The sequence below is a fragment of the Agromyces aerolatus genome, from assembly GCF_031432255.1.
GTDB lineage: Bacteria > Actinomycetota > Actinomycetes > Actinomycetales > Microbacteriaceae > Agromyces.
Window position 1 is genome coordinate 1 of record NZ_JAVKGQ010000009.1, and the last position, 115,343, is coordinate 115,343.

At 71.3% G+C, this 115,343-nt stretch carries 101 protein-coding genes, 5 tRNA genes and 1 pseudogene (1 of these 107 running past the window's edge); 83 read left to right on the plus strand and 24 right to left on the minus strand.

Annotation, left to right across the window (positions count from 1 at the left end; all coding sequences use genetic code 11):
- Both RH864_RS12085 and RH864_RS12090 read right to left on the minus strand, forming a co-directional pair.
- Window positions 1-1,009, minus strand: a 1,009-nt coding sequence (locus RH864_RS12085) for a DUF222 domain-containing protein (RefSeq protein ID WP_310517813.1), incomplete at its 3' end; no start/stop codon positions are given.
- Window positions 1,010-1,409: 400 nt separating this feature from the next.
- Window positions 1,410-1,485: transfer RNA gene (locus RH864_RS12090), tRNA-Val, on the minus strand.
- Between the two features lie 284 nt (window positions 1,486-1,769).
- Here RH864_RS12090 and RH864_RS12095 point away from each other — a divergent pair.
- The 3 genes from RH864_RS12095 to RH864_RS12105 all read left to right on the plus strand — a co-directional run bounded on the left by RH864_RS12095 (window position 1,770) and on the right by RH864_RS12105 (window position 2,066).
- Window positions 1,770-1,842, plus strand: a tRNA-Gly gene (locus RH864_RS12095).
- A gap of 54 nt (window positions 1,843-1,896) precedes the next feature.
- A tRNA-Cys gene (locus RH864_RS12100) sits at window positions 1,897-1,970 on the plus strand.
- Between the two features lie 21 nt (window positions 1,971-1,991).
- Window positions 1,992-2,066 (plus strand) — tRNA-Val (locus tag RH864_RS12105).
- 92 nt (window positions 2,067-2,158) lie between these two features.
- Here the strand turns inward: RH864_RS12105 and RH864_RS12110 are convergent.
- A complete protein-coding gene (locus tag RH864_RS12110; protein ID WP_310517814.1) occupies window positions 2,159-3,556 on the minus strand; it encodes an amino acid permease in 1,398 nt (465 codons plus the stop codon).
- Window positions 3,557-3,725: 169 nt separating this feature from the next.
- Between RH864_RS12110 and RH864_RS12115 the strand changes: the two genes are divergently transcribed.
- Window positions 3,726-4,919, plus strand: a complete 1,194-nt coding sequence (locus RH864_RS12115) for a hypothetical protein (protein WP_310517815.1) — start codon at window positions 3,726-3,728, stop codon at window positions 4,917-4,919.
- 51 nt (window positions 4,920-4,970) lie between these two features.
- Here the strand turns inward: RH864_RS12115 and rfaE2 are convergent, their stop codons facing one another.
- Complete coding sequence (gene rfaE2 / locus RH864_RS12120) at window positions 4,971-6,491, minus strand: D-glycero-beta-D-manno-heptose 1-phosphate adenylyltransferase (RefSeq protein WP_310517816.1); 1,521 nt, start codon at window positions 6,489-6,491, stop codon at window positions 4,971-4,973.
- Between the two features lie 152 nt (window positions 6,492-6,643).
- Between rfaE2 and RH864_RS12125 the strand changes: the two genes are divergently transcribed.
- The gene (locus tag RH864_RS12125) at window positions 6,644-7,813 is read left to right on the plus strand and encodes a glycosyltransferase family 9 protein (RefSeq protein ID WP_310517817.1); all 1,170 of its coding nucleotides are present in this window, start codon (window positions 6,644-6,646) and stop codon (window positions 7,811-7,813) included.
- On the opposite strand, the gene RH864_RS12130 is transcribed toward RH864_RS12125, so the two are convergent.
- The 7 genes from RH864_RS12130 to RH864_RS12160 all read right to left on the minus strand — a co-directional run bounded on the left by RH864_RS12130 (window position 7,743) and on the right by RH864_RS12160 (window position 14,532).
- The gene (locus RH864_RS12130; protein ID WP_310517818.1) at window positions 7,743-8,438 is read right to left on the minus strand and encodes an SDR family oxidoreductase; all 696 of its coding nucleotides are present in this window, start codon (window positions 8,436-8,438) and stop codon (window positions 7,743-7,745) included. The two genes, RH864_RS12125 and RH864_RS12130, sit on opposite strands and share 71 nt — an antisense overlap.
- A gap of 64 nt (window positions 8,439-8,502) precedes the next feature.
- Window positions 8,503-9,861: a PfkB family carbohydrate kinase gene (locus RH864_RS12135; RefSeq protein WP_310517819.1), complete on the minus strand. Its 1,359-nt coding sequence runs from the start codon at window positions 9,859-9,861 to the stop codon at window positions 8,503-8,505.
- Window positions 9,858-10,508, minus strand: coding sequence for a D-sedoheptulose-7-phosphate isomerase (locus RH864_RS12140; RefSeq protein WP_310517820.1), 651 nt, complete (start codon window positions 10,506-10,508; stop codon window positions 9,858-9,860). Before RH864_RS12140 ends, RH864_RS12135 begins: the two co-directional genes overlap by 4 nt.
- Complete coding sequence (locus tag RH864_RS12145) at window positions 10,505-11,806, minus strand: glycosyltransferase (RefSeq protein WP_310517821.1); 1,302 nt, start codon at window positions 11,804-11,806, stop codon at window positions 10,505-10,507. The genes RH864_RS12140 and RH864_RS12145 overlap by 4 nt, the downstream gene beginning before the upstream one ends.
- 28 nt (window positions 11,807-11,834) lie before the next feature.
- Window positions 11,835-12,851 carry a glycosyltransferase gene (locus RH864_RS12150; RefSeq protein WP_310517822.1) on the minus strand — a complete coding sequence of 339 codons (1,017 nt, stop codon included), beginning with the start codon at window positions 12,849-12,851 and terminating at the stop codon, window positions 11,835-11,837.
- Window positions 12,848-13,951: a glycosyltransferase family 9 protein gene (locus tag RH864_RS12155; protein WP_310517823.1), complete on the minus strand. Its 1,104-nt coding sequence runs from the start codon at window positions 13,949-13,951 to the stop codon at window positions 12,848-12,850. Before RH864_RS12155 ends, RH864_RS12150 begins: the two co-directional genes overlap by 4 nt.
- Window positions 13,948-14,532: a D-glycero-alpha-D-manno-heptose-1,7-bisphosphate 7-phosphatase gene (locus tag RH864_RS12160; RefSeq protein ID WP_310517824.1), complete on the minus strand. Its 585-nt coding sequence runs from the start codon at window positions 14,530-14,532 to the stop codon at window positions 13,948-13,950. The genes RH864_RS12155 and RH864_RS12160 overlap by 4 nt, the downstream gene beginning before the upstream one ends.
- A 66-nt stretch (window positions 14,533-14,598) precedes the next feature.
- Between RH864_RS12160 and RH864_RS12165 the strand changes: the two genes are divergently transcribed.
- The gene (locus RH864_RS12165; protein WP_310517825.1) at window positions 14,599-15,555 is read left to right on the plus strand and encodes a glycosyltransferase family 9 protein; all 957 of its coding nucleotides are present in this window, start codon (window positions 14,599-14,601) and stop codon (window positions 15,553-15,555) included.
- 26 nt (window positions 15,556-15,581) lie between these two features.
- On the opposite strand, the gene RH864_RS12170 is transcribed toward RH864_RS12165, so the two are convergent.
- Window positions 15,582-16,289, minus strand: coding sequence for a sigma-70 family RNA polymerase sigma factor (locus RH864_RS12170; protein WP_310517826.1), 708 nt, complete (start codon window positions 16,287-16,289; stop codon window positions 15,582-15,584).
- Window positions 16,290-16,652: 363 nt separating this feature from the next.
- Between RH864_RS12170 and thrS the strand changes: the two genes are divergently transcribed.
- Window positions 16,653-18,593, plus strand: a complete 1,941-nt coding sequence (thrS, locus tag RH864_RS12175) for a threonine--tRNA ligase (RefSeq protein ID WP_310517953.1) — start codon at window positions 16,653-16,655, stop codon at window positions 18,591-18,593.
- On the plus strand, window positions 18,590-19,156 hold the full coding sequence (locus RH864_RS12180) for an HIT family protein (RefSeq protein WP_310517827.1): 567 nt from the start codon (window positions 18,590-18,592) through the stop codon (window positions 19,154-19,156). Before thrS ends, RH864_RS12180 begins: the two co-directional genes overlap by 4 nt.
- A 180-nt stretch (window positions 19,157-19,336) precedes the next feature.
- Here the strand turns inward: RH864_RS12180 and pdxY are convergent, their stop codons facing one another.
- Together pdxY and RH864_RS12190 are read right to left on the minus strand one after the other, a co-directional pair.
- Window positions 19,337-20,188, minus strand: a complete 852-nt coding sequence (gene pdxY, locus RH864_RS12185; protein ID WP_310517828.1) for a pyridoxal kinase PdxY — start codon at window positions 20,186-20,188, stop codon at window positions 19,337-19,339.
- Window positions 20,185-21,597, minus strand: a complete 1,413-nt coding sequence (locus tag RH864_RS12190; RefSeq protein WP_310517829.1) for an aminotransferase class I/II-fold pyridoxal phosphate-dependent enzyme — start codon at window positions 21,595-21,597, stop codon at window positions 20,185-20,187. Before RH864_RS12190 ends, pdxY begins: the two co-directional genes overlap by 4 nt.
- Window positions 21,598-21,727: 130 nt before the next feature.
- Between RH864_RS12190 and pdxS the strand changes: the two genes are divergently transcribed.
- The 13 genes and pseudogenes from pdxS to RH864_RS12255 all read left to right on the plus strand — a co-directional run bounded on the left by pdxS (window position 21,728) and on the right by RH864_RS12255 (window position 33,276).
- Window positions 21,728-22,618 (plus strand): pyridoxal 5'-phosphate synthase lyase subunit PdxS, encoded by an 891-nt coding sequence (gene pdxS / locus RH864_RS12195; protein WP_310517830.1) that lies wholly within the window; start codon window positions 21,728-21,730, stop codon window positions 22,616-22,618.
- Entirely contained in the window at window positions 22,615-23,259 is a 645-nt protein-coding gene (pdxT, locus tag RH864_RS12200) for a pyridoxal 5'-phosphate synthase glutaminase subunit PdxT (protein WP_310517831.1), read from the plus strand. The genes pdxS and pdxT overlap by 4 nt, the downstream gene beginning before the upstream one ends.
- A gap of 76 nt (window positions 23,260-23,335) precedes the next feature.
- Entirely contained in the window at window positions 23,336-23,611 is a 276-nt protein-coding gene (locus tag RH864_RS12205) for a type II toxin-antitoxin system Phd/YefM family antitoxin (protein WP_310517832.1), read from the plus strand.
- Window positions 23,608-23,850: pseudogene (locus tag RH864_RS12210) on the plus strand (type II toxin-antitoxin system RelE family toxin); the annotation flags it as partial. The gene RH864_RS12205 and the pseudogene RH864_RS12210, both read left to right, overlap by 4 nt.
- Window positions 23,851-23,898: 48 nt before the next feature.
- On the plus strand, window positions 23,899-24,489 hold the full coding sequence (locus RH864_RS12215; protein ID WP_310517954.1) for a DUF1697 domain-containing protein: 591 nt from the start codon (window positions 23,899-23,901) through the stop codon (window positions 24,487-24,489).
- 82 nt (window positions 24,490-24,571) lie between these two features.
- The gene (locus RH864_RS12220) at window positions 24,572-25,330 is read left to right on the plus strand and encodes a YebC/PmpR family DNA-binding transcriptional regulator (RefSeq protein WP_310517833.1); all 759 of its coding nucleotides are present in this window, start codon (window positions 24,572-24,574) and stop codon (window positions 25,328-25,330) included.
- A gap of 9 nt (window positions 25,331-25,339) precedes the next feature.
- Window positions 25,340-25,954: a crossover junction endodeoxyribonuclease RuvC gene (locus RH864_RS12225; protein ID WP_310517834.1), complete on the plus strand. Its 615-nt coding sequence runs from the start codon at window positions 25,340-25,342 to the stop codon at window positions 25,952-25,954.
- The gene (ruvA, locus tag RH864_RS12230) at window positions 25,951-26,577 is read left to right on the plus strand and encodes a Holliday junction branch migration protein RuvA (protein WP_310517835.1); all 627 of its coding nucleotides are present in this window, start codon (window positions 25,951-25,953) and stop codon (window positions 26,575-26,577) included. Before RH864_RS12225 ends, ruvA begins: the two co-directional genes overlap by 4 nt.
- Entirely contained in the window at window positions 26,574-27,638 is a 1,065-nt protein-coding gene (ruvB, locus tag RH864_RS12235) for a Holliday junction branch migration DNA helicase RuvB (RefSeq protein ID WP_310517836.1), read from the plus strand. Before ruvA ends, ruvB begins: the two co-directional genes overlap by 4 nt.
- A 98-nt stretch (window positions 27,639-27,736) precedes the next feature.
- The gene (gene yajC / locus RH864_RS12240) at window positions 27,737-28,111 is read left to right on the plus strand and encodes a preprotein translocase subunit YajC (RefSeq protein WP_310517837.1); all 375 of its coding nucleotides are present in this window, start codon (window positions 27,737-27,739) and stop codon (window positions 28,109-28,111) included.
- 64 nt (window positions 28,112-28,175) lie between these two features.
- A complete protein-coding gene (gene secD / locus RH864_RS12245) occupies window positions 28,176-29,909 on the plus strand; it encodes a protein translocase subunit SecD (RefSeq protein ID WP_310517838.1) in 1,734 nt (577 codons plus the stop codon).
- Complete coding sequence (gene secF, locus RH864_RS12250) at window positions 29,909-30,934, plus strand: protein translocase subunit SecF (protein WP_310517839.1); 1,026 nt, start codon at window positions 29,909-29,911, stop codon at window positions 30,932-30,934. Before secD ends, secF begins: the two co-directional genes overlap by 1 nt.
- Before the next feature lie 92 nt (window positions 30,935-31,026).
- Entirely contained in the window at window positions 31,027-33,276 is a 2,250-nt protein-coding gene (locus RH864_RS12255; protein ID WP_310517840.1) for a RelA/SpoT family protein, read from the plus strand.
- Here the strand turns inward: RH864_RS12255 and RH864_RS12260 are convergent.
- The 3 genes from RH864_RS12260 to RH864_RS12270 all read right to left on the minus strand — a co-directional run bounded on the left by RH864_RS12260 (window position 33,255) and on the right by RH864_RS12270 (window position 36,037).
- Window positions 33,255-33,821: a hypothetical protein gene (locus RH864_RS12260; RefSeq protein ID WP_310517841.1), complete on the minus strand. Its 567-nt coding sequence runs from the start codon at window positions 33,819-33,821 to the stop codon at window positions 33,255-33,257. The genes RH864_RS12255 and RH864_RS12260 overlap by 22 nt on opposite strands.
- Before the next feature lie 111 nt (window positions 33,822-33,932).
- On the minus strand, window positions 33,933-35,165 hold the full coding sequence (locus tag RH864_RS12265) for a DUF349 domain-containing protein (protein WP_310517842.1): 1,233 nt from the start codon (window positions 35,163-35,165) through the stop codon (window positions 33,933-33,935).
- A 95-nt stretch (window positions 35,166-35,260) separates the two neighbouring features.
- Window positions 35,261-36,037 carry a peptidylprolyl isomerase gene (locus RH864_RS12270; protein ID WP_310517843.1) on the minus strand — a complete coding sequence of 259 codons (777 nt, stop codon included), beginning with the start codon at window positions 36,035-36,037 and terminating at the stop codon, window positions 35,261-35,263.
- Between the two features lie 137 nt (window positions 36,038-36,174).
- Here RH864_RS12270 and RH864_RS12275 point away from each other — a divergent pair, with 137 nt between their 5' ends.
- From RH864_RS12275 to pyk, 45 genes are all read left to right on the plus strand, one after another.
- Complete coding sequence (locus RH864_RS12275; RefSeq protein ID WP_310517844.1) at window positions 36,175-37,584, plus strand: replication-associated recombination protein A; 1,410 nt, start codon at window positions 36,175-36,177, stop codon at window positions 37,582-37,584.
- Window positions 37,585-37,766: 182 nt separating this feature from the next.
- Window positions 37,767-38,438 carry a 30S ribosomal protein S4 gene (gene rpsD / locus RH864_RS12280; RefSeq protein WP_396129968.1) on the plus strand — a complete coding sequence of 224 codons (672 nt, stop codon included), beginning with the start codon at window positions 37,767-37,769 and terminating at the stop codon, window positions 38,436-38,438.
- A 201-nt stretch (window positions 38,439-38,639) separates the two neighbouring features.
- Window positions 38,640-38,837: a hypothetical protein gene (locus RH864_RS12285; RefSeq protein WP_396129969.1), complete on the plus strand. Its 198-nt coding sequence runs from the start codon at window positions 38,640-38,642 to the stop codon at window positions 38,835-38,837.
- A 75-nt stretch (window positions 38,838-38,912) separates the two neighbouring features.
- On the plus strand, window positions 38,913-41,567 hold the full coding sequence (gene alaS, locus RH864_RS12290; RefSeq protein ID WP_310517846.1) for an alanine--tRNA ligase: 2,655 nt from the start codon (window positions 38,913-38,915) through the stop codon (window positions 41,565-41,567).
- 2 nt (window positions 41,568-41,569) lie between these two features.
- A complete protein-coding gene (gene ruvX / locus RH864_RS12295) occupies window positions 41,570-42,055 on the plus strand; it encodes a Holliday junction resolvase RuvX (protein ID WP_310517847.1) in 486 nt (161 codons plus the stop codon).
- On the plus strand, window positions 42,052-43,608 hold the full coding sequence (mltG, locus tag RH864_RS12300) for an endolytic transglycosylase MltG (protein WP_310517848.1): 1,557 nt from the start codon (window positions 42,052-42,054) through the stop codon (window positions 43,606-43,608). Before ruvX ends, mltG begins: the two co-directional genes overlap by 4 nt.
- Window positions 43,601-44,431: a shikimate dehydrogenase gene (locus RH864_RS12305; RefSeq protein WP_310517849.1), complete on the plus strand. Its 831-nt coding sequence runs from the start codon at window positions 43,601-43,603 to the stop codon at window positions 44,429-44,431. Before mltG ends, RH864_RS12305 begins: the two co-directional genes overlap by 8 nt.
- 58 nt (window positions 44,432-44,489) lie before the next feature.
- Window positions 44,490-45,698 carry a chorismate synthase gene (aroC, locus tag RH864_RS12310; protein ID WP_310517850.1) on the plus strand — a complete coding sequence of 403 codons (1,209 nt, stop codon included), beginning with the start codon at window positions 44,490-44,492 and terminating at the stop codon, window positions 45,696-45,698.
- Window positions 45,691-46,209, plus strand: a complete 519-nt coding sequence (locus RH864_RS12315; RefSeq protein WP_310517851.1) for a shikimate kinase — start codon at window positions 45,691-45,693, stop codon at window positions 46,207-46,209. The genes aroC and RH864_RS12315 overlap by 8 nt, the downstream gene beginning before the upstream one ends.
- Entirely contained in the window at window positions 46,206-47,288 is a 1,083-nt protein-coding gene (gene aroB / locus RH864_RS12320; RefSeq protein WP_310517852.1) for a 3-dehydroquinate synthase, read from the plus strand. Before RH864_RS12315 ends, aroB begins: the two co-directional genes overlap by 4 nt.
- A gap of 61 nt (window positions 47,289-47,349) precedes the next feature.
- Window positions 47,350-47,793, plus strand: a complete 444-nt coding sequence (locus RH864_RS12325; RefSeq protein ID WP_310517853.1) for a type II 3-dehydroquinate dehydratase — start codon at window positions 47,350-47,352, stop codon at window positions 47,791-47,793.
- 112 nt (window positions 47,794-47,905) lie between these two features.
- A complete protein-coding gene (gene efp / locus RH864_RS12330; protein WP_310517854.1) occupies window positions 47,906-48,469 on the plus strand; it encodes an elongation factor P in 564 nt (187 codons plus the stop codon).
- A complete protein-coding gene (nusB, locus tag RH864_RS12335) occupies window positions 48,469-48,882 on the plus strand; it encodes a transcription antitermination factor NusB (RefSeq protein WP_310517855.1) in 414 nt (137 codons plus the stop codon). Before efp ends, nusB begins: the two co-directional genes overlap by 1 nt.
- A gap of 166 nt (window positions 48,883-49,048) precedes the next feature.
- Complete coding sequence (locus tag RH864_RS12340; protein WP_310517856.1) at window positions 49,049-49,567, plus strand: DoxX family membrane protein; 519 nt, start codon at window positions 49,049-49,051, stop codon at window positions 49,565-49,567.
- Window positions 49,568-49,800: 233 nt separating this feature from the next.
- Window positions 49,801-50,343, plus strand: a complete 543-nt coding sequence (gene pyrR, locus RH864_RS12345) for a bifunctional pyr operon transcriptional regulator/uracil phosphoribosyltransferase PyrR (protein WP_310517857.1) — start codon at window positions 49,801-49,803, stop codon at window positions 50,341-50,343.
- Complete coding sequence (locus RH864_RS12350; RefSeq protein WP_310517858.1) at window positions 50,340-51,290, plus strand: aspartate carbamoyltransferase catalytic subunit; 951 nt, start codon at window positions 50,340-50,342, stop codon at window positions 51,288-51,290. Before pyrR ends, RH864_RS12350 begins: the two co-directional genes overlap by 4 nt.
- The gene (locus tag RH864_RS12355; protein ID WP_310517859.1) at window positions 51,287-52,630 is read left to right on the plus strand and encodes a dihydroorotase; all 1,344 of its coding nucleotides are present in this window, start codon (window positions 51,287-51,289) and stop codon (window positions 52,628-52,630) included. Before RH864_RS12350 ends, RH864_RS12355 begins: the two co-directional genes overlap by 4 nt.
- On the plus strand, window positions 52,623-53,195 hold the full coding sequence (locus RH864_RS12360) for a PH-like domain-containing protein (RefSeq protein WP_310517860.1): 573 nt from the start codon (window positions 52,623-52,625) through the stop codon (window positions 53,193-53,195). The genes RH864_RS12355 and RH864_RS12360 overlap by 8 nt, the downstream gene beginning before the upstream one ends.
- Window positions 53,188-54,357 (plus strand): glutamine-hydrolyzing carbamoyl-phosphate synthase small subunit, encoded by a 1,170-nt coding sequence (carA, locus tag RH864_RS12365; RefSeq protein WP_310517861.1) that lies wholly within the window; start codon window positions 53,188-53,190, stop codon window positions 54,355-54,357. Before RH864_RS12360 ends, carA begins: the two co-directional genes overlap by 8 nt.
- The gene (gene carB, locus RH864_RS12370; protein WP_310517862.1) at window positions 54,357-57,647 is read left to right on the plus strand and encodes a carbamoyl-phosphate synthase large subunit; all 3,291 of its coding nucleotides are present in this window, start codon (window positions 54,357-54,359) and stop codon (window positions 57,645-57,647) included. Before carA ends, carB begins: the two co-directional genes overlap by 1 nt.
- Window positions 57,644-58,522: an orotidine-5'-phosphate decarboxylase gene (gene pyrF / locus RH864_RS12375; protein WP_310517863.1), complete on the plus strand. Its 879-nt coding sequence runs from the start codon at window positions 57,644-57,646 to the stop codon at window positions 58,520-58,522. The genes carB and pyrF overlap by 4 nt, the downstream gene beginning before the upstream one ends.
- Complete coding sequence (gene gmk / locus RH864_RS12380; protein WP_310517864.1) at window positions 58,515-59,501, plus strand: guanylate kinase; 987 nt, start codon at window positions 58,515-58,517, stop codon at window positions 59,499-59,501. Before pyrF ends, gmk begins: the two co-directional genes overlap by 8 nt.
- A 13-nt stretch (window positions 59,502-59,514) precedes the next feature.
- Complete coding sequence (gene rpoZ / locus RH864_RS12385) at window positions 59,515-59,772, plus strand: DNA-directed RNA polymerase subunit omega (RefSeq protein ID WP_310517865.1); 258 nt, start codon at window positions 59,515-59,517, stop codon at window positions 59,770-59,772.
- 20 nt (window positions 59,773-59,792) lie between these two features.
- The gene (coaBC, locus tag RH864_RS12390; protein ID WP_310517956.1) at window positions 59,793-61,085 is read left to right on the plus strand and encodes a bifunctional phosphopantothenoylcysteine decarboxylase/phosphopantothenate--cysteine ligase CoaBC; all 1,293 of its coding nucleotides are present in this window, start codon (window positions 59,793-59,795) and stop codon (window positions 61,083-61,085) included.
- The gene (metK, locus tag RH864_RS12395; protein WP_310517866.1) at window positions 61,082-62,275 is read left to right on the plus strand and encodes a methionine adenosyltransferase; all 1,194 of its coding nucleotides are present in this window, start codon (window positions 61,082-61,084) and stop codon (window positions 62,273-62,275) included. The genes coaBC and metK overlap by 4 nt, the downstream gene beginning before the upstream one ends.
- Before the next feature lie 17 nt (window positions 62,276-62,292).
- On the plus strand, window positions 62,293-64,233 hold the full coding sequence (locus RH864_RS12400) for a primosomal protein N' family DNA-binding protein (RefSeq protein WP_310517867.1): 1,941 nt from the start codon (window positions 62,293-62,295) through the stop codon (window positions 64,231-64,233).
- Window positions 64,234-64,433: 200 nt separating this feature from the next.
- Complete coding sequence (locus RH864_RS19215; protein ID WP_396129970.1) at window positions 64,434-64,640, plus strand: type II toxin-antitoxin system HicA family toxin; 207 nt, start codon at window positions 64,434-64,436, stop codon at window positions 64,638-64,640.
- Window positions 64,641-64,648: 8 nt separating this feature from the next.
- Window positions 64,649-65,068, plus strand: coding sequence for an antitoxin HicB (locus RH864_RS12405; RefSeq protein WP_310517868.1), 420 nt, complete (start codon window positions 64,649-64,651; stop codon window positions 65,066-65,068).
- A 39-nt stretch (window positions 65,069-65,107) separates the two neighbouring features.
- Window positions 65,108-66,115, plus strand: coding sequence for a methionyl-tRNA formyltransferase (fmt, locus tag RH864_RS12410; protein ID WP_310517869.1), 1,008 nt, complete (start codon window positions 65,108-65,110; stop codon window positions 66,113-66,115).
- The gene (locus tag RH864_RS12415) at window positions 66,112-67,758 is read left to right on the plus strand and encodes an RsmB/NOP family class I SAM-dependent RNA methyltransferase (RefSeq protein ID WP_310517870.1); all 1,647 of its coding nucleotides are present in this window, start codon (window positions 66,112-66,114) and stop codon (window positions 67,756-67,758) included. The genes fmt and RH864_RS12415 overlap by 4 nt, the downstream gene beginning before the upstream one ends.
- A gap of 128 nt (window positions 67,759-67,886) precedes the next feature.
- Window positions 67,887-68,549, plus strand: coding sequence for a ribulose-phosphate 3-epimerase (gene rpe, locus RH864_RS12420; RefSeq protein ID WP_310517871.1), 663 nt, complete (start codon window positions 67,887-67,889; stop codon window positions 68,547-68,549).
- A gap of 36 nt (window positions 68,550-68,585) precedes the next feature.
- On the plus strand, window positions 68,586-68,849 hold the full coding sequence (locus RH864_RS12425; RefSeq protein WP_310517872.1) for a phosphoribosyl-ATP diphosphatase: 264 nt from the start codon (window positions 68,586-68,588) through the stop codon (window positions 68,847-68,849).
- A gap of 49 nt (window positions 68,850-68,898) precedes the next feature.
- Complete coding sequence (hisG, locus tag RH864_RS12430; protein ID WP_310517957.1) at window positions 68,899-69,741, plus strand: ATP phosphoribosyltransferase; 843 nt, start codon at window positions 68,899-68,901, stop codon at window positions 69,739-69,741.
- Between the two features lie 7 nt (window positions 69,742-69,748).
- On the plus strand, window positions 69,749-70,510 hold the full coding sequence (hisF, locus tag RH864_RS12435; protein WP_310517873.1) for an imidazole glycerol phosphate synthase subunit HisF: 762 nt from the start codon (window positions 69,749-69,751) through the stop codon (window positions 70,508-70,510).
- Window positions 70,507-70,950 (plus strand): phosphoribosyl-AMP cyclohydrolase, encoded by a 444-nt coding sequence (hisI, locus tag RH864_RS12440; RefSeq protein WP_310517874.1) that lies wholly within the window; start codon window positions 70,507-70,509, stop codon window positions 70,948-70,950. Before hisF ends, hisI begins: the two co-directional genes overlap by 4 nt.
- A 39-nt stretch (window positions 70,951-70,989) precedes the next feature.
- Entirely contained in the window at window positions 70,990-72,519 is a 1,530-nt protein-coding gene (locus RH864_RS12445; protein WP_310517875.1) for an anthranilate synthase component I, read from the plus strand.
- A 15-nt stretch (window positions 72,520-72,534) separates the two neighbouring features.
- A complete protein-coding gene (locus RH864_RS12450) occupies window positions 72,535-73,221 on the plus strand; it encodes a Trp biosynthesis-associated membrane protein (RefSeq protein WP_310517876.1) in 687 nt (228 codons plus the stop codon).
- Window positions 73,222-73,354: 133 nt separating this feature from the next.
- Complete coding sequence (locus RH864_RS12455) at window positions 73,355-73,588, plus strand: DUF6704 family protein (RefSeq protein ID WP_310517877.1); 234 nt, start codon at window positions 73,355-73,357, stop codon at window positions 73,586-73,588.
- 5 nt (window positions 73,589-73,593) lie between these two features.
- Window positions 73,594-74,364: an indole-3-glycerol phosphate synthase TrpC gene (trpC, locus tag RH864_RS12460; protein WP_310517878.1), complete on the plus strand. Its 771-nt coding sequence runs from the start codon at window positions 73,594-73,596 to the stop codon at window positions 74,362-74,364.
- 2 nt (window positions 74,365-74,366) lie between these two features.
- Window positions 74,367-75,584 (plus strand): tryptophan synthase subunit beta, encoded by a 1,218-nt coding sequence (gene trpB, locus RH864_RS12465; RefSeq protein ID WP_310517879.1) that lies wholly within the window; start codon window positions 74,367-74,369, stop codon window positions 75,582-75,584.
- Window positions 75,581-76,366 (plus strand): tryptophan synthase subunit alpha, encoded by a 786-nt coding sequence (gene trpA, locus RH864_RS12470; protein WP_310517880.1) that lies wholly within the window; start codon window positions 75,581-75,583, stop codon window positions 76,364-76,366. The genes trpB and trpA overlap by 4 nt, the downstream gene beginning before the upstream one ends.
- A 96-nt stretch (window positions 76,367-76,462) precedes the next feature.
- Window positions 76,463-77,476 (plus strand): prolipoprotein diacylglyceryl transferase, encoded by a 1,014-nt coding sequence (lgt, locus tag RH864_RS12475; RefSeq protein ID WP_396129971.1) that lies wholly within the window; start codon window positions 76,463-76,465, stop codon window positions 77,474-77,476.
- Between the two features lie 104 nt (window positions 77,477-77,580).
- Window positions 77,581-82,200, plus strand: a complete 4,620-nt coding sequence (gene gltB / locus RH864_RS12480) for a glutamate synthase large subunit (protein ID WP_310517881.1) — start codon at window positions 77,581-77,583, stop codon at window positions 82,198-82,200.
- Window positions 82,193-83,650 carry a glutamate synthase subunit beta gene (locus tag RH864_RS12485; protein ID WP_310517882.1) on the plus strand — a complete coding sequence of 486 codons (1,458 nt, stop codon included), beginning with the start codon at window positions 82,193-82,195 and terminating at the stop codon, window positions 83,648-83,650. The genes gltB and RH864_RS12485 overlap by 8 nt, the downstream gene beginning before the upstream one ends.
- A 76-nt stretch (window positions 83,651-83,726) precedes the next feature.
- Window positions 83,727-85,142, plus strand: coding sequence for a pyruvate kinase (gene pyk / locus RH864_RS12490; protein ID WP_310517883.1), 1,416 nt, complete (start codon window positions 83,727-83,729; stop codon window positions 85,140-85,142).
- Window positions 85,143-85,197: 55 nt separating this feature from the next.
- Here the strand turns inward: pyk and RH864_RS12495 are convergent.
- A tRNA-Leu gene (locus RH864_RS12495) sits at window positions 85,198-85,280 on the minus strand.
- Between the two features lie 36 nt (window positions 85,281-85,316).
- Here RH864_RS12495 and RH864_RS12500 point away from each other — a divergent pair.
- From RH864_RS12500 to RH864_RS12575, 16 genes are all read left to right on the plus strand, one after another.
- Complete coding sequence (locus RH864_RS12500; protein ID WP_308796590.1) at window positions 85,317-85,922, plus strand: ANTAR domain-containing response regulator; 606 nt, start codon at window positions 85,317-85,319, stop codon at window positions 85,920-85,922.
- Window positions 85,923-86,031: 109 nt separating this feature from the next.
- Entirely contained in the window at window positions 86,032-88,722 is a 2,691-nt protein-coding gene (gene polA / locus RH864_RS12505) for a DNA polymerase I (protein WP_310517884.1), read from the plus strand.
- A 149-nt stretch (window positions 88,723-88,871) separates the two neighbouring features.
- The gene (locus RH864_RS12510; RefSeq protein WP_310517885.1) at window positions 88,872-90,596 is read left to right on the plus strand and encodes a DUF885 domain-containing protein; all 1,725 of its coding nucleotides are present in this window, start codon (window positions 88,872-88,874) and stop codon (window positions 90,594-90,596) included.
- Between the two features lie 164 nt (window positions 90,597-90,760).
- A complete protein-coding gene (gene rpsA / locus RH864_RS12515; protein ID WP_310517886.1) occupies window positions 90,761-92,230 on the plus strand; it encodes a 30S ribosomal protein S1 in 1,470 nt (489 codons plus the stop codon).
- A gap of 203 nt (window positions 92,231-92,433) precedes the next feature.
- Window positions 92,434-93,057 carry a dephospho-CoA kinase gene (coaE, locus tag RH864_RS12520; RefSeq protein ID WP_310517887.1) on the plus strand — a complete coding sequence of 208 codons (624 nt, stop codon included), beginning with the start codon at window positions 92,434-92,436 and terminating at the stop codon, window positions 93,055-93,057.
- Between the two features lie 80 nt (window positions 93,058-93,137).
- Window positions 93,138-95,207 (plus strand): excinuclease ABC subunit UvrB, encoded by a 2,070-nt coding sequence (uvrB, locus tag RH864_RS12525; RefSeq protein WP_310517888.1) that lies wholly within the window; start codon window positions 93,138-93,140, stop codon window positions 95,205-95,207.
- A 111-nt stretch (window positions 95,208-95,318) separates the two neighbouring features.
- A complete protein-coding gene (uvrA, locus tag RH864_RS12530; protein WP_310517889.1) occupies window positions 95,319-98,207 on the plus strand; it encodes an excinuclease ABC subunit UvrA in 2,889 nt (962 codons plus the stop codon).
- Between the two features lie 4 nt (window positions 98,208-98,211).
- Window positions 98,212-100,191 (plus strand): excinuclease ABC subunit UvrC, encoded by a 1,980-nt coding sequence (uvrC, locus tag RH864_RS12535; protein ID WP_310517890.1) that lies wholly within the window; start codon window positions 98,212-98,214, stop codon window positions 100,189-100,191.
- A gap of 35 nt (window positions 100,192-100,226) precedes the next feature.
- Window positions 100,227-101,102, plus strand: a complete 876-nt coding sequence (gene rapZ, locus RH864_RS12540) for an RNase adapter RapZ (protein ID WP_310517891.1) — start codon at window positions 100,227-100,229, stop codon at window positions 101,100-101,102.
- 88 nt (window positions 101,103-101,190) lie between these two features.
- Window positions 101,191-102,168, plus strand: coding sequence for a DNA-binding protein WhiA (gene whiA, locus RH864_RS12545; protein ID WP_310517892.1), 978 nt, complete (start codon window positions 101,191-101,193; stop codon window positions 102,166-102,168).
- Between the two features lie 109 nt (window positions 102,169-102,277).
- Entirely contained in the window at window positions 102,278-102,904 is a 627-nt protein-coding gene (locus tag RH864_RS12550; RefSeq protein ID WP_310517893.1) for a superoxide dismutase, read from the plus strand.
- Window positions 102,905-102,996: 92 nt separating this feature from the next.
- Complete coding sequence (gene gap / locus RH864_RS12555; protein ID WP_310517894.1) at window positions 102,997-104,001, plus strand: type I glyceraldehyde-3-phosphate dehydrogenase; 1,005 nt, start codon at window positions 102,997-102,999, stop codon at window positions 103,999-104,001.
- An 11-nt stretch (window positions 104,002-104,012) separates the two neighbouring features.
- The gene (locus RH864_RS12560; RefSeq protein WP_310517895.1) at window positions 104,013-105,227 is read left to right on the plus strand and encodes a phosphoglycerate kinase; all 1,215 of its coding nucleotides are present in this window, start codon (window positions 104,013-104,015) and stop codon (window positions 105,225-105,227) included.
- On the plus strand, window positions 105,218-106,006 hold the full coding sequence (tpiA, locus tag RH864_RS12565) for a triose-phosphate isomerase (RefSeq protein WP_310517896.1): 789 nt from the start codon (window positions 105,218-105,220) through the stop codon (window positions 106,004-106,006). Before RH864_RS12560 ends, tpiA begins: the two co-directional genes overlap by 10 nt.
- Before the next feature lie 116 nt (window positions 106,007-106,122).
- Entirely contained in the window at window positions 106,123-106,374 is a 252-nt protein-coding gene (gene secG / locus RH864_RS12570) for a preprotein translocase subunit SecG (protein WP_310517897.1), read from the plus strand.
- 22 nt (window positions 106,375-106,396) lie between these two features.
- The gene (locus RH864_RS12575; RefSeq protein ID WP_310517898.1) at window positions 106,397-106,762 is read left to right on the plus strand and encodes an RNA polymerase-binding protein RbpA; all 366 of its coding nucleotides are present in this window, start codon (window positions 106,397-106,399) and stop codon (window positions 106,760-106,762) included.
- 160 nt (window positions 106,763-106,922) lie between these two features.
- On the opposite strand, the gene pgl is transcribed toward RH864_RS12575, so the two are convergent.
- From pgl to tkt, 6 genes are read right to left on the minus strand one after another with little or no spacing between them, the layout of a single operon-like run.
- The gene (gene pgl, locus RH864_RS12580; RefSeq protein ID WP_310517899.1) at window positions 106,923-107,693 is read right to left on the minus strand and encodes a 6-phosphogluconolactonase; all 771 of its coding nucleotides are present in this window, start codon (window positions 107,691-107,693) and stop codon (window positions 106,923-106,925) included.
- Window positions 107,690-108,646 (minus strand): glucose-6-phosphate dehydrogenase assembly protein OpcA, encoded by a 957-nt coding sequence (locus RH864_RS12585; RefSeq protein WP_310517900.1) that lies wholly within the window; start codon window positions 108,644-108,646, stop codon window positions 107,690-107,692. Before RH864_RS12585 ends, pgl begins: the two co-directional genes overlap by 4 nt.
- A complete protein-coding gene (gene zwf, locus RH864_RS12590) occupies window positions 108,643-110,184 on the minus strand; it encodes a glucose-6-phosphate dehydrogenase (protein ID WP_310517901.1) in 1,542 nt (513 codons plus the stop codon). Before zwf ends, RH864_RS12585 begins: the two co-directional genes overlap by 4 nt.
- A gap of 20 nt (window positions 110,185-110,204) precedes the next feature.
- Window positions 110,205-111,806: a glucose-6-phosphate isomerase gene (locus RH864_RS12595; RefSeq protein ID WP_310517902.1), complete on the minus strand. Its 1,602-nt coding sequence runs from the start codon at window positions 111,804-111,806 to the stop codon at window positions 110,205-110,207.
- Complete coding sequence (gene tal, locus RH864_RS12600; RefSeq protein WP_396129972.1) at window positions 111,803-112,912, minus strand: transaldolase; 1,110 nt, start codon at window positions 112,910-112,912, stop codon at window positions 111,803-111,805. The genes RH864_RS12595 and tal overlap by 4 nt, the downstream gene beginning before the upstream one ends.
- Window positions 112,913-112,937: 25 nt before the next feature.
- A complete protein-coding gene (tkt, locus tag RH864_RS12605) occupies window positions 112,938-115,031 on the minus strand; it encodes a transketolase (protein ID WP_310517904.1) in 2,094 nt (697 codons plus the stop codon).
- 307 nt (window positions 115,032-115,338) lie between these two features.
- On the opposite strand from tkt, the gene RH864_RS12610 reads away from it, so the two are divergent.
- On the plus strand, window positions 115,339-115,343 hold the 5' portion of the coding sequence (locus RH864_RS12610) for a heme o synthase (RefSeq protein WP_310517905.1). It continues 916 nt past the right edge of the window; only the first 5 of its 921 coding nucleotides appear in the window; it begins with the start codon at window positions 115,339-115,341; the stop codon falls past the right edge of the window.

Consider the following 115,343-nt stretch of genomic DNA (forward strand, 5'->3'; position numbering starts at 1 on the left):
TGGTGCCTGGCCCGGTGGTGCAGCCGAGGGCGTGTCTGGCGAGTTCGGCGAGGGCGTCGGCCTGGATCTGCGGGATCGACCGGTCGTCGTCGACGACCGGCCCATCGGACGAGCCTGCCGCACCGGTCGCACCCGCTGCACCGATCGCATCGGACGTGCCGGATGTGCCGGTCGCGCCGTTCGTGCTGGTCGTGCCGGGGTTACGGCGGGTGAGGGTGTCGTTGACGAGGGTGTCGAGGGCGGCTTTGATCGGGGCGGCGGTGACGGGGTCGAGGCGGCCGCGGAGGTGGAACATGCCGTGCTGGTCTTCGTGGAGGGTCAGGGCGCGTTCGGTGAACATCCGCTCGTCGGCTGGGGCGGCGCCGTCTTGGTCGAGTCGTGCTTCGGCGGTCTTGACCGCGCGCAGCACGAGCGAGAGGGGCTCGCGTGCGGCGAACTCGACCAGTCGCTGCTCGTACGGTGCGAGCAGGGCCGCTTCGGCGCGGTGCTCGACCCGGCGCAGCATGCCGGTGATCGCGGCCGCGGCCTCGATGCTCACCGCGCCGTGATCGAGTGCGGCCCGTACTGAGGCGAACTTCGCCGGCAGGTGTTCGCCGGTGAACGACGCCCGTGCCCGGGTCGCCTCGCCCACGGCCAGCAGCCGGGACGCCTCGGCCTGGGCGCCACCGGTCGCGGCCGCGACCAGCCGCGCGGGAGAGGCGTACCCGTGCTGTTTCGCGAGCCCCTCGGCACCGAACCCCGGCGCGGACCGTTTCGCGACCTCGTCCGCCGCACGCGCGAGCACCGCGTCCAACGAACGCCGCATATGCGTCATCGCCTCGACCACCCGGATCAGACCCGGCCCGCTCAACGCTTCGAACTCAGCACCGCCCGCCTCAGCACCGCCCGCCCCGGCGCCGACCGTGTCAGCACCGATCGTGTCAGGGCCGAACGCCGGCAGCGCGCCCGACCAGGTCTCGGCGAGCGTGCCGAGCTCGGCCCTGAGCCGATCGATGGACGAGTTCCTCATGTCCAGTAGTATCCACGCACCCACCGACATCGCTCCTCCGGACCTCCAGCCCGCGAGCATTCAGGTCGAGCGCGACCAGTCAGCCGTGTTCGCTAGGACGCCGAGCTCCCCGACGACGGAGTCGACGCCGCGCGCCGTGGGTTCGTGGAAGAGGGCCCGGCCCAGTAGGCCCGGCTGACGAAAAGGGGAGCACGCCGACATCAGCGCCGAGGCGACCACGCCGACGCTAGTGCCGAAGATGATGAGGCCGCGCGTGCGCATGGGTCTCCGGTTGGTCGCGGTTACGGAATGAGACGCGGTCCGGACGCCCCCGAAGGTTCGGGTGTCGGAGGCCGGCGCACAACATCAGATGCGCGCGGTCGCCGCGAAGCTGTCGGATGTCTCGACGGGGTCTGGTGAATGGTGGGCGATGCCGGGCTCGAACCGACGACCTCTTCCGTGTGAAGGAAGCGCGCTACCAGCTGCGCCAATCGCCCATCGGGGCGGGAAGCCCCTCAGAATCGCGGACCGTTGCCGGCCGCGGGTTCGATACTAGCCGACGCTCGGGCACGATTGCACATCGTGCGCGGCGCGGGTGCGCCGACCTCTCGGCGGCGGCTCGCGCGAGGGCGTCCGGATGCCTCGCCGAGGGCCGGACACGCCCGGGATGCGCGGTCGGTTTCGGCCGATGACCGGGATGGATTCCAGGGCGGTCGCCCTCAGTTTGTGATTCGTTCACATCATCGGTTAGAGTCTCTCTGCACGCAGAAATGCGGGCAACGCGGATGTGGCGCAGCTGGTAGCGCATCACCTTGCCAAGGTGAGGGTCGCGAGTTCGAATCTCGTCATCCGCTCTGATCAGTCGGGGCGAAAGCCCCTTCTGTTCTTCTGGTGGTGAACCCATACACGGTGGATTGGCCGAGAGGCGAGGCAGCGGCCTGCAAAGCCGTATACACGGGTTCGAATCCCGTATCCACCTCCAAGGAGAGGCTCTCCTCGACTTGGGCGATTGGCGCAGCGGTAGCGCGCTTCCCTGACACGGAAGAGGTCACTGGTTCGATCCCAGTATCGCCCACCACGAAGACCCCCGGTTCGCCGGGGGTCTTTCGCGTTTCCGGGGCTCGGCCCGGAGCGCGCATGCCGTGGATCCGGCTTCGCGTGCGGTCGAGCTCAGGCGGATCGACTGAGTGCCGGACGAGGGTCGTCCGCGGAGTCATTCCGAGTCGTGTTCCGTGCGCGGCGTCTGAAGAGCGCGATCGCCACGATGGCCGCGGCGACGACCAGACTCGCGCCCAGCGCTGGGCGGGTCTCCGGAAGGACGGCCATGCCGGCGATGAGCCCAAGGATCGCCGCGATGGTCGCGTAGGTCAGATACGGGAAGAGCCACATCCTGGTCGCCGGCAATCGGTTCTCGCGTTCCAGGTGGCGTCGCAAGCGGAGCTGGGCGACGCACACGACCAGCCACACGAACAACGCGATCGCGCCGGCGGAGCTGACGAGGAACAGAAACACCGCCTCAGGGAACCAGTAGTTCAACGCGACGATCGCGAATCCCACGAGGGACGAGGCGATGATCGCGTTTCTGGGGTTGCCGGTCGAGGTGAGCGTTCCGAGACGGGCCGGTGCCTCACCGCGCTTGGCCATGGAGAACAGCATCCGGCTGGCCGTGTAGATGCCGGAGTTCAGGCAGGACAAGACCGCGACGAGGACGACGACATCCATGATCACCGCTGCCCCCGGGATGCCGTAAGACTCGATGACCGCCACGAAGGGGTTGGCCTGCACCGCTGGGCTGTCCCACGAGACGACGGTGACGATGACGAACGTGGACCCCACGAAGAAGATCAGCGTCCGCCACACCACTGCTCGCACGGCGGAGCGGACCGCCGCGGCCGGGTTCTCGGACTCACCCGCCGCGATCGTCGCGATCTCCGAGCCGAAGAACGAGAACACGACCACGAGCAACGCGGGCACGACCGCCGCGAGGCCGTTCGGGGCGAAGCCGCCATTTTCGAACAGATTGGTGATTCCCGGAGGAGTCACACCCGGGAGCAGCCCACCGATCGCGAGCGCACCGAGCACGAGGAAGATCACGATCGCCGCGATCTTGATTCCGGCGAACCAGTACTCGAACTCCCCGAAGAACTTCACCGAGACGACGTTCGTGATGGACAGGACCAGCATGAGGCCGAACGCCAGCATCCACTGGGGGAGGTCCGGCGTCCAGCGGTGGATGATGATGGCGCCGGCGGTGGCTTCGATCCCGAGCGCGACCACCCAGAACCACGCGTAGAGCCAACCGATGGAGAACCCGGCCCATCGGCCGATCGCTCGGTCGGCGTACGACGAGAACGATCCGGTGTCGGGCATGGCGACCGCCATCTCTCCGAGCATGCGCATGACGAGCAGCACGAGCACGCCCGCGAGCAGGTATGCCACGACCGCGACGGGGCCCGCCTGATGGATGACGCTCCCAGAGCCGACGAAGAGTCCGGCGCCGATGACCCCGCCCATCGCGATCATCGATATGTGACGGCGGCGAAGTACGCCGCGGAGGTGGGAAGTCATCGCTGCCGTGGTTTCCGTTGAGAGCGGTCGGGGAGCGTGGCAGAAGAGCCGCCAGCAATACCAATATAACAACATTCCGATCCGTGCATGCGAAACGGAGCGCCGACCCGGGTAGGTAGTACTACGGGCGTTCCGCGGCCCGAGACATCCGGCGCCCTATGGTGAGCGCATGGGGACGGAGCATCTGCAGGAGCGACGAGGCGAGCGACCCGGCGAAGGCGCGGCACCGCCGCGCGCGAGCGGAGCGGGCGCGATCGCCGTCGAACGTCTGCGGCGCCGGTTCGCGAGTCGGCGTTTCCTCGTGCTGCTCGGGGTCTACGCCATCGTGCTGCTCGCGCTCACGCTGCTGTCGGCCGTCATCGCCTGGGCGTTCGCGACGCTGTCGGGCGGTGGTGACACCGGTCCGCTCATCTTCTCGTCGGTGGTCTTCTGGCTGCTGCTGCTCGCGATCTTCGCCGGACCTGCCGTGCAGGGCCGGGCGCTCAACGGCTCGCCCGCAGGCGCCACGGCGCCAGGCCGCCCCACGGCGCCAGCCCGCCCCGCGGCGCCCGCCCGCGCCGCGGCGACCGTGATCGGCGCCCTGCTCGCCGAGTGGGTGACGAGCCTCGCCTTCGTCGCACTGGCGCTGCCGATCCTGCTCGTCGTCGCGGTGGCCGGCGGCGTCGCCGCGCCCGTGGTGATCGGCTCGGTCGCCATCCTCATCGGAGAGATCCTGCTGCTCGCCGCGGTCGCCGTCGGTCTGAGCGGGGTCATCGCCCGGCCCGGCAGGTCGGTGGCCGCGGCGTACGCCGTGGTAGTGGGGCTCACGGTGGGGACCGTGCTGATCTTCGCCCTGGTCGGCAACCTGGTCCGGCACGAGGTGGTCACCCAGAGCCGCGGGGTGAGCTGGTCGTCCACCGACCTGATCGCCGATTGCGAGGAGGCGCTGGCCGACGGTGCGAGCGACTGCGTCGAGGATGCCGACGGTGAGGGGGTCACCACGTGCGAGGCCTGGCAGACCACGACCTCCGATCGCGCCCGCCTCGACCTCGCCTGGTGGGTGCTCGTCCCGAACCCGTTCGTGCTGGTCGCCGACGCGGCCCCGCTCACCTGGCAGGGCAGCATGCAGAGCCCGGCCGACCTGTTCGGGATGGTGACGTTCGGCGTACGTCAGGCACAGATCGCGGGCGAGACGACCGAGACGCTCGACGCGTGCACGATCGACGGGCAGGACGCGGCGTCGACCGTGCCTGCCCTCGTCGAACGGACCACGCCGACCTGGTATCTCGGCCTCCTGGTTCAGGCCGTGCTCGCCGCTGCGCTGCTCGCCGGAGCCGTGTCCCGGCGGACGCCCGGCTCGAAGGCTCCGGTCCGCGCCGAGTAGCCCACGTCGGGGCCCGCCCATCCTCGGCGCGACGGGGCGGCGATCAGGTGCTCACGACGGCTCGCCGCTCTGCGAGCGGATGCGGTCGACGACCGCGCTCGTGGAGTGCGCCTCCACATACCCCACGGTGCGCACCTCGCCCCCGTAGGCGCGCACCGCGGGCGTCTCCTCGAGCATGTCCGGCGTGTAGTCGCCGCCCTTCACGTACAGGTCGGGCCGCAACGCCTCGATCAGCGCGATCGGGGTGTCGGCGTCGAACAGCGTCACGTAGTCGACGCACTCGAGCGCGGCGACGACGCCGGCGCGGTCGATCTCGTCGTTCACCGGGCGGCCGGGGCCTTTCAGCCGGCGCACCGAGGCGTCGGCGTTGACGGCGACGACGAGGCGGTCGCCGAGGCGCTTCGCCTCGCGGAGATACGAGGTGTGTCCGAGGTGCAGCACGTCGAAGCATCCGTTGGTGAAGACGATGCGCAGCCCGTCGTCGCGGTCCCTGGCGACCACGTGCGCGAGCTCGGCCGAGGTCAGGATCGCGGGCCGGGGTGTGCCGGCCTCGGCCGCGAGCGCGGCGGCCGAGCACACCGACGTGCCGAGCGCGCGCACGACGACGTCGGCGGCGCACTGCGCGATCCCGGCGGAGTCGCCGATCGGCGCGCCGATCGCGAGCGCGGCCGTGAGCGCCGCCGCGAACGTGTCCCCGGCGCCCGAGGCGAACTTCTCGGCCACGGGATGGGCGAAGGTCGTGAGCGGGGCCGCGCCGCGCCGCAGCACGACGGTCCCGTCGCGGTCGAGGGTCACGACCATGTGTTCGGCGCCCGCGGCGTCGAGCAGCCGGTCGGCCGCGGCGGTCACGGCGTCGAGGCGTTCCCGCCCTGCGGGCCACGTCTCGCGCACCAGCGCGGCGGCCTCGAGCGCGTTCGGCACGACGACGTCGGGGCGGATGCCTCGCCAGTGCGCCGGCTCGTGCGCGTCCACGACGACGTGCGCGGGCCGCCGGACGGCGACCGCATGCTCGACCGCCGGCACGAGCAACGGGCCGCCGTAGTCGCTCACGAGCATCGCCTCGGCGCCGTCGAGCGCGGCGGCCAGCGCATCGGCGAGCTCGCCGCCGAGATCGCCGCCGAGATCGGCTCCGCGCTCTGAGGCATCGGTCGAAGCGAGGACCGCCGCGGCCGGGCCGCCGCTCGCGTGGGTCTCATCGGCGCGCACGAGCACCTGGTCGTCGGCGACGATCCTGGTCTTCACCGTCGTGACGACACCGCGACGTCGCAGCGCACCGGTGCAGTCCACGCCCGCGGCGCGCAGCAGGTGCACGACCTCGTCGCCCGCCGCATCCGCGCCGATGATGCCGACGAACCTGACCCGAGCGCCCATCGCCGCCGCGTTCAGCGCCGCGTTCGCGGCGCCGCCCGCCGCGGTCCGGCGTTCGGTCACGTCGACGACGGGCGCGGGCGCCTCGCGACTGAGGCGGGCGCTCGTCCCGATCCACCACCGGTCGAGGATCGCGTCACCGGCGACGACCAGCACCGGTGCGAGCGAGGCCAGGCGTGCGGGGATCGTCTCGAGCGTGCTCATGGCGGGGGACGTACCCGTTGCGGGTCCGGACCATGCGCCGAGCTCGGGATTCGGTGGCACCTCGGGGTTTCAGACGGCCTCCGATCGGGCACGGTCCCAGCCAGGACGTGCGGCCGGTGCCGCCGGCCGTGCCGTTCGACCGAGGAGGATCCGTGTCCGTCGTGGCCGTCGCCGAGCGCCCGTTCCCCGGTGTCCGGCGCATCGCGGTGCTGCGTGGCGGCGGGCTCGGCGACCTCGTCGTCGCGTTGCCCGCGATCGACGCCCTCGGCGCGGCCTACCCCCATGCCGAGATCACGCTCCTCGGCAGCCCGCTGCACGCCGAGCTCCTGCGCGGCCGGCTGTCCCCGGTCTCGCACGTCGAGGTCCTCCCCGTGGCGCCGGGAATCCGCGACCCCGGGCACGACGAGTCGGCTGATCGTGTCGACGAGTTCCGCGCGCGCCTGGCCCGGCACGGGCCGATCGACCTCGGCGTGCAGCTGCACGGCGGCGGCCGCTACGCCAACCCGTTCCTCCTGGCCCTCGCCCCCGGGCACACCGTCGGTCTGGCGACGGACGACGCCGAGCGACTCGACCGCACGCTGCCCTATGTGTACTACCAGCACGAGGTCATGCGCTGGCTCGAGGTCGCGGCGCTCGCCGGGGCGCCGCCGGTGACGCTCGAGCCGCAGATCGTGCTGACCGAGTCCGAGCGCGCCGCGATCGAGCCCTTCGTCCCGCAGGACGAAGGGCCGCTGGTCACCATCCACCCCGGGGCCAGCGATCCGCGACGGCGCTGGCCGGCGGGTCGCTTCGCGCAGGTCGCGGCCGCACTGCTCGACGACGGGGCGCACGTGCGCCTCATCGGGTCCGACGCGGACGGCGAGCTCGCCCAGCGCATCGCGGGCGAGGTGCGCGGACTCAGGGACGGCGCAGCCGGCGATCGGATCGCGGTGCTCGCCGGCCGGCTCACGATCGGCGAGACCGCCGCGCTCGCCGCGGCGTCGGACGTCATGATCGCCAACGACAGCGGCCCGCGTCATCTCGCGCAGGCGGTCGGGGCGGCGACCGTCGGCGTCTTCTGGTTCGGCAACGTCGTGAACGCCGCGCCGTTCTCGCGCGCGCGGCATCGCGTGCACCTCTCGTTCACGGTGCGCTGCCCGGTCTGCGGGGCGGATGTCACCCAGGTCGGCTGGACCGCGCCGCGGTGCGAGCACGACGTCTCGTTCGTGGCCGACGTGAAGGTGGCGCCCGTGCTCGCGGACGCGCGTCAGCTCATGGCCACGAGCTCTCTTCGGAGTGACAGACGAGCAGTTCGCGGATCTCGGCGCCCGGCGGCCGGCTGAGCGCGAAGACCACGGCCGAGGCGACGTCGGCGGGATCGCTGAGCCGCGCGTCGGCGCCCGGACGATACTGCTCCTCGCGGTCGTCGAAGAAGTTCGTGCGCATGCCTCCCGGGATGAGGGTCGTGACCCCCACCCGCCCTTTCGTCTCCGCGGCGAGCGCACGCGAGAAGCCGAGCACGCCGAACTTCGACGCGCAGTACGCGGTGGCGTCCGAGACCGCGGACAGGGCGAGCGTCGAGGCGACGGTCACGACCCGCCCAGCGGATGCCTCGAGGTGGGGGAGTGCGGCACGCACCGCCGCGACCGTGCCGAGCAGGTTCACCGCGATCACCCGCTCCCATGCGTCGGGGGCGACGTGGTCGAGGCGCCCCGGGCGGTCGATGCCGGCCGCCGTGACGAGCCCGTCGAGGCCGCCGTCGGCCGCGATCCCGGCGATCACGTGTTCGAGGCGGCGCGTGTCCGAGACATCCGCCTCATGCGTCTCGTGTCGTGCGCCGGGTGGGAGCACTCGGTCGACGACGACGGGCGTGCCTCCGCCGGCGGCGACGGCGTCGGCGACGGCAGCGCCGAGTCCGGCACCGCCGCCGGTGATCACGATGCGTCCGAGTGGCGTGTGGTCCGGCATGTGGACTCTCCTTCCGTGGGTGTGGTGCGGGAACGATGGCGGTCGCGGCCGGCCGGCCGGGGCGTCATCCGACGGCCTCCAGTGCGGCCGCGAGCGCGGAGGACGAGCGTGCGGCATGGTGCGGCACGGAGACCGCGCGGCCGCCCCACTCCTCGAGCACGCGGGTCTCCGCGATCGCGCGGTCCCGGTAGTCGCCCCCTTTGACCCAGAGGTCGGGGGTCAGCCGGCGCAGTGCGCCGACGGGGGTGTCCTCCTCGAACACGAGGACCGCGTCGACGCAGGCGAGCGCGAGCAGCAGGTCCACCCGGTCGGGCTCGGCGATGATCGGCCGTCCGCGGCCCTTCAGCCGGCGCACGGAGGCGTCGGAGTTGAGGCAGACGATGAGGCAGTCGCCCATGGCGCGGGCCGCCTGGAGCGTCCGCACGTGGCCGGCGTGCAGCAGGTCGAAGCATCCGCCGGTGGCGACGACGGTGCCGCCCGCGGCACGCGTGGCCGCGGCGACCCCGAGCGGGTCCGAGCTGTTCCGTACGGGGACCAGGGACGCGTCGGCGTCGAGCATCGCGACGCCGCCGGCCCGCAGGAACTCGGCGGCCCGATCCACCGCGAGCCGCATCGCCTCGTGGGCATCGGCCCCGCGCGCGAGCGCGCCCGCCGCCTCGGCGGCGAGCCGGTCCCCGGCCCCGCACGGATCGATGCCGTGCACCGGACTGACAGGCAGCACACCGGGCAGGGCACGGCCGTCGGCGAGCACCGCGCCGAGCGGGCCGAGCGTGACCGCCGCCGCGCCCGCGCTCCACCTCCGGCGCAGCGTGGTCGCCGCCGGGACGGCCTCGGCGACGTTCGTCACGCGGCCTCCGGTCGCCGCCGATGCCTCCGCGGCGTTCGGCGTGACGAGGGCCGTGCCGGCGATCGGCACCGCGCCGCGTGGATGCGGGTCCCACACGATCGGGCGGTCGGCGGCGGCGTCCGCGAGCGCGCGGCGGAGCGCCGCATCCTCGAGGACGCCACGGCCGTAGTCGGCGGCCACGATCGCGTCGGCCCACTCGAGCACCGAGCGCGCCGTGTCGGGAAGGCGCAGGGCGGGCACCTCGCGGCAGGCCTCGTCGAGCCGCGCCACCGCGTGCCCGTCGGCGCGGACGCGGGTCTTCACGGGCGTCGGCCCGAGCAGCCGCCCCTCGACGACGTCGACACCCGCGAGCGCCGCCCGCAGCCGATCCGCCGCAGCGTCGGTGCCGAGCGCCGTGACGAACCGTACGTCGAGCCCGTCGCGCGCGAGCAGCGTCGCGACGAGTCCTGCGCCGCCCGCGCGATCGCGCGCACGCACCACGTCGACGACGGGGACCGGGGCGTCCGGGCTCAGCCTCGTGGCGCCGCCGTCGAGGTCGACGTCGAGGAGCGCGTCGCCGACGACCGCGATCCTCATCGGACCGCTCCGGTCGGAGGTGCGGCGATCGCCGCGTCGATCGCCCCGCCGATCGCCGCGTCGAACGCGAGGCACAGTGCGTGCACCGCGACGAGCTCGGCCTCCTGCACATTGGCGGCCGTCCCGTGCAGTGCGATGACGTCGTCGCAGACGGTCGCGAGCGGGTTCGGCGCCGGGCCGGTGATCGCCCATCGCGTGGCGCCCGCGCGGCGTGCCGCGTCCGCGGCGGCGAGGAGGTTGGCGCTCGCCCCGCTCGTCGAGAGCAGCAGGAGCACGTCGCCCGGCCTCGCGTGCGCGAGCACCTGTCTCGCGAAGACCTGCTCGAAGCCGTAGTCGTTGCCGATTGCGGTGACGGCCGACGAGTCGGTGTTGAGTGCGAGCGCGGCGAACGGCCGGCGTTCCTCGCGGAAGCGCCCCGTGAACTCGGCGGCGAGGTGCTGCGCCTCGGCCGCCGACCCGCCGTTGCCCGCGACGAGCAGGCGGTGCCCGTCGCCGAGCCGGGCCGCGAGGTGCACGGCCCAGGCCGCGAGCCTCGGCGCCTCGAGCTCGAGGGCGTCGAGCACGGGACGCAGCCCGCGGGTGTGCGCGGTGATGGAGCGCGCCAGTCGGTACGCGGTGGTCGCGGGGGCCGTGTGCGGGATGGTCATCGCCCGGCCCCGCTCCGCCGGCCCGCCGCCGCCGCGCCGCCGTCGGCCGCGCCGGCCGCGCGCGCATCCGGGCGCGCCGGCCCTCGCGACTGCGCGATCACGGCCCGGTAGCACCGCTCGGTGTCGGCCGCGATCCGATCCCAGGAGTAGCGGCTCTGCATCCGGCGACGGCCGTTCGCCCCGAGACTGGCACGTTCGGTCTCGTGCTCGAGCAGGCCGAGCACCGCCGACGCGATCGCCTCCACGTCTCGCGGCGGCACGTGACGCCCGGTCCTGCCGTCCACGACACTGTCGATGAGCCCGCCGACCGACGAGGCCACGACGGGAACGCCGCACGCCATCGCCTCGAGCGGCACGATGCCGAACGGCTCGTACCACGGCGCGCACACGACGACGTCCGCCGACCGGTAGAGCGTGGGCAGCTCGGCCTGCGGCAGCCGGCCGCGCAGGTCGATGCGCCCGGCCGCGCCGGACCGCTCGGCGATGGCGCGCAGACGCTCGAGCTCGGGATCCGTGCGGTCGTCGGCCCCGGACCCGCCGCCGACCACGACGAGCTCGACGTCGACGCCCTGGTGCACGAGCGCGGCGACGGCTTCGATCACCGTGCCCACGCCCTTCCGGGGCACGAGCCGGCCGACGCTCAGCACCCGGTACCGTGCTCGGCGTCCCTCCGCCGGTCCGTCCGGGGAGAAGTGATCGAGGTCGACGCCGCAGGGGATGACGGTGATGCTGCGCCGGGGGACACCCAGGTTGCGCAGCTCGAACGCCTCGTCCGAGCACGTCGCGATGATCTCGTCGGCTCGACGGCCGACGTCGGGTTCGAGCCATTCGCGTTCGGGTGGACTCGTGTCCTCGGCGCCCTGGTGGCGGCGCTTCACGACGCCGAGGGCATGGAAGGTGTGCACGACGGGGATGGTCGCGTTCGCGACGGACCAGCCGTCGGCGGCCGCGAGCGCGGCGACGCCGGACATCCAGAAGTGGCTGTGCACGAGATCGGGGCCGAAGTCCGTCCAGTCCGCGCACGCTCCGGCCGCGAGCTCGGACATGTACGGGAGCAGCAGGTCCTTCGACAGCGGGGCCGGCGGTCCGGCGTCGACGTGCACGACCTCGACGCCGTCGGCGAACCCGGCGATCGGCGGCAGATCGGGATCGTCGCGTCTGGTGTACACCCGCACGTGGTGTCCGCGCCGCGCGAGCGCGGTCGACAGCGCGGCCACGTGCACGTTCTGACCGCCGGCGTCGACGCCGCCGAGCGTGGCCAGCGGGCTGGCGTGTTCGGAGATCATGGCGATGCGCATGTCGTCCCTTCCTTCCGTGACCGGCGCCTCATCCGGGCCCGGCCGATCCATCGGGCCTCCTCGTGCGTGCCCGTCGTGCCGCGTGCTCGACGACCTCGGCGAGCAGGACGTCCCAGTCGCGCAGGAACCGGCCCAGGTCGTAGCGGTCGAGCGCCGCCTCGCGTGCGGCGGCCCCGAGCCGTGTGGCCTCGACCGGGTCGTCGACGAGCATGCGGGCGGCGGCGACGAGCGAGTCGACGCTCGTGGAGACGAACCCGGCACCCGGCGGCACCGCCCTCGCGGCCTCGGTCGCGTCCAGGACGACCACGGGCATGCCGAGCATCATCGCCTCGATCAGCGCCAGTCCGAGCGACGTCCAGCGCGACAGATGCAGATACGCGCGCCGGTCGGCCATCGAGGCGTGCAGCTCCGCCGGCGGCAGGTCGCCCATCGGGCGCACCCGCACCGGATCGATCCCGAGGGCCGCCGGGAGCTCGCCGACTCCCATGCCGAAGACGTCGATCCCGGACCCCGCGGCGAACCGCGGCAGCAGGTCGGCCCCCACGATCCGGCGGCGCCTCACGGGCTCGTTCGACACGAACGCGAGCCGGTCGATTCGGCCCGTGTAGCGTCGACCGGGGTCCGGGACCCCGTGTTCGATGACGATGGTCGGTGCACGGCCCGAGTCCCACACCACGTCGTTGAAGTGCGTCACGTGCACGATGGGCACGTCGTCGCGATCGGCGAGCGGATGCCGCTCGGTGACCGGCTCTCTCTTGGGCGTGTTGTGTTCCAGGAAGACGGCGGGGACGTCCCGACCCGGTCGCCGGCCCGTGAGCTGCTCGACGCGCGCGAGCTCATCGGACCGCTGCAGGACGACGACGTCGATCTGTTCGTCGTGCAGCTCGCCGAGGTCGACCTCGACCGCGCCGGGAGGCCACGGGCGCCCCCCTCGCCCGAGCCCCCACGGTCCGCGGCGCGGATCGGTCGGCAGCAGATACGTGTGGCCGCCCTGCACGAACGCGTCCATCCATCCGCCGTGCACATGCCAGATCAGGATCCTCATCCGGCGACCACCTCCGCTGCGGTCGTCGCGTGCGTGCGGGCGACCGCGACCACCGCGTCGGCGACCGCCGCCGGCGTCACGTCGGACAGGCACGGGTGCCCGGGCACGGGGCAGCTGCGCGCACGGGTGCCCGCACAACCGGCGTCGGTCCGGCCGAACACCACCACGGGCACCCCGTACGGCCGCCAGCAGCGCTCGGACACCACGGGCGAGAACAGGCTCACGACCGGGGTGCCGACCGCGGCCGCGAGATGCGCGGCGCCCGTGTTGCCGACCACGACGGCCGCGGCGCCCGCGAGCACCCCGGCGAGCCCCGCGAGGTCGGTGGCCCCGCCAAGGTCGGTGACGCTGCCGAGGCCGGTCACCCCGCCGAGGTCGGTGGCGCTTCCGAGGTCGAACCGGGCGCCGCCCGCGACCTCGGCCGTGAGCGCGCGTTCGGTGCCCGAGCCCGTGACGACGACGTCGAGTCCGCGGTCGCGGAGCAGCCGCACGGTCGCCCGGTGGTGGCCGGCCGGCCACATGCGGGCCGGGACCGCAGCCCCGGGATGGACGACCACGTACGGGTCGCGGCCCGTCAGCCCCGTGGTGTCGGGCGGTGCCGTCACGGCGAGCCGCCCGTCGTCGCCCGCGGGAAGCGGGTAGCCGGCGGCTGCCGCGATGCCGAGGGCCCGGGCGACCTCGGACTGCTCCTCGGGGAAGTCCTCGCCCGGGCGGAGTCGGACATCGAGCAGGCTCCCGGCGTAGTCGACGCTCGCCCCCGTGATCCGGCCCACACCGGCGAGGCGCAGCAGGAGCGCGAGCGGGAGCGGACTCTGATGGAAGGAGGTGAGCACGATGGCCTCGTCGGGGTCGACGCGGCGGACCAGTTGCGCGAGCTGCTGCACGTGCGCGGGCGTCACCGGGGGAGCGGGCTCCACGATCCACGGTGCCGCCCACACGTGGGTGCGCGCGACGCGAGGGAGCAGCGCACCGGCCTCGGCGCCACGCGGACCGCACAGCAGCTCGACCTCGGCGCTCGCCGCGATCGCGCGGACGGCCGGCCCGGACAGCAGGACATCGCCCGCACTGTCCAGGCGAGCGACCAGCACCGTGCGGCTCACCACGGCACCTCCTGCGCGAGCGCGGCCGACACCGCTTCGAGCAATGTCGACGCCACCGCGGGCGCGGCCGTCACCTCGGCGGGCCGGGTCGCCGGCGTGGGCACGAGCCAGGCCCGCGCGCCCGCCGCGAGCGCCGCCGAGACATCCGCCTGGATGTCGCCGATCACGACCACCCGCGACGGCTCGACGCCGAGCTCGCGGGCGGCACGCAGGACCAGCCCCGGCGCGGGCTTCCGGCAGTCGCAGCCGTCCTCCGCCGCATGCTCGCACACCGCCCAGACGTCGAACGGGCCGAGCAGGTCGTCCACCCGGGCGTTCACGGCCGCCATCTGCGCCGTCGTGACCAGTCCGCGAGCGACGCCCGACTGGTTGGTCACCACACCGGCCGGGATGCCTCGTGCGCGGAGCAGGGCGACCGCCGCCGGCGCGGTCGGCATGACGACGACCCGACCGGGGTCGCCGTTGTAGGGAACGTCCACGATCAGCGTGCCGTCGCGATCGAACAGCACCGCCGCGGGCGCCGCGGCGTCCCCCCTTGAAGCACCAGCCATGGTGAGGTACTCCCCACCGGGCCGGCTCATGAAACCTCCCTCCCGCGGACGCCGGGATCCCTTCCGCCCGGCTCCGGTGCCTGTCAGGGTGGTGGCATGGTCGTTCGGGAGGATCTCCGGCACGACCCGCGACCGGTCATGCTGGTGCTGCGGGCGCTGAAGCTCGGCGACCTCCTCGTGGCCGTCCCCGCGCTCCGGGCGCTCAGGCGGGCCCATCCCGGCCACCGGATCGTGCTCGCGACGACCGGGTGGCTGCGGCCGGTCGTCGAGCTCGTCGAGGCCGTCGACGAGCTCGCGCCGACCCCTGGGCTGTCGCAGCCGATCGACGTCGCCGGGCGCGAGATCGACCTGGCCGTGAACCTGCACGGGCGCGGCCCGGAGAGCGCCGACCTGCTCACGGCGCTGCACCCGCACCGGCTCATCGCGCATCACCCGGACGCGGCCGACGGACCGCCGTGGGTCGACGGGATGCTCGAACGCGAGCGCTGGGCGAGGCTCGTGCGGGCCTTCGGCGTCGAGGCCGACGCCGACGAGGTCGGGATCGCGGTGCCAGCGCACCGCCCGGTCTGCACACGTGCGGCGGTCGTTCACGTCGGCGCCTTCTACGGATCGCGCCGCTGGCCGGCCGAACGGTTCGCCGAGGTGGCTCGTCATCTCGAACGCACCGGGGAGACCGTCGTGCTGACCGGCGGCGACGCCGACCGCGAACGCGCGATCGCGATCGCCCGCGCGGCCGGCCTCGGCGCCGACCGGGTGCTGGCGGGCCGGCTCGAGCTCGCCGAGTTCGCTGCGGTCGTGGCATCCGCCCGCCTGCTCGTCTCGGTCGACACCGGTGCCGCGCATCTCGCGTCCGCCTATCGCGTGCCCTCGGTCGTGATCTTCGGTCCGGCGCCGCCCTCCGAGTGGGGGCCGCCGCCCGGGCCGCATGTCGTGCTCACGAGAGCCGAGCTGCGGCGCGGCGACACGTTCTCCGACGAGCCCGACCCCGCGCTGCTCGCGATCCGCGTCGACGAGGTGGTGCACGCGCTCGACGGGCTCCGTGCGGGGGCGTGATCCGCGTGATCCGCACACGTCGCAGCTCATCCGACGTCGAGCTCCGCGGGATCCCCGAACGCGTCGGGGTTGGCGGACATGCGCTCGCGCAGCCTGACGAGGATGCTCGTGAGCAGCCGTGACACCTGCATCTGGGTCACCCCGATGTCCGCCGCGATCTCACGCTGCGTCCGCTCCTCGAAGTACCGCAGGTAGACGATCCGCCGATCCCGGGGCGGCAGGCTCGCGATCGCACGGCGCACGAGCACCCTGGTGTCGGCGCGCTCGAGTCCGCCGTCGACCGCGCCGAGCAGGGCGTCGGTGCCCGAGTCGTCGTCACCGCGATCGTCGAGCGAGATGGGGTGCAGGCTCGTCGGCGTCGCGATCGCCTCCTGCACGGCTTTCCGGGAGGTGTGCAGGAAGACGGCGAGCTCGCCGCAGGTCGGTTCGTGCCGCAACTGCTGGGCGAGATCGGGCATCGCCCGCAGCGTGGCCGTCCTGAGCTCCTGCACGCTCCGGGGCGGGCGCACGATCCAGCCCTGGTCGCGCAGGTATCGCTTCACCTCGCCGCTGATCGTCGGCACCGCGTACGGCACGAACGCGTCGCCCCGGAAGGGATCGAACCGGTGCACCGCGTTGATCAGCCCGACACAGCCCACCTGCCGCAGGTCGCCGAGGTCGCGGTAGCGCGGTGCGAGCCGCCGGACCAGCCCGTCGACGAGGTCGAGGTGCTCGAGCACGATCTCGTCCTCCACCAGGCGGCGCGGTCGCCCGCTCAACGCACCGCGTTCCCGGAACCTCGCCCTGGTCCACTGCTCGCGCTCCGCCCAACGCCGGCGGACCGTCTCTGCTCGCGCAGACCTCGCTGCTCCGATCACCGTGCGACCCCCTCGGTCCTGCGGAGGGCCGTACGCCCGCCGACGACCGCAGCACATACCTCTCGAGCACTTCTCGGAAGGGAGTTGAGAAGCAGCAGCAGGAGGGTTATAAGCGCTCGACCCTGGCGACGCACCCCGCGGGACGCTCGCACTACAGTTGAAGGGTTCGTCTTCTTCAGAGAAAGCAGATCCACAGTGGCCGACGGCTTCGAGCTCTTCACCGACCGATCCGTTGTCGCGATGCGCGTCAACGGCGAGCTCAAGGACCTGGCCACGACGGTCACCGAGGCCGACACGGTCGAGCCAGTGACGATCGACTCACCCGACGGGCTCGCGATCCTCCGGCACTCGACCGCGCACGTGCTCGCGCAGGCCGTGCAGACGATCAATCCCGAGGCCAGGCTCGGCATCGGCCCGCCCGTGACCGACGGCTTCTACTACGACTTCGACGTCGCACAGCCGTTCACGCCCGAAGACCTCAAGGCGCTCGACAAGGAGATGGCGCGCATCATCCGCTCGGGTCAGCGCTTCATGCGCCGCGTCGTGACCGACGACGAGGCACGCGCCGAGCTCGCCGCCGAGCCGTACAAGCTCGAGCTCATCGGGCTCAAGGGGCACGCAGGGCACGGCGAGTCGAGCGGTGACGACCACGAGTCGGTCGAGGTCGGCGCGGGCGAGCTGACCATCTACGACAACGTCGACCCCAAGTCGGGCGAGACGGTCTGGAAGGACCTCTGCCGCGGCCCGCACTTGCCGAACACGCGCATGATCGGCAACGGCTGGTCACTGATGCGGGTCGCCGCCGCCTACTGGCGCGGCTCGGAGAAGAACCCGCAGCTGCAGCGCATCTACGGCACCGCGTGGCCGACGAAGGACGAGCTGCGCGCGTACCAGACCCGCCTCGAGGAGGCGGCCAAGCGCGACCACCGCAAGCTCGGCAGCGAGCTCGACCTGTTCAGCTTCCCCGACGAGATCGGCTCGGGGCTCGCGGTGTTCCACCCCAAGGGCGGCATCATCCGTTACGAGATGGAGGAGTACCTGCGCCGGCAGCTGCTCGCGAACGGGTACGACTTCGTGAACACCCCGCACATCACGAAGGCCCACCTGTACGAGGTCAGCCAGCACCTGAACTGGTACGCGGAGGGCATGTTCCCGCCCATGCACCTCGACGAAGAGGTCGACGCCGAGGGCAACGTCACGCGCCAGGGCCAGGACTACTACCTGAAGCCCATGAACTGCCCGATGCACAACCTCGTGTTCCGGGCCCGCGGCCGGTCGTACCGCGAGCTGCCGCTGCGGCTCGCCGAGTTCGGCACCGTGTACCGCTACGAGAAGAGCGGCACGCTCTCGGGCCTCACGCGCGTGCGCGGCCTCACGCAGGACGACGCGCACATCTACGTGACCGACGAGCAGATCAAGGACGAGGTCGCGAGCCAGCTCGCGTTCGTGCTCGAGACGCTGCGCGGGTACGGCCTGACCGACTTCTACCTGGAGCTGTCCACTAAGGACCCGGTGAAGTACGTCGGCGACGACGCGCTCTGGGAGCAGGCGACCGCGACGCTGCGCGAGGTCGCGGTCGACTCGGGCCTCGAGCTGGTGGACGACCCGGGCGGGGCCGCGTTCTACGGACCGAAGATCTCGGTGCAGGCGCGCGACGCGATCGGCCGCACCTGGCAGCTGTCGACCGTGCAGCTCGACTTCAACCAGCCCGAGCTGTTCGAGCTGCGCTACGCGGCCGCCGACGGCACGCAGAAGCAGCCCGCCATGATCCACCGGGCGCTGCTCGGTTCGGTCGAGCGGTTCTTCGCGATCCTGCTCGAGCACTACGCGGGCGCGTTCCCGGCCTGGCTGTCGCCCGTGCAGGTCGTGGGCATCCCCGTCGCCGACGAGTACGCGCCCTACCTCGGCGCGATCGTGACCCAGCTCACGGGGGCCGGCGTGCGGGCCGAGCTCGACACGACCGACGACCGCATGCAGAAGAAGATCCGCACCCACACCAAAGACAAGGTGCCCTTCCTGCTCATCGCGGGCGAGAACGACCGCAGCGCCGAGACCGTGAGCTTCCGCTTCCGTGACGGCACGCAGGAGAACGGCGTGCCGGTCGCCGACGCGCTCGCGCGCATCCGCGCCGCCATCGACGAGCACCGACAGGTCTCGACGAGGGACGACCTGTTCGCATGACCGCCTACCAGCCGGATGAGTTCGAGGGCGTGCCGACGGATGCCTCGGGCGATCTGGCGGGCGTCCCCGACGCCTTCCAGCGACTCTGGACCCCGCACCGCCTGGTCTACATCCAGCATGGCCAGCAGCCCGATGAGCACACGTGCCCGTTCTGCCGCGCGCCCGAGCTCTCCGACGAGCAGTCGCTCATCGTCGCGCGCGGGACGCACGCGTACGTGCTGCTGAACCTGTACCCGTACAACAGCGGTCACCTGCTGGTGTGCCCGTACCGGCACATCGCGACCTACGACCAGGCGAGCGCCGAGGAGGTCGCCGAGGTCGGCGAGCTCACGCAGATCGCCATGCGCGTGGTCAAGCAGGTCTCGAAGTGCGACGGGTTCAACCTCGGCATGAACCAGGGCCGCATCGCGGGCGCGGGGATCGCCGAGCATCTGCACCAGCACATCGTGCCCCGCTGGGCGCTCGACTCGAACTTCTTCCCGATCATCGCGGGCACGAAGGCGCTGCCGCGCCTGCTCGGCGAGGTCCGTCAGGAGATCGCGGACGGCTGGCCCAAGCCATAGCGGGCGAGCGGATGCCTCGCGCAGCCGCCTCACGAGGCATCCGCTCACCGTGCCTGTGCTGGTCGAGTAGCGAGCGAGGGACGAGCACGCGTATCGAGACCTGCGTGAGCCGGTCTCGAGGGCGGGTCACGCAGGTCTCGATACGCTCGCTGGCGCTCGCTACTCGACCAACGACTGCGGTCAGCGGACCTGCTGCACCGTGAACTGCATGCGCGGGTGCGCGTACGCGTCCTGCGACTCGACGAGCTGCAGCTCGCGCTCGCCGGACTCATAGGTGTTCGTGAGCAGGTCGAACACGCTCGACGTGGTGCGCGCGAGCGCGTCGGCCGCGTCGCCGGTCTCGCGATAATGCGCCGTGAACAGTGCCGCGGTGACGTCGCCCGAGCCGTTGGCCTTCAGGGGCAGCATGGGCGTCTGCACGATCCAGGCGCCGCGGTCGTCGACCGCGAGCATCTCGATCGTGCCCTCGGGGCGGTCGGGCCGTTCGACGCTCGTGACGAGCACCGTACGCGGGCCGGTCGCGCGGATCAGGTCGGCCGAGATCAGCGTCGACTCGAGCGTGTCCGGCTCGGTGTCGGTCAGGAAGCCGAGCTCGAACTGGTTCGGCGTGATCAGGTCGGCGGCCGGCACCACGCGATCGCGCAGCAGGACCGGGATGGCGGGCGCCACGAAGCATCCGCTCTTGGCATTGCCCATGACCGGGTCGCACGAGTAGATCGCGCCGGGGTTCGCGGCCTTGACGCGCGCGACGGCGTCGAGGATGACGTCCGCGATGCCCTCGCCGCCCTGGTAGCCCGAGAGCACGACGTCGGTCTGCGCGAACGCGCCGCGCTCCTCGATGCCCGAGATCACGTCGCGCACGTCGTCGGGGGAGATGAGCGGGCCGCGCCACGCGCCGTAGCCCGTGTGGTTCGAGAAGTTGACCGTGTAGACCGGCATGACCTCGACGCCGATGCGCTGCAGCGGGAAGACGGCAGCGGAGTTGCCGACGTGGCCGTACGCGACGGCGGACTGGATGGAGAGGACTCTCACTGGTCGATGGCTTCCTGTTCGGGGGACGGTTCCGGGGACTGTGCTGAGGTCTGTGCCGGGGCCGGCGCCGCGGGGACGAGCCGCCCGCCCGCCGCGCGGACCGCGGCGGCGATGTCACCGGCGAGCCGGTCGGCGTCGGCGTCGTGCAGATCGTGCACGGTGAGTCGGAGCCGGCGGGCCGCCGGCGCGTCGGCGAGCACGAAGGCGTCGCCCGCGCGCGCGAGCCAGCCGCGCCGCATGAGCTGCTCGGAGACGTCCCGCGCGGGCACCGGCAGGGGCACCCAGAGGTTGACGCCGTCGCCGGCCGCCGCGGGCACGCCGAGTGCGGTGAGCCGTTCGGCGAACGCGCGATTGCGCTCGGCGTAGTGCGCCCCGGCCGCCTCGATGGCCTCGGCGACCTCGGGGTCGGTCACGAGCGCGAGCGTCAGGCGCTGCAGCAGATGGCTGACCCAGGTGGTCCCCGGCGTGAGCCGCATCGCGAGCCGCTCCGCGGTGTCGGGGTCCGACGCGGTCACCGCGAGGCACATGTCCGGGCCGAGGAACTTCGAGACGGAGCGGACGAGCGCCCATCTGCGGTGCTCGGGTCCGATCAGCGAGTGGAACGGCTGCCGCGAGAGCATCGAGAAGTGGTCGTCCTCGATGACCAGCACGTACGGATGCGAGCGCAGCACCGCGCGCAGCGCCTCGGCCCGGCGTGCGCTGAGGCTCGCGCCCGTCGGGTTCTGCGCGCGCGGCGTGCAGACCACGGCGCGCACACCCTGTTCGAGGGCGTGGCGGAGGCCCTCGACGGTCATGCCCTCGTCGTCGACCGGGATCGGGACGGGGCGGTAGCCGCCGACCCGCACGGTGTGGATGCTGGTCAGGAAGCAAGGGTCCTCGAGCGCGACCGCGTCGTCGCGCACGAGCGCCTGCGCGAGGAGGCGTTCGACGGCGTCGGCCGCGCCGCTCGTGATCGTGAGGCGGATGTCGGCCGGCGCGAGATCGGCGCTCATCCATTCGAGCGCCCAGTGCTCGAGACCGGGGTCGATGACGGGTTCGCCGTAGAGCACCGGCCGGCTCGCGATGCGTGCGAGCGCGGAAGCGGGGTCTGGGATGAGGTCGGGATCGGGGTTGCCCGTCGCGACGTCGCGGAGCACGCTGTCGGCCGCGAACCCCTCCTGGTCGACGGGTGACCGGTCGGCGACGTGGGTGCCGCCCCGGCCGCGCGTCTCGACGAGGCCCGCCTGGATGAGCTGCCGGTAGGCCGCGACCGCGGTGTTGCGGTTCACGCCGAGCTCGTCGGCGAGGCCGCGGACGGGCGGCAACGGCTCGCCGGGCAGCAGGGTCCCGCGTTCGATCAGGGCGCGCACGCTCGCGGCGATGTCGGCCGCCGAGCGGCCTTCGATCTGGAGGGTCACGTCACGATCCATGGCATCAGAAAGTCTAGGCCCGGATCATGCTAGCGTTTGGCCTAGGCCAACACTCCTCGCTGTCCGGCCGACCGGCGTCGCCCCGCGACGCGGTGCGGCGGCGCGGCGCCCGACGAAGGGAACCCACGACATGAGCACTGCCGAGACCGGCTCGAACCGGGTCAAGCGCGGCCTCGCCGAGATGCTGAAGGGCGGCGTCATCATGGACGTCGTGACCCCCGAGCAGGCGCGCATCGCCGAGGACGCCGGGGCCGTCGCGGTCATGGCGCTCGAGCGCGTGCCCGCCGACATCCGTGCCCAGGGCGGCGTCGCGCGCATGAGCGACCCCGACCTGATCGAGGCGATCATCGCCGAGGTCTCCATCCCCGTCATGGCGAAGGCACGCATCGGCCACTTCGTCGAAGCGCAGGTGCTGCAGGCGCTCGACGTCGACTACATCGACGAGTCCGAGGTGCTCTCGCCCGCCGACTACGTCAACCACATCGACAAGTGGCAGTTCACGACGCCGTTCGTGTGCGGCGCCACGAACCTCGGCGAGGCGCTGCGGCGCATCAACGAGGGCGCGGCGATGATCCGCTCGAAGGGCGAGGCCGGCACCGGCGACGTGTCCGAGGCGACCAAGCACATCCGCAAGATCTCGAGCGAGATCAACGGGCTCCGGTCGATGACGAAGGACGAGCTCTACGTCGCCGCGAAGGAGCTGCAGGCGCCGTACGAGCTGGTCGCCGAGGTCGCCGAGACCGGCACGCTGCCGGTCGTGCTCTTCGTCGCGGGCGGCGTCGCGACCCCGGCCGACGCGGCCATGATGATGCAGCTGGGCGCCGACGGCGTGTTCGTCGGCTCGGGCATCTTCAAGTCGGGCAACCCGGCGCAGCGTGCAGCCGCGATCGTGAAGGCGACCACGTTCTACGACGACCCGTCCACGATCGCCGAGGTCTCGCGCGGGCTCGGCGAGGCCATGGTCGGCATCAACGTCGCGGATCTCGCCGCGCCGCACCGGCTCGCCGAGCGCGGCTGGTGACCACGCTCCGGGCGCAGTCGCTGGGGCGGGCGGATGCTCCGGCCGGAGGCCCGCGCGTCGGCGTGCTCGCCCTCCAGGGCGACTTCCGCGAGCACGCGCGCGTGCTCGCCGGGCTCGGTGCGGGCGTCGAGCTGATCCGGCGCCCCGAGGAGCTCGCGGTCATCGACGGCCTGGTCATCCCGGGCGGCGAGTCCACGGTCATGGACAAGCTGTCGCGCGCGTACGAGCTCGCCGAGCCGTTGCGCCTGGCGATCGAAGCGGGCCTGCCCGTCTACGGCACGTGCGCCGGGCTCATCATGCTGGCCGACACCGTGCTCGACGCGATCGAGGGTCAGCAGACCCTGGGCGGCCTCGACGTCGTTGTTCGGCGCAACGCCTTCGGCTCCCAGAACCAGTCATTCGAGACCGACCTCGACGTGCCGGCGCTCGGCGCCGGCCCGGTGCACGCGGCGTTCATCCGCGGGCCGGTGGTCGAGTCGGTGGGGGAGCGGGCGACCCCGCTCGCGACGCTCGCCGACGGTCGCGTCGTCGCGGTCGAGCAGGGCGACCTCCTCGGCACGAGCTTCCACCCCGAGATCACCGGCGAACACCGCTTCCACGCCTACTTCCTCGACAAGGTCCGCGCGCGCGTCGCGGCGTAGGGCCGCAGGGAAGCGCTCGCGCGCACGCCAAATCCTGGGCTAGTGCCTGGCTATAAGTTGGGCTAGTATGGTGGGCATGCAGACGGTGCCGCTCAGTGAAGCAAAGGACAAGTTGTCGGGGCTCATCGAGCGCGTGGAGCGTGAGCACGAGATCGTCGAGATCACCCGTCATGGTCGCGCCGCCGCGGTGCTGATCAGCAAAGATGCACTGGACTCGTTGTACGAGACGATGTTCTGGTTGTCGCAGCCTGGTGTGCGTGAGGATGTCGCGGAGGCTCGACGACAAGCCGAGAGCGGCGAGACGCTCAGTGCGGCTGACGTCCGTGCCCGCTACGGGTTGCGTCCGCTGTGACCTGGAACGGCCAGTTCGCCGACACTGCGATTCGCGGACTCGACCGGTTGCCGCTCAAGATCACGCAGGCCGTCATCGAGTTCGTGACGTTCACACTGTCCACCAATCCGCGGCGGATGAGCAAGCCTTTGCAGGGCGAGTTCGAGGGCCTCCACTCCGCCCGCCGGGGTGATTACCGGGTGTTGTTCAGCTTGGATGAGGCGAGCGGCACATTGCTCGTGGTCAGGGTTGCGCACCGCCGAGACGCATACCGGCTGCCCCGCCGCCCGTATAGCGATGGTGTGCGCATGATTCCAGAGTATTACTCACCGCTGACGGCGCGGGTGGGTGGTGCGGCGTACGCTCGGCGCATTACCGGGTATGTGGCGTTGCTGCGCGGGGTGAACGTCGGGGGAGTGACGATCAGGTCCGCCGAGCTGCGCGAGGTGTTCGAGGGGCTGGGGTTCGATGAGGTGCGCACGGTGCTCGCGAGCGGCAACGTCACCTTCGAGGCATCCGCTGACGACGACGCGAAGCTGAAGCGGCGCATCGAGGCCGCGCTCGGCGAGCGCTTCGGGTACGAGGCGTGGATCGTGCTCATCACGCGCGACGCGCTCGAGCGCGTCGTCGAGGCGTTCCCGTTCGACGAGCACGACGCGGGGCGGCAGCCGTATGTCGTCTTCGCCTCGGACGCGGGGGTGGTCGACGAGCTCGTGGACGCCGCCGCCGGGTTCGACGCCGACGCCGATCCGATCGCGGCGGGCGACGCGGTGCTGTACTGGAACCCGGTGAAGGGCACGACCCTGCACACCCCGTTCGGCAAGCTGCTCGGTAAGCCGCGCTTCGCGCCTACGACGACCAACCGCAACCTGCGCACGCTCCGCAAGGTGCTCGCCTGAGCGTCGCCGTGGGTGGTGCTCGCTAGAATGGGCAGGCGCGGTGCCTTCGAGGCATCCGCTCGAGACTCGATTCAGGAGACGCATGTCCGGGCATTCCAAGTGGGCGACGACCAAGCACAAGAAGGCCGTCATCGACGCGCGTCGCGCGAAGTCGTTCGCGAAGCTCATCAAGAACATCGAGGTCGCGGCCAAGATGGGCGGCGCCGACCTCGCCGGCAACCCGACGCTGTACGACGCGGTGCAGAAGGCCAAGAAGACGTCGGTGCCGAACGACAACATCGATCGCGCGATCAAGCGCGGCGCGGGCATCGGCGGCGAGGCCGTCGAGTACCAGAGCATCACCTACGAGGCGTACGGCCCGTCGGGCGTCGCCATGATGATCGAGGTGCTCACCGACAACAAGAACCGCGCGGCCGCCGAGGTGCGCACGGGTCTGAACCGCAACAACGGCACGCTCGCCGACCCCGGTTCGGTCGCCTACAACTTCTCGCGCAAGGGCGTCATCGTCGTCTCCGGCGAGGGCACGACCGAAGACGACGTCATGCTGGCCGCGCTCGAGGCCGGTGCCGAAGAGATCGAGCCGCACGCGCAGGGCTTCGAGGTCATCACCGACCCGTCCGACATGGTCGCGGTGCGCGTCGCGCTGCAGGAGGCGGGGCTCGACTACGAGTCCGCCGACGTCGAGTTCGTGCCGAACCTCAAGGTCGAGGTCGACGCCGACACGGCGCGCAAGGTGTTCCGGCTCATCGACGCGCTCGAAGACAGCGACGACGTGCAGAACGTCTACAGCAACTTCGACCTGAGCGCCGAGGTGCAGGCCGAGCTCGAGAACGAGGAGTAGGCGGTCGCCGTGCGCGTGCTCGGCGTCGACCCCGGGCTCACGCGCTGCGGCGTGGGCGTGGTCGACGTCGAGCCGAACCGCAGCGCGAAGCTCGTCGACGTCGTGGTGCTGCGTTCGCCCGCCGATCTCTCGATCGAACGCCGGCTCGCACGCATCGCCGACGGGCTCGAGGCGATCTTCGACGAACACCGTCCGCAGGCCGTCGCGCTCGAGCGGGTCTTCGCCAGGAGCGACGTCTCGACCATCATGGGCACGGCCCAGATCTCGGGCGTCGCGATGCTCATCGCCGCCCGGCGGGCGCTTCCGGTCGCGCTGCACACGCCGAGTGAGGTGAAGGCGGCGATCACGGGCTACGGGCGGGCCGACAAGAAGCAGGTGGGCGCCATGATCGCGCGCATCCTCGGTCTCGACGCCGTCCCGAAGCCCGCGGACGCCGCGGACGCCCTCGCCCTCGCGGTCTGCCACGCCTGGCGCGCGGGCGGCACGGGCGGCCAGGCGATGACGGATGCCTCGTCGGCGGACCGTCCCGATGACGCCGCCGGGCTCACGCCAGCGCAGCGCGCGTGGCGCGCCGCCGAACGCTCCGCGGCCGTGTCGGGGGCCGCACGTAGGCTGAACGCGTGATCTCCTCGCTCCGTGGCCGGGTCCTGCAGGCAGCCGGCGGCTCCGTCGTCCTCGAGGTCGGCGGCGTCGGCTTCCTCGTCAACACGACCCCGGCGCTCGCGCTCGCGAGCCGTGAGGGCGACGAGGCGGCGCTGCACACCTCGCTCATCGTGCGCGAAGACGCCCTGACGCTCTTCGGCTTCGCGACCCGCGAGGAGCTCGAGGTGTTCGAGATCCTCATCGGGGTCACGGGCGTCGGGCCCAAGTCCGCGCTGGGCGTGCTCTCCGCGCTCTCGCCCGAGCAGGTCGCGCTCGCGGTCGAGCGCGAAGACGACGCCGCGTTCAGGAAGGTCAGCGGCATCGGCCCGAAGACCGCGAAGCTCATCGTGGTGTCGCTCGCCGGCAAGGTCCGGTCGACCGGGGTCGCCGCCGAGACGCCCACGGGCGCCCTGGTCACCGGCGGCGTCGCCGACAGCGTGCTCGCGGCGCTCACCGGGCTCGGCTGGTCCGAGCGCGTCGCAGCCGAGGCGGTCGAGGCCACGATGGCCGAGGCCGCCGACAGCGAGGCGGCGTCGGTCCCGGCGCTGCTCAGGCTGACGCTCGCGAGACTCGGCCCGGCGCAGCAGGCCGGGAGGGCGAGATGAGCGACGGCTCCGACGACCTGACCGATCCCGAGCTCGCGAACGAGGCCGAGCTCGCCTTCGAGGGCGCCCTCCGGCCCAAGAGCCTGGGCGAGTTCGTCGGGCAGAGCCGGGTGCGCGGCCAGTTGCAGCTCCTGCTGACGGCGGCGACGCTGCAGCAGCGGACCCCCGACCACATCCTGCTGGCCGGCCCGCCCGGGCTCGGCAAGACCACGCTCGCGATGATCGTCGCGCACGAGAGCGGGCGACCGCTCCGCATGTCGAGTGGTCCCGCCATCCAGCACGCGGGCGACCTCGCCGCGATCCTCAGCTCGCTCGTTCCCGGCGAGGTGCTGTTCATCGACGAGATCCATCGCATGGCGCGATCGGCCGAAGAGATGCTGTACCTCGCCATGGAGGACTTCCGCATCGACATCATGGTCGGCAAGGGGGCCGGCGCGACGTCAGTGCCGCTCGACCTCGCGCCCTTCACGCTGGTCGGTGCGACCACACGTGCCGGTCTGCTGCCGAACCCGCTGCGCGACCGCTTCGGCTTCACCGCGCACCTCGAGTTCTACGACGAGGCCGAGCTCGAGCAGGTGCTCGTGCGCGCTGCGAGCCTGCTCGGGCTGCAGATCGATCGCGAGGCGCTGGCCGAGATCGCCGGGCGCTGCCGCGGAACCCCGCGCATCGCGAACCGCCTGCTGCGCCGGGTCCGTGACTACGCGCTCGTGCATGCCGCAGCGGGCCCGGGGCGCGATGGCGGCGCCGACATCGAGGCCGTGCGGGCCGCGCTCGAGCTCTACGACGTCGATGCGCTCGGGCTCGACCGGCTCGACCGCGCCGTGATGCAGACGCTGCTCACGAGGTTCGGCGGCGGGCCGGTGGGGCTCAACACGCTCGCGGTCTCCACGGGCGAGGAGGCCGAGACGATCGAGGCCGTCGTCGAGCCGTTCCTGGTGCGGATCGGGCTCATCACCCGGACCCCGCGCGGCCGGGTCGCGACCCCCGCGGCCTGGCGACACTTCGGGCTGGCGAACGAGTCTGTACAGGCTTCAACGGCACTTCCGCTCGATGATCTATAATTCTAGAGGCCTCAGGCCCCCATGCTCATCGACTGTGCGTCCCCACGCACCGCGGAAGGTTCCTGCACCCCATGGTTTTTGATCCGTTCACTCTCATCATGCTCGCCATCCTGGCGGTGCTGATCTTCTTCATGTTCCGCAATTCGCGGAAACGTCAGGCCGACGCTCGTGAGCTCCAGTCCAAGGTCGTACCCGGGGCCACGGTCATGACCAACTTCGGCATGTTCGGCACCATCCAGTCGATCGACGAGGAAGACAACAAGGTCGAGCTCGAGATCGCGCCCGGCACGGTCGTCACGGTCCACCGTCAGGTCGTCGCCCGCGTGGTCGACGAGGCCGAGTCCACCGAGGCCACGCCGGTCGTCCCCGACACCGTGCCCGAAGAGCTCACGGCCGAGCCCGAGTACGGCCAGCGTCTCGACGACTCGTCGGCCGACGAGCAGACCGACCCCAAGAAGAAGTCGGACGACTAGCACTCACCCCACCTACGCCTCCGCCGGCTGACGGTGGGGGCGCCTGCACAGAAGGCTCACCAACGTGGCTGCACCATCCAAGCGGTCCTCCCGCCCTGCGCCGGTCCGCAAGGCCTGGCGGTCCCTCACCTGGCTCGGCGTCATCATCGTCGGCCTGTTCGCGATCAACGCCGCGGGCGTGATCTGGGGCGGCGGCTCGTGGACGCCGAAGCTCGCGCTCGACCTCGAGGGCGGTACGCAGATCATCCTCGCGCCCCAGCTCGAGGACGGCCAGACCGCGTCGCAGGAGCAGCTCGACCAGGCGGTGTCGATCATCCGGCAGCGCGTCGACGCGTCAGGTGTGGCCGAGGCCGAGATCAACACCGAGGGCAACAACGTCGTCGTCCGCATCCCGGGTGAGCTCGACGACCAGACGAGGGCCCGCATCGAGTCCTCGGCCAAGCTCGAGCTCCGGCCGGTGCTGCTCGCCGGCGCCGCGACGACGCAGTCGATCGATCCGACGGCCTCGCCCGACGCGGCCGATCCGGCCGAGGGCCTCGCCACGGAGCCGACCGTCCAGCCCACGGACGGCAGTGACATGAACTGGGTGACTCCGGCGCTGCAGGCCCAGTACGACGCGTTCGACTGCGCGGCGCTCGACGACACCGAGACGAACGTGGCCCCGGCCGCCGACCCGCTCGTGACCTGCGACCAGTCGCGCACGGTCAAGTACCTGCTCGGACCCGTCGAAGTGTCCGGTGAGAACATCGTCGACGCCACGAACGGCATGGTGCAGACGAGCACCGGCGGTCAGACCGGCCAGTGGGCGGTCAACATCGTGTTCGACGGCACCGGTACCGAGGAGTTCGCCAAGGTCTCGACGCGCCTGTTCGGACTCAAGGGCCAGACGCCGCGCGACCAGTTCGCGTTCGTGCTCGACGGCGCGGTGCTCTCCGCCCCCTCGATGAACGGCGTGATCACCGACGGCAGGCCGCAGATCACCGGCCAGTTCGACCAGGAGTCCTCGAAGGCCCTGGCCGACCAGCTGAAGTTCGGCGCGCTGCCGATCAGCTTCACGGTGCAGTCCTCCGACACGATCTCGCCCACGCTCGGCACGTCGCAGCTCCAGTCAGGTCTCATCGCAGGCCTCATCGGCCTCATCCTGGTCGTGATCTACACCCTGTTCCAATACCGGGCACTGGCCTCGGTGACGATCGCCTCGCTCATCATCGCGGGCATCATCACGTACCTGATGATCACGATCCTGTCGTGGCGCGAGGGGTATCGATTGTCGCTCGCGGGCATCGCGGGCCTGATCGTCGCCATCGGATTCACCGCGGACTCGTTCATCATCTACTTCGAACGCGTCCGCGACGAGCTGCGCGACGGCCGACTCCTGATCGGCGCGGTCGAGGCCGGCTGGAAGCGCGCGTTCCGCACGATTCTCGCCTCGAAGGGCGTGAACCTGCTCGCGGCGGTGGTGCTGTTCATCCTCGCGGTCGGCAGTGTGAAGGGCTTCGCCTACACGCTCGGTCTGACCACGATCATCGACGTCGTCGTCGTGATCCTGTTCACGCATCCGATGCTGCAGCTGCTCGCCCAGACCAAGTTCTTCTCGTCGGGCAATTCGTGGTCGGGGCTCGACCCGACCGCGCTCGGGGCGGTCTACCGCGGCCGTGCCGAGTTCCGTACCCCCGTCGCCGCGGGCCGCAAGTCGGCGGCCAGCCAGAAGGAAGCGCAGAAGCGGCAGACGATCGCGGAGCGGAAGGCGGCCGGCGTCGGCGCGACCACCGGCTCCGACGAGAGCAAGGAGTCCTGATGGCCAAGGCAAGCCGCCTGACCCGGTTCGGCAACGACCTGTACACGGGCAAGCGCTCGTTCAACTTCGTCGGCGGTCGACGCAAGTGGTACGCGGTCGTGGCCCTGGTGCTCATCCTCTCCGTGGCGATCCCGCTGATCCGCGGCGTGAACCTGTCCATCGAGTTCCGTGGCGGGTCCCAGTTCCAGATCGCCGGCGTGCAGGAGGCATCGGCCGCTCCCGCCGAAGCCGCCGTGCAAGAGGTGGTTCCGGGCTCCGTGCCGCGGGTGGCCATCGTCGGCGGCGACGGCGTCCGCGTGCAGACCGAGCAGCTCTCGCAGGAAGAGACGCGAGAGCTGACGACCGTGCTCGCGGAGGCGTACGACGTCCCCGAGGCCGAGGTCACCGCCACGTTCATCGGGCCGACGTGGGGTGCCGATGTCACGAGACAGACCCTGATCGGCCTGGTCGCGTTCCTGCTCCTCGCCGCGGTGATCATGGCGTTGTACTTCAGGACGATCAAGATGTCGTTGGCTGCCATGATCGCGCTGTTGGCCGACCTGGTCGCCACGGTCGGCATCTATGCGGCCGTCGGGTTCGAGCTCAGCCCCGCGGCGATGATCGGCATCCTGACGATCCTGTCGTACTCGCTGTATGACACCGTCGTGGTGTTCGACAAGATCCGCGAGAACACCGCCGAAGACGGCAGCGAGTCCAGGCGCACCTTCCCCGAGTCGGTCAACCTGGCGGTGAACCAGACCCTGGTGCGTTCGATCAACACGTCGGTCGTCGCTGCGCTCCCGGTCGCCGCGATCCTGTTCATCGGTGCGGGCGTCCTCGGTGCCGACACGCTCCGCGACATCTCGCTCGCGCTCCTGATCGGCATCCTGGTCGGCACCTGGTCGACCGTGTTCCTCGCGGCGCCGCTGTACTCGCAGCTGCGCGAGCGTGAGCCGGCCATCAAGCGGCACGACGAGAAGGTGCTCAAGGAGCGCGCTCGCGCGGGCGCCACGGATGGCCAGGCATCGGCCGTCACCACGGTATGACGTCCGCCCGGAGGCTGGAGTTCGCCCAGAGCTTGGCCGCGCCGGGCCGCGGCGTGGTCTGAAGCGGCGATAATCGAACTCTGGAGGTGCGCGTGACGGAGACCGGGGTCAATCAGACCGCTTCGCTGCGCCGTCTCGTGCCCCGGATCTTCTCGCGGGCGCAGTCGACGGGTGCCGTCGACACGTTGCTGCGCACCGTGCGCATGCACCATCCGAAGGCCGATCTCGCGCTGATCGAGCGGGCGTATCAGAAGGCCGACCAGGCGCACTCCGGACAGAAGCGCAAGAGCGGCGAGCCGTACATCACCCATCCGATCGCGGTTGCGCAGATCCTCGCCGACCTCGGCATCGGGTCGAAGACCATCGCGGCTGCGCTGCTGCACGACACCGTGGAAGACACGGCATACACGCTCGATCAGGTTCGCGCCGATTTCGGCGACGAGATCGCGATGCTCGTCGACGGCGTGACGAAGCTCGACAAGGTCAAGTACGGCGACTCGACACAGGCCGAGACGGTCCGCAAGATGATCGTGGCGATGTCCAAGGACATCCGCGTGCTCATCATCAAGCTCGCCGACCGTCTGCACAATGCGCGCACCTGGGGCTTCGTGCCGGCGTCCTCCGCTGAACGCAAGGCCACCGAGACGCTCGAGATCTACGCGCCCCTCGCGCACCGGCTCGGCATCCAGACCATCAAGTGGGAGCTCGAGGACCTCTCGTTCGCGGTGCTCTACCCGAAGCTGTACGCCGAGATCGAGAGTCTCGTGAAGCAGCGCACGCCGCAGCGCGAGGAGTTCGTGCAGAAGGTCATCGAGCTCGTGAGCGATGACCTGAAGGCCGCCCGAATCCGCGGCAAGGTCATGGGCCGGCCCAAGCAGTACTACTCGATCTACCAGAAGATGATCGTGCGGGGCCGTGAGTTCGACGAGATCTACGACCTCGTTGGCATCCGCGTGCTCGTCAACAGCGTGCGCGACTGCTACGCCGTGCTCGGCGCCATCCACGCGCGCTGGACGCCGTTGCCCGGGCGTTTCAAGGACTACATCGCGACGCCGAAGTTCAACCTCTACCAGTCGCTGCACACGACGGTGATCGGTCCGAAGGGCCGGGCGGTCGAGATCCAGATCCGCACGCACGACATGCACCAGCGTGCCGAGTACGGTGTCGCCGCGCACTGGAAGTACAAGGAGCGCATGGCCGGCGGCCGCACCGACGAACGTGCGGGAGCGACCGAGACCGACATGGCCTGGCTCGCGCACATCTCCGACTGGCAGGCCGAGACGGCAGACCCGGGGGAGTTCCTCGACTCGCTCCGTTTCGAGATCGGCGCCAAAGAGGTCTACGTCTTCACGCCGAAGGGCCGGGTGATCGGGCTGCCCGCCGGCGCGACCCCGATCGACTTCGCGTATGCCGTGCACACCGAAGTCGGGCATCGCACGATGGGCGCGAAGGTCAACGGGCGGCTCGTGCCGCTCGAGAGCGAGCTCTTGAGCGGCGACGTCGTCGAGGTGTTCACCTCCAAGAACCCCGACTCGGGCCCGAGCAAGGACTGGCTCACGTTCGTCAAGAGCCCCCGCGCGCGGAACAAGATCCGCCAGTGGTTCACCAAAGAGCGTCGTGATGAGGCGATCGAGCACGGCCGCGACGCGATCGCGCGCGCGATGCGCAAGCAGAATCTCCCGCTGCAGAAGCTCATGAGCCAGGAGTCCTTCGCCGAGGTCGCGGCCCAGCTCAGGTACGACGACGTGTCGGCGCTGTACGCGGCCGTCGGCGAGGGCCACGTCTCGACGCAGTCGGTCATCGAGAAGGTGCTCGCGCAGGTGCGCGAGGTCGACGAGAGCGACGAGCCCGGCCTGCCGATCTCGGCGCGGCCGCGGCAGCTGCCCCGCAGCGACTCCGGGGTCCTCGTGCGCGGCGCACCCGACATCCTCGTCAAGCTCGCGCGCTGCTGCACCCCGGTACCCGGCGACGAGATCGTGGGGTTCGTCACCCGGGGCGCCGGCGTCTCCGTGCATCAGGCGAGCTGTCACAACGTGCAGTCGCTCCTGCGTGAACCCGAGCGCATGATCGACGTCGAATGGGCGCCGAGCTCGAAGAGCGTGTTCCTCGTGCACATCCAGATCGAGGCGCTCGACCGGGCCGGCCTGCTCTCCGATGTCACCCGTGTGCTCTCGGAGCATCACGTCAACATCCTTTCCGCGAACGTGTCGACCTCGACCGATCGGCTGGCGCTCAGCCGGTTCGTCTTCGAGATGGGCGACACGACGCACCTCGACCGCGTGTTGAACGCGGTGCGCCGCATCGACGCGGTGTATGACGTCTACCGCGTCGCCGACGGCTGAGCCCGGGCCAGCGCCCGCTCGAGCCGGGCGGACGCCAGTGCGCGGTAGGGCAGCCGCACCGAGTCCTGGAGTCGTGCACGCAGCTCGCGTTCGAGGCCGTCGTGCGAGGCGATGAGCCGGGCGACGATCTGCTCGACCTCGTCGGACGCCTCGTTCGGGTCGCGAAGCAGGTCGAACGCGGTCCGCGCACGTGACGTGCAGCGCACGCCCTCGAAGTCCACGAGCTCACCCGGCGCGATGACCAGTTCGCGGACGCCTCGGGTGCCCGGCTGCGCCGTGCCGCGCGCGGCCGCCGACCGGCACAGCTGCGTGTCGTACGGGGGCGCCGGGATCGCTCCGTGCACCCACGCGGCAGAACGGCGGTCGAGGATGAGCGAGCGGTCGATGCCGATCGCGAGCGCGCCAGCGCGGAGCGCCGGGACGTCGGGTGCGTCGATGGGGACGAACGCACCGTGCAGGGCGCCGACGTCGCCGTCGAGGCGTGCGGCGCAGAGCTCGGCGAGCGGGAGGTCGTCGGTGCTGAGCACGTTCGGAAGCCGGGTCATCCACCCATCGTGCGACACCCGCGGGCCGTGGCGGTCGTCGCACGGCCGGATGTGGACAGCCGCGACGCGACGACGCTGTGGAGGAGGCCTCGCCGCGCGGGCGCAGCGAGCTCAGCCGCCGACGGCCTTGAGCCAGGCGCGGCGAGCCTCGAGCGCCTCGCGCGCGGTCGCCGCGGCCTTCGCGTCGCCGCTCGACTCCGCCTCGGCGAGCTCCGACTCGAGCTTCTCGATGGCGTCCTGGAGCTGTCCGGCGAGCCCTTCGGAACGCGCCTTCTTCTCGGGGTCCTCGCGCTGCCAGCGCTCGTCCTCGAGCGAACGCACGTGCTGCTCGATCTTCCGCAGCCGGTCCTCGACGGCACGCACCTGGTCGCGCGGGACCCGGCCGATCTCGTCCCACTGGCGCTGCACCCGGCTGAGCGTGGTGCGGGCCGCGGTGGGGTCGGTCGCGGTGAGCAGCGGCTCGGCCTCGGTCAGGAGTGCGAGCTTCTGCTCGAGGTTGGCCCGATAGGCCTCGTCCTCCTGCGCGTCGATCTCGGCCTTGGCCTGGAAGAGCACATCGCCCGCGGCTTTGAAGCGCGCCCAGAGCGCGTCGTCGACCTTCTTGCCCGCACGGCCCGCGAGCTTCCACTCGTCGAGCAGCGCGCGGTAGTCGCCGACGCCGTCGGCACCGCGGGGCGCGAGCGCCTCAGCGCGCTCGACGAGCTGCTGCTTCCGTGCGCGGACGTCGCGGTGTGCCGCATCGAGCTCGGCGAAGAAGCTCTTGCGGTGCTGCTCGATCGTCGAACGCGCCGTGCGGAACCGCTTCCACAGCTCATTGGCCTCGTTCTTCGGCAGACGCGGGCCCTCCTGCTGGTGCTTCTGCCACCTCGCGAACAGCGAGTCCAGCTCGCTCGTCGTCTGCTTCCACTGCGTCTTCGCGGGGTCCTGCGCGGCGAGCTGCTCGGCCGCCTCGACGATCGCGGTGCGCTCGGCGATCGCCTCGTCGAGTGCGGCCCTGGCCTCGGCCTGCTGCTGCTCGGTCAGCTCCTTCGCCGAGCCCGACAGGGCTTCGAGCCGCTTGGACAGTGCGCCGAGGTCGCCGACGGCGTTGGCGTTCGCGACCGACTCCTGCAGGCGGGTGACGGTCTTCGCGACGTCGGCAGCCGGTGCTCCGCGACGCACGCGCTGCTCGAGCAGGCTCACCTGGCCCGCGAGGTCGGCGTACTTGCGCTCGAAGTACGCGAGCGCCTCGGAGGCCGAGCCGTCGGGGTACTGTCCGACGGCGCGCTCGCCGTCATCCGTCCGCACGAAGACGGTGCCCGTCTCATCGACGCGGCCCCACGGTTGCTGCACTGAATCGGTCACGGCCTCACCTGTCGTGGTCGGATGCCGCCCTCGGCGGCGTACTGGAACCAGCCTATTGCACGGTGGCCCGGGCTGAACGGGCGGCGGAGCGGCGCCTATTCGACCGTGAAGCCGTCGATGGTCACGGGGACGACCGGCGCCCCATCGGTCGCCCCGTCGGCGACGCCCTCGTCGATCACGGCGGTCTGCAACTCGTCGAGTCCGCTCGTCACACGCCCGAGGACGGTGTAGCCGCCGGCCGCGTCGGACGGGATCGTGGAGTCCTCGTAGACGACGAAGAACTGGCTGCCCTGGCTCGACGCGTTGCCGCCCTGCCGGGCCATAGCGAGCGTGCCGGCGGGATAGACGTCGTCGGCCGGGGCGTTCTCGACCGGTCCGTACGAGTAGCCGGGGCCGCCCGTGCCGTCGCCCGACGGATCGCCGCACTGCAGGACGAAGATGCCCGAGGTGGTGAGGCGGTGGCACGTCACGCCGTCGTAGAAGCCCGACTGGGCGAGGCTCACGGTCGAGGCGACGGCCTGCGGGGCGGCCGCGCCGTCGAGCTCGACGCCGAGGGCGATGCCGTTGAGGGTGAGCTCGCCCGTCCAGGTGCGGTTCTCAGCGAGCTCGGGCGAGGGGGCCTCGCCGGCGGTCTCGGGCTGTGCTTCCGCGCTCGGGGTCGGGGACGGCGACGCCTCCGAGCCGCCCGGGCCGCCGTCGAAGAAGAACAGCTGCGCCGCGACGGCGAGCACGAGCACGACGACCAGAGCGGCGGCGGCGATCACGTTGTCCCGGACCCGCCTCCGCTCCTTCCCGCGGTGCACCTCTTGCCGCGCCTGATACGTGCGCAGCCGGGCACGTTCCTCTCGGGCCTGCCGGTCGTTCCCTGCCACGCGTGCTCCTCTTTCCGCAACTCCAGATTCCGCGACTCCTGCGACGAGATCGTACGGGGGTGAGGGGTCCGTGCTCAATTCCCGATGCGATCGCACGCACGCCCGCGGCGTCGGTGGGCGCGGTTACGCTGGTCGGCATGGTGGACTCCGGCCTGGGGCTGCGCGCGGGCGCGACCCCCCTCGCGGTGCGCATGCGCCCGACGAATCTCGACGAGGTCGCGGGGCAGCGGCATCTGCTGACCCCGGGTTCGCCGCTGCGCGCGCTGGCCGGAGACCGGGCCGGCACGACGGGTTCGGTCTCGGTGATCCTCTGGGGCCCGCCCGGCACGGGCAAGACCACGATCGCGCAGGCGATCGCGCGGTCCTCGGGGCGCAAGTTCGTCGAGCTCTCGGCCGTGACCGCCGGGGTCCGCGACGTCCGCCAGGTCATGGAGGAGGCGCAGGCGAGCCGTGACCTCTACGGGCTGTCCACCGTGCTCTTCCTCGACGAGATCCACCGGTTCACGAAGGCGCAGCAAGACGCGCTGCTGCCCGGCGTCGAGAACGGCTGGGTCATCCTGGTCGCCGCGACGACCGAGAACCCGTCGTTCTCCGTGATCTCCCCGCTGCTCTCGCGCTCGTTGCTGCTCACGCTCGAGACCCTGTCCGACGACGACCTCGGGGTGCTCGTCGATCGCGCGGTCGCCGACCCGCGCGGCCTGGGCGGCCGGTTCGACCTCGACGACGAGGCGCGGGCCGCGCTCATCCGGCTCGCGTCGGGCGACGCGCGGCGCGCATTGACCGCGTTGGAAGCGGCCTCGATCTCGGCCGGCGGCGCAGCGCCCGGGCCGGCGTCGGTGGGCGCGACCGAGGGCGAGGGCGACGACGAGGGCGATGACGAGGGCGACGACGAGGGGGCGGATGCCTCGCGGCCGGTGATCACCGCGGAGATCGTGTCGCGCGCGGTGGATCGGGCGCTGCTCCGCTACGACCGCGCGGGCGATGAGCACTACGACGTCATCAGCGCGTTCATCAAGTCGGTGCGCGGCAGTGACGTCGACGCCGCGCTGCATTACCTCGCGCGCATGATCGAGGCGGGAGAGGACCCGAGGTTCATCGCGCGCCGCATCATCGTGCTCGCGAGCGAAGACATCGGCCTGGCCGATCCCACCGCGCTGGGCGTGGCGGTGGCGGCCGCCGACGCCGTGCAGTTCATCGGCATGCCCGAGGGCCGCATCCCGCTCGCGCAAGCGGTCGTGCACCTCGCCACGGCACCGAAGTCCAACGCCGCCTACGTCGGCATCGACCGTGCGATCGCCGACGTCCGGGAGGGTCGCGCCGGCCGGGTGCCCCCGCATCTGCGCGATGCGCATTACCCGGGTGCGAAGCGTCTCGGGCACGGCAAGGGCTACCGGTACCCGCACGACGACGCGATCGGCGTGGTCGAGCAGCAGTACCTGCCCGAGGGACTGCAGGGTGCGGTCTATTACGAGCCGACCGAGCACGGCAACGAGCGCGACGTGTCGGCGCGCCTGGCCAAGCTCCGACGCATCGTGCGTGGGCGATGAGCCAGGAGCCGCAGATCCGGCACTCGGCCGGTGCGACCGTCGTGATAGCATGGTCGACGGCCTGAAGCCAGATCTCGCGTGCGGCTGCGAGGGATCGACGGCGAAGCGGTCCGACCTGTAGCCGGTCGACCCGTGGTCACCCCTCTCATAAGAGTCTCGGCTCTGACAAGACTTCCGGCGCCATGCGCGCCCGGAACCCATCGTTCGAGAACCTCCGAAAGGACACACCTGTGACGAACCAGTCACGTAGCAAGACGCGCCTCTCCCGCGCGCTCGGCGTCGCCCTCACCCCGAAGGCCGCCCGCATCATGGAGAAGCGCCCCTACGCTCCCGGCGAGCACGGCCGCACCAAGCGCAAGCAGGACAGCGACTACGCCGTCCGGCTCCGCGAGAAGCAGCGTCTCCGCGCCCAGTACGGCATCCGCGAGAAGCAGCTTCGCATCGCGTTCAACGAGGCCCGTCGCACCGAGGGCCTGACGGGTGAGAACCTCGTCGAGCTGCTCGAGATGCGCCTCGACGCGCTCGTGCTGCGTGCCGGCTTCGCCCGCACCATCACGCAGGCCCGCCAGTTCGTCGTGCACCGCCACATCACGGTCGACGGTCGCCTGGTCGACCGCCCCTCGTTCCGCGTGAAGCCGGGCCAGATCATCGGCGTCAAGCAGCGCTCCGAGGGCACCGAGCCCTTCCAGGTCGCCGCGGCCGGCGGTCACGTCGACGTGCTCCCCAAGACCCCGGGCTACCTCGAGGTCGAGCTCGACAAGCTCCAGGCGAAGCTCGCACGCCGCCCGAAGCGTGCCGAGGTGCCCGTCACGTGTGATGTGCAGCTCGTCGTCGAGTACTACGCCGCTCGCTGACGCATCGCGTCGAGCACGGGGGTCGCGGGTTTCCCGCGGCCCCCGTGTCGTCTCCCGTGGCCGTTCCGCCGGGCCGTCGGATGGCGAGGCCACCGCGGCTGGCGTGGCATCCGTCGCCACTAGACTGTCTTGTCAGACCCTCCGGCACCGCCCGGGGCCGTCGGCGCCCGGCGCCGGCGCAGACGATCAGGGAGCATTCTCGTGAAGAACATGCTGTGGTTCGCCGCCGGCGTGGCGGCGGGGTTCGTCGCGGCGCATCAGTTCAACAAGACCGAACCGGGTCGTGAGTTCTTCGCCGGCGTCAATGCCAAGGCGAGGGCGTTCGGTCAGGCGATCGCTGAGGGGTACCACGAGCGCGATGCCGAGCTGCGCGCGAACGGGGCTCCCGCCGCCGACTGACGCGCCGCCGCCGTCACCCGGCCGCTTCGCGGCCGTTCCCCGGCCGATCCGACCGATCCCGACAGATACGGAACCATGCAGACTGCCGACATCCGCCAGCGCTGGCTGGACTTCTTCGCCGCGCGCGGCCACACCGTCGTGCCCTCGGCTTCGCTCGTGTCCGACGACCCGACGCTGCTGTTCACCGTCGCGGGCATGGTGCCCTTCGTCCCGTACCTCACCGGAGTCGTGCCCGCGCCGTATCCGCGTGCGACCAGCGTGCAGAAGTGCATCCGCACGAACGACATCGAAGAGGTCGGCAAGACGCCGCGGCACGGCACGTTCTTCCAGATGAACGGCAACTTCTCGTTCGGCGACTACTTCAAAGAGGGTGCGATCACGTTCGCGTGGGAGCTGCTCACGACACCCGAGGCCGACGGCGGCTACGGCTTCGCCCCGAAGGATCTGTGGGTCACGGTCTACGAGGACGACGACGAGGCCATCGAGATCTGGGAGCGCGTCGCGGGGCTGCCGCCCGAGCGCATCCAGCGGCTCGGCAAGGACACGAACTACTGGCACACCGGCCAGCCCGGCCCGGCGGGCCCCTGTTCCGAGATCTTCTTCGACCGCGGCCCCGCGTACGGCGCCGACGGCGGTCCCGCGACCGACGACGACCGCTATGTGGAGATCTGGAACCTGGTCTTCATGCAGTACCTGATCGACGACGTGAAGTCCAAGACCGACTTCCGCATCGTGAAGGAGCTGCCGAAGAAGAACATCGACACCGGCATGGGGCTCGAGCGCGTCGCGTTCCTCAAGCAGGGCGTCGACAACATGTACGAGATCGATCAGGTGCGTCCCGTGCTCGACCGGGCCGCCGAGATCTCGGGCCGGCGCTACGGCGCCGACCACGAGGACGACGTGCGCATGCGCGTGATCGCCGACCACGTGCGCTCGTCGCTCATGCTCATGAGCGACGGCGTGACCCCGTCCAACGAGGGGCGCGGCTACATCCTGCGCCGGTTGCTGCGCCGGTCGATCCGCGCCATGCGCCTGCTGGGCGTCGAGGGCCCGTCGTTCCGCGAGCTGTTCGCCGCGTCGCGCGATGCCATGAAGGCCGCGTATCCCGAGGTCGAGCGCGACTACGCGCACATCGAGCGCCTCGCGCTCGGCGAGGAGGCGACGTTCCTCCGCACGCTCGAGGCCGGCACCGAGATCCTCGACGTGGCCGTCGCGAAGACCAAGCAGACCGGGGGAGCGCTGGCCGGCGACACCGCGTTCCTGCTGCACGACACGTACGGGTTCCCGATCGAGCTCACGCTCGAGATCGCGGAAGAGGCCGGCCTCTCGGTCGACCGGCCGGCGTTCGACGCGCTCATGTCCGACCAGCGTTCGCGTGCGAAGGCCGACGCGAAGTCGAAGAAGAAGGTGCTCGCCGACCTCTCGGTGTACGGCGAGTTCCGGGCACTGGGTGAGACGATCTTCCGCGGCTACACCGACCTCGCGACCGAGTCCACGGTGCTCGGCCTCCTCGTCGACGGCCGGCCGGTGCAGGTCGCCACAACCGGGCAGACCGCCGAGATCATCCTCGCCGAGACGTCGCTCTACGCGGAGTCCGGCGGACAGGCACCCGACCGCGGCAGGATCGTCGGCGACGGCTTCGAGCTCGAGGTGCTCGACGTGCAGAAGCCCGTGAAAGGCCTGATCAGCCACACCGTGAAGGTCACGCGCGGCGAGGTCGGCGTCGGCGTCGCGGCGACGTCGCTCGTCGACGAGGACTACCGCCGCGGCGCGACCCAGGCGCACTCGGGCACGCACCTCGTGCACGCGGCGCTCCGTGAGGTGCTCGGGCCGTCGGCGCATCAGTCCGGCTCGTTCAACAAGGCCGGCTACCTGCGTCTCGACTACGGCTGGAACCAGGCGCTCTCGCCCGAGACCCGGAGCGAGATCGAAGAGGTCTCCAACGCCGCGATCCGGTCCAACCTCCAGGTCGTGACGCGCGAGATGCCGCTCGACGAGGCCAAGTCGCTCGGCGCGATGGCCCTGTTCGGCGAGAAGTACGGCGACGTCGTGCGAGTGGTCGACATCGGCGGCCCCTGGTCGCGTGAGCTCTGCGCGGGCACGCACGTGTCCACGAGCGCAGAGGTCGGCATGATCAACATCGTCGGCGAGTCCTCGGTCGGTGCGTCGAACCGGCGCGTCGAGTCGCTCGTCGGCCTGGACGCCTTCCGGCAGTTCGCATCCGAGCGCGCGCTCGTGAACGAGCTCACGCAGAACCTGAAGACCCGCCCCGACCAGCTCGTCGAGCGGGTCTCCGAGCTCGCGGCCAGCCTCAAGGCGGCCGAGCGCAAGATCCAGGCGTACGAGGCCAAGGCGCTGAACGATCGCGTCCCCGCGCTCGCCGAGCGTGCCACGCGCGTGGGCGACGTGCTGCTCGTGGCCGAGTCGGTCGGCACGCTGGGTTCGGGTGACGAGGTCCGCTCGCTCGCGACCGCGGTCCGGGCGCGGCTCGGCGATGCCGCGGCGGTCGTCGCGCTCGCGGCCGAGGTGGGCGGCAAACCCGTGGCGATCGTCGCGACGTCGCCGGCAGCGCGCGACGCCGGTGCGAACGCGGGTGCGCTGGCCAAGGCGATGGCGAAGACGCTCGGCGGCGGTGGCGGGGGCAAGCCCGACCTCGCCCAGGGCGGCGGCAATGACGTGTCGGCGATCCCGGCCGCGCTCGAGGCGGCCCGCGCGGAGCTCGGGCGGTAGCGATGCGGCCGGGGGTGCGTCTGGGCATCGACGTGGGGCGCGCACGCGTGGGCGTCGCCCGCAGCGACTCGGCCGCGGTGCTCGCGGTGCCCGTCGAGACCGTCGCGCGCAGTGCCGACGGCGACGCCGATCTCCGTCGCATCCTCGAGATCGCCGACGAGCACGGCGCGATCGAGCTCGTCGTCGGTAACCCGCTGTCGCTGTCCGGCGCGGTCACCGCGTCGACCGAGGACGCGATCGCGTTCGCGGCACGGCTCGCGGGCGCCGCAGGCGCCGACCGGCCGGTCCGGCTGGTCGACGAACGACTGTCCACCGTCACGGCCCAGCAGCACCTGCGCGCGTCGGGAAAGAAGGCGCGCCAACAGCGTCCGGTGATCGACCAGGCGGCCGCGGTTATCATTCTTCAGCATGCAATCGATGCCGAGCGGGCGTCGGGCAGTGCACCCGGCCGGGTGCTTTCCAGCGACGAAGGGCCAGTTCCCCCGTGACCCAGCTTCCCCCTGCGCCACGAGATCCGCGCGACGACGACGGTGGTGGTGGCGACGAGTGGCACGCCCTTCTGCGCGGTGAGATCCCTCGCGGTGCCACCACACCTGCGACGCCGGACCCCGAGCCGACCCGGTCGGCCTCAGCCGGGCCGACGCCGCCCGCGGCTGAGACGGGCGACCCCGACCGGCCGCTGACGCGGCGCGAGATGCGCGAGGCCGAGCAGCGGCAGTTCGCCGAGGCCGAAGCCATCCGGCTCATCGTCGCGGCCGACGTCGACGCCTCGCAGACCCCCGCAGCGGATGCTCCATCAGGCGGTCGTACGTACGCCGTGGGCTCGAGCTCCGTGGGCTCGAGCGACGAGCCGGCCGAACGCATGCGGCCGGCCCGCACGGCGCTCGACGAGCTCGTCGCCTTCGAGCCCGAGACCGACCCCGGGCGTCGCCCGAGCCGCGCGGAACGACGTGCGGCCTCGAACCACCCGAACGACACGGAACCACCGCGCCGACGGCGCGGGGCATGGGGCTGCGTCGTCGGCCTCGTCGTGGTCGTGGCGCTCGCGGTCGTCGCCTTCTTCGTGCTCCAGGGCCCGATCACCGCGCTCATCGACCGGTTCACGCCCGCCGCCGACTATTCGGGCCAGGGCACGGGCGAGGTGCTGTTCCAGGTCGAGGAGGGCGACACCGGCACGAGCATCGGCTCGCGGCTCGTCGAGCAGGACGTCGTCGCGTCCGAGGCGGCGTTCCTCGAGGCGATCGACGAAGCGCCCACCGCGGTGACCTTCTATCCGGGCGTGTTCCGGCTGGCCGAGCAGATGAGCGCGCAGGCCGCGCTCGCGGGGCTCACCGACGAGGCGAACCGGCTCGAGAACACGGTCCTCATCCGCGAGGGCATGTGGGCCGACGACGTGCTGGCCGAGGTGTCCGCGGTGCTGCAGATCCCCATCGAGGAGCTGCAGGCCGTCGCGGCGAATCCGCAGGCGCTGGGCCTGCCCGCCGAGGCGACGAGCCTCGAGGGCTTCCTGTTCCCCGCGACCTACACGTTCGACCCGGGCGTGACCGCGCAGCAGGTCGTGCAGCAGATGGTCGACCTCAGCCTGCGGACCTTCGACGCCGCGGGCGTGCCGGCCGAGGACCGGTATCGGGTGGCGACCATCGCGTCGCTCATCGAGCGTGAGGGTCTCCCGCAGGACTTCGGCAAGGTGTCGCGAGTGGTGCAGAACCGACTCGACGAGGGCATGCCGTTGCAGTTCGACTCGACCGTGCACTACGGCATCAGCGATCACTCCGAGGTCACCACGACCGACGCGGAGCGTGCCGATGCCGGCAACCTCTACAACACGTACGTGCACCCGGGGCTCCCGCCCGGCCCCATCGGCAACCCGGGCGCCGAGGCCATCCAGGCGGCGCTCACCCCCGAAGAGGGCCCGTGGCTGTACTTCGTGACCGTGAACCCCGACACGGGCGAGACGGTCTTCTCGGTGACCTACGCCGAGCACGAGGCGGCCGCGCAGCGGTTCTACCAGTGGCTCGAGGACCAGCCGGCCGATGGCTGAGCGCCGGCTCGCGGTGCTCGGCAGCCCGATCTCGCACTCCAAGAGCCCGGCGCTGCATCGCGCGGCGTACGACCGGCTCGGACTCGACTGGTCGTACGAGGCCGTCGAGGTCGACGGGCCGGCCCTGCCGGCGTTCCTCGGCGGCCTGGCGCCGGACTGGCGCGGGCTCTCGCTCACGATGCCCCTGAAACAGGACGTGCTGCCGCTCGTCGACGAGCTCGACCGGGTCGCCCGGCTCACGGGCGCGGCCAACACACTGCTGCTCGCCGACGACGGGCGCCGGCTCGGGTTCAATACGGACGTCGGCGGCATCGTGCGGGCCGTGCGCGAGGCCGGACGCTCCGCGGTCGCGCGCGGCGTGCTCCTCGGCGCCGGCGCGACGGCGGCCTCGGCCCTCGCCGCGCTGCACGAGCTCGGCGCGGCCGAGGTGACGGTCTTCGCCCGGACGCCCGGGCGCGCGGCGCCGATCGTCGCGCTCGGTGCACGGCTCGGGGTGGCCGTGCGGGTCGAGCCGATCGACGCGCTCGGTCGTGCGCCGGGCGCCGACCTCGTCGTGAGCACCGTGCCGGGTGGCACCGAACTGCCGCACGAGGCATCCGTCGCCCTGCGCACCGAGGCGACCCTCTTCGACGTCGCCTACGACCCGTGGCCGAGCCGGCTCGCGGTCAGCTGGCTCGACGCGGGCGGCGAGGTCATCCACGGGCTCGGCATGCTGCTGCACCAGGCGCTGCTGCAGGTGCGCGTCTTCGTCGCGGGCGACCCCGCGACCCCGCTCGCGGGCGAAGACGAGGTCCTCGCCGCGATGCGCGCCGCGGTCCTCTGAGCCTTCCGTGCCGGCCGCATGGCCGATCGGGCCCTCCCGCCTGTGGAAGGATGAAGGCATGCTCCGTTGGCTCACCGCCGGAGAATCCCACGGCCCTGAGCTCGTGGCGATCCTCGAGGGTCTTCCCGCCGGCATCCCCGTCTCGCTCGACCAGATCCGCGCCGATCTCGCGCGCCGCAAGCTCGGCTACGGCCGCGGTGCGCGCATGAAGTTCGAACAGGACGAGCTCACGATCTCGGGCGGCGTGCGGCACGGCCGCACGCTCGGCAGCCCGGTCGCCCTGCGCATCGGCAACAGCGAGTGGCCGAAGTGGCAGGAGGTCATGAGTGCCGAGCCGGTCGACGATGCGAAGCTCGGTCGCGGGCGCGGCGCGCCGCTGACCCGTCCCCGTCCGGGGCACGCCGACCTCGTCGGCATGCAGAAGTACGACTTCGACGAGGCCCGCCCCGTCCTCGAGCGTGCGAGCGCGCGCGAGACCGCGGCCCGTGTCGCGCTCGGCGCCGTCGCGCGGTCGTTCCTCGCCGAGCTCGGCATCCGCCTCGTCTCTCATACGATCGCGATCGGGCCCGTCCGGGTGCCTGAGGGCGAGCCGGTGCCGCACCCCGACGACGTCGACCGCCTCGACGCCGACCCCCTGCGCTGCTTCCACGAGCCGACGAGCGCGGCGATGGTCGCCGAGGTCGACGCCGCCCACAAGGAGGGCGAGACGCTCGGCGGGGTCGTCGAGGTGCTCGCGTACGGCGTGCCGCCTGGGCTCGGATCGTACGTGCACTGGGATCGTCGTCTCGACGCGCAGCTGGCCGCGGCGCTCATGGGCATCCAGGCCATCAAGGGCGTCGAGGTGGGCGACGGCTTCCTCACCACCACGCGTCGCGGCTCGCAGGCGCACGACCCGCTGCATCTCGCCGACGACCGCATCGTGCGCGACGGGAACCGCTCGGGCGGCACCGAGGGCGGCATGTCGACCGGTGCGGTCCTCCGCGTCCGGGCCGGCATGAAGCCCATCGCCACGGTGCCGCGCGCGCTGCCCACGGTCGATGTGGCGACGGGTGAGCCGGCGCCCGCGCACCATCAGCGGTCCGACGTCTGCGCGGTGCCCGCCGCGGGCGTCGTGGCCGAGGCGATGGTCGCGCTCACGCTCGCGAACGCGGTCCTCGAGAAGTTCGGCGGCGACTCGGTCGGCGAGACCGCCAGGAACCTGCGGGGCTACCTCGAGGCGATCCCCGACGCGCTCGCGACGGCGGGCGCCGACGTCGACCGTGGCTGACGCCGCCCGCATCGCCCTGCCCGTCGTGCTGATCGGGCCGATGGGCGCAGGCAAGTCGCGCGTCGGCGCACAGCTGGCCGCGGCGCTGGGCGCGCCGTTCGTCGACACCGATCAGCGCATCGTCGCGCGGTACGGGCCCATCGACGAGATCTTCGCGCGCGAGGGCGAGGAGTACTTCCGGATCATCGAGCGCGAGATCGTCGCCGAGGCGCTGCGCGAGCCCGCGGTGGTCGCGCTCGGCGGGGGAGCGGTGCTGCACCCAGAGACGCGCGCCGACCTCGAGTCGCTCGCGGTCGTCCTGCTCAGGGTCGACGCCGAGGCCGTCGAACCGCGGCTCGCGGGCGGCACGCGTCCGCTCATCGCCGAGGGCGGCATCGAACGCTGGAAGCGCATCCTCGCCGAGCGCACCCCGGTCTACGAGTCGCTCGCCGATCTCGACCTCGACACCTCGCGCCGTCCGGTCGCGAGCATCGTCGCCGACCTCACCGGACGACTGGGAGAGCTGCCATGACGACCGACGACCGCACCACCATCCGGGTCGGCGGCGACGACGGGTACGACGTCCGCGTGGGTCGCGGCGTGGTCGCCGAGCTCGGCGACGCGCTCGGCCAGACGGTGCGCAAGGTGCTCATCGTGCACCCCGCGACGCTCGGCGCCCGCGCGGCCGCGATCCGCGAGGAGCTCGCCGACCGGTTCGAGGTGCTGCTCGCCGAGATCCCCGACGCCGAGGCGGGCAAGCGCGTGGAGGTCGCCGCGTTCTGCTGGCAGATCCTCGGGCAGGCCGACTTCACGCGCAGCGATGCGATCGTCGGCATCGGCGGCGGCGCCGCGACCGACGTCGCGGGCTTCGTCGCGGCGACCTGGCTGCGCGGCGTACGCTTCGTGCTCGTGCCGACGTCGGTGCTCGGCATGGTCGACGCCGCGATCGGCGGCAAGACCGGCATCAACACGAACGAGGGCAAGAACCTCGTGGGCGCCTTCCACGCGCCCGCGGCGGTGCTGTGCGACCTCGACCTGCTCGACACCCTGCCGCGGAACGAGATCCTGGCCGGCTTCGCCGAGATCGTGAAGGCCGGGTTCATCCGCTACCCCGAGATCCTCGACGTCATCGAGGCGGACCCCGAGGCGGCGACCGACCCGGCGACGCCGCAGTTCCGCCGGGTGGTCGAGCTCGCGATCCGGATGAAGGCCGAGGTCGTCACCGACGACTTCCGGGAGTCCGGGGTCCGCGAGATCCTGAACTACGGGCACACGCTCGGGCACGCGGTCGAGCACGCCGAGCGGTACCAGTGGCGGCACGGCGCGGCGATCGCGGTCGGCATGATGTTCGCCGCCGAGCTCGGGCGGCTGAGCGGCCGGCTCTCCGACGAGGTCGCCGACCGGCACCGTCGCATCCTCGACCTGCTGAGCCTGCCCACGAGCTACCCCGCCGGTCGCTGGAACACGCTGCTCGCGACCATGCAACGCGACAAGAAAGCCCGCGGCGGCCAGCTGAAGTTCATCGTGCTCGACGACCTCGGCAAGCCGACCTCGATGCTCGCACCCGACCAGTCGCTGCTGTTCGCGGCGTACCAGGAGATCGCGTCGTGAGCGGCGCGGCTCCCGCGCGCATGCGCCTCATGAACGGATGCCTCGCGGCTAGGCTCGTCGCGTGACCACCACCATCCTCGTCTTGAACGGCCCGAACCTCGGCCGGCTGGGCTCGCGCGAGCCCGAGGTGTACGGCAGCGACACGCTCGCCGACATCGGAGCGCGGCTCGAGGCATCCGTGCCCGACGGCGTTGCGATCGAGCTGCGGCAGACCGACGACGAGGGTGAGCTCATCGGCTGGCTGCACGAGGCGGTCGACCGCGGAGTCCCGGTCGTGCTGAACCCCGCCGCGTTCACGCACTACAGCTACGGGCTGCGCGATGCCGCCGCACTGCTGAAGCAGGCGGGCATCCCGCTCGTCGAGGTGCACCTGAGCAACCCGCACAGCCGGGAGACGTTCCGGCACACGAGCGTCATCTCGGGGGTCGCCTCCGGCGTGATCGCCGGGTTCGGGGCGGAGTCGTACCGGCTCGCGGTGGACTGGCTTCTGCGGGCGAACAGCTGAGTCGACTACACTCGATCAGTCGCACGCGCACGTGCGCACCCGCACGCCGACGAATCAGCCCGGCCGGCGGCCATCCGTCTGACTTCCACCAACCGATCGGATCAGTTTCCCCATGGCATCGACCGCAGACATCAAGAACGGCGTCGTCCTGAACATCGACGGCCAGCTCTGGAGCGTCATCGAGTTCCAGCACGTCAAGCCGGGCAAGGGTGGCGCGTTCGTGCGCACCAAGCTGAAGAACGTGGTCACGGGCAAGACCGTCGACCGGACGTACAACGCCGGTGCGAAGGTCGACATCGAGAACGTCGACCGTCGCGACTTCACCTACCTCTACAACGACGGTGACGGCTTCGTGTTCATGGACGCGACCGACTACGACCAGATCACCGTCCCCGCGGCGACCGTGGGCGACGCGGCGAACTTCATGCTCGAGAACCAGCCCGTGACGATCGCGCTGAACAACGGCAACCCGCTCTACGTCGACCTGCCCGCGTCGGTCGTGCTCGAGATCACCTACACCGAGCCCGGCCTCCAGGGCGACCGGTCGACGGGCGGCACCAAGCCCGCGACCGTCGAGACCGGCTACGAGATCCAGGTGCCGCTCTTCCTCGAGGCCGGCACGAAGGTCAAGGTCGACACCCGCACCGGCGACTACCTCGGGCGTGTGAACGACTAGTGAGCGCCCGTACGAAGGCGCGCAAGCGCGCCCTCGACCTGCTGTACTCCGCCGACATGCGTCAGGTGCCGGTCGAGCAGATGCTCGCGACCGAGGCCGAGCGCGCGGTGAACGAGCCCGAACGCCAGGCGTCGTGGCTGTACGCGCGCGAGATCGTCGACGGCATCGTCGACCACCGCGACGAGATCGACGAGCTCATCGAGACGCACTCGCGCGGGTGGACGCTCGAGCGCATGCCCGCGGTCGACCGTGCACTGCTGCGCATCGGCGTGTGGGAGATCCTGCACAACGACGAGGTCCCCGACGCGGTCGCGATCAGCGAGGCGGTCGAGGCGGCCACGGTGCTGTCGACGGATGACTCGGCGGGGTTCGTGAACGGCCTGCTCGCCGCGGTCTCGCACGCGAAGGGCTGAGGCGCCGGTCCTCGGTGTCCGGGACCGGTGTCCCGGTTCCCGTTCGGGGATGGCCCCGAGGAAAACTCAGCGGTGTTCCGGGCGACTCGGTCGCGTCCGAGCGATGGGATGAATGTGCTGCCGCATCCGGCTGCCACTCACCCGAAGCTCTCGAAGGAGCACCCGCATGTCCACCACCACCATCGGCACCGGACGCGTCTCGACCGCGACCGGCCTCGACACCGTCCTCGACCGGGCGAACGCCGCGCAGGCGGTCATCCAGCGATTCCTCGCCCGCGCCGGCGTGCCCGCGCTGCGCGTCTCGCTCGGACTCGTCTTCCTCGTGTTCGGCGCGCTGAAGTTCCTGCCGGGCGTGAGCCCCGTGGAAGACCTCGTCACGCGCACCTGGAACGCCCTCTCGTTCGGCCTCGTCGACGGCTACGCCGCCATGGCGCTCACCGCCGGACTCGAGGTGTTCGTCGGGCTCACGCTCGTGACGGGCGTGCTGCTCCGCGTCGGGCTGCTCGCGCTCGCAGCCACGTTCGTGGGCATCTTCTCGCCGCTCGTGTTCTTCGCGGGCGAGCTGTTCTCGGTCGCCGGGCCGACGCTGACCGCGCAGTACATCCTCAAGGACGTCGTCCTCGTCGCGGCCGCCATGGTCGTCGCGGCCGCCGCGCTGCGCCGCCCCATCGGCCGGCGCCGCTGACCCGCGGGTGCAGCCCGAGGCATCCGCTCGCCCCACCGACCTGCGAGCTCTCGCAGCTCAGGAAGATCCCCGGCCCCGCCGGCGTGTCGCAGCCCGACACGCCGGCGGGGCCGCGGTGATTCCTGAGCAAGGAACGCACGACGAGGGCGAAGCGCGCGGGCGGCGGCTGGTAGGCTCGGGGGAGTTTGGCAACCTTTAAGGCCGTCCTGTGAGGCGGAGAAGGGAGTCGGTGGATGGCACGTGCCGTGCTCACTCACGCTGACGTCTCGCGGGCGTTGACCCGCATCTCGCACGAGATCCTCGAGTCCAATCGCGGAGCCTCCGATCTCGTCATCCTCGGCATCCCGACCAGGGGCGTGTTCCTCGCCCGGCGCATCGCCGAGACCATCTCGCGCATCGAGCCCGATGCCCCCGCGGATCTCGCGGGCTCGCTCGACGTGACGATGTACCGCGACGACCTGGGCCGCACGCGCACCCGGACCCCGGCGCCCACCGAACTGCCTGCGGGCGGCATCGACGGCAAGACCGTCGTGCTGGTCGACGACGTGCTCTACTCGGGCCGCACGATCCGCGCCGCGTTCGACGCGCTCAGCGACCTCGGACGCGCGAGGGCCGTCCGGCTGGCCGTGCTCGTCGACCGCGGGCACCGCGAGTTCCCGATCCGCGCCGACTTCGTCGGCAAGAACCTGCCGAGCTCCAAGCTCGAGCGCGTCAACGTCCGGCTCGCCGAGTTCGACGGCGAGGACGCCGTGACGATCGAGGGGGGCGACGCGTGAGGCACCTGCTCGCCACCAAGGGCCTCTCGCGCGACGACGCCATCGGCCTCCTCGACATCGCCGAGGACATGGCCGCCGTGCAGGAGCGCGAGGTCAAGAAGTTGCCGACCCTCCGCGGCAAGACGGTCGTGAACCTCTTCTTCGAGGACTCCACCCGCACCCGGATCTCGTTCGAGGCCGCCGCGAAGCGGCTCTCGGCCGACGTGATCAACTTCAGCGCCAAGGGCTCGAGCGTGTCCAAGGGCGAGAGCCTCAAGGACACCGCGCAGACGCTGCAGGCCATGGGCGCCGACGGCGTCGTCATCAGACATCCCGCGTCGGGCGCGCCCCAGGTCCTCGCGACCAGCGGATGGATCGATGCGGGCATCGTGAACGCCGGCGACGGCACCCACGAGCACCCCACGCAGGCGCTGCTCGACGCGTTCACCATGCGCCGCCGGCTGCACGGCACGGCGTCGCGCGGGCGCGGCCTCGACGGCGTCGGCGTCGTCATCGTCGGCGACATCCTGCACTCGCGCGTCGCACGCTCGAACGTGTGGCTGCTCGAGACGCTCGGCGCCGAGGTGCGGCTCGTCGCGCCGCCGACGCTCCTGCCCGTCGAGACCAGCGCGTGGCCGGCCCGCGTCGGCTACGATCTCGACGCCGCACTCGCGGACGCGCCCGACGTCGTCATGATGCTGCGGGTTCAGGCCGAACGCATGCACGACGCGTATTTCCCCAACAGCCGGGAGTATGCACGGACCTGGGGGCTCGACGACGCCCGGTTCGACCGGCTGCCCACGACTACGATGGTGATGCATCCGGGCCCGATGAACCGTGGGCTCGAGATCGCCGCCCGCGCCGCCGACTCGTCGCAGTCCACGGTGCGCGAGCAGGTTGCGAACGGAGTTTCAGTGAGAATGGCCGCCCTGTACATACTGCTGTCCGGCGAACGGAGCGACGCATGAGCGGGCGCATCCTCGTCCGCGGCGCGACCCTCCCGGGCGGCACGCGTGGCGACCTGCTGATCGAGGGCGCCGAGATCCTCGAGGTCGGTCAGGTGACGGATGCCCCAGGCGCCACGGTCATCGACGCCGACGGCCTGCTCGCCCTCCCGGGGCTCGTCGACCTGCACACGCACCTGCGCGAGCCCGGCTACGAGCAGAGCGAGACCGTGCTCACGGGCACCCAGGCGGCCGCCAAGGGCGGCTTCACCGCGGTCTTCCCGATGGCCAACACGTTCCCCGTCGCCGACACGGCCGGCGTCGTCGAGCAGGTCGCGAGCCTCGGTCGTGCCGCGGGTTACGCGACCGTGCAGCCGATCGGCGCGGTCACGGTCGGACTCGCCGGAGAGCGGCTCGCCGAGCTCGGCGCGATGGCCTCCTCGCGAGCGCACGTGCGCGTCTTCTCCGACGACGGCGTGTGCGTCGACGACCCGGTGCTCATGCGCCGCGCGCTCGAGTACGTCAAGGCGTTCGACGGCGTCGTCGCCCAGCACGCGCAGGAGCCGCGGCTCACCGTCGGGGCGCAGATGAACGAGGGCGCCCGGTCGGCCGAGCTGGGCCTCACGGGCTGGCCCGCGGTCGCCGAGGAGTCGATCATCGCGCGCGATGTGCTGCTCGCCGAGCACGTGGGCTCGCGCCTGCACGTCTGCCACGTGTCGACCGCGGGGTCGGTCGAGGTCATCCGCTGGGCGAAGGCCCGCGGCATCGCCGTGACCGCCGAGGTCACGCCGCACCACCTGCTGCTCACCGAAGACCTGGTGGCGACCTACAACGCCCGGTACAAGGTGAACCCCCCGCTGCGCCGGTCGGAAGACGTCGAGGCGCTGCGCGCGGCGCTCGCCGACGGCACGATCGACATCGTCGCGACCGATCACGCGCCGCACCCCGTCGAGGCCAAGGAGAGCGAGTGGGATGCGGCCGCCAACGGCATGGTCGGGCTCGAGTCCGCCCTCCCGGTCGTGCATCAGGCGATGGTAGAGACCGGCCTCCTCGACTGGGCCGGCGTCGCCCGGGTCATGTCCGAGGCGCCCGCGCGCATCGGCCGCCTCTCGGGTCACGGCTCGGCGCTCGTGGCCGGCGCGCCGGCCGAGCTCACGCTGTACGACCCCAGCGCGTCGGCGATGTTCGACGCCGCCCGGCTTGCCGGCCGGAGCGGCAACTCGCCCTACCTCGGCATGCAGCTGCCCGGCCGTGTCGTCGCGACCGTGCACGCGGGCTACGCCACGATGCTCGACGGCGCGGTCCGGCCGGCCGACGAGATCGCCGAGCTCGCTGCTCGGGTCCCGGAGGCCACGCGTGGCTGAGCTCGTCGGCGGCCTCGTCACCGCGCTCGTGGTCGGCACGGCCGTGGTGCTGATGTGGCGGTCCTGGCGTCGCCGCTCGCGACGCGACACCGCCTTCGGCACCTCCCCCCTGCCCGCCGGTCTCGGCGCGCCGGTCCTCGACATCGAGGCGCTCTATGTCGCGACCACGCCCGTGGGCAGCCCGCTCGAGCGCCTCGCGATCGCCGGGCTGGCCTTCCGCGGCGCCGCGCACGTCGAGGTCCACCCCGAGGGCGTCCTGCTCCGGATCTCGGGGGAGCAGCCGAGCTTCATCGCGGCGTCGGCCCTCGCCGGGGCGGGCACCGCGACGTACGCGATCGACCGGGGCGTGGAGCCCGAGGGCCTCGTCGCGATCAGCTGGCGCCCCGAGGCATCCGCCCCATCGGCCGCCGGCGCGCCCCCCGGCGAGCCGCCGATCCAGGTCGACAGCTATCTCAGAGCCCGGTATCCGGGCGATGCGGCCCGTCTCATCGCGGCCGTCACCGACCTCGCCGCGGCGGTCTCCGCCCCGCGGCCCGAAGTGAAAGAACGAGACACGAATGACTGAGCCGACACCGCTGACGAGCGACCCCGCGGTGCTCGTCCTCGAAGACGGCACGCGGTACGAGGGGCGGGCCTACGGCGCACGCGGGCGCACCCTCGGCGAGGCCGTGTTCGCGACCGGGATGACCGGGTACCAGGAGACGCTGACCGATCCGTCGTACGCGGGCCAGATCGTCCTCATGACCGCGCCGCACATCGGCAACACCGGCATGAACGACGAGGACACCGAGTCCGCACGCATCTGGGTGGCCGGGTTCGTCGTCCGCGACCCCTCCCGGGTCGTGTCGAACTTCCGGTCGCAGCGCAGCCTCGACGACGACCTGGCCGAGGCCGGGGTCGTCGGCATCTCCGGCATCGACACGCGTGCGGTGACCCGCCACATCCGCTCGGCCGGCGCCATGCGCGCGGGCGTGTTCTCCGGCGACGACGCGGCACTGAGCGCGGGGGAGCAGCTCGACCTCGTGCGCAGCGGCGCCGAGATGGCGGGCCAGAACCTGTCGGGCACCGTCTCGACGACCGAGGGGTACACCCTCCCCGCCGAGGGCGAGCGGGTCGGCTCGGTCGCCGTGCTCGACCTCGGGGTCAAGACCTCGACGCTCAAGTACCTCGCGGCGCGCGGCTTCGACGTGCATGTCGTGCCGCAGACGGTCTCGATCGACGAGATCCGCGACCTCGCGCCCGACGCGCTGTTCTTCTCGAACGGCCCCGGCGACCCGAGCGCCTCCGACCGGCACGTCGAGCTGCTCCGCGACTCGCTGCGCGACGGCCGGCCGTACTTCGGCATCTGCTTCGGCAACCAGCTGCTCGGCCGTGCGCTCGGCTTCGACACCTACAAGCTGCCCTTCGGGCACCGCGGCATCAACCAGCCCGTGCTCGACAAGGCCACCGGCCGGGTCGAGATCACCTCGCACAACCACGGCTTCGCGGTCGACGCGCCCATCGGCGAGATCAGCGAGTCGAAGCAGGGCTTCGGCCGGGTCGAGGTGAGCCACGTCGACCTCAACGACGACGTGGTCGAGGGCCTCAACTGCCTCGACATCCCCGCGTTCAGCGTGCAGTACCACCCCGAGTCGGCGGCCGGCCCGCACGACGCCAACTACCTCTTCGACCGTTTCCGCGACCTGGTGCTCGCCAGCAAGGTCGCCGACAAGGAGCCCAACGCCTGATGCCCAAGCGCGACGACATCACCTCCGTCCTCGTCATCGGGTCCGGCCCGATCGTCATCGGCCAGGCCGCCGAGTTCGACTATTCGGGCACGCAGGCCTGCCGGGTGCTCCGCGCCGAGGGCGTGCGCGTCATCCTCGTGAACCCGAACCCGGCCACGATCATGACCGACCCCGACTTCGCCGACGCGACCTACGTCGAGCCGATCACGCCCGAGATCATCGAGTCGATCATCGTCAAGGAGAAGCCCGACGCGGTGCTCCCGACGCTCGGCGGCCAGACCGCGCTCAACGCGGCGATCGCGCTGCACGATGCGGGCATCCTCGAGAAGCACGGCGTCGAGCTCATCGGCGCGAAGGTCGACGCGATCCGCAAGGGCGAGGACCGCCAGCTGTTCAAGGAGCTCGTGGTCGAGTGCGGCGCCGACGTCGCCCGCTCGCACATCGCGCACACCATGGACGAGGTGCTCGCGGCGGCCGAGGACCTGGGCTACCCGCTCGTCGTGCGGCCGTCGTTCACCATGGGCGGGCTCGGCTCGGGCTTCGCGTACGACGAGGACGACCTGCGCCGCATCGCCGGTGCGGGCCTGCACGACTCGCCGACCACCGAGGTGCTCCTCGAGGAGTCGATCCTCGGCTGGAAGGAGTACGAGCTCGAGCTCATGCGCGACACGGCCGACAACACGGTCGTGGTCTGCTCGATCGAGAACGTCGACCCGGTGGGCGTGCACACGGGCGACTCGATCACGGTCGCGCCCGCGCTCACGCTCACCGACCGCGAGTACCAGAAGCTGCGCGACATCGGCATCGACATCATCCGCGCGGTGGGCGTCGACACGGGCGGCTGCAACATCCAGTTCGCGGTCGACCCCGAGAACGGGCGCATCATCGTCATCGAGATGAACCCGCGCGTCTCGCGGTCGTCGGCGCTCGCGTCGAAGGCCACGGGCTTCCCGATCGCGAAGATCGCGGCGAAGCTCGCGATCGGCTACCGCCTCGACGAGATCCCGAACGACATCACGAAGGTGACGCCCGCGAGCTTCGAGCCCACGCTCGACTACGTGGTCGTGAAGGTGCCGCGGTTCGCGTTCGAGAAGTTCCCGGCCGCCGACCCGACCCTCACCACGACCATGAAGTCGGTCGGCGAGGCTATGGCGATCGGCCGCAACTACAGCACCGCGCTGCAGAAGGCCCTGCGCTCGCTCGAGAAGCGCGGCTCGTCCTTCCACTGGGGTGACGAGGAGCGCAGCGTCGACGAGCTGCTCGAGGGCGCCCGCGTGCCGACCGACGGCCGCATCGTGCTCGTGCAGCAGGCGATGCGCAAGGGCGCGTCGATCGAGCAGGCGTTCGAGGCGACGAAGATCGACCCGTGGTTCCTCGACCAGATCCAGCTCATCAACGAGGTCGCCGCACACGTGGCCGCGGCCGAGGCGCTCGATCACGACACGCTGCTGCTCGCGAAGGACCACGGGTTCTCCGACGCGCAGATCGCCGAGCTCCGCGGGTTCGGCAGCGAGGCCGACGCGCGCGAGGTCCGGCATATCCTCGGCATCCGTCCGGTGTACAAGACCGTCGACACGTGCGCGGGGGAGTTCCCGGCGCTCACGCCGTACCACTACTCGAGCTACGACCTCGAGACCGAGGTGGCGCCGAGCGACCGGCGGAAGGTCGTCATCCTGGGCTCCGGCCCGAACCGCATCGGCCAGGGCGTCGAGTTCGACTACTCGTGCGTGCACGCGTCGTTCGCGCTCTCGGACGCCGGGTTCGAGACGATCATGATCAACTGCAACCCCGAGACGGTGTCGACCGACTACGACACGAGCGACCGGCTCTATTTCGAGCCGCTCACGCTCGAGGACGTGCTCGAGGTCATCCACGCGGAGTCGCAGTCGGGTGAGCTCGTGGGCGTCGTCGTGCAGCTCGGCGGGCAGACCGCGCTGGGGCTCGCGAAGGGCCTCGAGGCGGCCGGCGTGCCGATCCTCGGCACCACGCCGGAGGCGATCGACCTCGCCGAGGAGCGCGGGCAGTTCGCGGCCATCCTCGATGAGGCCGGACTGCTGGCGCCGCGGAACGGCACCGCGACCGACCTCGCCTCGGCGGTCCAGATCGCCGAGGGCATCGGCTATCCCGTGCTCGTGCGCCCGAGCTTCGTGCTCGGCGGGCGCGGCATGGAGATCGTGTACGACACCGCGAACCTGACCGACTACTTCGCGCGCATCGAGGGCCAGGGCATCGTGGGCCCGGCGCATCCGCTGCTCGTCGACCGCTTCCTCGACGATGCGATCGAGATCGATGTCGACGCGCTGTACGACGGCACCGACCTCTACATCGGCGGCGTCATGGAGCACATCGAGGAGGCCGGCGTGCACTCGGGAGACTCGAGCTGCACGCTGCCGCCGGTGACGCTCAGCCGCGCCGAGGTCGACCGGGTCCGTGAGGCCACGCGCTCGATCGCCGAGGGCATCGGGGTGCGCGGCCTGCTGAACGTGCAGTTCGCGATCGGGGCCGGCGTGCTCTACGTGCTCGAGGCGAACCCGCGTGCGAGCCGGACCGTGCCGTTCGTCTCGAAGGCGCTCGGCATCCCGCTCGCGAAGGCGGCCAGCCGGATCATGGTGGGCGCGACCGTCGAGGAGCTCATCGGCGAGGGGATGCTGCCCGCGCAGGACGGCTCGCGGGTCCCGCTCGACGCCCCGGTCGCCGTGAAGGAGGCGGTGCTGCCGTTCAACCGGTTCCGCACCGCCGAGGGCCTCATGGTCGACTCGGTGCTCGGCCCCGAGATGCGTTCGACGGGCGAGGTCATGGGCATCGACCGGGACTTCCCGACCGCGTTCGCGAAGAGCCAGCTCGCGGCGTACGGCGGCATGCCCGCGACGGGCACGGTCTTCGTGTCGGTCTCCGACCGCGACAAGCGTGCCGCGATCCTGCCGGTGCTGCGCCTGCAGCAGCTCGGGTTCCGGATCACGGCGACCGAGGGCACGGCCGAAGTGCTGCACCGGAACGGCATCGGCACCGACACGGTGCTGAAGTACCACGACAAGCCCGCACCCGACGCGACGAGCATCGTCGAGCTCATCCAGCGCGGTGAGGTCCACGTGGTCGTGAACACCCCGAGCGGCCGGTCCGCGCGCGCCGACGGCTACGAGATCCGCGCGTCGGCGGTCGCGGCGGGCATCCCGATCTTCACGACGATCGCCGAGCTCTCGGCGGCCGTGGCCTCGCTCGACGCCGGCGAGCACGGCTTCGACGTGACGAGCCTGCAGGAGTATCAGGCGCGCCGCGAGGTCACCGCATGACGGCGGTGATCCCGTTCGGCGAGCGGCTCGCGGCGGCGTTCGCCGCGACCGGGCGCCTGTGCGTCGGCATCGACCCGCACGCGGGACTGCTGGACCGGTGGGGACTTCCCGACTCGGCCGAGGGCGCGCGCGAGTTCGGGCTGCGCGTCGTCGGTGCGGCGGCCGGCCGCGCGGGCGTGGTGAAGCCTCAGGTGGCGTTCTACGAGCGGCACGGCGTGGCGGGCTATGCGGCGCTCGAGCGGGTCCTGCGCGAGGCGCGCGATGCGGGCCTCGAGGTCATCGCCGACGTCAAGCGCGGCGATATCGGCACGAGCGTCGAGGCGTACGGCGAGGCCTGGCTCACGCCGGGTTCGTCGCTCGAGGCCGACGCGATCACCGTCAGCCCGTATCAGGGGCTCGGCTCGCTCGAGGCCGTGCTCAGGCTGGCCGAGTCCGCGGGCAAGGGCGTCTTCGTGCTCGCCGCGACGTCGAACCCCGAGGCGGCCGCGATCCAGCGCGCGGTGCTGCAGCAGTCCAGCCGGGCCGGCGCGTCCGTGGGCGGCGCGATCGTCGACGGCGTCACCGCCTGGAATCAGGGCGTGCCGGATGCCTCGGGGCGCGGCATGGGCTCGATCGGTGTCGTGATCGGGGCGACCGTCGACCTCGTCGCCGCGGGCATCGACCGCGATGGCGAGCCGCCGCGACCCGGCCTGCCGGTGCTCGCGCCGGGCTTCGGCCATCAGGGCGCCGCAGTGTCCGAGTACCGTGGCATCTTCGGCGCGCTGGCCGGTGGCGTGCTCGTGAGCGAGTCGCGTTCGATCCTCGGCGCCGGGCCGGACGGTCTCGCCGACGTCATCGAGCGCCGGGTCGACGAAGTGGAGGCTGCCAGTGCCTGAATCGAGCGAACGCGTGCCGACCGCGTCGCGCGCGGTGCCCGAGGTCGACCGCGTCGCCGCCTCGCGCGCGGCGGTCGCCGCGCGTCGTGCGCGCGCCGCGGTCAAGCGCGAGATCGCCGACGGGGTGCGCAATCCGCTCGACGTCCTGCGCGCCGCCTACTCCGAACCCGACGGGGTCGAGGGGCGCCTGCGCGCGACCGAGTTCCTCGGCGCGATCCCCGCGATCGGCGAGACCAAGACCGCGCGCATCATGGCCGACCTGCAGATCGCCGACGCCAAGCGGCTCGGCGGCCTGGGCCGGCTGCAGCGCCGCCGGCTGCGCGAGTTCGTCGCCGACTGGGTGGCCTCGCACGGCGGTTTCGGCGACCGGCTCGTGGTGCTCGCGGGGCCCACGGCCGTCGGCAAGGGTACGGTCGCGAACTACATCCGGACTCACCACCCGGAGGTACGGCTGTCGGTGTCGGCGACGACCCGGCCGCCGCGTCCCGGTGAGATCGAGGGCGAGCACTACTTCTTCGTCGACGATGCCGAGTTCGACCGGCTCGTCGCGGCGGGTGAGCTGCTCGAATGGGCGACCGTGCACAATGCGTACCGTTACGGCACGCCGCGGGGTCCGGTCGAGGCCGCGATCCGTGCGGGAGAGCGCGTGCTGCTCGAGATCGACATCCAGGGGGCGCGCTCGGTCCGGCGCGCGATGCCCGACGCGACGCTGGTCTTCCTGCTGCCCCCGACGTGGGAGGAGCTCGTCCGCCGGCTGGTCGGTCGCGGCACCGAGAGCCCGGCCGAGCAGCAGCGCCGGCTCGAGACCGCGAAGGTCGAGCTCGCGGCCGTCGAGGAGTTCGATCATCAGGTCGTGAACCGCGACGTCGGCGAGGCCGCGCGAAAGGTCGTAGACTTGATGCGGCCTCGGAAGGGCCGGCGTCCCGCCGCCCTCCGCCACGATCTTCCGCGCACCGGTCCTGCGCACCCCGCGAACTGAGGAGTCCACGTTCATGGCTGAGAAGCTTTCCGGCATCATCGACCCGCCCATCGACGACCTGCTCTCGAAGGTCGACTCGAAGTACCAGCTCGTGATCTTCGCGTCCAAGCGTGCGCGCCAGATCAACGACTACTACGCCGACCTGCACGAGGGCAGCCTGTTCGATAATGTCGGACCGCTCGTGGACTCGTCGATCGACGACAAGCCGCTCACCGTGGCCATGCACGAGATCAACGAGGACAAGCTCCGGCTCCGCCCCGCCGGCGAGTAGCCCGGGCGCGTCACGTGCCGCTGAACGTCGTCGTCGGCATCACCGGCGGGATCGCCGCCTACAAGGCCGTCGGGGTCGTGCGTGCGCTCGTGCTCGCGGGGCACGACGTCCACGTCGTGCCGACCGAGGCCGCACTCCGGTTCGTGGGCCGGCCGACGCTCGAGGCGATCTCGCGCAACCCGGTCCACACCGACCTGTACGAGGGCGTCGCCGAGGTGCGGCACGTGGCGATCGGCCAGGCGGCCGATCTCATCGTGATCGCGCCCGCGACGGCGAACAGCATCGCCAAGCTCGCGAACGGTCTCGGCGACGATCTGCTCGGCAACACCGTGCTCGCGAGCGAGGCTCCGGTCGTCATCGCGCCCGCGATGCACACCGAGATGTGGCGGCATCCGGCGACGCAGGCCAATGTCGCGACGCTTGCGGCGCGCGGGGTCACGATCGTGGGCCCGGCCGTCGGCCAGCTGACCGGGTCCGACTCGGGGCCCGGCCGCATGGCGGAGCCCGAGACGATCGTGCGCGCCGCGCTCGCGGTCGTGGGCGAGACGGATGCCTCGGGCGAGCGTGGTGCCACGGGCGCCGCCGCTCGCGATCTCGAGGGTCGTCGCGTCGTCGTGACGGCGGGCGGCACGCGTGAGCCGCTCGACCCCGTGCGCTTCCTCGGCAACCGTTCGAGCGGCAAGCAGGGCGTGGCCGTCGCCGAGGCGGCGCGAGCGCGCGGAGCATCCGTCACCCTGATCGCCGCCAACCTCGAGACGTCCGCACCCGCCGGGTGCGATGTGCGGCACGTCTCGACCGCGCTCGAGCTCCGCGATGCGGTGCGCGAGGCAGCAGCCGGCGCCGACGCCGTCGTGATGGCGGCGGCCGTGGCCGACTACCGGCCCGCCGCCGTGAGCGAGTCCAAGCTCAAGAAGTCGCCGGGCGACGCCGGGCTCACCCTCGAGCTGGTCCGCAACCCCGACATCCTCGCCGAGCTCGGGCACGCCCCGCACGCGGGCACGGTGCTGGTCGGCTTCGCGGCCGAGACCGAGCCCGACGACGCCCGGCGCATCGCGCTCGGTCGCGAGAAGCGCGAGGCGAAGGGCGCCGACGTCATCGTGGTCAACCGCGTCGGCTGGAACGAGGGCTTCGCGGCCGACGACAATCGCGCCACGGTCGTCGGAGCGGACGGCACGGTCGTCACCGAGCTTCACGGAACGAAGGTGTCGGTGGCACACGGCATCCTCGACGTGATTCTCCCGATACTGTCGAGCAGCGAACCCACCGACGGCCATCCGGCACGCACCACGAACGAGGAGTCCGACCCCCGATGAGCGATCTGCGCCTGTTCACCACAGAGTCCGTCACCGAGGGGCACCCCGACAAGATCTGCGATCAGGTGTCGGACTCGATCCTCGACGCCATCCTCGAGGTCGACCCCGCAGCGCGCGTGGCGGTCGAGACGCTCGTGACCACCGGCCTGGTCCACGTCGCGGGCGAGGTGAGCACGTCCGGCTACGTCGAGATCCCGTCGATCGTCCGCGAACGGGTGACCTCGATCGGGTACAACTCGTCCGACGTCTGGTTCGACGGCCGCTCATGCGGCGTGTCGGTGTCGATCGGCGGGCAGTCGCCCGACATCGCACAGGGCGTCGACGACGCGTTCGAGACCCGCGAGGGCTCGAGCGTGGACGAGCTCGACCGCCAGGGCGCGGGCGACCAGGGCATCATGTTCGGCTACGCCGTGCGCGAGACGCCCGAGCTCATGCCCGTGCCGATCTGGCTCGCGCACCGCATGGCCGAGCGGCTCTCCCACGTCCGAAAGGCCGGCGAGCTCGACTATCTGCGACCCGACGGCAAGACCCAGGTCACCGTGGGCTACAAGGGGCAGACGCCGCGCACGGTCGAGACCGTCGTGCTGTCGACCCAGCACTCGCCGAAGGTGTCGACCGAGCAGCTGAGGGCCGAGGTCGAAGAGCTCGTCGTGCGTCCCGTGCTCGACGCGGTCGACCTCGCGCGCCCCGACCTGACCGTGCTCATCAACCCGACCGGCCGCTTCGAGATCGGCGGCCCGCAGGGCGACGCGGGGCTCACGGGTCGCAAGATCATCATCGACACGTACGGCGGGGCGAGCCGGCACGGCGGCGGCGCGTTCAGCGGCAAGGACCCGTCGAAGGTCGACCGGTCGGCGGCGTACGCCATGCGCTGGGTCGCGAAGAACGCGGTCGCCGCGGGACTCGCCGACCGCCTCGAGCTCCAGGTCGCGTACGCGATCGGCAAGGCCGCGCCCGTCGGGCTCTACGTCGAGACGTTCGGCACCGGCGCACTGCCCGACGAGCAGATCATCGGGGCGATCCGCGAGGTCTTCGACCTGCGTCCCGCGGCGATCATCCGCGACCTCAACCTGCTGCGCCCGATCTACGCGAAGACGGCGGCCTACGGCCACTTCGGGCGTGAGCTGCCCGAGTTCACGTGGGAGCGCACCGACCGCGTCGACGATCTGCGCGCCGCCGCCGGGCTCTAGCGGTGGCCGAGGGGCCGGTGGCGCGGGTCCTCGTGGACTCGCCGCTGCCGCAGCTCGACCAGCTGTTCGACTACCGCGTCCCGGAGCGGCTGAGCGAGGCCGCGCGCGCCGGCACCCGGGTGAAGGTGCCGCTGCGCACGGGCGGGCGCATCGCGCAGGGCTGGATCGTGGAGCTCGCTGAGACGAGCGAGTACGGTGGGCGGCTCAGCGAGCTCGAGGACGTCGTGGGCGAGGTGCCGCTGCTCACCGCCGAGGTGTGGCGGCTTGCGCGCGCGGCCGCGGACCGCGCCGCGGGCAACGCGAGCGACATCCTGCGCCTCGCGATCCCGTCGCGGTACGTCCGGGTCGAACGCGCATGGCTCCAGGGCGAGCCCGATGCCGGCGAGCGCCCGGCCGCGCTGCCCGTCTCGGGGTTCGAGGCGGGCCGGGTCGAGGCGGGCATCGAACGCGGCGAACGGCTGTCGCTCGCCGCCGATCCTCGGCTCGTGCGACTCGAGACCGGGGTGTGGGTGGGTGCCTGGGCGGTCACCCTCGCGCAGGCCGCGACCGTGGCGCTGGCCGCGGACCGGTCGGCGCTGCTCGTCGTGCCCGATCATCGCGACCAAGACCAGCTGGAGGCCGCGCTCGCGGCGACCCTCGATCCGCGACGCATCCTCCGCACCGACGCGAGACAGTCGGGAGGCGACCGGTACCGTGCGTTCCTCGACGCGACGGGTGACGCCGCGCGCGTGATCATCGGCAACCGGTCGACCGTGTACGCGCCTGCGGCGCGCCTCGGCCTCATCGCGATCTGGGACGACGGGGACCCGCTCTACGCCGAACCGCTCGCGCCGGGTGTGCACGCGCGCGATGCGGCGCTCATCAGGCAGGAGCAGTCGGGTGCGGCGCTCGTGTTCCTCGGGCACACGCGGAGCGTCGAGGTCGCCCGGCTCGTCGAGTTGGGCTGGGTGCACGAGGTCGAGCCGGCGCGGCACGTACGCCCGAAGGTGGTGCTCACCGAGCAGCAGGCGTCGCCCGAGCCGGGCTCGGCGCGCATCCCGTCGTCGGCGTGGCGGCACGCGCAGCAGGCCGTCGCGGACGGCCCCGTGCTCGTGCAGGTGGCCCGCCCCGGGCACACCCCGCTCATGGTCTGCGACCGGTGCGGCGAGCCCGCGAAGTGCGCCGCGTGCGGGGGGCGCATCGAGGTGCCTTCGTCGGGGGGTGCACCGCGCTGCGCGCTCTGCGGCACGGGCACCGCGGGCTGGACGTGCCCGGTGTGCCAGTCGACCAAGCTGCGTGCGGCGACGATCGGCGCGACGCGCACGGCCGAGGAGCTCGGCCGTGCGTTCCCGCGTGCGCGCGTGATCCTCGCCGACGGCGAGCGGCAGGTGCTCCGCGTCGGGCCGGAACCGGCGCTCGTGGTCGCCACACGCGGGGCCGAGCCGGTGGCCGACGGCGGCTACCGTGCGGTGCTGCTCCTCGACGGCGAGCGGATGCTCCTGCGTGAGTCGTTGCGCGTCGCCGAAGACTGCCTGCGCTGGTGGTCGAACACCGCGGCGCTCGCGGCGCCCGGGGCGCCCGTCTTCCTCGTGGGCGTCGCGGGTGCGCTCGGCACCGCGCTCGCGACGTGGCGGCAGCCCGAGTGGGCCGCGGAAGAGCTCGCCGGCCGCCGTGCCGTGCGGTTCCCGCCGGCCGTGCGCATGGCGAGCGTGACCGCGGCGCCCGACCGGCTCGCGCGGGCGACCGAGCTGGCGCGCGGGTCCGCACCCGGCGTCGACGTGCTCGGCCCGATGCCGCTCGACGACGGCCTCGAGCGCGCGGTCGTGCGCTTCGACTACGGCGCGGGCCACCCGGTCGCCGCCGCGCTCAAGGCCGAGACCATCCGCACCGCGACCGAGCGCCGCCGCCCGGTCGCGGGCCGCGGCCCGGGCCGCCCGCCGGTCCTGCGCGTCCGCTTCGACGACCCCGACCTGCCGTAGCGGGCGACGCTCGTTCACGCGACCCGCCGAGCCCGAGCCCCGTCTTCGAGCACCGGTCCTCCACACGTTCACCGGGGCCCCGGACCGTCCCCAGGGGTCTGTGCGAACCGGTTGCGAGGAGTGGTCCGAGCCTAGGGTCGTGGCATGTCGCCGCCGAACACAAGTGCCCCTTGTGGGAATACGCAAGTCGGGCTAGTGCTATGGTGAGGGAGGTTCGGCATCGCGAGGTCGAACAGTTCCTCGCAGCGAGCGGCTGGCGCGTGCTGCGGAGCAAAGGGGGGCATGACGTGTGGGGCTCGCCGAACGGAAGCGACTCGCTCGCGATCCCACGCCATTCGCGAGTTTCACCCGGGGTCGTGCGGCAGATCATCACGAAGTTGCCGAACGCACCGCGGAGTTGGCGGTAGGAGGACGCATGACGAAGACGTATCAGGCCCGCGCTCGCCGCGAGGGGCGGTGGTGGATCATCTCCGTACCCGAACTCGATGCGGTCACCCAGGCTCGCACCGTGCGTGAGATCGATCGGATGGCGCGAGGACTCATCGAGGCGCTGCTCGATCTCGACGAGGCTGAAGTGCGCGTCGACGTGACGATCGAGCTCCCGGTGTCGGTCGCCGATGCGTGGCGGGAGGCAGCCGAGCTGCAGGCCAGAGCTGAGCGAGACAGCCGACGTGCAGCGGAGCTTCGACGAGACGTCGTCGAGACGTTGCTGGGTGCGGAGCAGCTGACCCAGAGTGAGGCCGGAACGCTGCTCGGCATCTCGTACCAACGCGTGCAGCAGCTCGCTGGCCCGCGAGTCCGGCGCGATGCCGCGCCGCGCGAGCTCATCGGCTGACGCGACGTCCCTCACCCGGCGCGCCTGGGAGAATGGGGTGTGCCACAGCTCCGGATCGTCTTCGCGGGAACGCCCGCGCCCGCCGTGCCCACGCTTCGCCGACTCGCGGCGGGCCCGCACGAGGTGGTCGGGGTCGTCACCCGGCCACCCGCGCCGCTCGGGCGCAAGCGCGTGCTCACTCCATCGCCGGTGCATACCGCGGCCGACGAGCTCGGCATCCCGGTCATCGAGGCCGCCCGGCTCGACGAGACCGCGACCCGGCGCATCGCCGCGCTCGAGCCCGACCTCGGGGTGATCGTCGCGTACGGCGGGCTCGTCCGCGAGCCGCTGCTCTCGCGGCCGACGCACGGCTGGGTCAATCTGCACTTCTCGCTGCTGCCCGCGTGGCGTGGCGCCGCGCCCGTGCAGCACGCGCTCATCGCCGGGGACCGGGTCACGGGCGCCTCGGTGTTCCAGCTGGTGCCCGAGCTCGACGCGGGGGACGTCTACCGCGAGCTGCGACGCGAGGTCGAGCCGCACGAGACCGCCGGTGACCTGCTCGCCGCGCTCGCCGAGGACGGCGCGGCGCTCGTGGCCGACGTCGCCGACGGCATCGCGGACGGTTCGGCCCGAGCGACGCCGCAGACCGGCGAGCCGACCTTCGCACCCAAGCTCACCATCGAGGACGCGCGCCTCGACTGGACCCGCCCGACGGCGGAGGTCGACGCGCGCTTCCGCGGCGTGACGCCCGAGCCCGGCGCGTTCACCGAGGTCGACGGCGTGCGGCTCAAAGTCCTCGAGGCGACGCCCGTCGACCACTGGACGGCCGAAGCGGGCGCGGAGCCGACCGCCGCGTTCCTCGGGGCCGACCTCGACACGCCGGCCGGCTCCGGTGCCGCGACGGGCACGCACGGGCCGGGCCGCATCGTGCGGGCCGGTAAGCGGGTGCTCGTCGGCACGGCCGACGGCGCGATCGAGCTCGGGCGCGTGCAGCCCGCGGGCCGCACCGCGATGGCCGCCGCCGACTGGTGGCGCGGCCTCGGCGTCGACGAGGCGGTCGCCCGATGAGCGCGGACGGGGGACGCCGACGCGATGGCGATGCGGGCCGGGGCCGGCGGCGGGACGCCGGCGACCAGGGATCCGCCCGCGGCCGGAACGACCGCCGGGGCGACGACCGCGCGGCTCGCGGCGACGACGGTCTCCAGCGAAGCCGAGGCGGCGACCGGCGTCATGATCGCGCCGGCCAGTCGGCGCCCGCGGGGTCCGACCGGGGATCCCGCCGCGACGGCGGCTCCTCGTCGGAGCGATCCTCGTCCGACCGAAGACGACCGCAGCGGGCGTCGCGGCAGGTCGCTCCGGCGCGTCAGGTCGCGTTCGACGTGCTCGAGGCCGTGCGGGAGTCCGAGGCGTACGCGAACCTGCTGCTGCCGGCCCGCATCGAACGCGCGGGCCTGGATGAGGCCGATGCCCGGCTCGCGACCGAGCTGACCTACGGCACGCTCCGGCTCCAGGGCACCTACGACGCGGTCATCGAGCTCGCCGCGAACCGGCCGCCCGAGCACATCGACCCCGCCGTGCTCGACGTGCTCAGGCTCGGTGCGCATCAGCTGCTCGCGACCCGCGTCGCGACCCACGCGGCGGTGAACGAGCAGGTCGCGCTCGCACACCGGGTGGCGCCGGCCGCCGCCGGGTTCGTGAACGCCGTGCTCCGGACCATCTCGCGCACCGACGCCGCCGAGTGGCGTCGCCTCGTCGCCGAGGAGACCAGCACCGAAGACGCCCGCCTGGCCGTGCTGCACTCGCACCCGCAGTGGATCGTCCGCGCGCTGCGCGCGGCGCTCGCACGCGACGACCACGCCGACGAGCTCGAGGCTCTGCTCGAGGCCGACAATGCCGCGCCGCGGGTCAACCTCGCCGCGCTGCCCGGGCTCGGCGACGAGATGCCCGACGAACTCGGCGAGCCGAACCGGTTCTCGCCGATCGGCCTCACCGCGGAGCATCCGCTCGCGCTCGTCGCCGCGCACGAGGGGCGCGTCCGTGTCCAGGACGAGGGGTCCCAGCTCGCCGCGCTCGCGCTCACGCGCGCGCGGCCGGTCGAGCCGGGGGAGCGCTGGCTCGACCTGTGCGCGGGGCCCGGCGGCAAGACCGCGGTGCTGGCGGCCGAGGCGCTCGCGCACGACGCCGTGCTCGTCGCGAACGAGCTGGCACCCGCGCGCGCCGAACTGGTCCGGCGGTCGATCGCCGGTGTCCCGCTCGACGTCCACGTGCGCGTCGGCGACGGCCGCGAAATCGACCCTGCGGGACTCGGCGCGCCCGAGGGCTTCGACCGCATCCTGCTCGACGCGCCGTGCACCGGGCTCGGCGCCCTGCGCCGCCGGCCCGAGGCGCGCTGGCGCAAGGCGCCGTCCGACGTTCCGGAGCTCACCGCGTTGCAGGGCGAGCTGTTCGACGCGGCCGTCCGTGCACTGCGGCCGGGCGGCCTGCTCGCCTACGTGACCTGCTCGCCGCACACCGCCGAGACGCACGGCTCGTTCGCGGCGGGGCTCAAACGCTGGGGCGCCGAGTTGCAGCCGGTCGATACGCGCGCCGCGCTCGAGGCGCTGTCGAGGCATCCGCTCGGGCTCGAAGGCGACGGCCGCACCGCGCAGCTCTGGCCGCACCGGCACGGAACCGACGCCATGTTCATCGCTCTGGTCCGCCGCGCGGGCTGACGCCGCGTGCCGAGCTCATCGCGTGCTGCGCCGGCTCTCACCGAGTGCGCCGCCTACGACCGTCGTACGTGGCGCAGTCCGTTCGACCTGGCGCGGGCGGGCGTACGCCTCGCCGATAGGCTGACCGGGTGACGACGCGCATCAACCCGAGCATCCTGGCCGCCGACTTCGCCAACTTCGAGCGCGAGCTCGGGCGCATCGCGACCGCGGACCTCGTGCACGTCGACATCATGGACAACCACTTCGTGCCGAACCTCACGTTCGGCCTGCCGATGGTCGAGCGCCTGCAACAGGTGTCGCCGATCCCGCTCGACGTGCACCTCATGATCGACGACCCCGACCGCTGGGCGCCCGGCTACGCCGAGGCCGGCGCCTCCTCGGTGACGTTCCACGCGGAGGCCGCGGGCGAGCCCGTCGCGCTCGCGCGCCGGCTGCGCGAGATCGGCGCGCGCGCCGGCATCGCGCTCAAGCCGGGCACGGATGCCACGCCCTACCTCGACCTCCTGCCCGAGTTCGACCAGGTGCTCATCATGACCGTCGAGCCCGGGTTCGGCGGCCAGTCGTTCATCCCCGAGACCATGCCGAAGCTGCGTCGCGTGGCCGACGCCGTCGCGGCGGCGGGCCTCGACGTGTGGCTGCAGGTCGACGGCGGCATCACCGAGGACACGATCGGCATCGCGGCCGAGGCCGGCGCGAACACGTTCGTCGCCGGTTCGGCGGTGTACGGCGGCGAGCCGGCCGAGCGCATCGCGGAGCTGCGGGCGGCTGCCGCCGCCCACCGCCACGAGTGACCTCGCGGCACCGGCGGCACCGGTAGGCTGGTCCGCGTGAAGACCTTCGACGACCTCTTCGTCGAGCTCAGCCACAAAGCCGCCACCCGCCCAGAGGGTTCCGGCACCGTGCGCCAGCTCGACGCGGGCGTGCACGCCATCGGCAAGAAGATCGTCGAAGAGGCGGCCGAGGTCTGGATGGCCGCGGAGTACCAGAGCGACGACGAGACCGCCGAGGAGATCTCGCAGCTCGTCTACCACCTGCAGGTGCTCATGCTCGCGAAGGGGCTCACGCCGGCCGACGTGTACCGACATCTGTAGATCGATCCGCCCCATGACCGATCTCCGCTCGTCGAACCGAAAGCCTGACATGCTCCGAATCGCCGTGCCCAACAAGGGCTCGCTCTCCGACACCGCCGCGCAGATGCTGTACGAGGCCGGATACACCGGCCGCCGCGACCCGCGCGAGCTGATCGTCGCCGACCCCCGCAACGGGGTCGAGTTCTTCTACCTCCGCCCGCGCGACATCGCGACCTACGTCGGCTCGGGCGCGCTCGACGTCGGCATCACGGGCCGCGACCTGCTGCTCGACTCCGGCTCGGAGGCGCCCGAGATCGCCGCGCTCGGGTTCGGCGACTCGACGTTCCGGTTCGCCGCGCCGACGGGTGGCGGCTTCGCCGAGCTCGCCGACCTCGAGGGCGTGCGCGTGGCCACGAGCTACCCGGGCCTCGTCGGCGACTTCCTCGCCCGGCAGGGCGTGACCGCCAAGCTCGTGAAGCTCGACGGCGCGGTCGAGTCGGCCGTGCGCCTCGGCGTCGCCGACGCGGTCGCCGACGTCGTCTCGACGGGCGGAACGCTGCGCAAGGCGGGTCTTGAGATCTTCGGCCCCGTCATCCTCGAGTCCGAGGCCGTGCTCATCGGCTCGGGCACCGAGCAGCCGGGCGCGCAGACCCTGCTGCGCCGCCTGCAGGGCGTGCTCGTCGCGCGGCAGTACGTGCTGCTCGACTACGACGTGCCCGTCGCGCACCTCGAACGGGCCACGGCCGCGGCGCCCGGGTTCGAGTCGCCGACCGTCTCGCCGCTGCACGATCCCGATTGGGTCGCGGTGCGGGTGATGATCCCGCGCACGGACATGAACCACGTGATGGACGAGCTGTACGGCATCGGTGCCCGGGCGATCCTCGTCTCCGCGATCCACGCCGCGAGGCTGTGAGGTCGCCATGTCGCTCGCGATCCGCGTGATCCCGTGCCTCGACGTGGCGGCCGGCCGCGTCGTGAAGGGCGTGAACTTCCAGAACCTGCGCGACGCGGGCGACCCCGTCGAGCTCGCGGCACGCTACTCGGCGCAGGGCGCCGACGAGCTGACCTTCCTCGACGTCACGGCGACGGTCGACGACCGGTCCACGACGTACGACATGGTGCAGCGCGTGGCCGAGCAGGTGTTCATCCCGCTCACGGTCGGCGGCGGCGTGCGCAGCGCCGAAGACGTCGCGAGACTGCTCGGACACGGCGCGGACAAGATCGGCGTGAACAGCGCGGCGATCGCGAGGCCCGAGCTGATCGCCGAGATCGCCGACCGGTTCGGCGCGCAGGTCGTGGTGCTCTCACTCGACGTGAAGCGCTCGGATCGCACCGATTCGGGCTTCGTCGTCACGACGCACGGCGGTCGCACCGAGACCGACCTCGACGCCCTCGCGTGGGCGCGCCGGGCCGTCGAGCTCGGCGCGGGCGAGCTGCTCGTGAACTCGATCGACGCCGACGGCACCAAGCAGGGGTTCGACCTCGAGCTCACGGCGCTCATGCACGAGCTGTCGAGCGTGCCCGTGATCGCGTCGGGCGGCGCGGGCGCGGTCGAGCACTTCGCGCCGGCCGTCGCGGCCGGCGCCGACGCGGTGCTCGCGGCCTCGGTGTTCCACCTCGGCGAGATGACCATCGCCGACGTCAAGCAGGCACTGGCCGCAGACGGGAGGGTCGTGCGATGACGGATGCCACCGGCGCGAGCGCCACCGGGGCCGACCCGGGCGGCGAGGAGCTCGAACGCGACCGGGAGCCGTGGGCGCCCGACGAGTCGGCCGTCGACCGGGCGGCCTTCAACGCCGACGGACTGCTGCCCGCGATCATCCAGCAGTGGGACACGGGCGAGGTGCTCATGCTCGGCTGGATGGACCGCGAGGCCATGCGGCGCACCCTCACCGAGGGTCGCGTCACGTTCTGGTCCCGCTCGCGCCAGGAGTACTGGCGCAAGGGCGACACCTCGGGCCATGCGCAGTACGTCAAGAGCGCCGCGCTCGACTGCGACGCCGATACGCTGCTGGTGCGCGTGGAACAGGTCGGTGCGGCCTGCCACACCGGCACCCGCACGTGCTTCGACGCCGACCGGCTGCGCGTCGCGCAGGGCGACCGGCCCGCCGAGACCGACTGACCACCAGCACCGCCCCACGACCGACCGACTGGAGCCTCGATGACCGCCACGTCCGCCACCACCCGGCTCGAGGACTTCGGCGCACTGCTCGAAGGCCGCCGCGTCGTGCCCGTCGTCCGCGAGCTCTTCGCCGACGGGGAGACCCCCGTCGGCATCTACCGCAAGCTCGCCGAGGGCCGGCCCGGGACCTTCCTGCTGGAGTCCGCCGAACAGGGCGGGATCTGGTCGCGCTACTCCTTCGTGGGCGTGGCCTCCTACGGAGTGCTCACCGAACACGACGGCCGGGTCGTGTGGCAGGATCACGGGCTGTCCGAGGCGCGCGCGCTGGGCGAGGCATCCGACCTGGCCCCGCTCGCCGCGCTCGAGGCGCTCTACGAGCGCTGGGCCACGGTCGACGTGCCCGGCGCGCCGCCGCTGACGGGCGGACTCGTGGGATTCATCGGGTGGGACGCGATCCGTCAGATCGAGCACCTGCCGAACCGGCCGCCGGCCGACTTCTCCGTGCCCGGACAGGCGTTCACGTTCGTGTCCGAGCTCGTGGTGATCGACCACCGGACGGGCACCGTGCAGCTGATCGCGTCGGTGCTCAACGACGGCGAGTCCGATGCGGCCGCGCTCTGGGCCGACGCGCAGCGCCGGCTCGACGGCCTGCAGGCCGGGCTCGCGGCACCGGGTGAGGCCTGGCTCGCCGAGATCGACCTCTCGGCGACCGGCACGCCGCGCCACCGCACCGAGAAGGCGGACTTCCTCGCAGCGGTCGACCGCTCGAAGGAGTACATCCGCGAGGGCGATATCTTCCAGGTCGTGATCTCGCAGCGGTTCGAGCAGGAGGCGACCGCGCATCCGATCGACGTGTACCGCGTGCTGCGCAGCCTCAACCCGAGCCCCTACATGTATTTGCTGCATCTCGAGGGCACCGACGGCGAACCGTACTGGATCGTCGGCTCCTCGCCCGAGGCGCTCGTGAAGGTCGAGGACGGGCGCGTGTACACGCATCCGATCGCGGGCTCGAAGCCGCGCGGTGCGACGCCCGAGGCCGACGCGGACCTCGAGGCCGAGCTCGTGGGCGATCCCAAGGAGCAGGCCGAGCACCTGATGCTCGTCGACCTCGCCAGGAACGACCTCGCGAAGGTCTGCGAGGCCGGATCGGTCGAGGTGACCGAGTTCATGCGCGTCGAGCGGTTCAGCCACATCATGCACCTCGTGTCCTCGGTCCAGGGCGACCTGTCGGCGGGCCGGAACGCGATCGACGTCTTCCGGGCGACGTTCCCGGCCGGCACGCTCTCGGGCGCGCCGAAGCCGCGCGCGCTCGAGATCATCGATGAGCTCGAGCCCGCGCAGCGGGGCGTGTACGGGGGAGTGGTCGGCTACTTCGGCTTCGGCGGCGACGCCGACCTCGCGATCGCCATCCGAACCGCGACGATCTCGGGCGGCGTGGCGCGCGTGCAGGCCGGCGGAGGCCTCGTGGCGGACTCGGACCCCGAGTCCGAGTACGAGGAGTCGCGCAACAAGGCTGCCGCGCCGCTCCGGGCGGTCGCCGTCGCGAACGCGATGCGAAGGGTCGGCTGAGTGCGTCGGAGCCGGATGAAACTGCCGTCGATCGTCGCCACGATCGTCGGAGGCGGGCTGGCGCTCTTGGCGTGGAGCCAGACCTGGTTCGAGCTCGAGCTGTCCGCCGGCGCCGGCAGCGGCGAGCCCATCGAGGTCGCCGGCCAGATCGCGTCGCCCGCGGTGGCCGCGCTCGGCCTCGCGGCCCTCGCCCTCGGCGGGGCGCTCGCGATCGCCGGGCCCGGGATCCGCATGGTCCTCGGGGTGCTCGCGGTCCTGCTCGGCGGCTGCGTGCTGCTCGCCTCGGGCGTGTCCCTCGGCGATCCGGTCGCGGCCGTCGGTCCCGCGGTGACGGATGCCACGGGCGTCGCCGGTGCGCAGCCGACCGCCGCGCTCGTGGGGTCGGTGACCCCGACCTTCTGGCCGGTCGTCGCGATCGCCGCGGGGGTGCTCGTCGCGGTCGCGGGTGGGCTCGTGCTCGCGACGGGCCTCGCCTGGCCGGCGTCGTCGCGGCGCTACCGCGACGCCCGGCGTCCCCGGTTCGATCCGGCGGATGGTCCGGCCACGGCCGGCGCAGACGGCGCGGTCGGTGGGAACGCTGGAGCCGCGGTCGCCGACGCCGAGGGCGACGCGAGCGATGCGCACGGCGCGCAGCACGGAGCATCCGACCGGGCGATCGACGACTGGGACGATCTGAGCCGCGGCGACGACCCGACGCGCTGAGCCGACGCCGACCGGCCGGACCGCGTGCCGCACGTGCGCCCCGCGTAGGCGCGCCGTGCGCGCGCTGCGCGCGCGAAACCGCCGTCCGTGCGCCCGCTAGACTGGCAGGCGACCCCCGCAACGAAGGAGCGACATGAGCACTGAGACCGACGAACCCGGCCACGGACACTCGCCCGCGGCGTGGACGGCCGTCACGATCATGCTGGTCGCGTTCACGATCGGCACGTTCGCGTTCTGGTTCGACCTGGCCTGGCTCGTGTGGGCCTCGGCCGGCCTGCTCGTGATCGGTCTCGTGGTGGGCTGGGTGCTCGCGCGCGCCGGGTACGGCGTGGGTGGCGCGAAGGTCGCTCCTCCGAAGGTGCACTGAGCGACGTGCTAGACGAGCTGACGGCGAACGCCGTCGCCGACGCGCGGACCCGTGAGACCGAGCGTCCGCTGGCCGACGTCGAGGCCGCCGCACTCGCACGCCCCGCTGCGCTCGACGCGCTCACGCTGCTCGCGCCCGGTGAGCGCGTCAAGATCATCGCCGAGATCAAGCGATCGAGCCCGTCACGCGGGGCGCTCGCCGAGATCGTCGATCCGGCGGCGCTCGCGCGCGAGTACGAGCTCGGTGGAGCGAGTGCGATCAGCGTGCTCACCGAGGGGCGCAAGTTCGGCGGCTCGCTCGCCGACCTCGAGGCCGTGCGCGCCGCGGTCGCGCTCCCGGTGCTGCGCAAGGACTTCATCGCGACGCCCTACCAGGTGTTCGAGGCGCGTGCCGCGGGCGCCGATCTCGTGCTCCTCATCGTCGCCGCGCTCGACGACGCGACGCTCGCCGAGCTGTACGAGCTCATCGTCCAGCTCGGGATGACGCCGCTCGTCGAGACGCACTCGGCCGAGGAGCTCGAACGCGCCGCGGCGGTCGGCGCGAAGCTCATCGGCGTGAACGCGCGCGACCTGTCGACCTTCGAGCTCGACCGCGACCTCTTCGGCCGGCTCGCCGACCGGTTCCCGGCGGGCGCGATCCGCGTCGCGGAGTCCGCGGTGCTCTCACCCGACGACGTGGCCCACTACCGCCGTGCGGGCGCCGACGTGGTGCTCGTCGGCGAGGCGCTCGTCACGGGCGACCCCATTGCGAACCTCTCGGCATTCCTGGCGGTGTGAACATGGCCCTCCGCGACCAGACCGGTCCCTACTTCGGCGAGTTCGGCGGGCGGTTCGTGCCCGAGTCGCTCGTCGCCGCGCTCGACGAGCTCGGTGAGGCGTACACGCTCGCCAAGCTCGATCCCGCGTTCGGCGCCGAGCTCGCCGAGCTCGGGCGCAGCTACACGGGGCGCCCCTCGATCATCACCGAGGTGCCGCGGTTCGCCGAGCACGCCAACGGTGCGCGCATCATCCTGAAGCGTGAGGACCTGAACCACACGGGTTCGCACAAGATCAACAACGTGCTCGGCCAGGCCCTGCTCACCAAGCGCATCGGCAAGCAGCGCGTGATCGCCGAGACCGGGGCCGGGCAGCACGGCGTGGCCACGGCCACGGCCGCCGCGCTCTTCGGGCTCGACTGCACGATCTACATGGGCGAGGTCGACACCGAGCGCCAGGCGCTGAACGTGGCCCGCATGCGGCTGCTCGGGGCCGAGGTCGTGCCCGTCAAGGCCGGCTCGCGCACGCTGAAGGACGCGATCAACGAGGCCATGCGCGACTGGGTGACGAACGTCGCGACGACCAACTACGTCTTCGGCACGGTCGCGGGCCCCCACCCGTTCCCCGAGATGGTCCGCGACTTCCAGAAGATCGTCGGCGAGGAAGCGAGGGCACAGGTGCTCGAGCTCACGGGCGAGCTGCCCACGGCGGTCGCGGCGTGCGTCGGCGGCGGTTCGAACGCGATCGGCATCTTCCACGCGTTCCTCGACGACACAGGCGTCGGGCTGTACGGGTTCGAGGCGGGCGGCGAGGGCGCCGAGACGCCCAGGCACGCGGCGACCATCACGAAGGGGCGGCCGGGCGTCCTGCACGGCGCGCGCAGCATGATGCTGCAAGACGAGGACGGCCAGACCATCGAGTCGCACTCGATCTCGGCGGGCCTCGACTACCCCGGCGTCGGCCCTGAGCACTCCTGGCTCGCGGCGCTCGGGCGCGCCGACTACCGGCCGGTGACGGATGCGGCCGCCATGGAGGCGCTCCGCCTGCTCACGCGCACCGAGGGCATCATCCCCGCGATCGAGTCCGCGCACGCGCTCGCGGGCGCGATCGAGCTGGGCCACGAGCTCGGCCAGGAGGCGACGATCCTCGTGAGCCTCTCCGGCCGGGGCGACAAAGACATGGACACGGCCGCGCGCTGGTTCGGGCTGTACGACGACGAGGCTGAGGAGGCCGGGGCATGACGTCCGTCGCTCCCGTGATCGCGCGGCGCAATGACGAGGCCGCCGGCGCGCTCATCGGCTATCTGCCCGTGGGGTTCCCCGATCTCGACGCGAGCATCGACGCGGCGGTCGCGCTCGTGGAGCACGGCGTCGACGTGCTCGAGCTCGGCCTGCCGTACTCCGACCCCGTCATGGACGGTCCCGTCATCCAGTCCGCCACGCAGCAGGCGCTCGCGAACGGGTTCCGGCTCGCCGACGGGTTCGAGGCGGTGCGGCGCATCACCGAGCGGGTGGATGCCCCGGTGCTGATCATGACCTACTGGAACCCGGTGGTGCAGTACGGGGTCGACCGCTTCGCGGCGGACCTCGCGGCCGCGGGCGGAGCCGGGCTGATCACGCCGGACCTCATCCCCGACGAGGGCGCCGACTGGATCGCCGCGTCCGAGTGCGAGGGGCTCGACCGGGTGTTCCTGGCCGCACCGACCTCGAGCGACGCACGCATCCGCCAGACGGTCGACTCGAGCCGCGGATTCGTCTACGCGGTGTCGACGATGGGCATCACGGGGGCGCGCAGCGACGTCGACCTCGCCGCGCGCACGCTCGTCGACCGGCTGCACGCGGCCGACGCACCCGCGGCCTGCGTGGGCATCGGCATCTCGACGGCGGCCCAGGTCGCCGAGGTGCTCGAGTACGCCGAGGGTGCGATCGTCGGCTCCGCGCTCGTCGCGGCGCTCGCGCGCGGGGGAGTCGACGCGGTCGCCGAGCTCGCGAGCGAGCTCGCGCGCGGCACCCGCTCCGAGTGAAGTACGCTCGATGGGGCCGCGAGCGGCCCCCGTTCCGTGAGACGGTCCACCCGTCTGTGAGACTGATCGTCTGTCCGTGAGAAAGGCGCACCCGGCGTGATCGCACCCCTCAGCATCCCGAGCCCCGACTATGCCTGGCAGGTCTGGGAGATCCCGCTGTTCGGGATCACGCTGAACATCCACATCTACGCCCTGTGGATCCTGCTCGGCATCATCCTCGCGATCGCCATCACGTCACGCCGCCTCACCAAGCGCGGCGCCGAGCCCGGCATCGTCCTCGACATCGCGCTCTGGGCCGTCCCGCTCGGCATCATCGGCGCGCGCCTGTACCACGTGTTCACGCATCCCGGCGATTACTTCTTCGAGGGCGCCAACATCTGGAACCCGTTCCAGCCCGGCGCGATCTGGAACATCTGGGAGGGCGGGAACGCGATCTTCGGCGCCCTGATCGGCGGCGGGATCGGCGTGCTCATCGGCTGCCGCATGACGGGGCTGCGATTCTGGTCCTTCGCCGACGCACTCGCGCCCGGCCTGCTCGTCGCCCAGGCGGTCGGCCGCATCGGCAACTGGTTCAATCATGAGCTGTTCGGCATGCCGACCGACCTGCCCTGGGGGCTCGAGATCGAGTCGAGCAACGACGCCTACCCCGCCGGCCTGCCCGAGGGCGTCCTCTTCCACCCGACGTTCCTCTACGAGCTCATCTGGAACCTCGCGGGCGCGGCGCTGATCGTGTTCTTCCTGGAGAAGCGATTCCACTTGCGCTGGGGCCGCGCGTTCGCCGTCTACCTCATCTGGTACGGCGCGGGCCGCTCGTTCTTCGAGTCCATCCGCGTCGACCCGAGCGAGATGTTCCTCGGCGTCCGGGTCAACGTCTGGGCGGCCTGGGCCGCGGTCGTGGTGGGCATCGTGCTGCTCATCGTGCAGCGCCGCAGGCACCCCGGACTCGAGCCGAGCGTGTACGTGCCGGGGCGTGAATGGCCGGGCCCTGACGCTGAGGTAGACTCTGATGGCTCCGAGTCCGAATCCGACTTGCTCGACGACGATGTCGAGGGTGAGAACGAGCCCGGCACCACGGCGGCCACAAGCCCCGGCCGGTCAGCCACCGAGTAGCGAACTCGTTCTCGACGCGACGCCGCCACCCGCGTATCGCCAACCCCACCCGCTTCGAAGGGCCGACGTCGTCCCCCGCCACCTAGTTGATGAGGACGGTCCCTATGTCGCTCACGCCACCCTTCTCGAGGTTCAGCACCGTTCCGGCTGCCCAGGGCATGTACGACCCTGCCGCCGAGAAGGACGCGTGCGGTCTCGCCATGGTCGCCACGCTGCGCGGCACCGCCGGGCATGACATCATCACGGCGGCGCTCGACGCCCTGCGTCACCTCGAGCATCGCGGCGCGATCGGGTCCGACGCGGGCACGGGCGACGGCGCGGGCATCATCACCCAGGTGCCCGACGCCTTCCTTCGCGAGGTCGCCGGCTTCGCGCTCCCCGCTGCGGGGCAGTACGCGGTCGGCAACGCCTTCCTGCCGGTCGACCCGACCGGGCGGAGCCGGATCAAGCAGCAGCTCCAGCACATCGCGCGCGAAGAGGGCCTCGAGGTGCTCGGCTGGCGCGAGGTCCCGGTCCGCCCCGACGAGCTCGGCACGCTCGCGCGCGCGGCGATGCCGGTCGTCCAGCAGCTGTACGTGCAGTCGATGGCGCGCACGGAAGACGGCGCGCGCGTCGAAGGCATCGCACTGGACCGCCTGACGTTCCGGCTGCGCAAGCGGGCCGAGCGCGAGCTCGAGCTCTACTTCGCGTCGCTGTCCTGCCGCACCATGGTCTACAAGGGCATGGTCACGACCCTCCAGCTCGAGCCGTTCTACCCCGACCTCTCCGACGAGCGGTTCGCGTCGAAGCTCGCACTCGTGCACTCGCGCTACTCGACCAACACGTTCCCGTCGTGGCCGCTCGCGCAGCCGTTCCGCATGATCGCGCACAACGGCGAGATCAACACCATCCAGGGCAATCGCAACTGGATGCGGGCGCGCCAGTCGCAGCTCGAGTCCGAGCTGCTCGGCGATCTCGCTCCCGTGCTGCCGATCGTGACCCCCGGCGCGAGCGATTCCGCGTCGTTCGACGAGGTCGTCGAGCTGCTCACCCTCTCGGGGCGGAGCCTGCCGCACGCGATCATGATGATGGTGCCCGAGGCCTGGGAGAACCAGACCGAGATCGACCCCGCGCGCCGGGCGTTCTACGAGTACCACTCGATGCTCATGGAGCCGTGGGACGGCCCCGCCGCGATCGTGTTCACCGACGGATCCCTGGTCGGCGCGACCCTCGACCGCAACGGGCTGCGCCCGGGCCGGTATCTCGTGACCGACGACGGGCTGGTCGTGCTCGCGAGTGAGATCGGCGTGCTCGACATCGACCAGTCCAAGGTCGTACGCAAGGGCCGCCTGCAGCCCGGGCGCATGTTCCTCGTCGACACCGAGGCCGGCCGGCTCATCGAGGACGACGAGATCAAGGCCGACCTCGCGGCGTCTGCGCCGTGGGGCGACTGGCTCGACGAAGGGCGCATCAGCCTCGCCGAGCTGCCCGAGCGTGAGCACATCGTGCATCCTCCGGCGTCGGTCAACCGTCGTCAGCGCACGTTCGGGTACACCGAGGAGGAGGTGAAGATCCTCCTCGCGCCCATGGCGAAGACCGGTGCGGAGCCGCTGGGCGCGATGGGCTCCGACACCCCGGTCGCCGTGCTCTCCGAACGGCCGCGTCTGCTGTTCGACTACTTCACGCAGCAGTTCGCGCAGGTCACGAACCCGCCGCTCGACTCGATCCGCGAGCAGGTCGTCACCTCGCTCGGCACGTCGCTCGGACCCGAGCGGAACCTGCTGTCCGCGGGGCCCGAGCACGCCAGGCAGGTGTCGCTGGACTTCCCGGTCATCGACAACGACGAGCTCGCGAAGATCGTGCACATCGACCCGAGCCCCGGCGCACGGACCACCGTGACGCTGCGCGGGCTGTACCGCTTCGACGAGGGGCCCGACGCGCTCGGCAACCGTCTGCTCGCGCTCTACGACGAGGTCGACGAGGCCATCGAGGCGGGCGCGTCGTTCATCGTGCTCAGCGACCGCGACTCCAACAAGGACCTCGCGCCCATCCCGTCGCTGCTCATGCTGTCGGCCGTGCACCATCACCTCATCCGCTCGGAGACCCGCATGAAGGTCGGCCTCGTCGTCGAGGCCGGCGACGTGCGCGAGGTGCACCACGTGGCCCTGCTCGTCGGCTACGGCGCGTCCGCGGTCAACCCGTACCTCGCGATGGAGACCTGCGAGGAGCTCGTGCGCTCGGGCGTCATCACGGGCGTCTCACCCGAGGCGGCGGTGCGCAACGTGATCAAGGCGCTCGGCAAGGGCGTGCTGAAGATCATGTCGAAGATGGGCATCTCGACCATCGCGTCCTACGCGGGCGCTCAAGCCTTCGAGGCGGTCGGGCTCTCGCAGGAGTTCATCGACGAGTACTTCACCGGCACGACCTCGAAGCTCGGCGGCGTGGGGCTCGACGTGATCGCGACGGAGAACCTCGCGCGTCACACGGTGGCCTACCCCGAGGACGAGGCGGTGCGGGCGCACGAGCGGCTCGCCACCGGCGGTGAGTATCAGTGGCGGCGCGACGGCTCGCCGCACCTGTTCAACCCCGAGACGGTCTTCCGCCTGCAGCACTCGACCCGCACGCGGCGGTACGACATCTTCCGCGAGTACACCTCGCTGGTCGACTCGCAGGCCGAGTCGCTCATGACCCTGCGCGGCATGTTCGCGCTGCGCACGGGCTCGCGCGCTCCCGTGCCGATCGACGAGGTCGAGTCGGTCGAGTCGATCGTCACGCGCTTCTCGACCGGCGCGATGAGCTACGGGTCGATCTCGAAGGAGGCGCACGAGACGCTCGCGATCGCCATGAACCGGCTCGGCGCGAAGTCGAACACCGGCGAGGGCGGCGAAGACGTCGACCGGCTCCTCGACCCCGAGCGCCGGAGCGCGATCAAGCAGGTCGCATCCGGCCGGTTCGGCGTGACGAGCATGTACCTCACGCACGCCGACGACATCCAGATCAAGCTCGCGCAGGGCGCCAAGCCCGGTGAGGGCGGCCAGCTCCCGCCGACCAAGGTCTACCCGTGGGTCGCGCGGACCCGGCACGCGACCGCGGGCGTCGGGCTCATCTCGCCGCCGCCGCACCACGACATCTACTCGATCGAAGACCTCAAACAGCTCATCTTCGATCTCAAGCGCGCCAACCCGAACGCGCGCATCCACGTCAAGCTCGTGAGCCAGTCGGGCATCGGCGCGGTCGCCGCCGGCACGGCGAAGGCCCTCGCCGACGTGATCCTCGTCTCGGGGCACGACGGCGGCACGGGCGCCAGCCCGCTGAACTCGCTCAAGCACGCGGGCACGCCGTGGGAGCTCGGCCTCGCCGAGACGCAGCAGACGCTCATGCTGAACGGCATGCGCGACCGGGTCGTGGTGCAGGTCGACGGTCAGCTCAAGACCGGTCGTGACGTCGTGATCGGCGCCCTGCTCGGCGCCGAGGAGTTCGGCTTCGCGACCGCCCCGCTCGTGGTCGAGGGCTGCATCATGATGCGCGTCTGCCACCTCGACACCTGCCCCGTGGGCGTGGCCACGCAGAACCCCGAGCTGCGCAAGCGGTTCACGGGGAAGCCCGAGTTCGTCGTGAACTTCTTCGAGTTCATCGCGCAGGAGGTGCGCGAGTACCTCGCCGAGCTCGGCTACCGCTCGCTCGACGAGATCATCGGGCGCCGTGAGCTGCTCGACGTCGACCGCGCCGTCGAGCACTGGAAGACGGCGGGGCTCGACCTCACGCCGGTGCTCGTCGGCCCCGACTTCTCGTCGTCGGAGCCGCGGCGCAATGCCCGCGCCCAGGACCACGAGCTGGCCGAGCACTTCGACAACGAGCTCATCCAGCAGAGCCGGCTCGTGCTCGAGGGGGGCGCCGAGCGCGCGGGCCTCGACGGGGCCGCGCCCGGCACGGGCGGCACGGTGCGCATCGAGCTGCCCATCAAGAACACCGAGCGCGCCGTGGGCACCATGCTCGGCCACGAGGTGACCGCGCGCCACGGCGAGCACGGGCTCCCGGCCGGCTCCATCGACATCACCCTCACGGGCTCGGCGGGTCAGTCGTTCGGCGCCTTCCTGCCGAACGGGGTCACGCTGCGCCTCGAGGGCGACTCGAACGACTACGTCGGCAAGGGGCTCTCGGGCGGCCAGATCGTCGTGCGCCCCGCGCCCGACGCCGGATTCGTCGCCGAGCGCAACGTGATCGCCGGCAATGTCATCGGGTACGGCGCGACCCGGGGATCGATGTTCATCCGCGGCATCGTCGGTGAGCGGTTCCTCGTGCGCAACTCGGGCGCGACCGCGGTCGTCGAAGGCGTCGGCGACCACGCCCTCGAGTACATGACCGGTGGGCTCGCGCTCATCCTCGGCGAGACCGGCCGCAACCTCGGAGCAGGCATGTCGGGCGGCACCGCCTATGTGCTCGATCTCCGCGAGGGCCGCGTGAACCGGGAGTCGCTGTCCGGCGGTGAGCTCGAACTGCTTCCGCTCGGCAGCGCCGACCGCGAGATCGTGCGCGACCTGCTCGAGCAGCACGTCGAGCACACGGGCTCCGCCGTGGCCGCCCAGCTCCTCGAGGCTGGCGACGTGGCGTTCGACCGGCTGACCAAGGTGCTGCCGCGCGACTACGCCGCAGTGCTTCGAACCCGCCAGACGGCCGTCGACGAGGGGCTCGACCCCGACGGTGACGTGGTGTGGACCCGCATTCTGGAGGTGACGGGTGGCTGACCCGAAGGGCTTTCTGAAGGTCACCGAGCGAGAGCTGCCCAAGCGGCGGCCGGTTCCGGTGCGCATCATGGACTGGAAAGAGGTGTACGAGCCGGGCGACTCCGCCGTCCTGCGCAGGCAGGCCGGTCGTTGCATGGACTGCGGTGTGCCGTTCTGCCACCAGGGCTGCCCGCTCGGCAACCTGATCCCCGAGTGGAACGACCTGACCTGGCGCGGCGAGGACCGCTCGGCGATCGAGCGACTGCACGCGACGAACAACTTCCCGGAGTTCACCGGCCGGCTGTGCCCGGCCCCGTGCGAGTCCGCGTGCGTCCTCGGCATCAACCAGCCCGCGGTGACGATCAAGCAGGTCGAGGTCTCGATCATCGATCAGGCGTTCGGTCACGGCTGGGTGCAGCCGCAGCCGCCCGGCCGCCTCACCGGCAAGACCGTCGCGGTCGTCGGCTCCGGGCCGGCCGGGCTCGCCGCGGCCCAGCAGCTCACCCGGGCGGGTCACACGGTCGCGGTGTACGAGCGCGACGACCGCATCGGCGGGCTCCTGAGGTACGGCATCCCCGACTTCAAGATGGAGAAGAAGCACATCGACCTGCGCCTCGCGCAGATGACGGCCGAGGGCACCCGCTTCCGCGCGGGCGTGAACATCGGCGTGGACATCACATGGGCGCAGCTCCGCGAGCGGTACGACGCGGTCGTGGTCGCCACGGGCGCCATGGTCCCGCGTGACCTGCCGATCCCGGGGCGCGACCTGCCCGGGGTGCACTTCGCCATGGACTACCTCACGCAGTCCAACCGTGCGGTCGCGGGCGACGACGTGTTCGACCAGATCACCGCGGAGGGCAAGCACGTCGTCGTCCTCGGCGGCGGCGACACGGGTGCCGACTGCATCGGCACCGCGCACCGGCAGGGTGCGCTGACCGTCACCAACCTCGCCATCGGCAAGCAGCCGGGCGAGGCCAGGTCGGCGGACCAGCCCTGGCCGATGCATCCGACGCTGTTCGAGATGCAGTCGGCGCACGAGGAGGGCGGCACGCGCGAGTACCTCGCGTCGACCGTCGAGTTCCTCGCGAACGACGCCGGCGAGGTGCGCGCGATCCGGGTCGCCGAGACCGAGTACCTCGACGGCCGCCGCGTGCCGAAGGCGGGCACCGAGCGCGAGATCCCCGCGGACCTCGTGCTCCTCGCCCTCGGTTTCACCGGGCCGGAGACCGCCGAGCTCGACGAGCAGCTGAGCCTGTCGCTGACCGGCCGCGGCACCATCGAGCGCGACGACGCCTATGCCACGAGCACGCCCGGCGTCTACGTGGCCGGCGACGCCGGCCGGGGGCAGTCGCTCATCGTCTGGGCGATCGCCGAGGGTCGGGCTGCGGCCGCGGCCGTCGACCGGTACCTTGAAGGCGACACGCGACTTCCGAGCCCCGTCCGGGCGAGTGCCAGAGCATTCGCCGTCTGACCTTCCCGCGCCTTCGGCGCCCTTTCGACCATCGACCCGCGCGTCCTGCGCGGAACACCTGGGAGCACACAACCACATGAGACGAGCGAAGATCGTCGCGACCCTCGGTCCGGCGACGTCGAGCTACGAGCAGATCCGCGCCATCATCGATGCCGGGGTCGACGTCGCCCGAATGAACCTCAGCCACGGCAGCTACGAGGTGCACGAGGGCGTCTACCAGAACGTGCGGAAGGCCGCGAACGACTCCGGCCGCGCGATCGCGGTGCTCGTCGACCTGCAGGGGCCGAAGATCCGTCTGGGCAAGTTCGAGGGCGGGCCGTACGAGCTCGCCGAGGGCGACATCTTCAAGATCACCGTCGACGACATCGTCGGTAGCAAAGAGATCGTGAGCACCACGTTCAAGGGCCTGCCGGGCGACGTCAAGCCGGGCGACCCGCTGCTCATCGACGACGGCAAGGTCCGCGTCGAGGTCATCGAGACCGACGGCACCGTCGTCACCACCAAGGTCGTCGTCGCCGGCCCGGTCTCGAACAACAAGGGCATCAACCTGCCGGGCGTGGCGGTCAACGTGCCGGCCCTGTCCGAGAAGGACGAGGCCGACCTGCGCTGGGGCCTCGAGCTCGGTGCCGACCTGATCGCGCTGTCGTTCGTCAGGAACGCCGCCGACATCACGCGCGTGCACGAGATCATGGACGAGGTCGGCCGGCGTGTGCCGGTCGTGGCGAAGATCGAGAAGCCGCAGGCGGTCGATCACCTCGAGGAGATCATCGAGGCCTTCGACGCGATCATGGTCGCCCGTGGCGACCTCGGCGTCGAGCTGCCGCTCGAGGCGGTGCCGATCGTGCAGAAGAAGGCGGTCGAGATCGCCCGTCGTCTCGCGAAGCCCGTCATCGTGGCGACGCAGATGCTCGAGTCGATGATCCACAGCCCGGTGCCGACGCGCGCCGAGACCTCCGACGTCGCGAACGCGGTGCTCGACGGCACCGACGCGGTCATGCTCTCGGGCGAGACGAGCGTGGGTGAGTACCCCGTCGTCACGGTGAAGACCATGGCGCGCATCGTGGAGTCGACCGAGCAGCACGGGCTCGAGCGCGTGCCGAAGCTCGGCACGAGGCCGCGCACCCAGTCGGGCGCGATCACCGCGGCCGCGGTCGACATCGCGGACTTCGTGGGCGCCAAGTACCTCTGCGTGTTCACCGAGTCGGGCGAGTCGGTGCGACGGATGTCCCGGCTGCGCAGCCCCATCCCGATCCTGGCGTTCACGCCCGACCCCGCGATCCGCCGCCGGATGTCGCTGTTCTGGGGCGTGGAGTCCTTCGTGGTCGACCGCGTGACGCACACCGACCAGATGGTCGGCCAGGTCGACGAGGTCATCGTGAAGTCCGGACGTGCCAAGGAGGGTGAGACGGTCGTCATCATCTCGGGTTCGCCTCCCGGCATCCCCGGCACGACGAACGACGTGCGCGTGCACCGCGTCGGCGACGTGCTCTGAGCCGACCCAGTCGAACGGCCCGGTCCTTCAAGGACCGGGCCGTTCGGCGTTCGGGTGCCGGTGGTGGGGGTCGAACCCACACGCCCTTTCGGGCAAAGCATTTTGAGTGCTCCGCGTCTGCCATTCCGCCACACCGGCCCGGGGGCTCCGTCAGAATACCGTAGGCTTTCTGTCGTGACAGACAGCGAAGCACCCCAGACGGCGCCCCGGCGCGTCGTCGTGGCCGAGGATGAGTCGCTCATCCGCCTCGACATCGTGGAGATCCTCCGGGACAACGGGTACGAGGTCGTCGGCGAGGCCGGTGACGGCGAGACCGCCGTCGCGCTCGCGACCGAGCTGCGCCCCGACCTGGTGATCATGGACGTGAAGATGCCGCAGCTCGACGGCATCTCGGCTGCCGAGCGGCTCTCGAAGGGGCACATCGCCCCCGTGGTGCTGCTCACGGCCTTCAGTCAGAAGGAGCTCGTGGAGCGCGCGAGCGAGGCGGGTGCGCTCGCGTACGTCGTGAAGCCGTTCACGCCCAACGACCTGCTGCCGGCGATCGAGATCGCGCTCGCCCGGCACGCCCAGATCATCGCGCTCGAGGCCGAGGTCGGCGACCTCGTCGAGCGCTTCGAGACCCGCAAGCTCGTCGACCGGGCGAAGGGCCTGCTGAACGAGAAGATGGGCCTGTCCGAGCCCGAGGCGTTCCGCTGGATCCAGAAGGCCTCGATGGACCGCCGGCTCACGATGCGCGACGTCTCGCAGGCGATCATCGAGCAGCTCTCGGCCAAGAAATAGGCACCAGACCACGACCAGAAGCGGATGCCGCGGCGAATGATTCGCCGCGGCATCCGTCGTCTGCGGGGGATCGTGACCGCGTGTCGGGGGCCGCTTGTAGGCTATTGAGGTGTCGGACCCCCAGAAGCCCTCCCTCCTCGTCATCGACGGCCACTCGCTCGCCTTCCGCGCGTTCTACGCCCTCCCGGTCGACAGTTTCAGCACCCGTGACGGGCAGCACACGAACGCCATCCACGGCTTCCTGTCGATGCTGCTCCTGCTGCTGCAGAACGAGAAGCCCACGCACATCGCGGTCGCGTTCGACAAGTCGCGCGTCTCCTTCCGCACGCGCGAGTACGAGGAGTACAAGGGCAACCGCGGCGAGACGCCGGCCGAGTTCAAGGGCCAGGTGCCGCTCCTCCAGGAGACGCTGAAGACCATGGGCATCACGGTGCTCGAGCTCGACGACTACGAGGCCGACGACATCCTCGCCACGCTCGCGACCCGCGGCGTGGCCGACGGGTACCGCGTGCTGCTCGTGTCGGGCGACCGCGACACGATCCAGCTCGTCAGCGACGACGTCACGCTGCTCTACCCGAACACGCAGGGCGTGTCGCAGCTCAAGCGCTACGACCCGGCCGCCGTCGTCGAACGGTACGGCATCCGGCCCGAGCAGTACCCCGACGTGGCCGCGCTCGTCGGCGAGACGAGCGACAACCTGCCGGGCATCACCAAGGTCGGCGAGAAGACCGCCGTCAAGTGGCTCGGGCTCTACGGCGACCTCGAGGGCATCCTCGCGCACGCCGACGAGATCAAGGGCGTCGTCGGCGAGAACCTGCGGCGCGAGCGCGAGCACGCCGAACGCAACCGGCGCCTGAACCGGCTCGTGTGCGATGCGCCGGTCGAGGTCGATCTCGCCGCGCTCGAGGCCAAGCCGTTCGACCTCGAGGCCGTCCGCGAGGCCTTCACGAGGCTCGAGTTCCGCACGCTCATGGACCGGCTGACCAAGCTCGTGCAGACCGGCTCGACGACCGGGCAGCTCGCGACGCCGACGCCGCCGCTCGAGATCCCCGGCGCCGAGCCCGCGCCCGACACCCCGGTGCCGAGCCGTGCCGTCGGCGCCGAGCTACAGGCATGGCTCGACCGGGCCACGGCCGCCGAGCCAGCCGGGCTCGGTCTGCATCTCGAGGTGCTCGACGGCAGGGTCGTCGGGGCGGGGGTCGCCACCAAGGCCGAGACGCTCGACGTGCAGTGGCGTGCCGGCGCCGCCGAGCTCGCGCCGTTCGAGGCGTGGCTCGCGAGCGACGCGCCGAAGATCGTGACCGACGCGAAGGGTCAGCTCAAGGCGCTCGCGCGTTCGGGGCTCGCGTTCGACGGGCTCGTGGTCGACCCGCTCATCGCGGGCTGGCTCGTCCGCCCGAACCTGCAGGAGAAGACGCTCGCCGACCTGGTCCAGCGCTATCTCGGCGAGACGGTCGCCGAGGCCGACCCGTCTCAGCTGCTCGCGGTCGACGGTGAGGGTGCCGGCGTGCCCGAGTTCGCGTGGTACTCGGTCCGCGTCGCGCCCGCCGTGCTCGCGGCGATGAGCGAGGGCACACGGGGTCTGCTCGCGGACCTCGAGATGCCGCTCATCCCGGTCCTCGCGGCCATGGAGCTGCGCGGCGTGGCCGTCTCGCACGAACGGCTGGCCGAGCTGTCGGCCGAGCTGGGGGAGCGGGCCGCGGCCCTCGCCGCGTCGGCCTTCGCCGAGATCGGTCGCGAGGTGAACCTCGGCTCGCCGAAGCAGCTCCAGGAGGTGCTCTTCGACCAGCTCGGCATGCCCAAGACGCGCGCGACGAAGACCGGCTACTCGACCGACGCGAGCGCGCTGGCCGACCTGCAGGAGTCGAGCCCGCACCCGTTCCTCGGTCTGCTGCTCGAACACCGCGACGCGACCAAGCTCCGCCAGATCGTCGACGCGCTCGACAAGGCGATCGGGTCCGACGGCCGCATCCACACCACGTACGGCCAGGTCGGCGCGGCCACCGGCCGCATGTCGAGCAACGACCCGAACCTGCAGAACATCCCGATCCGCACCGAAGACGGGCGCCGCATTCGTGAGGCGTTCCGCAACGGGCCCGAGTACGCCGAGCTGCTGACCGCCGACTACTCGCAGATCGAGATGCGGATCATGGCGCACCTCTCGGGCGATCCCGGGCTCATCGAGGCGTTCAACGCCGGCGAAGACCTGCACCGGTTCGTCGGTGCGCGCGTGTTCTCGGTCGCGCCCGAAGACGTCTCGCCGCTCATGCGCACGAAGGTGAAGGCGATGTCGTACGGGCTCGCGTACGGCCTCAGCGCGTTCGGCCTGTCGAAGCAGCTCCGCATCGACCGCGGCGAGGCGACCCAGCTCATGAAGGACTACTTCGAGCGGTTCGGCGCGGTGCGCGACTACCTCCGCGGCGTCGTCGAGCAGGCCAAGCTCGACGGGTACACCGAGACGATCTTCGGGCGCCGTCGGCCGTTCCCCGACCTCAACAGCCCGAATCGCGTGCTTCGCGAGAACGCCGAGCGCGCGGCGCTCAACTCGCCGATCCAGGGTTCGGCCGCCGACCTCATCAAGCTCGCCATGGTGAGCACCGAGCGGGCGCTCACCGAGGCGGGGCTCGGCTCGCGCATGCTCATGCAGGTGCACGACGAGCTCATCTTCGAGGTCGCGCCCGGCGAGTCCGACCAGGTCGCCGAGATCGTCCGCGATCGGATGGCGCACGCCGCCGACCTGCTCGTCCCGCTCGACGTGCAGATCGGCCGCGGCGCGAGCTGGGACGACGCGGCGCACTAGTCCCGATGTCGTTGGTCGAGTAGCGCCCGAGGAACGAGGACGCGTATCGAGACCTCGCGAGCCGCTCTCGCCATCGCGTACCGGGTCTCGATACGCGTGCTCCTCCGTCGCTCGCTCCTCGACCAACGGTCAGGCCTAGGGTGGATCTCATGGCCGATCAGACGCGCACCCCGACCCATGTCGATCGCATCGCCGAGGGGTGGGTCGACACCGTCGTCGAGCTCTCGCCGACCACGGGGACCTACATCGGCCGGCGTGAGGCAGACACCAAGCTCCCCGACCTGTCGCCCGAGGGTCACGAGCAGGCGGTGCAGGCCGCGCGCGACGCGCTCGCCGCGCTCCGCGCGGCGACGCCCGCCGACGACGTCGACCGGGTCACCGTGGCCGACCTCGGCAGCGAGCTCGAGCTCGCGATCGAGGAACACGAGGCGGGACTGCACCTCAGGGATCTGAACGTCATCGCGAGCCCGGCGCAGGAGCTGCGCGAGGTGTTCGACCTCATGGCGACCGACTCGGTCGACGACTGGGAGCGCATCGCGACGAGACTCGAGGCGCTGCCGGACGCGCTCGGCGGCTATGCCGCGACGCTGCGGGCCGGTGCCGAGCGCGGCGTCGTCCCGGCGATCCGGCAGGTCCGTGAGGTCGCCGTGCAGGCGCGCCGCTACGCGCGGCCCGACGGGTTCTTCGGGAGGTTCGCGGCCGAGGCCGCGACCGGGGGCGCAGCCGCGGCCGAGGGTGTGACCGACGGCGCGGCCCCGCCGACGCGCGGCGCGGCGCTGCCGGGTTCGCTGGCGACCGGCCTCGAGGAGGCGGCGGCGCGCGCCGCCGGCGCCTATGAACGGTTCGCCGAGTTCCTCGAGACCGAGCTCGCGCCTCGAGCCGGCACCGAGGACGCGGTGGGCCGCGACCTGTACGCCCTGCGCTCGCGGCACTTCCTCGGCGCCGTGGTCGACCTCGACGAGACGTACGAGTGGGGGATCGACGAGCTCGCGCGCATGGTCGCCGAGCAGGAGTCCATCGCGAACGAGATCCTGCCCGGGGCATCCGTCGCCGAGGCCGTCGCCCATCTCGAAGCCGACCCGGCGCGCAAGCTGCACGGGACCGAGGCCCTCCAACGATGGATGCAGGCGACGAGCGACCGCGCGGTGGCCGAGCTGGGCGCGACCCAGTTCGACATCCCGGCGGAGATCCGCACGCTCGAGTGCCGCATCGCGCCCACGCAGGAGGGCGGCATCTACTACACGGGCCCGACCGACGACTTCTCGCGTCCGGGGCGGATGTGGTGGTCGGTGCCCGAGGGCGTGACCGAGTTCGACACCTGGCGGGAGCTGACGACCGTGTACCACGAGGGCGTGCCCGGCCATCACCTGCAGATCGGGCAGGCCGTGGTCAATCGCGGCACGCTGAACACCTGGCGCCGACAGCTCGCCGGCACGTCGGGTCACGCGGAGGGGTGGGCGCTCTACGCCGAGCGGCTCATGGCGGAGCTCGGGTATCTCGACGACCCGGCAGACCGGCTCGGCATGCTCGACGGGCAGCGCATGCGCGCGGCCCGGGTCGTGCTCGATCTGGGCGTGCACCTCGGCAAACCGCGCCCCGACGGCGGCGGCGTCTGGACGGGGGAGTACGCGCTCGAGTTCATGCTCGCCAACGTGAACATGCCCGAGGAGTTCGTGCGGTTCGAGGTGAACCGGTATCTCGGGTGGCCGGGCCAGGCGCCGTCGTACAAGATCGGCCAGCGCATCTGGGAACAGCTGCGCGATGAGACGCGGCGACGCGAGGGGGCGGCGTTCGACATCCGGGCCTTCCATAAGCGCGCGCTCGATCTGGGCGGCGTCGGGCTCGACACGCTGCGCTCGGCCGTCCTCGGCTGACCCGCGCAGCGGGTGGCCGCAGCGGGTGGTTGCCGCGGCCGGTCGCGGTCCGTTAGGATTGAACGTCACGTTTGTGACATCCATGTCCGCATGCCCATCGCGGAACCACAACCTTGCTCGACCTGGCGATGGGCCTGATTCTGTCCTTTCGGAGCAACCACTACATGACCACCGTAACGACCAAGGCGCCCAAGCAGGTCGCGATCAACGACATCGGATCTGCTGACGATTTCCTCGCCGCGGTCGAGAAGACGCTCAAGTTCTTCAACGACGGCGACCTGATCGAAGGCACCGTCGTCAAGATCGACCGCGACGAGGTCCTCCTCGACGTCGGTTACAAGACCGAGGGTGTGATCCCCTCCCGCGAACTTTCCATCAAGCACGACGTCGACCCCACCGAGGTCGTCGAGGTCGGCGACACCGTCGAGGCGCTCGTTCTCCAGAAGGAGGACAAGGAAGGCCGCCTGATCCTGTCGAAGAAGCGCGCGCAGTACGAGCGCGCGTGGGGCGACGTGGAGAAGATCAAGGAGTCCGACGGCGTCGTGACCGGTTCGGTCATCGAGGTCGTCAAGGGCGGCCTCATCGTCGACATCGGCCTCCGCGGCTTCCTCCCGGCTTCGCTCATCGAGCTCCGCCGCGTGCGCGACCTCACGCCGTACCTCGGCCAGGAGATCGAGGCGAAGATCCTCGAGCTCGACAAGAACCGCAACAACGTCGTCCTCTCGCGCCGCGCGCTCCTGGAGCAGACGCAGTCCGAGTCGCGTTCGACGTTCCTCGCGAACCTCCACCCGGGCCAGATCCGCAAGGGTGTCATCTCCTCGATCGTCAACTTCGGTGCGTTCGTCGACCTGGGCGGCGTGGACGGCCTCGTGCACGTCTCCGAGCTCTCGTGGAAGCACATCGAGCACGCCAGCGAGGTCGTCGAGGTCGGCCAGGAGGTCACCGTCGAGGTGCTCTCCGTCGAGCTCGACCGCGAGCGCGTCTCGCTGTCGCTCAAGGCCACGCAGGAAGACCCCTGGCAGGTCTTCGCCCGCACCCACGCGATCGGTCAGGTCGCGCCGGGCAAGGTCACGAAGCTCGTGCCGTTCGGTGCGTTCGTCCGCGTGGCCGACGGCATCGAGGGCCTCGTGCACATCTCGGAGCTGTCCGCCAAGCACGTCGAGCTCGCCGAGCAGGTCGTGTCGGTCGGCGAAGAGGTCTTCGTCAAGGTCATCGACATCGACCTCGAGCGTCGTCGCATCTCGCTCTCGCTGAAGCAGGCGAACGAGGGCGTCGACCCCGAGGGCACCGAGTTCGACCCGGCGCTCTACGGCATGCTCACGGAGTACGACGACCAGGGCAACTACAAGTTCCCCGAGGGCTTCGACCCCGAGACCAACGAGTGGCGCGAAGGCTTCGACTCGCAGCGTGAGGAGTGGGAGCAGCAGTACGCCGCCGCCCAGGCTCGCTGGGAGGCGCACAAGAAGCAGGTCGCCGCTTCGCAGGCCGCGCAGGCGGCTGCCGAAGACTCGTTCGGCGGCGGTGGTTCGGGCAGCGGCTCGGCGTCCTACTCGAGCGACGCGGCCGGCAGCGGCACGCTCGCCGACGACGCCTCGCTCGCGGCCCTGCGCGAGAAGCTCTCGAGCAACAACTGATCGCAGCGCGATCCACGGAAGGCCGGTCCCCTCGGGGGCCGGCCTTCCGCCGTCTCGGCGCACCGACCCGGCACCCGGCGCCGGAGAAGGTGGGTTGGAAGTTGAAAAGTGGGTTGGAACTCGCCCGTGCCGACGCTCCGACCCACTTTTCGACCTCCATCACACGCTCCGACGCGTGTGCGCACGGTCGGTAGGGTGGGGATGTGTATCTGATCGGACTGACGGGCGGCATCGCCTCCGGGAAATCAACCGTGGCGCGACGGCTGTACGAGCACGGCGCGGTGCACATCGACGCCGACCAGCTCGCGCGGCGGGTCGTCGAACCGGGCAAGCCCGCGCTGCAGGCGATCGTCGAGGCGTTCGGCAGCGAGGTGCTGCGGGCCGACGGATCGCTCGACCGGCCCCGGCTCGGCGAGATCGTCTTCCATGACGAGGCGGCGCTCGCGAGGCTCAACGCGATCGTGCACCCGGCGGTGCGCGCGTTGGCGAAGCAGGTCCTCGCCGACGCCGAGCGCGACGACCCCGACGCGGTCGTCGTCTACGACGTGCCGCTGCTCGTCGAGACGTCCGTCGATCACGCGTTCGATCTGGTCGTCGTGACGAGCGCGGGTCGCAGGCAGCAGGTCGAGCGCCTCATCACGGAACGCGGCATGGACCCGATCCACGCCGAGGCGCGGGTCGACGCGCAGGCCGACGACGAGCAGCGTCGCGCGATCGCCGACGTGGTCATCGACACGTCGGGTTCGCTGGCGCGAACCATGAGCCAGACCGACGCGCTCTGGGCGAGGGTCCAGCAGGAACGGCGCGAGCGCCGCGCGCGAGCGTAGCCGGGGCGGATGCCTCGGGGGCGCGTCGCTCTCAGCGAACGACGGCCGCGGTGTCGGTGGGTCTCCCTAGACTGATTCGCATGCAGTCCACGCGTTCCGTCCGCCCGTTCGAGGTCGTGAGCGAGTACCAGCCGAGCGGCGATCAGCCGACGGCGATCGCCGAGCTCGCCGGCCGCATCAACGCGGGCGAGACCGATGTGGTTCTGCTCGGCGCGACCGGAACGGGCAAGTCGGCGACGACCGCGTGGCTCATCGAGCAGGTGCAGCGGCCGACGCTCGTGCTCGCGCACAACAAGACGCTCGCGGCGCAGCTGGCGAACGAGTTCCGCGAGCTCATGCCGAACAACGCGGTCGAGTACTTCGTCTCCTACTACGACTACTACCAGCCAGAGGCCTACGTGCCGCAGACCGACACCTTCATCGAGAAGGACTCGTCGATCAACGCCGAGGTCGAGCGGCTGCGCCACTCGACGACGAACTCGCTGCTCAGCCGTCGCGACGTCGTGGTCGTCTCGACCGTGTCGTGCATCTACGGCCTCGGTGCGCCCGCGGAGTACCTCGCGGCCATGATGCCCCTGCAGGTCGGGCAGCGCGTCGACCGCGACTGGCTGATCCGCAAGTTCGTCTCGATGCAGTACCAGCGCAACGACGTCGACTTCTCCCGGGGCACGTTCCGCGTGCGCGGCGACACGCTCGAGATCATCCCGGTGTACGAGGAGCTCGCGATCCGCATCGAGATGTTCGGCGACGAGATCGAGGCGCTGTACAGCCTGCATCCGCTCACGGGTGACGTCGTCGCGAAGCTCGACGCCGTGCCCGTCTTCCCGGGCTCGCACTACGTCGCGAGCACCGACGTCATGCAGCGGGCGATCGGCACGATCCGCGATGAGCTCGACGAGCGGCTCGTCGAGCTCGAGCGAGAGGGCAAGCTGCTCGAGGCGCAGCGGCTGCGCATGCGTACCACGTTCGACCTCGAGATGATGGAGCAGATCGGCTTCTGCTCGGGCATCGAGAACTACTCGCGGCACATCGACGGGCGCATGGAGGGCGAGCCGCCGCACTGCCTCATCGACTACTTCCCCGACGACTTCCTCATCGTGATCGACGAGTCGCACGTGACCGTGCCGCAGATCGGCGCGATGTACGAGGGCGACTCGTCGCGCAAGCGCACGCTCGTGGAACACGGGTTCCGGCTGCCGAGCGCGCTCGACAACCGGCCGCTCAAGTGGGACGAGTTCAAGAACCGCATCGGTCAGGCCGTCTATCTCTCGGCGACGCCCGGGCGGTACGAGATGGGCATCGCCGACGGCGTGGTCGAGCAGATCATCCGGCCGACCGGTCTCGTCGACCCGCAGATCGTCGTGAAGCCGAGCAAGGGCCAGATCGACGACCTGCTCGAAGAGATCCGCATCCGCGCCGACCGCGACGAGCGGGTGCTCGTGACCACGCTGACCAAGCGCATGGCCGAGGAGCTCACCGACTTCCTCACCGAGGCGGGTGTGCGCGTGCGCTACCTGCACTCCGACGTCGACACCCTGCGACGCGTCGAGCTGCTCACCGAGCTGCGGGCCGGCGTGTACGACGTGCTCGTGGGCATCAACCTGCTGCGCGAGGGGCTCGACCTGCCCGAGGTGTCCCTCGTGGCCATCCTCGACGCCGACAAAGAGGGGTTCCTGCGCTCGTCGACGTCGCTCATCCAGACCATCGGCCGCGCCGCCCGAAACGTGTCGGGCGAGGTGCACATGTACGCGGACGTGCTCACCGACTCGATGAACAATGCCATCGAGGAGACGACCCGGCGCCGAGAGAAGCAGCTCGAGTACAACCGTGTGAACGGCATCGATCCGCAACCGCTCCGCAAACGCATCGCCGACATCACCGACGTGCTCGCTCGTGAAGAGGCCGACACCGCGGCGCTGCTCGCCAGCCGCGGCGGCGGCAAGCAGAAGGCGCCGGTGCCGAACCTCAAGCGCAGCGGCATCGCCGCGGCCGGCGGCAACGAGCTCGAAGAGCTGATCCGCGACCTCAACGAGCAGATGCTGCAGGCCGCGGGCGAGCTCAAGTTCGAGCTCGCGGCGCGGCTGCGCGATGAGGTGTCGGAGCTCAAGCGCGAGCTCCGTCAGATGGAGAAGGCGGGACACCTGGGCTGAGCGGGCCGACCGACGCGAGCGACGGCGGCAACCCTGAGATTCGAACGTATGTTCGCTGAGAGCACGTGCGATGCGGGCTCCGGTGTCGGTGGTCGTCTTTAGACTTCTGAGGTGCCAGTTTCACGTCTCGATGCCCATTCGCGCCTGAGTGTCCGCGGTGCCCGCGTGCACAACCTGCACAACGTCGACGTCGAGGTGCCTCGCGACGCCATGGTCGTGTTCACGGGCCTGTCGGGCTCGGGCAAGTCGTCGCTCGCGTTCGACACGATCTTCGCCGAGGGGCAGCGCCGGTACGTCGAGTCGCTCTCCGCGTACGCCCGGCAGTTCCTCGGCCAGGTCGACCGGCCCGACGTCGACTTCATCGAGGGGCTGAGCCCCGCGGTCTCGATCGACCAGAAGTCGACCAACCGCAACCCGCGCTCGACGGTCGGCACGATCACCGAGATCTACGACTACATGCGTCTGCTGTGGGCTCGCATCGGCGTGCCGCACTGCCCGGTCTGCGGTGAACGCATCCAGAAGCAGACCGTCCAGCAGATCGCCGATCAGCTCATGGAGCTCGGCGACGGCACGCGCTTCCAGGTGCTGAGCCCCGTCGTGTCCAAGAAGAAGGGCGAGTTCGTCGACCTGTTCCGCGATCTGGCCGCGCAGGGGTACACGCGCGCCGTCGTCGACGGCGACGTCATCCGGCTCGACGAGCCGCCGAAGCTGAAGAAGCAGGTCAAGCACGACATCTCGGTCGTCATCGACCGGCTCGTGGCCTCGCCCGACATCCTCGGCCGGCTGACCGACTCGCTCGAGACGGCACTCCGGCTCACCGACGGGCTCGTGCAGATCAACTACGTCGACCTCGAGGGCGACGCCGCCTGGCAGACCTACTCCGAGAAGCTCTCGTGTCCGAACCAGCACCCCATCCAGCTCACCGAGATCGAGCCGCGCACGTTCTCGTTCAACGCGCCATTCGGCGCCTGCCCCGAGTGCTCCGGGCTCGGCACGCGCATGTCCGTCGACGAGGACCTGCTGCTCGGCGACCCGTCGCTGAGCATCGCCGAGGGGGTCATCCTGCCGTGGACCTCGCAGGGCAAGAGCCTCTACAACTACTACGAGAAGCTGCTGAAGGGGCTCGCGAGCGACCTCGGTTTCAAGCTGAGCACCCCGTGGGAGCAGCTCGACGAGTCCGCGCGGCACGCGGTGCTCCGCGGCGACAACTTCGAGGTCCGCGTCAAGTGGCGCAACCGCTACGGGCGCGAGATGAGCTACACGTCGGGCTTCGAGGGCGTGGTGCCCTACATCGAGCGGCAGTACGTGCAGGCCGAGACCGACGTGCAGCGGGCGCGCTGGGCCGAGTACCTGCGCGAGGTGCCGTGCCCGGTGTGCGACGGCAAGCGCCTGAAGCCCGAGGTGCTCTCGGTGCTCATCCACGACCACAGCATCGCCGACGTCGGCCTGCTGAGCCTCAGCGATGCCCGCTCGTTCATGGACCGGCTCCACCTCAGCGAGCGCGAGCAGACGATCGCGGCGCAGGTGCTCCGCGAGATCAAGGTGCGGCTCGACTTCCTCATCCGGGTCGGGCTCAGCTACCTCGACCTGGCACGGGCCGCCGGCACGCTCTCGGGCGGTGAGGCGCAGCGCATCCGGCTCGCGACGCAGATCGGCTCGGGCCTCACGGGCGTGCTGTACGTGCTCGACGAGCCCAGCATCGGCCTGCACCAGCGCGACAACCGCCGGCTCATCGACACGCTCGTGGCCCTGCGCGACCTCGGCAACACGCTGATCGTCGTCGAGCACGACGAAGACACCATCCGCACCGCCGACTGGATCGTCGACATCGGCCCGGGTGCGGGCGTGAACGGCGGCACGGTCGTGCACTCCGGCTCCTACGACGATCTGCTCAAGAACACCGCGTCGCTCACGGGGGACTACCTCTCGGGGCGTAAAGAGCTGACGATCCCGTCGCACCGGCGACCGATCGACCCCGAGCGGGTCATCACGGTCGAGGGCGCCGAGGCGAACAACCTGCGCAAGGTCGACGTGACGTTCCCGCTCGGCACCTTCACCGCGGTCACCGGCGTCTCCGGGTCGGGCAAGTCCTCGCTCGTGAACGACATCCTGTACAAGGTGCTCGCCAACAAGCTGAACGGCGCCCGCAAGGTTCCGGGCAAGCACCGCCGCGTGTCGGGCCTCGACCAGCTCGACAAGGTCGTGCACGTCGATCAGGCGCCGATCGGGCGGACCCCGCGCTCGAATCCCGCCACGTACACGGGCGTCTTCGATCGCATCCGCACGCTCTTCTCGGAGACCACCGAGGCCAAGGCGCGCGGCTACCTGCCCGGCCGGTTCAGCTTCAACGTGAAGGGCGGCCGCTGCGAGGCGTGCTCGGGCGACGGCACGATCAAGATCGAGATGAACTTCCTGCCCGACGTCTACGTGGCGTGCGAGGTCTGCGGCGGCAAGCGGTACAACCGCGAGACCCTGCAGGTGCACTACAAGGGCAAGAACATCGCCGAGGTGCTCGAGATGCCGATCAGTGAGGCGGCCGAGTTCTTCGAGCCGATCTCCGCGATCCACCGCTACCTGAAGACGCTCGTCGACGTCGGGCTCGGGTACGTGCAGCTCGGGCAGAGCGCGACGACCCTGTCGGGTGGCGAGGCGCAGCGTGTGAAGCTCGCGACCGAGCTGCAGCGGCGCTCCAACGGGCGCAGCGTGTACGTGCTCGACGAGCCGACCACGGGTCTGCACTTCGAAGACGTGCGCAAGCTGCTGAAGGTGCTGGGCAAGCTCGTCGACAAGGGCAACACCGTGATCGTGATCGAGCACAACCTCGACGTCATCAAGTCGGCCGACTGGATCATCGACATGGGCCCCGAGGGCGGCTCGGGCGGCGGTCAGGTCGTGGCGACGGGCACGCCCGAGCAGGTCGCGGCCAACCACGACAGCCACACCGGGTACTTCCTCCGCGAGATCTTCGACGCGCACGAGCGCGCCGAGGTCGCCAGCTGAGGCGATGAGCACCACCGTCGCCTGGCGCCCGAAAGCGGGGGAGATCCCGACGTCTCCGGGCGTGTACCGGTTCCGGGACGCGGATCGGCGAGTCCTGTACGTCGGCAAGGCCAAGAACCTGCGCGCCCGGCTGTCGAACTACTTCGCACCGCTCCGTACGCTCCACGAGCGGACCAGGCGCATGGTGCTCACCGCGGCATCCGTGGAGTGGACCGTGGTCGGCAACGACGTCGAGGCGTTGCAGCTCGAGTACACGTGGATCAAAGAGTTCGATCCGCCCTTCAACGTCAAGTACCGCGACGACAAGTCGTACCCGTATCTCGCGGTGACCCTCGCCGATGACGCGCCCAGGGCGATCGTCACGCGCAACCGCGGCATCCGGGGTGCGAGGTACTTCGGCCCGTATCCGAAGGTCTGGGCGGTCAACGACACCCTCGATCTGCTGCTCAAGCTGTTCCCGATCCGGACCTGCAAAGACAGCGACTACCGGCGCGCGATGGCCACGGGCAAACCGTGCTTCGCGGGGCAGATCGGGCGCTGTTTCGGGCCGTGCTCCGGCCGGGTGACCATCGAGGAGCATCGCGAGAACGTCGGCCGGTTCGTGGCGTTCATGCAGAACCAGGACCGCCGGATCATCGACGAGCTCACCCGGGCGATGCAGCGCGCGGCCGCCGCGCAAGACTACGAGACCGCGGCCCGTCGCCGCGACGAGCTGCAGGCCGCGAACCAGTTCTTCGAGAAGAGCGCGGTCGTGCTCTCCGAGAAGACCGACCTCGACGTGTTCGGCATCGAGCACGACGAGCTGGCCGCCGCGGTGCAGCTGTTCATCGTGCGCGGCGGTCGCATCCGCGGAGTCCGCTCGTGGACGGTCGACAAGGAGCTCGACGTGCCGCTCGGCGAGCTCGTCGACTCGGTCCTGCAGAACGCCTACGCCGAAGACATCGTCCCGCCGGGCGAGGTCGTGGTGCCCGAGCTCCCCGACGACGCGGTCGCGCTCGAGGCCTGGCTCGGGGGCGTGGCCAACCGTCGAGTGCGCGTGCACGCCGCCAAGCGAGGCGACAAGGCGGCCCTGCTGGCGACCGCGACGCAGAACGCCAAGCAGTCGCTGATGCTCTACAAGACCCGGCGCAGCGCCGACTTCACGACGCGGTCCCGCGCGCTCGAAGACATCCAAGAGGCGCTCGGCATGGCCGATGCGCCGCTGCGCATCGAGTGCTTCGACGTGTCGCACCTCTCGGGCACCAACATCGTCGCGTCGATGGTCGTGTTCGAAGACGGCCTGCCGCGCAAAGACGAGTACCGGCGGTTCACGATCCCCGCCTCGACCGACGACACCGACTCGATCCACCAGGTGCTCACGCGCCGGCTCGCCTATCTGGCGGGCGGCGACGAGCGGGCGGATGCCTCGGACGAACACCCGGATCCGTCGGGCGAGACCGCCGCCGAGGCATCCGGGGAGCCCGAGCGCCGGGCCGACCGCGAGGCCGAGTCCGAGCCCGAGCCCGAGGTGTCGCCGAGGCGCAAGAAGTTCGCGTATCGTCCGAACCTGCTGGTCGTCGACGGCGGGCAGCCGCAGGTCGAGGCGGCCGCACGCGCGCTGCGCGAGTCCGGCGTGCAGGGCATCGCGCTCTGCGGCATCGCGAAGCGCCTCGAGGAGATCTGGACCCCCGACTCCGACTTCCCCGTGATCCTGCCGCGGAACTCGGACGCGCTGTTCCTCTTCCAGCGGGTCCGCGACGAGGCGCACCGGTTCGCCATCACGCATCAGCGCCAGCGCCGCAAGCGCGACATCGGCACGGTGCTCTCCGAGATCCCCGGCCTCGGACCGACCAGGGTCAAGCAGCTGCTGCGGCACTTCGGCTCGGTCGCGCGCCTGAAGACCGCGAGCGAGGCCGAGATCGCCGGCGTGAAAGGCATCGGACCGACGCTCGCGAGCACCATCAGGGCGACCCTGCACGGCGAAGCCGCACCAGCGCCCAGGTAGGGTGGAGGCAGGGATCGAAGAAGGGGCATCTGCCGATGGGCGATGAGTCCGAGCGTCAAGAGATGCTCATCGTCACCGGCATGTCCGGAGCCGGTCGCTCGACCGTCGCGAACGCCCTCGAAGATCTCGGCTGGTACGTCGTCGACAACCTGCCGCCGCAGATGCTGCGCCCGCTCGTCGAGCTCGTCGAACGCGCGGGGGCCTCGCTGCCCAGGATCGCGGCCGTGGTCGATGTGCGCGGCGGCGACTTCTTCGCGGAGTTCCACGACATCGTCCAGGCCCTCCGCACGGGCGTGAACGTGCGGGTCGTGTTCCTCGACGCGACCGACGCGGCGCTCGTGCGCCGGTTCGAGTCGGTGCGCCGGCCGCACCCGCTCCAGGAGGACGGCACGATCCTCGACGGCATCACCGCCGAACGTCGCCGGCTCTCGGCCGTGCGCGAGATGAGCGACATCCTCATCGACACCTCTGATCTGAACATCCACCAGCTCGCCAATCGCGTGACCGAGGCGTTCGCCGAGAGCGACTTCGCCGGCCTCAGGCTCACCGTGGTGAGCTTCGGCTTCAAGTACGGGCTCCCGCCCGACGCCGACCTCGTCGCCGACGCCCGGTTCCTGCCGAACCCCTTCTGGGTGCCCGATCTGCGCCCCATGACCGGCACCGACGAGGCCGTGTCCGAGTACGTGCTCGGTCAGCCCGGCGCGCGTGAGTTCCTCGACGCCTACGCGGCCGCGCTCGAGCCGGTGGTCGCCGGGTACCAGCGCGAGAACAAGCGGCACGCGACGGTCGCGATCGGCTGCACCGGGGGCAAGCACCGCTCGGTCGCGCTCGCCCGGGAGCTGGCGAAGCGTCTGGGCCGCATGCCCGGCGTCGCCGTCGCGGTCAAAGACCGCGACCTGGGCCGCGAATGAACGCCCGCGGCCGCACGAGGCTCCGCGGGCCCGGACGCATGACGAACACCGCGCGGGTGAACACCGCGCAGGAAGATGGAGAGACGACGTGGCATTGACCGCCGATGTGAAGGAAGAGCTTGCACGGGTCGAGGTCTCGAAGACGAGCGTTCGCGCCGCGGAGCTGGCATCGATTCTGAGGTTCGCGGGTGGGCTGCATCTCATCTCGAACCGGATCGCCATCGAAGCCGAGCTCGACTCGGCGACGGTCGCCAAACGCGTCACGCGCGCGCTCGGTGAGCTGTACGGGGTGCGGCCCGACGTGTCGGTGATCGCGGCCTCCGGAATGCGCAGGCAGAACCAGTACCTCGTCCGCGTGCTCGACGGGGGCGAGACGCTTGCCCGCCAGACGGGCCTGCTGGACGCGCGCCGGCGTCCCGTGCGCGGCCTGCCGAACCGGCTCACGACCGGGTCCCGCGACGAGGTCGCGGCGGTGTGGCGGGGAGCGTTCCTCGCGCAGGGCGGCCTGACCGACCCGGGACGTTCGGCCGCGCTCGAGATCACCTGCCCCGGGAACGAGGCCGCCATGGCGCTCGTGGGTGCGGCCGGCCGGCTCGGCGTCGCCGCCAAGGCGCGCGAGGTCCGCGGCGTGCACCGCGTCGTCATCCGCGACGGCGAGGCGATCAGCGCGATGCTCGCGCTCATGGGCGCCGCGGAGACCGTGCGCAATTGGGAGGAGCTGCGCCAGCGCCGCGAGGTGCGGGCGACCGCCAACCGGCTCGTCAACTTCGACGATGCCAATCTCCGCCGTTCGGCTCAGGCCGCGGTCGCGGCGTGCGCGCGCGTGGAGCGGGCGATGGAGCTGCTCGGCGACGACATCCCCGACCATCTCAAGTACGCAGGCCGGCTGCGGCTCGCGCACCGTGAGGCGAGCCTCGACGAGCTCGGACATCACGCGGATCCGCCGATGACGAAGGACGCGGTCGCCGGACGCATCCGGCGTCTGCTCGCGATGGCCGACAAGCGTGCGGCCGAGCTCGGCGTGCCCGGCACCGAGGCGAGTCTTCCCGAGTTCGACGACGTATGACGCTCGCGCGACGCAACCCCGCGCGCCCGATCGTTACAGAGGCATAGACTCGAACGAGCCGCCGTTCCCGGCCAGACGCGCCGAACGCGGCATCTGACAAGGAGAAGCAATGGCTGAGTACACCCTGCCCGACCTTCCGTACGATTACGCGGCTCTCGAGCCGTCGATCAGCGGCCGCATCATGGAGCTGCACCACTCCAAGCACCACCAGGCGTATGTGACCGGTGCGAACACCGCCCTGACCCAGCTGGCCGAGGCCCGTGAATCCGGCAACCTCGCGAACGTGAACAAGCTCGAGAAGGACCTCGCGTTCAACCTCGGCGGCCACGTCAACCACTCGATCTTCTGGACGAACCTCTCGCCCGAGGGCGGCGACAAGCCGACCGGCGAGGTCGCCGCGGCGATCGACGACCAGTTCGGCTCGTTCGACGCGTTCCAGGCGCACTTCACGGCGACCGCGCTCGGCGTGCAGGGCTCCGGCTGGGCCGTCCTCGCGTGGGACTCGATCGGCGCACGCCTCATCGTGCTGCAGTTCTTCGACCAGCAGGCCAACCTTCCGGCCGGCATCGTGCCGCTGCTCATGCTCGACGTGTGGGAGCACGCGTACTACCTCGACTACCAGAACGTCCGCGCCGACTACGTGAAGGCGTTCTGGAACATCGTGGACTGGGCGAACGTCCAGCGACGCTTCGAGGTCGCCCGCGAGAAGACGTCGGGCCTGCTGCTACTGTCGTAAGCCGAACGGTGTCCCCGGGCCCCGTTCGGGGACACCGTCGTCCGGTATCACCTTGAAATCCGCGCCTTCGCGCATATCACTCAGGAGACCTCGTGTCCGTAAAGATCGGCATCAACGGCTTCGGCCGGATCGGCCGCAACTACTTCCGGGCCGCCCTCGCCCAGGGCGCCGACCTCGAGATCGTGGCGGTGAACGACCTCACCGACAACAAGACCCTCGCGCACCTGCTGAAGTACGACTCGATCACGGGCCGGCTCGACGCGACGGTCGACTACGACGACGAGAACCTGATCGTGGACGGCAAGACCATCAAGGCGTTCGCCGAGCGCGACCCTGCGAACCTGCCCTGGGGCGAGCTCGGCGTCGACATCGTCATCGAGTCGACCGGGTTCTTCACCAAGGCCGCCGACGCCCGCAAGCACCTCGAGGCCGGCGCGAAGAAGGTCCTCATCTCCGCACCCGCGACCGACGAGGATGCGACGTTCGTCATGGGCGTGAACGAGCAGTCCTACGACCCGGCGAAGCACCACATCATCTCGAACGCCTCGTGCACCACGAACTGCCTCGCGCCGCTCGCCAAGGTGTTCAACGACGCGTTCGGCATCGAACGCGGCCTGATGACGACGGTGCACGCGTACACCGCGGACCAGAATCTCCAGGACGGCCCGCACAAGGACCTCCGCCGCGCGCGCGCCGCGGCGATCAACATCGTGCCGACCTCGACCGGCGCCGCAAAGGCCATCGGCCTCGTCATGCCCGAGCTCGTCGGCAAGCTCGACGGTTTCGCGCTCCGTGTGCCGATCCCCACCGGCTCGATCACCGACCTCACCGTCACGGCCTCGCGCCCGGTCACGGTCGACGAGATCAAGGCGGCCTACAAGGCCGCGGCCGAGGGCCCCATGAAGGGCATCCTCAAGTACACCGAAGACCCCATCGTCTCGAGCGACATCGTGACCGACCCGCACTCGTCGATCTTCGACGCGGGCCTCACGCGCGTCATCGGCGACCAGGTGAAGCTCTCGAGCTGGTACGACAACGAGTGGGGCTACTCCAACCGTCTCGTCGACCTCACCGAGTACGTCGCCGAGCGGCTCTGAGCGGGCACGCCGTGACGCTGCGAACGATCGACTCCCTCGGTCCGCTCGCCGGCAAGCGCGTCGTCGTCCGGTGTGATCTCAACGTCCCCCTCCAGGACGGCGCGATCACGGACGACGGCCGCGTGCGGGCCTCGGTGCCGACGCTGCAGGCGCTGACCGGGCAGGGTGCCCGCGTCATCGTCGTCTCCCACCTCGGCCGCCCCGACGGTGCGCCCGACCCGAAGTACAGCCTCGCGCCGGTCGCGACGCGCCTCGGCGAGCTGCTCGACGCGCCGGTCGCGTTCGCGACCGACACGGTCGGGGCGGATGCCTCCGCCAAGGTCGAGGCGCTCGGCGACGGCGAGGTGCTCGTGCTCGAAAACCTCCGCTTCAACCCGGGGGAGACGGCGAAGGACGACGCCGAGCGTGGCGCGTTCGCCGAACAGCTCGCCGGGTTCGCCGACGCGGTCGTCTCCGACGGCTTCGGCGTCGTGCACCGCAAGCAGGCGAGCGTCTACGACCTCGAGCAGCTGCGGCCGAGCGCCGCAGGCCTCCTCATCGCGGCCGAGCTCGACGTGCTCGACCGGCTGACCGAGACGCCCGAGCGGCCGTACACCGTCGTGCTCGGCGGGTCGAAGGTCTCCGACAAGCTCGGCGTGATCGCGCACCTGCTGCCGCGGGTCGACGCGTTGCTCATCGGCGGCGGCATGCTGTTCACCTTCCTCGCGGCCCAGGGGCACCGGGTCGGCGCGAGCCTGCTCGAACAGGACCAGATCGAGACCGTCCGAGGCTACCTCGCCGAGGCGGCGGAACGCGGCGTCGACCTCGTGCTGCCGACCGACGTGGTCGTGGCCGAGAAGTTCGCGGCGGACGCCGCGCATCAGGTCGCGCCGGCGGACGCCATCGAGCAGACCCCGTTCGGGGCATCCGGGCTGGGGCTCGACATCGGCCCCGACACCGCGGCCGCGTTCGCCGAGCGCATCCGTTCGTCGAAGACCGTGTTCTGGAACGGGCCTATGGGCGTGTTCGAGCTCGCGCCGTTCGCCGACGGCACGCGCGAGGTCGCACAGGCACTCACCGAGGTCGACGGCCTCAGCGTGGTCGGCGGTGGCGACTCCGCCGCCGCCGTGCGTCAGCTCGGGTTCTCCGATGACGCGTTCGGACACATCTCGACGGGCGGCGGCGCGAGCCTCGAGTTCCTCGAGGGTAAGCAACTCCCCGGACTGGAGGTCCTTGGATGGCAGTGAAGCGCACCCCGCTCATCGCGGGCAACTGGAAGATGAACCTCGATCACCTGCAGGCGATCGCGTTCGTGCAGAAGCTCGCATGGGCGTTGACCGACTCGAAGCACGACCCGGCCGATGCCGAGGTCGCGGTGTTCCCGCCGTTCACCGACCTGCGCTCGGTGCAGACCCTCGTGGCGGCCGACTCGCTGCCCATCGCGTACGGCGGTCAAGACGTCTCCGCGCACGACTCGGGCGCCTACACGGGCGAGATCTCGGGCGCGTTCCTCGCCAAGCTCGACGCGAAGTACGTCATCATCGGGCACTCCGAACGTCGTACGTACCACCATGAGACCGACCAGGTCGTGAACGCGAAGGTGATCGCAGCGCACAAGCACGGCCTCGTGCCGGTGCTGTGCGTGGGCGAGACGGCCGAAGACCTCGAGGCGCACGGCGCGAGCGCCGTGCCCGTGGCGCAGCTGCGCGCCGCGCTCGAGGGCGTCGACGCGTCGAAGGAGCTCGTCGTGGCATACGAGCCCGTCTGGGCGATCGGCTCGGGGCAGGCGGCGACGCCCGCGCAGGCCGAGCAGGTCGCGGCCGCGCTCCGCGCGGTCCTCGTCGAGGTGCTCGGCGAGGAAGCCGCGCAGGCCACGCGAGTGCTCTACGGCGGCTCCGTGAAGGCCGCGAACATCGCCGCGTTCATGCGCGAGCCGAACGTCGACGGCGCCCTCGTGGGCGGCGCGAGCCTCGACATCGACGAGTTCTCGAGCATCGTCAGGTTCAAGAAGCACGTCGGCGCGTAGCGCCGGAGCATCGGTTTCAGGCCGTCGGGGCCCGTCCTGAATGGAGACGGGCCCCGACGACCGTTATACTCGGGTGTCGGCACGGCGCCCCTCGTCGTGTCATGAAAGGGTTCACCGTGGAGATTCTCCAGGTCGTCCTGCAGGTGCTGCTCGGCCTCACGAGCCTCCTGCTGACGCTGCTCATCCTGCTGCACAAGGGCCGCGGCGGTGGCCTCTCCGACATGTTCGGCGGCGGGGTCACGTCCAGCCTGGGCGCATCGGGCGTGGCCGAGCGCAACCTCAACCGCATCACGGTCGTCCTCGGACTCGTGTGGGTCGCATGCATCGTCGTGCTCGGCCTGATCACGAAGTTCGACGCCGGACTCTGACCCCCCACAGAGGAGGACGAAGATGGTTTCAGGAAACAGCGCCATCCGAGGCTCGCGCGTCGGCGCGGGCCCTATGGGCGAGCAAGACCACGGATTCCACGCTGAGCGTGTCGCGATCAGCTACTGGGACGCGCTCGGCAACGAGACCGTCCGCTACTTCGCGGCGAACCTCCCCGACGAGGAGATCCCGGAGGTCATCGACAGCCCGTCGACCGGCCTGCCGGCCGGCCGTGACAAGGCCAACCCGCCGTCGCTCGCCAAGACCGAGCCGTACAAGACCCACCTCGCGTACGTGAAGGAGCGCCGCTCCGAAGAGGAGGCGGCCCAGCTCCTCGACGAGGCGCTGCAGCAGCTACGCGCGCGTCGCGGCACGCAGGCGCCCGAGTAAGCGGCACCCCCAGACGACGAAGGCCGGCTCCCCGAGGGGAGCCGGCCTTTCGTGTGTCCGTTGGTCGAGTAGCGAAGCGTATCGAGACCTGCTGACCCGATCTCGAGCGCGGATCACCAGGTCTCGATACGCTCGCTGGGGCTCGCTACTCGACCAACGGCTAGTACTCGCGCGCGATGAGCTCCTCGGGCACCTCGGCCGCGGCGTCCCGATCGACGAAGAACACCGTGCGCTTCCGGCCCTTGATGCCCGCGACGGGCACCTCGTCGCGGCTGGCGCCGGCGAGCGCCAGACCGAGCGCCGACGCCTTGTCGGCACCGGCGAGGACGAACCACACACGCTGCGACGCGTTCAGCACGGGCCGCGTGAGGCTCAGCCGCTCGGGCGGCGGCTTGGGCGACTCGCGCACGGCGATCACCGTGCGGTCGGTGACCTCGATGCCGCTGCGGTGCGGGAAGAGCGACGCGATGTGCCCGTCGGGCCCGACGCCGAGGAACGTGATGTCGAACACGGGGTGCGCGACGTCGCCGGTGCCGAAGCGCGCGAGCTCCTCGGCGTACCGGTCAGCCGCATCGTCGAGGCTCAGGCCCGAGTCGGACGCGGGAAACGCGTGCACGTGCCCCTCGGGCAGGGCGATCCGGTCGAGCAGCGCATCGCGCGACTGCCGATCGTTGCGCTCGGCGTCGCCGTCGGGCAGCCAGCGCTCGTCACCCCACCAGACGTGCACGCGGGACCAGTCGAGCGACGTGTGCGCCGGTGAGGCGCCGACCGCCTCGAGCACGGCCGAGCCCATGCTGCCGCCTGTGAGCGCGAGATGCACGACCTCCTGGTCGTCGAGCAGGTCGAGCGTCTTGGTGACGAACCGAGCGGCGACCGCGCCGGCCAGCGACGCCTTGTCGGGATGCACCAGCACTCGCCGCTCGTTCGTCATCGGTCCGCCTCCTCGGGGTCCGGCTCCGCGAGCAGCGCGACGCCGCTCGTGATCACCTCACCGTACAGCTCGTCGGGGTCGAGCCGGCGGAGCTCGTCGGCCAGGCAGTCGCGCAGGTTCCGCCGGGGGAGGGCGAGATCGTGCGTCGGCTGGCCGGGCTGGCGCAGCGTCGCCACCCCGGGGACGTCGCGGACGAGGTCGATGTCGCCGCCCGCGCGCTCCAGGTGCACGCCGTGGATGCCGTGCGAGCCCTGCTCGATCGGGGTCAGCCGGTACCGGGTCGTGGCCTGGAGCTGCATCTGCAGCCAGGCCGCGAGCAGCGTCGTCGAGGGCGAGTCGACCGCGCCCGTGACCCGCACGGCCGTGACCGGCTCGTACGGCGGCTGATCGAGCACCGCCGCGAGCTGCGCACGCCAGAGCGTGAGCCTGGTCCACGCGAAGTCCGCGTCACCGGGGGAGTAGTTGGCGGCGAGCACGCGCAGCGCGGCCTGCGGATCGGGTTGGGTCGAGGCATCCGTGATGCGTCGCTGGGCGATCCGCCCGAGCGGTGACGCGCCCGGCCGTTCGGGTGCGCGACCCGGCCACCAGGTGACCACCGGCGCATCCGGCAGCAGCAGCCCCATGACGAGGCTCTCCTCGTCGTCGGCGGCGTCGCCGCAGACCCGGAGCACGATGACCTCGCTCGCACCCGCGTCGCCGCCGACGCGGATCTCCGCGTCGAGCCGGCTGGGCTCGTCGGCGGCATCCGCTTCGGTCGACACCACGATGACGCGCATCGGATGCTCCCGCGACGCGTCGTTCGCGGCCTCGATCGCCTCTTCCTCGCCGTCCGAGTTCGTGGCGATGACGAGGGTCAGCACGCGGCCGAGGGCGACCGCGCCGCCCTCCTCACGGATCTTGACGAGCGCCTTCGAGATCTTGCTCGTCGTCGTGTCGGGCAGATCGACGATCACGGTCGCCTCCAGGTTCGTCCGTCGCGGGCGAGCAGTGCATCGGCCGAGCTCGGCCCCCAGGTGCCGGGTCGGTACTGCTCGGGCCGGCCCTGCGTGGCCCAGAACTCCTCGATCGGGTCGAGGATCTTCCAGGACAGCTCCACCTCCTCTTGACGGGGGAAGAGCGGCGGCTCGCCGAGCAGGACATCGAGGATGAGCCGCTCGTAGGCCTCGGGGCTCGCCTCGGTGAACGCGTGACCGTAGCCGAAGTCCATGGTCACGTCGCGCACCTGCATGCCGGCGCCCGGCACCTTCGAGCCGAACCGGATCGTCACGCCCTCGTCGGGCTGCACCCGGATCACGAGCGCGTTCTGCCCGAGCTGCGAGGTCTGGCTGTCGGCGAACACCTGCTGGGGTGCGCGCTTGAACACCACGGCGATCTCGGTGACCCGACGGCCGAGGCGTTTCCCGGCGCGCAGGTAGAACGGGACGCCCGCCCACCGGCGGGTGCCGATGAGCAGCTTCATCGCCGCGTAGGTCTCGGTCGTGGACTCGGGGTTCATCCCGTCCTCGTCGAGGAATCCGACGACCTTCTCGCCGCCCTGCCAGCCGCCCGCGTACTGACCGCGCGCGGTGCCCGCTGCGAGGTCTTCGGGGAGCCGGACGGCCGCGAGGATCTTCTCCTTCTCGGCGCGCAGGTCGGCCGCGTCGAACGAGATCGGCTCTTCCATCGCGGTCAGCGCGAGCAACTGCAGCAGGTGGTTCTGGATGACGTCGCGTGCCGCGCCGATGCCGTCGTAGTACCCGGCCCGGCCGCCCACGCCGATGTCCTCCGCCATGGTGATCTGCACGTGGTCGACGAAGTTGGCGTTCCAGATCGGCTCGTACAACTGGTTCGCGAACCGCAGCGCGAGAATGTTCTGCACCGTCTCTTTGCCGAGGTAGTGGTCGATGCGGAACACCGAGTCGGGCGGGAACACCGAGGCCACGACGTCGTTGAGCTCGCGCGCGGTCTTCAGGTCGCTGCCGAACGGTTTCTCGATCACGACGCGACGCCACTGGTCGTCGCGCTGTTCGGCGAGTCCCGAGCGTTTGAGCTGCGAGATCACCTGCGGGAACGACTTCGGCGGGATCGACAGGTAGAACGCGTGATTGCCCATCGTGCCGCGCTCACGGTCGAGGTCCTCGACCGTCGTGCGCAGCCGGTCGAACGCCTGGTCGTCGTCGAACGTGCCCTGCACGAAGCGGATGCCTCGTGAGAGCTGGTTCCACACGTCCTCCCGGAACTCCGTGCGGGCGTGTTCCTTCACCGAGTCGTGCACGACCTGCGCGAAGTCCTCGTCCTCCCAGTCGCGGCGCGCGAAGCCGACCAGCGCGAAGCCCGGGGGCAGCAGCCCCCGGTTCGCGAGGTCGTACACCGCGGGCATGAGCTTCTTGCGCGACAGGTCGCCCGTGACCCCGAAGATGATGAGGCTCGAAGGCCCCGCGATGCGGTTCAGCCGGTAGTCGTTGGCGGAGCGCAGCGGATTGTGCCCCGCACTGATCTTGGCCGGTTCCATACCGTGTCCTGTCTGCCGGCTCAGTCGAGCGCGCCCCGGATGGTCGCGAGCTGCGCGGCCGGATCCGAGAGCGTGAGCGTCAGCACCGGGCGGTCGTGCTCGGCGAGCACGCTCGCGTCGCCCGACGCCTGCGCGGCGATCAGCTGGCCGAACGTGAACGGGCGCTCCGGGATCGCGAGATCCTCGACCGGATGCTGCGTGAGCTGCAGGAAGACGCCGACCGCGGGTCCCCCCTTGTGGAACTGCCCGGTCGAGTGTAGGAACCGCGGGCCCCAGCCGAACGTCACGGGACGCCCGGAGCGCGCCGCGAGCAGGTCGCGAAGCTCCGCGTACTCGGGGTGCGCGACGCGGTCGAGGTACGCCTGGATCGAGATGTAGCCATGCTCGGGCAGCTCGTCGAGCAGCACGTCGATCGCCGAGAGCAGGTCGCTCGAGGCGCCGATCACGTCGGGCGTGCCGCGGACCTCGATGCCATCGGCGACGAACGCGGCCGGCTCGGGAGCCGGTCGCGCGTCGAGCAGACCGCGCGCGGCCACCTTCGCGGACTCGACGTCGGGCTGGTCGAACGGGTTGATGCCGAGCAGACGCCCCGCGACCGCGGTCGCGTACTCCCAGACGAGCAGCTGCGCGCCGAGCGTGCCCGAGACGCGGATCTCGCCGTCCTCGCCGGCGAACACGTCGTCGCCCGCGTCGGCGACCAGGCGCACGACCTGGACGTCGGGCAGGCCGGCCGTGAGCTCGGGTGCCCCGCGGTCGACCACGACGGGCAGCAGGCCCCTGCCCTCCTTGCCCGTGGACTCGGCGATGAGCTGCTCGGCCCAGTCGGCGAAGCCCACGATGTGGGTGCCGTCGGCGACGATCACGAGCTTGTCGCGGAGCGGCTCGGTCGCGGCGATCGCCGCGCCGAGGATCAGCCCGGGGTTCGAGTCCGCGTCGATCGCGAGCGAGAGCTCGATGGTCTCGGCCTCGTCGAGGATCTCGTCGATGTTGACCCCCGCGAGTCCCGACGGCACGAGGCCGAACGCGGTGAGGGCCGAGTACCGGCCGCCCACGTCCGGGTCCGCGTTGAACACGCGGTAGCCCGCGGCGCGCGCCGACTCGTCGAGCGGCGAGCCTGGGTCGGTCACGACGACGATGCGCTCGGCCGGGTCGATGCCCGCGTCGCGGAACGCCTGCTCGTAGACCCGGCGCTGGCTGTCGGTCTCGACGGTCGAGCCCGACTTCGAGGAGACGACGAGGGCCGACGACGCGAGACGCTCGGCGAGCGCGGCCCGGACCTGCCCGGGCTCGGTCGAGTCGAGCACCGTGAGGTGGGCCCCGGTCGTCCGCGTGATGACCTCGGGCGCGAGCGAGGACCCGCCCATGCCCGCGAGCACGATGTGGTCGACGCCCTTGGCGCGGAGCTCGTCGCGGAGCGCCGTGATCTCGGGCACCAGCGGGCGCGAGATCGCGACGGCCTCGGTCCAGCCGAGGCGCTTGGCCGACTCGGCCTCCGCCGCGGGACCCCACAGCGCGGGGTCCTGTGCGGTGATGCCCGAGGCGACCCGGTCGGCGACGAGCCCGGGGAGTGCGCGGCGCACCGCCTCGGCGGCGGGGCCGCTCACGGAGATGCGGAAGCTCATCGCGCCGCCTCCAGCGCCTCACGGACGGTGCCGAGCAGCTCGTTCCAGGAGACGATGAACTTCTCGACGCCCTCGCGCTCGAGAAGCGCCGTGACCTCGTCGTAGTCGACGCCCACGCGGGCCAGCGCATCGAGCACCTCGCCCGCGTCGCGGTAGGCGCCCGTGACGGTGTCGCCGAGGATCTCGCCGTGGTCGAACGTGGCCTCGAGCGTCTTCTCGGGCATGGTGTTCACGACGCCGCGCGCGACGAGCTCGGTCACGTACAGCGTGTCGGGCAGCGCCGGGTCCTTGACCCCCGTCGACGCCCAGAGCGGCCGCTGGCGGTTCGCGCCGGCCTCGAGCAGCGCGGTGGCCCGCTCGCTCGAGAAGACCTCGCCGAACAGCTCGTAGGCGAGGCGCGCGTTCGCGAGGCCCGCGCGGCTCTTCAGCGCGAGCGCCTCGTCGGTGCCGATCGCGGTGAGCCGCTTGTCGATCTCGGTGTCGACGCGCGACACGAAGAACGACGCGACCGAGTGGATCGTCGACAGGTCGTGGCCGTTGGCCTTCGCGGCCTCGAGGCCCGCGAGGTAGGCCTCCATGACCTGGCGGTAGCGCTCGAGGCTGAAGATCAGCGTCACGTTGACGCTGATGCCGGCCGCGATCGTCTCGCGGATCGCGTCGAGGCCCTCGACGGTCGCGGGGATCTTGATCATGACGTTCGGCCGGTCGACCTTGGCCCAGAGGGCCTTGGCCGACTCGATCGTGCCCGCGGTGTCGTGCGCGAGGTCGGGAGCGACCTCGATCGACACGCGGCCGTCGTAGCCGTCGGTGCGGGCGAACACCGGCTGGAACACGTCGGCGGCGTCGCGGACGTCGTCGGTCGTGATCTCGAACACGGCCGTGTCGACGTCGGCGCCCTGCTCGGCCAGCGTGTGCAGCTGGTCGGCGTAGGCCGCGCCGTTCGCGAGCGCGCCCGCGAAGATCGTCGGGTTGGTCGTGACGCCGACGACGTCGCGCTCGGCGATGAGACGCGCGAGGTCGCCGGAGGCGATCCGCTGGCGCGACAGGTCGTCGAGCCAGATGCTGACGCCGGCCTCGGAGAGTGCGGCGGTGGGAGTGGTGCTCATGGAACTCATGTCTCCTTCTGCTCGCTCAGGCGGCGGCGAGCGATTCCTTCGCGGCGGCGACGACGGCTTCCGTCGTGATGCCGAACTCGCGGAACAGGGTCTTGTAGTCGGCGGATGCGCCGAAGTGCTCGATCGAGACGCTGCGGCCGCGGTCGCCCACGTACGCCCGCCAGGTCAGCGCGAGGCCGGCCTCGACCGAGACGCGCGCGGTCACCGAGGCCGGCAGCACCGATTCGCGGTACGCGGCGTCCTGCTCCTCGAACCATTCGAGGCTCGGCGCCGACACCACGCGCACCTGCACGCCCTCGGCGGCGAGCTGCTCGCGGGCCTCGAGCGCGATCTGCAGCTCGGAGCCCGTCGCGATGATGATGAGCTCGGGAGTGCCCGACGGTGCCTCGGCGATCACGTAGGCGCCCTTCGCGACGTTCGCCGCGGACGCGAGCACGTCACCGGATGCCTCGCCCGCACCACGCTCGAACACGGGGATGTTCTGACGGGTGAGCGCGAGGCCGGCAGGGCCGCCGCGGCGGCGCAGCACCTCGAGCCACGCGTACGCGACCTCGTTGGCGTCACCGGGGCGCACGACCGTGAAGTTCGGGATCGCGCGGAGCGTCGCGAGCTGCTCGATCGGCTGGTGCGTCGGGCCGTCCTCGCCGAGCGCGACCGAGTCGTGCGTCCAGACGAAGATCGACGGGATGTCCATCAGCGCCGACAGGCGCACCGAGGGGCGCATGTAGTCGCTGAAGATCAGGAACGTGCCGCCGAACGCGCGGGTCGGGCCGTGCAGGACGATGCCGTTCACGATCGCGGCCATGGCGTGCTCGCGGATGCCGAAGTGCAGCACGCGCCCGTAGGGGTTGCCCGAGAACTCGTGCGTCGACCACTGCTCGGGGATGAACGAGGCCGCGTCGTTGATCGTCGTGAGGTTCGACTCGGCGAGATCGGCCGAACCGCCCCACAGCTCGGGAAGCTGCGCCGCGAGCGCGTTGATGACCTTGCCCGACGCCGCGCGCGTCGAGACGTCCTTGCCCGGTTCGAAGACGGGCAGCGCCGCCTCGATGCCCTCGGGCAGCTCGCCGGCCAGGAGGCGGTCGAGCAGCGCCTTGCGCTCGGGGTTCGCCTCGGCCCACGCGTCGAACGAGCGCTGCCACTCGGCGTGCTCGGCCGCACCGCGCTCACGCGACGCGCGCGTGTGCGCGATGACGTCGTCGGCGACCGCGAAGTGCTGCTCGGGGTCGAAGCCGAGCACCTTCTTGGTGGCCGCGAGCTCGTCGGCGCCGAGCGCCGAGCCGTGGATCTTGCCCGTGTTCTGCTTGCCGGGCGACGGCCAGCCGATGATGGTCTTCAGGATGATGATCGACGGCTGGTCGGTCTCGCCCTTCGCGGCCTCGATCGCGGCGTGCAGCTCGGCGACGTCCTCGACGTACTGGCCGGTCTTCTTCCAGTCCACGGTCTGCACGTGCCAGCCGTACGCCTCGTACCGCTTGGCGACGTCCTCGGTGAACGCGATGTTCGTGTCGTCCTCGATCGAGATCTGGTTCGCATCGTAGATGACGACGAGGTTGCCGAGCTGCTGGTGCCCGGCGAGCGACGAGGCCTCGCTCGTGACGCCCTCTTCGAGGTCGCCGTCGCTGGCGATCACGTAGACGAAGTGGTCGAACGGGCTCTGGCCCGCCGGAGCATCCGGGTCGAAGAGCCCGCGCTCGAACCGCTGGGCGTAGGCGAACCCGACCGCGGACGCGAGGCCCTGGCCGAGCGGGCCGGTCGTGATCTCGACGCCCTTGGTGTGACCGTACTCGGGGTGTCCAGGGGTCAGCGACCCCCACGTGCGCAGTGCCTCGAGGTCGCTCAGCTCGAGGCCGGACCCCTCCAGGTAGAGCTGCACGTACTGGGTCAGCGAGCTGTGTCCGGCCGAGAGGATGAAGCGGTCCCGACCGAGCCAGTGGGTGTCGTTGGGGTCGCGCCGCATGACCTTCTGGAAGAGCAGGTACGCCGCGGGAGCGAGGCTCATCGCGGTGCCGGGGTGCCCGTTGCCGACCTTCTCGACCGCGTCCGCGGCGAGCACGCGCGCGGTGTCCACGGCGCGGTCGTCGATGGGATCCCATTGCAGAGTTGCCACGAGGTGGTGTTCCTTCCGATCGTGGCGGTGTCAGGGGAGACCTCGGCCCCCCAGGACCCGCCGGGAAACGTCTCGGCGCGGTGGAGCCCGGCGGCTGGTGCGGCAGGTGCGTCGCTGGGTGGACGGCACATGGGTTCCGCGCCGCCGGGCGCGCTGGTCTCAGCATATCGATTCGGGCATGCCCGTGACGGCCCTTGACGCCTCGCGCGCGCCGACCCCGGCCGTCGCAGGGCTCGCGGGACGGTAGCCTAGACTCGAGAACGCCCGTGTGCCTTCGCGTGCGCCCGGGCGCCGGAGTAGAGGAACGATGCA

Excerpts from the sequence above, each read along its gene's own strand:
- RH864_RS12110 (WP_310517814.1), bottom strand. The coding sequence starts at position 3,556 with ATGACTTCCCACCTCCGCGGCGTACTTCGCCGCCGTCACATATCGATG.
- RH864_RS12115 (WP_310517815.1), top strand. The coding sequence starts at position 3,726 with ATGGGGACGGAGCATCTGCAGGAGCGACGAGGCGAGCGACCCGGCGAA.
- rfaE2 (WP_310517816.1), bottom strand. The coding sequence starts at position 6,491 with ATGAGCACGCTCGAGACGATCCCCGCACGCCTGGCCTCGCTCGCACCG.
- RH864_RS12130 (WP_310517818.1), bottom strand. The coding sequence starts at position 8,438 with ATGCCGGACCACACGCCACTCGGACGCATCGTGATCACCGGCGGCGGT.
- RH864_RS12135 (WP_310517819.1), bottom strand. The coding sequence starts at position 9,861 with ATGAGGATCGCGGTCGTCGGCGACGCGCTCCTCGACGTCGACCTCGAC.
- RH864_RS12140 (WP_310517820.1), bottom strand. The coding sequence starts at position 10,508 with ATGACCATCCCGCACACGGCCCCCGCGACCACCGCGTACCGACTGGCG.
- RH864_RS12145 (WP_310517821.1), bottom strand. The coding sequence starts at position 11,806 with ATGCGCATCGCCATGATCTCCGAACACGCCAGCCCGCTGGCCACGCTC.
- RH864_RS12150 (WP_310517822.1), bottom strand. The coding sequence starts at position 12,851 with ATGAGGATCCTGATCTGGCATGTGCACGGCGGATGGATGGACGCGTTC.
- RH864_RS12160 (WP_310517824.1), bottom strand. The coding sequence starts at position 14,532 with ATGAGCCGGCCCGGTGGGGAGTACCTCACCATGGCTGGTGCTTCAAGG.
- RH864_RS12165 (WP_310517825.1), top strand. The coding sequence starts at position 14,599 with ATGGTCGTTCGGGAGGATCTCCGGCACGACCCGCGACCGGTCATGCTG.
- thrS (WP_310517953.1), top strand. The coding sequence starts at position 16,653 with ATGCGCGTCAACGGCGAGCTCAAGGACCTGGCCACGACGGTCACCGAG.
- RH864_RS12180 (WP_310517827.1), top strand. The coding sequence starts at position 18,590 with ATGACCGCCTACCAGCCGGATGAGTTCGAGGGCGTGCCGACGGATGCC.
- RH864_RS12190 (WP_310517829.1), bottom strand. The coding sequence starts at position 21,597 with ATGGATCGTGACGTGACCCTCCAGATCGAAGGCCGCTCGGCGGCCGAC.
- pdxS (WP_310517830.1), top strand. The coding sequence starts at position 21,728 with ATGAGCACTGCCGAGACCGGCTCGAACCGGGTCAAGCGCGGCCTCGCC.
- RH864_RS12205 (WP_310517832.1), top strand. The coding sequence starts at position 23,336 with ATGCAGACGGTGCCGCTCAGTGAAGCAAAGGACAAGTTGTCGGGGCTC.
- RH864_RS12215 (WP_310517954.1), top strand. The coding sequence starts at position 23,899 with ATGATTCCAGAGTATTACTCACCGCTGACGGCGCGGGTGGGTGGTGCG.
- RH864_RS12220 (WP_310517833.1), top strand. The coding sequence starts at position 24,572 with ATGTCCGGGCATTCCAAGTGGGCGACGACCAAGCACAAGAAGGCCGTC.
- ruvB (WP_310517836.1), top strand. The coding sequence starts at position 26,574 with ATGAGCGACGGCTCCGACGACCTGACCGATCCCGAGCTCGCGAACGAG.
- yajC (WP_310517837.1), top strand. The coding sequence starts at position 27,737 with ATGCTCGCCATCCTGGCGGTGCTGATCTTCTTCATGTTCCGCAATTCG.
- secF (WP_310517839.1), top strand. The coding sequence starts at position 29,909 with ATGGCCAAGGCAAGCCGCCTGACCCGGTTCGGCAACGACCTGTACACG.
- RH864_RS12260 (WP_310517841.1), bottom strand. The coding sequence starts at position 33,821 with ATGACCCGGCTTCCGAACGTGCTCAGCACCGACGACCTCCCGCTCGCC.
- RH864_RS12275 (WP_310517844.1), top strand. The coding sequence starts at position 36,175 with ATGGTGGACTCCGGCCTGGGGCTGCGCGCGGGCGCGACCCCCCTCGCG.
- rpsD (WP_396129968.1), top strand. The coding sequence starts at position 37,767 with ATGCGCGCCCGGAACCCATCGTTCGAGAACCTCCGAAAGGACACACCT.
- alaS (WP_310517846.1), top strand. The coding sequence starts at position 38,913 with ATGCAGACTGCCGACATCCGCCAGCGCTGGCTGGACTTCTTCGCCGCG.
- ruvX (WP_310517847.1), top strand. The coding sequence starts at position 41,570 with ATGCGGCCGGGGGTGCGTCTGGGCATCGACGTGGGGCGCGCACGCGTG.
- RH864_RS12305 (WP_310517849.1), top strand. The coding sequence starts at position 43,601 with ATGGCTGAGCGCCGGCTCGCGGTGCTCGGCAGCCCGATCTCGCACTCC.
- aroC (WP_310517850.1), top strand. The coding sequence starts at position 44,490 with ATGCTCCGTTGGCTCACCGCCGGAGAATCCCACGGCCCTGAGCTCGTG.
- aroB (WP_310517852.1), top strand. The coding sequence starts at position 46,206 with ATGACGACCGACGACCGCACCACCATCCGGGTCGGCGGCGACGACGGG.
- efp (WP_310517854.1), top strand. The coding sequence starts at position 47,906 with ATGGCATCGACCGCAGACATCAAGAACGGCGTCGTCCTGAACATCGAC.
- RH864_RS12340 (WP_310517856.1), top strand. The coding sequence starts at position 49,049 with ATGTCCACCACCACCATCGGCACCGGACGCGTCTCGACCGCGACCGGC.
- pyrR (WP_310517857.1), top strand. The coding sequence starts at position 49,801 with ATGGCACGTGCCGTGCTCACTCACGCTGACGTCTCGCGGGCGTTGACC.
- RH864_RS12355 (WP_310517859.1), top strand. The coding sequence starts at position 51,287 with ATGAGCGGGCGCATCCTCGTCCGCGGCGCGACCCTCCCGGGCGGCACG.
- carA (WP_310517861.1), top strand. The coding sequence starts at position 53,188 with ATGACTGAGCCGACACCGCTGACGAGCGACCCCGCGGTGCTCGTCCTC.
- carB (WP_310517862.1), top strand. The coding sequence starts at position 54,357 with ATGCCCAAGCGCGACGACATCACCTCCGTCCTCGTCATCGGGTCCGGC.
- pyrF (WP_310517863.1), top strand. The coding sequence starts at position 57,644 with ATGACGGCGGTGATCCCGTTCGGCGAGCGGCTCGCGGCGGCGTTCGCC.
- rpoZ (WP_310517865.1), top strand. The coding sequence starts at position 59,515 with ATGGCTGAGAAGCTTTCCGGCATCATCGACCCGCCCATCGACGACCTG.
- metK (WP_310517866.1), top strand. The coding sequence starts at position 61,082 with ATGAGCGATCTGCGCCTGTTCACCACAGAGTCCGTCACCGAGGGGCAC.
- RH864_RS19215 (WP_396129970.1), top strand. The coding sequence starts at position 64,434 with ATGGTGAGGGAGGTTCGGCATCGCGAGGTCGAACAGTTCCTCGCAGCG.
- RH864_RS12405 (WP_310517868.1), top strand. The coding sequence starts at position 64,649 with ATGACGAAGACGTATCAGGCCCGCGCTCGCCGCGAGGGGCGGTGGTGG.
- RH864_RS12415 (WP_310517870.1), top strand. The coding sequence starts at position 66,112 with ATGAGCGCGGACGGGGGACGCCGACGCGATGGCGATGCGGGCCGGGGC.
- hisG (WP_310517957.1), top strand. The coding sequence starts at position 68,899 with ATGCTCCGAATCGCCGTGCCCAACAAGGGCTCGCTCTCCGACACCGCC.
- hisF (WP_310517873.1), top strand. The coding sequence starts at position 69,749 with ATGTCGCTCGCGATCCGCGTGATCCCGTGCCTCGACGTGGCGGCCGGC.
- hisI (WP_310517874.1), top strand. The coding sequence starts at position 70,507 with ATGACGGATGCCACCGGCGCGAGCGCCACCGGGGCCGACCCGGGCGGC.
- RH864_RS12445 (WP_310517875.1), top strand. The coding sequence starts at position 70,990 with ATGACCGCCACGTCCGCCACCACCCGGCTCGAGGACTTCGGCGCACTG.
- RH864_RS12450 (WP_310517876.1), top strand. The coding sequence starts at position 72,535 with ATGAAACTGCCGTCGATCGTCGCCACGATCGTCGGAGGCGGGCTGGCG.
- RH864_RS12455 (WP_310517877.1), top strand. The coding sequence starts at position 73,355 with ATGAGCACTGAGACCGACGAACCCGGCCACGGACACTCGCCCGCGGCG.
- trpB (WP_310517879.1), top strand. The coding sequence starts at position 74,367 with ATGGCCCTCCGCGACCAGACCGGTCCCTACTTCGGCGAGTTCGGCGGG.
- trpA (WP_310517880.1), top strand. The coding sequence starts at position 75,581 with ATGACGTCCGTCGCTCCCGTGATCGCGCGGCGCAATGACGAGGCCGCC.
- gltB (WP_310517881.1), top strand. The coding sequence starts at position 77,581 with ATGTCGCTCACGCCACCCTTCTCGAGGTTCAGCACCGTTCCGGCTGCC.
- pyk (WP_310517883.1), top strand. The coding sequence starts at position 83,727 with ATGAGACGAGCGAAGATCGTCGCGACCCTCGGTCCGGCGACGTCGAGC.
- RH864_RS12510 (WP_310517885.1), top strand. The coding sequence starts at position 88,872 with ATGGCCGATCAGACGCGCACCCCGACCCATGTCGATCGCATCGCCGAG.
- rpsA (WP_310517886.1), top strand. The coding sequence starts at position 90,761 with ATGACCACCGTAACGACCAAGGCGCCCAAGCAGGTCGCGATCAACGAC.
- uvrB (WP_310517888.1), top strand. The coding sequence starts at position 93,138 with ATGCAGTCCACGCGTTCCGTCCGCCCGTTCGAGGTCGTGAGCGAGTAC.
- uvrC (WP_310517890.1), top strand. The coding sequence starts at position 98,212 with ATGAGCACCACCGTCGCCTGGCGCCCGAAAGCGGGGGAGATCCCGACG.
- rapZ (WP_310517891.1), top strand. The coding sequence starts at position 100,227 with ATGGGCGATGAGTCCGAGCGTCAAGAGATGCTCATCGTCACCGGCATG.
- RH864_RS12550 (WP_310517893.1), top strand. The coding sequence starts at position 102,278 with ATGGCTGAGTACACCCTGCCCGACCTTCCGTACGATTACGCGGCTCTC.
- tpiA (WP_310517896.1), top strand. The coding sequence starts at position 105,218 with ATGGCAGTGAAGCGCACCCCGCTCATCGCGGGCAACTGGAAGATGAAC.
- RH864_RS12575 (WP_310517898.1), top strand. The coding sequence starts at position 106,397 with ATGGTTTCAGGAAACAGCGCCATCCGAGGCTCGCGCGTCGGCGCGGGC.
- pgl (WP_310517899.1), bottom strand. The coding sequence starts at position 107,693 with ATGACGAACGAGCGGCGAGTGCTGGTGCATCCCGACAAGGCGTCGCTG.
- zwf (WP_310517901.1), bottom strand. The coding sequence starts at position 110,184 with ATGGAACCGGCCAAGATCAGTGCGGGGCACAATCCGCTGCGCTCCGCC.
- RH864_RS12595 (WP_310517902.1), bottom strand. The coding sequence starts at position 111,806 with ATGAGCTTCCGCATCTCCGTGAGCGGCCCCGCCGCCGAGGCGGTGCGC.
- tal (WP_396129972.1), bottom strand. The coding sequence starts at position 112,912 with ATGAGCACCACTCCCACCGCCGCACTCTCCGAGGCCGGCGTCAGCATC.